This window comes from Kouleothrix sp. 19917, assembly GCF_057073505.1.
In genome coordinates this window covers 567,719-680,501 of record NZ_CP097100.1, presented here as the reverse complement: position 1 = coordinate 680,501, position 112,783 = coordinate 567,719, and the positions used below count along the sequence as shown (strand labels likewise).

118 protein-coding genes and 2 pseudogenes (2 of these 120 cut by a window edge) are annotated in these 112,783 nt (G+C 63.6%); 82 read left to right on the top strand and 38 right to left on the bottom strand.

Annotated features, from left to right (window positions below):
• From ilvD to M1P90_RS38260, 3 genes are all read right to left on the bottom strand, one after another.
• Positions 1–1,423 carry the 5' portion of a dihydroxy-acid dehydratase gene (gene ilvD, locus M1P90_RS38270; protein ID WP_483705425.1) on the bottom strand. 260 nt of this gene lie to the left of the window's left edge, so 1,423 of the gene's 1,683 nt are visible here — the first part of the coding sequence; the start codon lies at positions 1,421–1,423; its stop codon lies off the left edge, out of view.
• Positions 1,424–1,498: 75 nt separating this feature from the next.
• Positions 1,499–2,269, bottom strand: coding sequence for a sulfite exporter TauE/SafE family protein (locus M1P90_RS38265; protein ID WP_483705423.1), 771 nt, complete (start codon positions 2,267–2,269; stop codon positions 1,499–1,501).
• Between the two features lie 242 nt (positions 2,270–2,511).
• Positions 2,512–3,720, bottom strand: a complete 1,209-nt coding sequence (locus M1P90_RS38260) for an MFS transporter (RefSeq protein WP_483705421.1) — start codon at positions 3,718–3,720, stop codon at positions 2,512–2,514.
• A gap of 430 nt (positions 3,721–4,150) precedes the next feature.
• On the opposite strand from M1P90_RS38260, the gene M1P90_RS38255 reads away from it, so the two are divergent.
• The 11 genes from M1P90_RS38255 to M1P90_RS38205 all read left to right on the top strand — a co-directional run bounded on the left by M1P90_RS38255 (position 4,151) and on the right by M1P90_RS38205 (position 14,953).
• Entirely contained in the window at positions 4,151–4,591 is a 441-nt protein-coding gene (locus M1P90_RS38255; protein WP_483705419.1) for a hypothetical protein, read from the top strand.
• Positions 4,592–4,608: 17 nt separating this feature from the next.
• Complete coding sequence (locus tag M1P90_RS38250) at positions 4,609–4,857, top strand: hypothetical protein (protein WP_483705417.1); 249 nt, start codon at positions 4,609–4,611, stop codon at positions 4,855–4,857.
• Positions 4,858–5,127: 270 nt separating this feature from the next.
• Entirely contained in the window at positions 5,128–5,868 is a 741-nt protein-coding gene (locus tag M1P90_RS38245; protein ID WP_483705415.1) for a hypothetical protein, read from the top strand.
• 11 nt (positions 5,869–5,879) lie between these two features.
• Positions 5,880–6,548: an ABC transporter ATP-binding protein gene (locus M1P90_RS38240; RefSeq protein WP_483705413.1), complete on the top strand. Its 669-nt coding sequence runs from the start codon at positions 5,880–5,882 to the stop codon at positions 6,546–6,548.
• A complete protein-coding gene (locus tag M1P90_RS38235) occupies positions 6,532–7,263 on the top strand; it encodes an ABC transporter ATP-binding protein (protein ID WP_483705411.1) in 732 nt (243 codons plus the stop codon). Before M1P90_RS38240 ends, M1P90_RS38235 begins: the two co-directional genes overlap by 17 nt.
• Complete coding sequence (locus tag M1P90_RS38230) at positions 7,260–9,917, top strand: FtsX-like permease family protein (RefSeq protein WP_483705409.1); 2,658 nt, start codon at positions 7,260–7,262, stop codon at positions 9,915–9,917. Before M1P90_RS38235 ends, M1P90_RS38230 begins: the two co-directional genes overlap by 4 nt.
• A gap of 440 nt (positions 9,918–10,357) precedes the next feature.
• Positions 10,358–11,719, top strand: coding sequence for a bifunctional DedA family/phosphatase PAP2 family protein (locus M1P90_RS38225; protein ID WP_483705407.1), 1,362 nt, complete (start codon positions 10,358–10,360; stop codon positions 11,717–11,719).
• Between the two features lie 29 nt (positions 11,720–11,748).
• Positions 11,749–12,441, top strand: coding sequence for a response regulator transcription factor (locus M1P90_RS38220; RefSeq protein WP_483705405.1), 693 nt, complete (start codon positions 11,749–11,751; stop codon positions 12,439–12,441).
• Entirely contained in the window at positions 12,428–13,822 is a 1,395-nt protein-coding gene (locus M1P90_RS38215) for a sensor histidine kinase (RefSeq protein ID WP_483705403.1), read from the top strand. Before M1P90_RS38220 ends, M1P90_RS38215 begins: the two co-directional genes overlap by 14 nt.
• Positions 13,823–13,951: 129 nt before the next feature.
• Positions 13,952–14,746 carry a COG4280 domain-containing protein gene (locus tag M1P90_RS38210; RefSeq protein ID WP_483705401.1) on the top strand — a complete coding sequence of 265 codons (795 nt, stop codon included), beginning with the start codon at positions 13,952–13,954 and terminating at the stop codon, positions 14,744–14,746.
• 9 nt (positions 14,747–14,755) lie between these two features.
• Entirely contained in the window at positions 14,756–14,953 is a 198-nt protein-coding gene (locus M1P90_RS38205) for a hypothetical protein (RefSeq protein WP_483705399.1), read from the top strand.
• A gap of 33 nt (positions 14,954–14,986) precedes the next feature.
• Here the strand turns inward: M1P90_RS38205 and M1P90_RS38200 are convergent, their stop codons facing one another.
• The 4 genes from M1P90_RS38200 to M1P90_RS38185 form a co-directional block, all read right to left on the bottom strand.
• The gene (locus M1P90_RS38200) at positions 14,987–15,778 is read right to left on the bottom strand and encodes a ZIP family metal transporter (protein WP_483705397.1); all 792 of its coding nucleotides are present in this window, start codon (positions 15,776–15,778) and stop codon (positions 14,987–14,989) included.
• 271 nt (positions 15,779–16,049) lie between these two features.
• Positions 16,050–17,012 carry an alkaline phosphatase family protein gene (locus M1P90_RS38195; protein WP_483705395.1) on the bottom strand — a complete coding sequence of 321 codons (963 nt, stop codon included), beginning with the start codon at positions 17,010–17,012 and terminating at the stop codon, positions 16,050–16,052.
• A gap of 55 nt (positions 17,013–17,067) precedes the next feature.
• Complete coding sequence (locus M1P90_RS38190; RefSeq protein ID WP_483705393.1) at positions 17,068–17,991, bottom strand: undecaprenyl-diphosphate phosphatase; 924 nt, start codon at positions 17,989–17,991, stop codon at positions 17,068–17,070.
• A 178-nt stretch (positions 17,992–18,169) separates the two neighbouring features.
• Entirely contained in the window at positions 18,170–18,394 is a 225-nt protein-coding gene (locus M1P90_RS38185; RefSeq protein ID WP_483705391.1) for a hypothetical protein, read from the bottom strand.
• Positions 18,395–18,697: 303 nt separating this feature from the next.
• On the opposite strand from M1P90_RS38185, the gene M1P90_RS38180 reads away from it, so the two are divergent.
• The 4 genes from M1P90_RS38180 to M1P90_RS38165 all read left to right on the top strand — a co-directional run bounded on the left by M1P90_RS38180 (position 18,698) and on the right by M1P90_RS38165 (position 21,835).
• Complete coding sequence (locus tag M1P90_RS38180) at positions 18,698–18,976, top strand: hypothetical protein (protein WP_483705389.1); 279 nt, start codon at positions 18,698–18,700, stop codon at positions 18,974–18,976.
• Positions 18,977–19,039: 63 nt separating this feature from the next.
• Positions 19,040–20,281: a phosphodiester glycosidase family protein gene (locus M1P90_RS38175; RefSeq protein ID WP_483705387.1), complete on the top strand. Its 1,242-nt coding sequence runs from the start codon at positions 19,040–19,042 to the stop codon at positions 20,279–20,281.
• 41 nt (positions 20,282–20,322) lie between these two features.
• Positions 20,323–21,135 (top strand): alpha/beta hydrolase, encoded by an 813-nt coding sequence (locus M1P90_RS38170; protein ID WP_483705385.1) that lies wholly within the window; start codon positions 20,323–20,325, stop codon positions 21,133–21,135.
• A 295-nt stretch (positions 21,136–21,430) separates the two neighbouring features.
• Positions 21,431–21,835: a response regulator gene (locus tag M1P90_RS38165; protein ID WP_483705383.1), complete on the top strand. Its 405-nt coding sequence runs from the start codon at positions 21,431–21,433 to the stop codon at positions 21,833–21,835.
• 32 nt (positions 21,836–21,867) lie between these two features.
• Here the strand turns inward: M1P90_RS38165 and M1P90_RS38160 are convergent, their stop codons facing one another.
• From M1P90_RS38160 to M1P90_RS38150, 3 genes are all read right to left on the bottom strand, one after another.
• Entirely contained in the window at positions 21,868–22,266 is a 399-nt protein-coding gene (locus M1P90_RS38160; protein WP_483705381.1) for a response regulator transcription factor, read from the bottom strand.
• Positions 22,267–22,565: 299 nt separating this feature from the next.
• Positions 22,566–24,386, bottom strand: a complete 1,821-nt coding sequence (locus M1P90_RS38155) for an ABC transporter ATP-binding protein (protein WP_483705379.1) — start codon at positions 24,384–24,386, stop codon at positions 22,566–22,568.
• A gap of 146 nt (positions 24,387–24,532) precedes the next feature.
• Complete coding sequence (locus M1P90_RS38150; RefSeq protein ID WP_483705377.1) at positions 24,533–25,099, bottom strand: PepSY domain-containing protein; 567 nt, start codon at positions 25,097–25,099, stop codon at positions 24,533–24,535.
• 427 nt (positions 25,100–25,526) lie between these two features.
• Between M1P90_RS38150 and M1P90_RS38145 the strand changes: the two genes are divergently transcribed.
• The 6 genes from M1P90_RS38145 to M1P90_RS38120 all read left to right on the top strand — a co-directional run bounded on the left by M1P90_RS38145 (position 25,527) and on the right by M1P90_RS38120 (position 28,825).
• Positions 25,527–25,673, top strand: a complete 147-nt coding sequence (locus tag M1P90_RS38145) for a hypothetical protein (protein ID WP_483705375.1) — start codon at positions 25,527–25,529, stop codon at positions 25,671–25,673.
• Positions 25,674–25,705: 32 nt separating this feature from the next.
• On the top strand, positions 25,706–25,897 hold the full coding sequence (locus M1P90_RS38140; protein ID WP_483705373.1) for a hypothetical protein: 192 nt from the start codon (positions 25,706–25,708) through the stop codon (positions 25,895–25,897).
• Positions 25,898–25,911: 14 nt separating this feature from the next.
• Positions 25,912–26,478: a tyrosine-type recombinase/integrase gene (locus tag M1P90_RS38135; RefSeq protein WP_483705371.1), complete on the top strand. Its 567-nt coding sequence runs from the start codon at positions 25,912–25,914 to the stop codon at positions 26,476–26,478.
• A 141-nt stretch (positions 26,479–26,619) separates the two neighbouring features.
• Positions 26,620–26,877 (top strand): DUF4158 domain-containing protein, encoded by a 258-nt coding sequence (locus tag M1P90_RS38130; RefSeq protein ID WP_483705369.1) that lies wholly within the window; start codon positions 26,620–26,622, stop codon positions 26,875–26,877.
• 66 nt (positions 26,878–26,943) lie between these two features.
• Positions 26,944–28,299, top strand: a complete 1,356-nt coding sequence (locus tag M1P90_RS38125; RefSeq protein ID WP_483705367.1) for an RtcB family protein — start codon at positions 26,944–26,946, stop codon at positions 28,297–28,299.
• Positions 28,300–28,525: 226 nt separating this feature from the next.
• Positions 28,526–28,825: a hypothetical protein gene (locus tag M1P90_RS38120; protein WP_483705365.1), complete on the top strand. Its 300-nt coding sequence runs from the start codon at positions 28,526–28,528 to the stop codon at positions 28,823–28,825.
• Positions 28,826–29,136: 311 nt separating this feature from the next.
• Here the strand turns inward: M1P90_RS38120 and M1P90_RS38115 are convergent, their stop codons facing one another.
• The 3 genes from M1P90_RS38115 to M1P90_RS38105 form a co-directional block, all read right to left on the bottom strand.
• Positions 29,137–29,508, bottom strand: a complete 372-nt coding sequence (locus M1P90_RS38115) for a response regulator (protein ID WP_483705363.1) — start codon at positions 29,506–29,508, stop codon at positions 29,137–29,139.
• Between the two features lie 522 nt (positions 29,509–30,030).
• Complete coding sequence (locus tag M1P90_RS38110) at positions 30,031–30,354, bottom strand: hypothetical protein (protein ID WP_483705361.1); 324 nt, start codon at positions 30,352–30,354, stop codon at positions 30,031–30,033.
• A gap of 411 nt (positions 30,355–30,765) precedes the next feature.
• Positions 30,766–30,999, bottom strand: a complete 234-nt coding sequence (locus M1P90_RS38105) for a hypothetical protein (protein WP_483705359.1) — start codon at positions 30,997–30,999, stop codon at positions 30,766–30,768.
• A gap of 197 nt (positions 31,000–31,196) precedes the next feature.
• Here M1P90_RS38105 and M1P90_RS38100 point away from each other — a divergent pair, with 197 nt between their 5' ends.
• From M1P90_RS38100 to M1P90_RS38090, 3 genes are all read left to right on the top strand, one after another.
• On the top strand, positions 31,197–31,505 hold the full coding sequence (locus M1P90_RS38100; RefSeq protein WP_483705357.1) for a hypothetical protein: 309 nt from the start codon (positions 31,197–31,199) through the stop codon (positions 31,503–31,505).
• 593 nt (positions 31,506–32,098) lie between these two features.
• Positions 32,099–33,232, top strand: a complete 1,134-nt coding sequence (locus M1P90_RS38095) for an RNA-guided endonuclease InsQ/TnpB family protein (RefSeq protein WP_483705355.1) — start codon at positions 32,099–32,101, stop codon at positions 33,230–33,232.
• Positions 33,233–33,381: 149 nt separating this feature from the next.
• Positions 33,382–34,014 (top strand): ATP-grasp domain-containing protein, encoded by a 633-nt coding sequence (locus M1P90_RS38090; protein WP_483705353.1) that lies wholly within the window; start codon positions 33,382–33,384, stop codon positions 34,012–34,014.
• On the opposite strand, the gene M1P90_RS38085 is transcribed toward M1P90_RS38090, so the two are convergent.
• Positions 34,000–35,601, bottom strand: coding sequence for a zinc ribbon domain-containing protein (locus tag M1P90_RS38085; protein WP_483705350.1), 1,602 nt, complete (start codon positions 35,599–35,601; stop codon positions 34,000–34,002). The two genes, M1P90_RS38090 and M1P90_RS38085, sit on opposite strands and share 15 nt — an antisense overlap.
• A gap of 119 nt (positions 35,602–35,720) precedes the next feature.
• Here M1P90_RS38085 and M1P90_RS38080 point away from each other — a divergent pair, with 119 nt between their 5' ends.
• The 3 genes from M1P90_RS38080 to M1P90_RS38070 all read left to right on the top strand — a co-directional run bounded on the left by M1P90_RS38080 (position 35,721) and on the right by M1P90_RS38070 (position 36,977).
• The gene (locus tag M1P90_RS38080; protein WP_483705348.1) at positions 35,721–35,915 is read left to right on the top strand and encodes an ATP-grasp domain-containing protein; all 195 of its coding nucleotides are present in this window, start codon (positions 35,721–35,723) and stop codon (positions 35,913–35,915) included.
• A 15-nt stretch (positions 35,916–35,930) separates the two neighbouring features.
• The gene (locus M1P90_RS38075; RefSeq protein WP_483705346.1) at positions 35,931–36,509 is read left to right on the top strand and encodes a hypothetical protein; all 579 of its coding nucleotides are present in this window, start codon (positions 35,931–35,933) and stop codon (positions 36,507–36,509) included.
• Positions 36,510–36,773: 264 nt separating this feature from the next.
• Complete coding sequence (locus M1P90_RS38070) at positions 36,774–36,977, top strand: hypothetical protein (RefSeq protein WP_483705344.1); 204 nt, start codon at positions 36,774–36,776, stop codon at positions 36,975–36,977.
• 59 nt (positions 36,978–37,036) lie between these two features.
• Here the strand turns inward: M1P90_RS38070 and M1P90_RS38065 are convergent, their stop codons facing one another.
• From M1P90_RS38065 to M1P90_RS38040, 6 genes and pseudogenes are all read right to left on the bottom strand, one after another.
• Positions 37,037–37,468 (bottom strand): immunoglobulin domain-containing protein, encoded by a 432-nt coding sequence (locus M1P90_RS38065; RefSeq protein ID WP_483705342.1) that lies wholly within the window; start codon positions 37,466–37,468, stop codon positions 37,037–37,039.
• 49 nt (positions 37,469–37,517) lie between these two features.
• Positions 37,518–38,696, bottom strand: a complete 1,179-nt coding sequence (locus tag M1P90_RS38060; protein ID WP_483705340.1) for an RNA-guided endonuclease InsQ/TnpB family protein — start codon at positions 38,694–38,696, stop codon at positions 37,518–37,520.
• 137 nt (positions 38,697–38,833) lie between these two features.
• Positions 38,834–40,294, bottom strand: a complete 1,461-nt coding sequence (locus tag M1P90_RS38055) for a sensor histidine kinase (protein WP_483705338.1) — start codon at positions 40,292–40,294, stop codon at positions 38,834–38,836.
• Positions 40,295–40,535: 241 nt separating this feature from the next.
• A pseudogene (locus tag M1P90_RS38050) lies at positions 40,536–41,792 on the bottom strand (cytochrome P450).
• A 117-nt stretch (positions 41,793–41,909) separates the two neighbouring features.
• Positions 41,910–42,758, bottom strand: coding sequence for an IS3 family transposase (locus tag M1P90_RS38045; protein ID WP_483705336.1), 849 nt, complete (start codon positions 42,756–42,758; stop codon positions 41,910–41,912).
• Positions 42,755–43,024, bottom strand: a complete 270-nt coding sequence (locus M1P90_RS38040; RefSeq protein ID WP_483705334.1) for a transposase — start codon at positions 43,022–43,024, stop codon at positions 42,755–42,757. The genes M1P90_RS38045 and M1P90_RS38040 overlap by 4 nt, the downstream gene beginning before the upstream one ends.
• Positions 43,025–44,137: 1,113 nt before the next feature.
• Between M1P90_RS38040 and M1P90_RS38035 the strand changes: the two genes are divergently transcribed.
• The 14 genes from M1P90_RS38035 to M1P90_RS37970 all read left to right on the top strand — a co-directional run bounded on the left by M1P90_RS38035 (position 44,138) and on the right by M1P90_RS37970 (position 54,968).
• Positions 44,138–45,214, top strand: coding sequence for an endonuclease domain-containing protein (locus tag M1P90_RS38035; RefSeq protein WP_483705332.1), 1,077 nt, complete (start codon positions 44,138–44,140; stop codon positions 45,212–45,214).
• Positions 45,215–45,227: 13 nt separating this feature from the next.
• Positions 45,228–46,271: an RNA ligase family protein gene (locus M1P90_RS38030; RefSeq protein WP_483705330.1), complete on the top strand. Its 1,044-nt coding sequence runs from the start codon at positions 45,228–45,230 to the stop codon at positions 46,269–46,271.
• Positions 46,272–46,965: 694 nt separating this feature from the next.
• Positions 46,966–47,535 (top strand): hypothetical protein, encoded by a 570-nt coding sequence (locus M1P90_RS38025; protein WP_483705328.1) that lies wholly within the window; start codon positions 46,966–46,968, stop codon positions 47,533–47,535.
• Between the two features lie 13 nt (positions 47,536–47,548).
• Complete coding sequence (locus M1P90_RS38020) at positions 47,549–48,088, top strand: hypothetical protein (protein WP_483705326.1); 540 nt, start codon at positions 47,549–47,551, stop codon at positions 48,086–48,088.
• A 47-nt stretch (positions 48,089–48,135) separates the two neighbouring features.
• Entirely contained in the window at positions 48,136–48,801 is a 666-nt protein-coding gene (locus M1P90_RS38015; RefSeq protein WP_483705324.1) for a hypothetical protein, read from the top strand.
• Positions 48,802–49,116: 315 nt separating this feature from the next.
• Positions 49,117–49,386 (top strand): hypothetical protein, encoded by a 270-nt coding sequence (locus M1P90_RS38010; RefSeq protein ID WP_483705322.1) that lies wholly within the window; start codon positions 49,117–49,119, stop codon positions 49,384–49,386.
• On the top strand, positions 49,383–50,183 hold the full coding sequence (locus M1P90_RS38005) for a hypothetical protein (RefSeq protein WP_483705320.1): 801 nt from the start codon (positions 49,383–49,385) through the stop codon (positions 50,181–50,183). Before M1P90_RS38010 ends, M1P90_RS38005 begins: the two co-directional genes overlap by 4 nt.
• A gap of 238 nt (positions 50,184–50,421) precedes the next feature.
• Entirely contained in the window at positions 50,422–50,682 is a 261-nt protein-coding gene (locus M1P90_RS38000; RefSeq protein ID WP_483705318.1) for a hypothetical protein, read from the top strand.
• 2 nt (positions 50,683–50,684) lie between these two features.
• Positions 50,685–51,353: a hypothetical protein gene (locus M1P90_RS37995; protein WP_483705316.1), complete on the top strand. Its 669-nt coding sequence runs from the start codon at positions 50,685–50,687 to the stop codon at positions 51,351–51,353.
• On the top strand, positions 51,353–52,096 hold the full coding sequence (locus M1P90_RS37990; protein WP_483705314.1) for a hypothetical protein: 744 nt from the start codon (positions 51,353–51,355) through the stop codon (positions 52,094–52,096). Before M1P90_RS37995 ends, M1P90_RS37990 begins: the two co-directional genes overlap by 1 nt.
• A 13-nt stretch (positions 52,097–52,109) precedes the next feature.
• Positions 52,110–52,418 (top strand): hypothetical protein, encoded by a 309-nt coding sequence (locus M1P90_RS37985; RefSeq protein WP_483705312.1) that lies wholly within the window; start codon positions 52,110–52,112, stop codon positions 52,416–52,418.
• A gap of 43 nt (positions 52,419–52,461) precedes the next feature.
• A complete protein-coding gene (locus M1P90_RS37980) occupies positions 52,462–53,730 on the top strand; it encodes a hypothetical protein (protein ID WP_483705310.1) in 1,269 nt (422 codons plus the stop codon).
• A gap of 538 nt (positions 53,731–54,268) precedes the next feature.
• Positions 54,269–54,580, top strand: a complete 312-nt coding sequence (locus M1P90_RS37975) for a hypothetical protein (protein ID WP_483705308.1) — start codon at positions 54,269–54,271, stop codon at positions 54,578–54,580.
• 64 nt (positions 54,581–54,644) lie between these two features.
• On the top strand, positions 54,645–54,968 hold the full coding sequence (locus tag M1P90_RS37970) for a hypothetical protein (protein WP_483705306.1): 324 nt from the start codon (positions 54,645–54,647) through the stop codon (positions 54,966–54,968).
• 54 nt (positions 54,969–55,022) lie between these two features.
• Here the strand turns inward: M1P90_RS37970 and M1P90_RS37965 are convergent, their stop codons facing one another.
• From M1P90_RS37965 to M1P90_RS37935, 7 genes are all read right to left on the bottom strand, one after another.
• Positions 55,023–55,817, bottom strand: a complete 795-nt coding sequence (locus M1P90_RS37965; RefSeq protein ID WP_483705304.1) for a hypothetical protein — start codon at positions 55,815–55,817, stop codon at positions 55,023–55,025.
• Between the two features lie 34 nt (positions 55,818–55,851).
• A complete protein-coding gene (locus tag M1P90_RS37960) occupies positions 55,852–56,964 on the bottom strand; it encodes a hypothetical protein (protein WP_483705302.1) in 1,113 nt (370 codons plus the stop codon).
• Entirely contained in the window at positions 56,961–58,088 is a 1,128-nt protein-coding gene (locus M1P90_RS37955; RefSeq protein WP_483705300.1) for a hypothetical protein, read from the bottom strand. The genes M1P90_RS37960 and M1P90_RS37955 overlap by 4 nt, the downstream gene beginning before the upstream one ends.
• Positions 58,085–58,372: a hypothetical protein gene (locus M1P90_RS37950; protein WP_483705298.1), complete on the bottom strand. Its 288-nt coding sequence runs from the start codon at positions 58,370–58,372 to the stop codon at positions 58,085–58,087. Before M1P90_RS37950 ends, M1P90_RS37955 begins: the two co-directional genes overlap by 4 nt.
• Before the next feature lie 18 nt (positions 58,373–58,390).
• Complete coding sequence (locus tag M1P90_RS37945; RefSeq protein ID WP_483705296.1) at positions 58,391–58,558, bottom strand: hypothetical protein; 168 nt, start codon at positions 58,556–58,558, stop codon at positions 58,391–58,393.
• Positions 58,559–58,740: 182 nt separating this feature from the next.
• Entirely contained in the window at positions 58,741–59,316 is a 576-nt protein-coding gene (locus M1P90_RS37940; RefSeq protein ID WP_483705294.1) for a hypothetical protein, read from the bottom strand.
• Between the two features lie 92 nt (positions 59,317–59,408).
• Positions 59,409–60,545, bottom strand: a complete 1,137-nt coding sequence (locus tag M1P90_RS37935; RefSeq protein ID WP_483705292.1) for an RNA-guided endonuclease InsQ/TnpB family protein — start codon at positions 60,543–60,545, stop codon at positions 59,409–59,411.
• Positions 60,546–61,029: 484 nt separating this feature from the next.
• Between M1P90_RS37935 and M1P90_RS37930 the strand changes: the two genes are divergently transcribed.
• The 17 genes from M1P90_RS37930 (at position 61,030) to M1P90_RS37850 (ending at position 75,117) form a co-directional block, all read left to right on the top strand.
• Positions 61,030–61,677 (top strand): hypothetical protein, encoded by a 648-nt coding sequence (locus M1P90_RS37930; RefSeq protein WP_483705290.1) that lies wholly within the window; start codon positions 61,030–61,032, stop codon positions 61,675–61,677.
• Positions 61,674–62,285 carry a hypothetical protein gene (locus M1P90_RS37925; protein ID WP_483705288.1) on the top strand — a complete coding sequence of 204 codons (612 nt, stop codon included), beginning with the start codon at positions 61,674–61,676 and terminating at the stop codon, positions 62,283–62,285. The genes M1P90_RS37930 and M1P90_RS37925 overlap by 4 nt, the downstream gene beginning before the upstream one ends.
• A 24-nt stretch (positions 62,286–62,309) precedes the next feature.
• Complete coding sequence (locus tag M1P90_RS37920; RefSeq protein ID WP_483705286.1) at positions 62,310–62,939, top strand: hypothetical protein; 630 nt, start codon at positions 62,310–62,312, stop codon at positions 62,937–62,939.
• Positions 62,939–63,325 (top strand): hypothetical protein, encoded by a 387-nt coding sequence (locus M1P90_RS37915; RefSeq protein ID WP_483705284.1) that lies wholly within the window; start codon positions 62,939–62,941, stop codon positions 63,323–63,325. The genes M1P90_RS37920 and M1P90_RS37915 overlap by 1 nt, the downstream gene beginning before the upstream one ends.
• 47 nt (positions 63,326–63,372) lie before the next feature.
• The gene (locus tag M1P90_RS37910) at positions 63,373–64,137 is read left to right on the top strand and encodes a hypothetical protein (protein ID WP_483705282.1); all 765 of its coding nucleotides are present in this window, start codon (positions 63,373–63,375) and stop codon (positions 64,135–64,137) included.
• The gene (locus M1P90_RS37905; RefSeq protein WP_483705280.1) at positions 64,137–64,910 is read left to right on the top strand and encodes a hypothetical protein; all 774 of its coding nucleotides are present in this window, start codon (positions 64,137–64,139) and stop codon (positions 64,908–64,910) included. The genes M1P90_RS37910 and M1P90_RS37905 overlap by 1 nt, the downstream gene beginning before the upstream one ends.
• 150 nt (positions 64,911–65,060) lie before the next feature.
• Positions 65,061–65,579: a transglutaminase-like domain-containing protein gene (locus tag M1P90_RS37900; protein WP_483705278.1), complete on the top strand. Its 519-nt coding sequence runs from the start codon at positions 65,061–65,063 to the stop codon at positions 65,577–65,579.
• Complete coding sequence (locus M1P90_RS37895; RefSeq protein ID WP_483705276.1) at positions 65,576–66,517, top strand: hypothetical protein; 942 nt, start codon at positions 65,576–65,578, stop codon at positions 66,515–66,517. The genes M1P90_RS37900 and M1P90_RS37895 overlap by 4 nt, the downstream gene beginning before the upstream one ends.
• Positions 66,514–67,239 carry a hypothetical protein gene (locus M1P90_RS37890; RefSeq protein WP_483705274.1) on the top strand — a complete coding sequence of 242 codons (726 nt, stop codon included), beginning with the start codon at positions 66,514–66,516 and terminating at the stop codon, positions 67,237–67,239. The genes M1P90_RS37895 and M1P90_RS37890 overlap by 4 nt, the downstream gene beginning before the upstream one ends.
• 186 nt (positions 67,240–67,425) lie before the next feature.
• Positions 67,426–68,322: a hypothetical protein gene (locus M1P90_RS37885; protein WP_483705272.1), complete on the top strand. Its 897-nt coding sequence runs from the start codon at positions 67,426–67,428 to the stop codon at positions 68,320–68,322.
• The gene (locus M1P90_RS37880; RefSeq protein WP_483705270.1) at positions 68,322–69,020 is read left to right on the top strand and encodes a hypothetical protein; all 699 of its coding nucleotides are present in this window, start codon (positions 68,322–68,324) and stop codon (positions 69,018–69,020) included. The genes M1P90_RS37885 and M1P90_RS37880 overlap by 1 nt, the downstream gene beginning before the upstream one ends.
• Before the next feature lie 77 nt (positions 69,021–69,097).
• Complete coding sequence (locus M1P90_RS37875) at positions 69,098–69,415, top strand: hypothetical protein (protein WP_483705268.1); 318 nt, start codon at positions 69,098–69,100, stop codon at positions 69,413–69,415.
• Positions 69,416–69,479: 64 nt separating this feature from the next.
• The gene (locus tag M1P90_RS37870; RefSeq protein ID WP_483705266.1) at positions 69,480–70,085 is read left to right on the top strand and encodes a hypothetical protein; all 606 of its coding nucleotides are present in this window, start codon (positions 69,480–69,482) and stop codon (positions 70,083–70,085) included.
• On the top strand, positions 70,082–71,422 hold the full coding sequence (locus M1P90_RS37865) for a hypothetical protein (protein ID WP_483705264.1): 1,341 nt from the start codon (positions 70,082–70,084) through the stop codon (positions 71,420–71,422). Before M1P90_RS37870 ends, M1P90_RS37865 begins: the two co-directional genes overlap by 4 nt.
• A gap of 420 nt (positions 71,423–71,842) precedes the next feature.
• A complete protein-coding gene (locus tag M1P90_RS37860) occupies positions 71,843–72,175 on the top strand; it encodes a hypothetical protein (RefSeq protein ID WP_483705262.1) in 333 nt (110 codons plus the stop codon).
• 72 nt (positions 72,176–72,247) lie between these two features.
• Positions 72,248–73,330 (top strand): tetratricopeptide repeat protein, encoded by a 1,083-nt coding sequence (locus M1P90_RS37855; RefSeq protein ID WP_483705260.1) that lies wholly within the window; start codon positions 72,248–72,250, stop codon positions 73,328–73,330.
• Positions 73,327–75,117, top strand: coding sequence for a hypothetical protein (locus M1P90_RS37850; protein WP_483705258.1), 1,791 nt, complete (start codon positions 73,327–73,329; stop codon positions 75,115–75,117). The genes M1P90_RS37855 and M1P90_RS37850 overlap by 4 nt, the downstream gene beginning before the upstream one ends.
• A gap of 692 nt (positions 75,118–75,809) precedes the next feature.
• Here M1P90_RS37850 and M1P90_RS37845 read toward each other — a convergent pair.
• Positions 75,810–75,938 carry a hypothetical protein gene (locus M1P90_RS37845; protein ID WP_483705257.1) on the bottom strand — a complete coding sequence of 43 codons (129 nt, stop codon included), beginning with the start codon at positions 75,936–75,938 and terminating at the stop codon, positions 75,810–75,812.
• Positions 75,939–76,133: 195 nt separating this feature from the next.
• Between M1P90_RS37845 and M1P90_RS37840 the strand changes: the two genes are divergently transcribed.
• The 10 genes from M1P90_RS37840 (at position 76,134) to M1P90_RS37795 (ending at position 83,780) form a co-directional block, all read left to right on the top strand.
• On the top strand, positions 76,134–77,108 hold the full coding sequence (locus M1P90_RS37840; protein WP_483705255.1) for a DNA-directed RNA polymerase subunit alpha: 975 nt from the start codon (positions 76,134–76,136) through the stop codon (positions 77,106–77,108).
• 74 nt (positions 77,109–77,182) lie between these two features.
• A complete protein-coding gene (locus M1P90_RS37835) occupies positions 77,183–77,833 on the top strand; it encodes a DUF192 domain-containing protein (protein ID WP_483705253.1) in 651 nt (216 codons plus the stop codon).
• A gap of 1,172 nt (positions 77,834–79,005) precedes the next feature.
• Entirely contained in the window at positions 79,006–79,698 is a 693-nt protein-coding gene (locus M1P90_RS37830; protein WP_483705251.1) for a DUF305 domain-containing protein, read from the top strand.
• 27 nt (positions 79,699–79,725) lie between these two features.
• Positions 79,726–79,875 (top strand): hypothetical protein, encoded by a 150-nt coding sequence (locus M1P90_RS37825; RefSeq protein ID WP_483705249.1) that lies wholly within the window; start codon positions 79,726–79,728, stop codon positions 79,873–79,875.
• Between the two features lie 27 nt (positions 79,876–79,902).
• Positions 79,903–80,115, top strand: a complete 213-nt coding sequence (locus M1P90_RS37820) for a TlpA family protein disulfide reductase (RefSeq protein ID WP_483705247.1) — start codon at positions 79,903–79,905, stop codon at positions 80,113–80,115.
• Between the two features lie 141 nt (positions 80,116–80,256).
• The gene (locus M1P90_RS37815) at positions 80,257–80,907 is read left to right on the top strand and encodes a response regulator transcription factor (protein ID WP_483705245.1); all 651 of its coding nucleotides are present in this window, start codon (positions 80,257–80,259) and stop codon (positions 80,905–80,907) included.
• 102 nt (positions 80,908–81,009) lie between these two features.
• Positions 81,010–82,074: a hypothetical protein gene (locus tag M1P90_RS37810; protein WP_483705243.1), complete on the top strand. Its 1,065-nt coding sequence runs from the start codon at positions 81,010–81,012 to the stop codon at positions 82,072–82,074.
• 82 nt (positions 82,075–82,156) lie between these two features.
• Positions 82,157–82,777 (top strand): hypothetical protein, encoded by a 621-nt coding sequence (locus tag M1P90_RS37805; protein WP_483705241.1) that lies wholly within the window; start codon positions 82,157–82,159, stop codon positions 82,775–82,777.
• Between the two features lie 10 nt (positions 82,778–82,787).
• On the top strand, positions 82,788–83,381 hold the full coding sequence (locus tag M1P90_RS37800; RefSeq protein WP_483705239.1) for an isoprenylcysteine carboxylmethyltransferase family protein: 594 nt from the start codon (positions 82,788–82,790) through the stop codon (positions 83,379–83,381).
• A gap of 24 nt (positions 83,382–83,405) precedes the next feature.
• Positions 83,406–83,780 (top strand): class I SAM-dependent methyltransferase, encoded by a 375-nt coding sequence (locus tag M1P90_RS37795; RefSeq protein WP_483705237.1) that lies wholly within the window; start codon positions 83,406–83,408, stop codon positions 83,778–83,780.
• Here M1P90_RS37795 and M1P90_RS37790 read toward each other — a convergent pair.
• Complete coding sequence (locus tag M1P90_RS37790; RefSeq protein ID WP_483705235.1) at positions 83,775–85,010, bottom strand: RNA-guided endonuclease InsQ/TnpB family protein; 1,236 nt, start codon at positions 85,008–85,010, stop codon at positions 83,775–83,777. The genes M1P90_RS37795 and M1P90_RS37790 overlap by 6 nt on opposite strands.
• A 598-nt stretch (positions 85,011–85,608) precedes the next feature.
• Here M1P90_RS37790 and M1P90_RS37785 point away from each other — a divergent pair.
• From M1P90_RS37785 to M1P90_RS37775, 3 genes are all read left to right on the top strand, one after another.
• Positions 85,609–88,248: a heavy metal translocating P-type ATPase gene (locus M1P90_RS37785; protein ID WP_483705233.1), complete on the top strand. Its 2,640-nt coding sequence runs from the start codon at positions 85,609–85,611 to the stop codon at positions 88,246–88,248.
• Positions 88,249–88,276: 28 nt separating this feature from the next.
• Positions 88,277–89,152 carry an undecaprenyl-diphosphate phosphatase gene (locus M1P90_RS37780; RefSeq protein ID WP_483705231.1) on the top strand — a complete coding sequence of 292 codons (876 nt, stop codon included), beginning with the start codon at positions 88,277–88,279 and terminating at the stop codon, positions 89,150–89,152.
• 189 nt (positions 89,153–89,341) lie between these two features.
• The gene (locus tag M1P90_RS37775) at positions 89,342–90,226 is read left to right on the top strand and encodes a hypothetical protein (protein WP_483705229.1); all 885 of its coding nucleotides are present in this window, start codon (positions 89,342–89,344) and stop codon (positions 90,224–90,226) included.
• A 131-nt stretch (positions 90,227–90,357) separates the two neighbouring features.
• Here the strand turns inward: M1P90_RS37775 and M1P90_RS37770 are convergent, their stop codons facing one another.
• A complete protein-coding gene (locus M1P90_RS37770) occupies positions 90,358–90,798 on the bottom strand; it encodes a Fur family transcriptional regulator (RefSeq protein WP_483705227.1) in 441 nt (146 codons plus the stop codon).
• A gap of 256 nt (positions 90,799–91,054) precedes the next feature.
• On the opposite strand from M1P90_RS37770, the gene M1P90_RS37765 reads away from it, so the two are divergent.
• From M1P90_RS37765 to M1P90_RS37735, 7 genes and pseudogenes are all read left to right on the top strand, one after another.
• Positions 91,055–92,251, top strand: coding sequence for an FAD-dependent oxidoreductase (locus M1P90_RS37765; RefSeq protein WP_483705225.1), 1,197 nt, complete (start codon positions 91,055–91,057; stop codon positions 92,249–92,251).
• Between the two features lie 94 nt (positions 92,252–92,345).
• Positions 92,346–92,621 (top strand): metal-sensitive transcriptional regulator, encoded by a 276-nt coding sequence (locus M1P90_RS37760; protein WP_483705223.1) that lies wholly within the window; start codon positions 92,346–92,348, stop codon positions 92,619–92,621.
• 51 nt (positions 92,622–92,672) lie between these two features.
• Complete coding sequence (locus tag M1P90_RS37755) at positions 92,673–92,888, top strand: heavy-metal-associated domain-containing protein (protein ID WP_483705221.1); 216 nt, start codon at positions 92,673–92,675, stop codon at positions 92,886–92,888.
• A gap of 227 nt (positions 92,889–93,115) precedes the next feature.
• A complete protein-coding gene (locus tag M1P90_RS37750) occupies positions 93,116–95,695 on the top strand; it encodes a heavy metal translocating P-type ATPase (protein ID WP_483705219.1) in 2,580 nt (859 codons plus the stop codon).
• A gap of 180 nt (positions 95,696–95,875) precedes the next feature.
• Complete coding sequence (locus M1P90_RS37745; protein ID WP_483705217.1) at positions 95,876–96,562, top strand: YHS domain-containing protein; 687 nt, start codon at positions 95,876–95,878, stop codon at positions 96,560–96,562.
• A gap of 601 nt (positions 96,563–97,163) precedes the next feature.
• Positions 97,164–99,268 (top strand): annotated as a pseudogene (locus M1P90_RS37740) (multicopper oxidase domain-containing protein).
• 162 nt (positions 99,269–99,430) lie between these two features.
• On the top strand, positions 99,431–100,549 hold the full coding sequence (locus tag M1P90_RS37735; protein ID WP_483705215.1) for a hypothetical protein: 1,119 nt from the start codon (positions 99,431–99,433) through the stop codon (positions 100,547–100,549).
• Between the two features lie 292 nt (positions 100,550–100,841).
• Here the strand turns inward: M1P90_RS37735 and M1P90_RS37730 are convergent, their stop codons facing one another.
• The 7 genes from M1P90_RS37730 to M1P90_RS37700 all read right to left on the bottom strand — a co-directional run bounded on the left by M1P90_RS37730 (position 100,842) and on the right by M1P90_RS37700 (position 107,868).
• Positions 100,842–102,044: an FAD-dependent monooxygenase gene (locus tag M1P90_RS37730; RefSeq protein ID WP_483705213.1), complete on the bottom strand. Its 1,203-nt coding sequence runs from the start codon at positions 102,042–102,044 to the stop codon at positions 100,842–100,844.
• A 220-nt stretch (positions 102,045–102,264) separates the two neighbouring features.
• The gene (locus M1P90_RS37725) at positions 102,265–102,792 is read right to left on the bottom strand and encodes a DUF2231 domain-containing protein (protein WP_483705211.1); all 528 of its coding nucleotides are present in this window, start codon (positions 102,790–102,792) and stop codon (positions 102,265–102,267) included.
• Between the two features lie 58 nt (positions 102,793–102,850).
• Positions 102,851–103,555, bottom strand: coding sequence for a hypothetical protein (locus tag M1P90_RS37720; RefSeq protein WP_483705209.1), 705 nt, complete (start codon positions 103,553–103,555; stop codon positions 102,851–102,853).
• 2 nt (positions 103,556–103,557) lie between these two features.
• The gene (locus tag M1P90_RS37715) at positions 103,558–104,769 is read right to left on the bottom strand and encodes a hypothetical protein (RefSeq protein ID WP_483705207.1); all 1,212 of its coding nucleotides are present in this window, start codon (positions 104,767–104,769) and stop codon (positions 103,558–103,560) included.
• Positions 104,770–104,776: 7 nt separating this feature from the next.
• A complete protein-coding gene (locus tag M1P90_RS37710; RefSeq protein ID WP_483705205.1) occupies positions 104,777–106,612 on the bottom strand; it encodes a DUF4396 domain-containing protein in 1,836 nt (611 codons plus the stop codon).
• A 306-nt stretch (positions 106,613–106,918) separates the two neighbouring features.
• Positions 106,919–107,563 carry an IS630 family transposase gene (locus M1P90_RS37705; RefSeq protein ID WP_483705203.1) on the bottom strand — a complete coding sequence of 215 codons (645 nt, stop codon included), beginning with the start codon at positions 107,561–107,563 and terminating at the stop codon, positions 106,919–106,921.
• Complete coding sequence (locus M1P90_RS37700) at positions 107,515–107,868, bottom strand: helix-turn-helix domain-containing protein (protein WP_483705201.1); 354 nt, start codon at positions 107,866–107,868, stop codon at positions 107,515–107,517. The genes M1P90_RS37705 and M1P90_RS37700 overlap by 49 nt, the downstream gene beginning before the upstream one ends.
• Positions 107,869–108,437: 569 nt before the next feature.
• Between M1P90_RS37700 and M1P90_RS37695 the strand changes: the two genes are divergently transcribed.
• Together M1P90_RS37695 and M1P90_RS37690 are read left to right on the top strand one after the other, a co-directional pair.
• Positions 108,438–109,076, top strand: a complete 639-nt coding sequence (locus tag M1P90_RS37695) for a C39 family peptidase (RefSeq protein WP_483705199.1) — start codon at positions 108,438–108,440, stop codon at positions 109,074–109,076.
• Between the two features lie 4 nt (positions 109,077–109,080).
• Positions 109,081–109,953 carry a class I SAM-dependent methyltransferase gene (locus tag M1P90_RS37690; protein WP_483705197.1) on the top strand — a complete coding sequence of 291 codons (873 nt, stop codon included), beginning with the start codon at positions 109,081–109,083 and terminating at the stop codon, positions 109,951–109,953.
• Positions 109,954–110,041: 88 nt separating this feature from the next.
• On the opposite strand, the gene M1P90_RS37685 is transcribed toward M1P90_RS37690, so the two are convergent.
• The gene (locus M1P90_RS37685; RefSeq protein ID WP_483705195.1) at positions 110,042–110,896 is read right to left on the bottom strand and encodes a DUF305 domain-containing protein; all 855 of its coding nucleotides are present in this window, start codon (positions 110,894–110,896) and stop codon (positions 110,042–110,044) included.
• Between the two features lie 419 nt (positions 110,897–111,315).
• Here M1P90_RS37685 and M1P90_RS37680 point away from each other — a divergent pair, with 419 nt between their 5' ends.
• Together M1P90_RS37680 and M1P90_RS37675 are read left to right on the top strand one after the other, a co-directional pair.
• Positions 111,316–112,029 (top strand): response regulator transcription factor, encoded by a 714-nt coding sequence (locus tag M1P90_RS37680; RefSeq protein ID WP_483705193.1) that lies wholly within the window; start codon positions 111,316–111,318, stop codon positions 112,027–112,029.
• A 2-nt stretch (positions 112,030–112,031) separates the two neighbouring features.
• A protein-coding gene (locus M1P90_RS37675; RefSeq protein ID WP_483705191.1) for a sensor histidine kinase crosses the window boundary here: on the top strand, positions 112,032–112,783 show its 5' portion. The gene runs 376 nt beyond the window's last position; 752 of the gene's 1,128 nt are visible here — the first part of the coding sequence; its start codon is at positions 112,032–112,034; the stop codon falls past the right edge of the window.

The window sequence follows — 112,783 nt, the reverse complement described above, 5'->3', positions numbered from 1 at the left end:
CGCCCGAGAAGCGGCCATCGGTGATCAGCCCGACCGAGTCGCCCAGCCCTGCGCCGATGATCGCCGAGGTAGGCGCCAGCATCTCACGCATACCCGGACCACCCCGCGGCCCCTCATAGCGAATGACCACCACGTCGCCGGCGTTGATCTGACCGCTCAGGATCGCGTCCAGGCATGCTTCCTCGGCGTCAAAGACGCGGGCAGGCCCAGTCATCCGCGTCATCTTCACCCCAGTGATTTTCGCTACGGCGCCTTCCTCGGCCAGGTTACCGCGCATGATCGCCAGGTGGCCCTGTGGATACAATGGCGCATTCCAGGGACGGATAACCTCCTGTCCGGCCGATGGTTCGTCCGGCACATCGGCCAATATCTCGGCGATCGTCTGGCCCGTGATGGTCAGCGCGTCGCCGTGCAGAATGCCATGGGCGAGCAAGATCTTCATCACCTGCGGCACGCCACCAGCCTTGTGCAGGTCGGTCGCCACAAAGCGGCCGGAGGGTTTGAGCTCGCACAACACCGGAACGCGTGCCCGAATGGTCTCGAAGTCGTCGATCGTCAACGGCACTTCGGCGGCGTGGGCGATCGCGAGGAGGTGCAGCACGGCGTTGGTCGAGCCACCCAACGCCATCACCACGGCGATCGCATTCTCGAACGCCGCTCGCGTCATGATTTGGCGTGGCAGGCGCTGCTCGCGGATCGCCTGAACCAGTACCTCGCCAGAGCGCGCGGCACTTTCGGCTTTCTCAGCATCCTCAGCGGCCATCGTCGACGAGTATGGTAGGCTCATTCCCAATGCCTCGATCGCCGAGGACATCGTGTTGGCGGTGTACATCCCGCCGCATGATCCCGCGCCAGGGCAGGCGCGCCGTTCGACCTCCAGCAGTTCAATCGCATCGATCTTGCCGGCGCTGTACTCGCCGACTGCCTCAAATGCGCTGACGATGGTCAGGTCACGGCCCTGGTAGTGTCCAGGCTTGATGGTGCCCCCGTAAACAAAGATCGCGGGGATATTCAAGCGCGCGAGTGCCATCATCGCGCCGGGCATATTTTTGTCGCAGCCGCCAATCGCGATGACGCCGTCCATCGCCTGAGCATTGCAGACCGTTTCGATTGAGTCGGCGATGACCTCGCGCGAGACCAGCGAGTACTTCATGCCCTCGGTGCCCATCGAGATGCCGTCGCTGACGGTGATGGTGCCAAAGATCTGCGGCATCGCACCCGAACCCCGCAGCGCGTGCTCGGCTCGCAGGGCCAGATCGTTCAAGCCAGCATTGCAGGGCGTAATCGTGCTGTAGGCGCTCGCGATGCCGACGATCGGCTTGTCAAAATCAGCGTCGCCGAAGCCAACTGCGCGCAGCATCGCCCGGTTGGGTGAACGCTGCACACCTTCCGTAATGCGTTTGCTCCGCATGTTGTCAGACATAAGCACCTCCTTGAACTTGCATCGCTCTTTTTGGCACGGCGGCTAGAACTCCAACAAGGTGTCCAGCCGCCTGTTTTATCGCAGCATCGGGGCGAGATCGTAGAGTAGCGTTTTCAGGGCCAGGATAATGACGGCGGTGAGAAAGATGCGCCGCAACCAGGTGTTCGATATCCGCAGCGTCGCACGTGCTCCGATCGTCGCGCCAATGAACATCACTGCTGCTAAGACCAAGCCAAGTCGATAGTCGACAAACCCACGGCCTATAAAGATCAGCGTCGCGACTGCCGATGAGAAGACATTGATCACCTTGGTGATAGCGACGGCCTCGACAAAGGTCATACGAAACAGCGCAATATAGACAGCAGTCAGCAAGGTGACATAGCCGCCGCTAAAGAAACCGCCATAGATACCAAGCGCGAATGTGCCGACATATGCGGCATACTCGGCCAGGCGCGAGGGGGCAACTTGGCTTCGTTCAACTCCAGCCTCGCGTTTCACAAGTGAGAACAAGACAATTGTGACCATCGCAAGCGAAACGATCAGCGGCACCGCCTGTGCCGGCGTGACGAGCACGAGCACTGCGCCAAGCACCGAGCCCACAATCGTCAGTCCGATCAGCCATGGCAAGCGGGTTCGATCGATCGCGCCTGTGCGCAGAAATGGCAGCGCTCCACCGATGCTCATGAAGGTGAGTGCAAACATATTTGTTGCGATCGCGCCTCGCGGCTCGATACCGAACTGAAACATCACTGGAACGGTGATCAGCGATGTACTGCCTGTGACGACGCTGATGATACTCGTCAGTAAGAAGCTAACGATAAGCACAATGATCTCGAGAGCCGGCACAGGCGTTTCCTTGACTGCTCACGTCTTCTTTCCAGCTGTCACGAAGCTGGCCGGCGGCGAGCGGTTATCGAACTGTTGTTGCGCATCCGACTGAATAAGCCAAGGGATTGGAACGTCGAGTGGGCAGGCATCTGTATAGTAGCATATGGCTGGGAGGCAATACATTCTATCACTCCTACTTGCCCAGGCAATCTGGAACAAGCGCTCTTCATTGACTACGGCTATGCAGAGCGACGCCAATCTTATGCTTGCGGTGATGGCTCAGAAGATCTGCTCACGATGACAAGAACCACGACGGCCATCAACTGGAGGCCCACCGAGACAGCTATGAGGGTCGGCAGCGACACATCGTAGAGCGACCCTAATACGGCGCTGCCAGCAAACCAGAACAGCCCATAGCCGGTGTTGAACAGCCCATAGGCCGTCCCACGTCGTTCTGGCGCCACCATGCCTGCTACGGCCGCGCGCAAGATCGATTCCTGGGCACCCATCCCAATTCCCCACAACACCATGCCAAGAAGAACCAGCGCTGCGCTACCGGAGAACGCCAGCGGTGCAAAGCCGGCTGACAACAACGCTGCAAGCGTGAGCGCCTGAAACCCCACCCGGTCGAAGAGCAGGCCGAACAGGAAGGCGGCCAGCGCGTCCACGGCCATTGCCAGGGCGTAGAGCGCGGGGATAGTGGCCGACGGCAGTACCGCGGTGCGCTGGAGATGGTACGCGATCAATGGAAAGTCGGCGAACCCCGCGGCGATCAGCCCGACTGCTGCAAGGTACAGCCAGAATCGGCCCGTGAACCCACGGGTTGCCAATGCTAACGTATGTCCAGCCAGACTCTCGGGCTGAGGCAAGCGCGCCCGCGCCATGAGAAGCACCACGATACGCAGGATGCCGGGAATAATCAGCACTGCATATGCCAACCGGTAATTGCCCTGCCAGGCGATCACTGCCGCCAACAGGAGCGGCGCGGCAACCGCCCCGATCTGGTCCAGCACCTCGTGCAGCCCAAAGCCCTTGCCGTGCCCGATGCTGCTGGTCGCGTAGGCTAGCAGGGTATCTTTGGCCGGGCTGCGTAGTGCCTTGCTGATCCGCTCGACGGTCAGGAAGACGACCGCGAGCTGCCAGTTGCCGGCCAGGGCCAGTGCGGGAACGGCCAGCGCGGTCAGGGCATAACCCGCGATCGTGAAGGCCCAATACCGGCGCGTGCGATCACTCAAGTAGCCGAAGAGCAGACGCAGCCCATAGCCGATCAGCTCGCCGAAGCCGGCGACGAGGCCGACGGCCGTGCCGCTCGCGCCGAGCAGGGCTAGGTATGGGCCTGCGATACTGCGCCCACCCTCGTAGACCATGTCGGCCAATAAGCTCACGACGCCCATCAGGACGACGAAGGTCAGCGCACGTCGTTGGATGTTCTGTGCGGTATCAATTACACCGGGCAGTGGTGATTCCATAGAGGCTCGCTGCTCCTCTCGATCTATATTGGGTAGGGATGAATTTAATCGTCTGTTGGGAATACCCTCTGATATGGGCGCGTTCACCTCGTCACGATCGCAACGAAGGGCGGCCAGACCACGCTCGAGCGCTATGGCAAGGACTATATACGCGAATTAGCCTCGCGTGGCGGAAAGGCCAAGCATCGCAAAGAGGACACGCAGCCGCGTAATGTCACCCACTGGGACGGCATCCCCGAGCGACACGTCCCCTACCGTCCACCCCGCAGCAGACGGCGCCGGCCACGCATCATCCGCTTCTTCCTGAGTGAGGAAGTCTAATCGCCTCACCAACGTCAGCCGGAAAACCTAGTCTCCGTACTATGGCAGCTGCGACCCACTGATCCGCTTTTGCACTACACGATGAAAGGAACACGCCAGGCACACCGATTTGATCACCAACGAGGACGGACAGCGTACGCAAGTCGGGCCGAACCCGCTCGACTATGTGCTGCGCTACGTCGCCAGCGACTACGATTGCTACCACCAGGGACGTTACATTGGCAGCCGCGCCACGCTCCCCAAAGCGGTCGAGGCTGTTGAGTACGAGCAGGTGAAAGCCGCACGCCATCCGCAGCCGGCACCGGCTGCGGACAGCTCGATCGCCACGTACCAGGACGAGCTGCAGGCCATCGCAGCGCGCTTGCATGGCCTCGCGAAGGGGCTGGCCAGCCATCACGCCGAGCATGCACCGATGCGCGCACAGCTCACGATGGCGCACATTCGCATTTCCGCGGCGCTCCGGAGCGTACAGGACGCCCAGCGGTCATTGCAGCTGGCTGGGCACACGGCGGAAGCGGATCTGATCACGTCGCTCGACGCGGCTGCCTGAGGCCAAGGAGTGCCATCATGAACAACCAACATCCAGATCCGATCCAGCAGCTGATCGGCCAGGTGCGCTCGATGTTCTACCTGGTGGATGAGCCAACCACGACGCTCACGATCCAGACCGACGGGCACACGGTCACCGCTCGCGCCTCCGGCCAGGTCGCTCTGGATCTCCGCGCGCTGCCGCGCGGTGCGACGATCTGCGCGACGCTGCACGATGCACCGCTGGAGTCCGCGGAGATCATCACCTTCATCCTCATCCCCTCGTGACGATGTGAACGACTCCAATGTGCAAGATGATACGGATCGCTCGTTATCCGTATCCGCTGCTATGAAGACCAGTTCAACGTTTGCGCCAGTCACGTGTGGTAGCTGGATTCATGGAGCAATGGATTGCTGTATCCCATGCTACGCGATACCAGCAGCGTTGCGTGTGTTGCGCCAATTTCATGCCGGCTTCATGTTGGGCTGCCATACTCACGACCAAGGATTCATAGCGCCTCTCCACGCGGAGGCATCTCACGAACGAGGAGCATCACCATGCATACCATGCGTGCTTGGGTCGGAATCGTCGGTATTACAGCCGTTCTGTTGACCGGTTGTGGCGCAGCACCACCAGCCGCCAGTCGCCCTGCTGCCACCAGCATATCAAGCTCGACAGGAGCGCCGTCCGTCGGTTCTGCAACGCAATCGCCGACGATGGCTGCGTCCGTGGCGACCAGTGTGGCACTGTCGGCGCCGACAACCGCTATCTCTGCACAAGCAACGACAGCCAGCAGTGCCACGGCAGAGCAACCCGTCGCCCCCGAACAAAATCCAGTCGGCGATATCCCGGATACGCAAGCCTTTGTGGCCTATGCCGCGACAGTGGGTGGGTACACACTGGAGGTGCCAGAAGGCTGGGCGCGCAGCACCGACGCAGCGAATGTGCGGTTCGAAAGCAAACTCGATGGTCTCGCGGTGACGATCGTGGATGCGCCGAACGCCCCGACCGTACAGAGCGCGCAGGATCACGAGGTTGCCGCCTTAATTGCCGCTGGCCGCGCGATGACGGTCACCAGCATCGACGCAGTCAGCCTGCCCGGCGGGAATACGATCCTGGTGAAAAGTACAGCCAACTCCAATCCGGATCCTGTCACGAACAAGCAGGTGCGGCTCGAGCAGAATATCTATCTGTTCTATAAAGCCGGCAAGCTGGCGACTCTGACACTCTGGGCGCCACAGGGAGCCGACAACGTCGACCAGTGGGATCGCATCGCCAAAAGCTTCCGCTGGACATGAAAGGATGACCTATGCCTCTTCTTGAAGCCCATGATCTGTATCGGTTCTATCACGTCGGCGACACCGAGACGCTGGCGCTGCGCGGAGTGAGCCTCAAAGTCGAGGCTGGCGAAATGGTCGCGGTGATGGGGCCATCCGGTAGCGGCAAATCGACCTTGCTGACGTGCCTCAGCGGTCTGGACGATCCGGATGGCGGCGCGGTGGAACTGCTTGGCCGGCGCTTGAGCCGGCGGCCAGAACGCGAGCGCGCGGCAATGCGCGCGGCCACAATCGGAATATTGCTCCAGAGCGGCAACCTGTTCGCGCATCTGTCGGTCGAGCAGCAGATTCGGCTCCAGCTCCGCCTGGCCGGCCGATCTGCGCAGCCGCGCCCGATGGAGGTGCTGGACCAGGTTGGCCTCGCACATCGGCGGCATGCCCGCCCAGCACAGCTCTCCGGGGGCGAGGCGGCGAGGGCCGGGTTGGCGGTCGCGCTCGCCGCCTCGCCGCCATTGCTCCTGGCCGACGAGCCGACCGCCGAAGTGGACGCCGAAACAGAAGCGCAGATTCTGGGCCTGTTCGCCGCGCACCGTGCGAGTGGCGGGGCGGCCTTGATTGTGACACATAGTGAAGCGCTGGCCGCACACATGGATCGCGTGGTTCGGCTGCGCGATGGGAGGATTCATGCATCCAGCACATAGCACTACCAATACCTTGCAGCAGCGCGGCAATCCCGCGCAGTCGCAGACCACCGAGCAAGCACTGGTTGTCGCGCACGCGCTCGGGCGGGTCTACCGGCGCGCTAGCGCCGAGATTGTGGCGCTGCGCGAGGCGACATGCACCATTCTGCTGGGCGATCGCATCGCGCTCGTCGGGCGCTCGGGCAGCGGCAAATCAACTTTGCTGCATCTGCTCGGTGGGCTTGACGCTCCGACCGCTGGCACGATCACATGGCCTCGTCTCGGTACTCGCGACTCGCTCCGCCCGTCGCAGGTCGCGTTCGTCTTTCAGACGCCAAGCCTGCTGCCGGCACTCACGGCCGTTGAAAACGTCGAGCTGCCGCTGCTGCTGGGGAATGCCGACCTGTCGCTCGTCCGCGCAGCCGCGCTGGACGCGCTCGCACGACTCGATCTGTCCGCGCTGGCCGATAAGTTGCCCGAGGAGCTGTCAGGCGGCCAGGCACAGCGAGTCGCAATGGCGCGCGCGCTCGTGGTCCGGCCACGGCTCGTGCTGGCCGACGAGCCCACCGGGCAGCTCGATCGCCCGACTGCCCAGCACTTGTTCGACGTATTGCTGGCCGCCCTGGCGGATACGGATGCCGCGCTGGTCGTGGCCACCCACGACGCGACCGTCGCGGAACGCCTGGAACAGGTCTGGCGCATCGATCACGGCATCCTCCAAGGAGGCGCGCAATGATGATCGTCCTCTGGCTCAGCGGCATCGTATCGCGGCGCTCCGGCCGGTTGCTCGGCGTTGCGCTCGGAAGCGCGATGACGGTCGCGCTGCTCGCCGCGCTCGGCACTTTTATCACGAGTAGCGCCGGCACCATGACACAGCGCGCGATCACCGGCGTGCCCGTCGACTGGCAAATCCTGCTTGCGCCCGGCGCTGACCCGGCCGGCGTGACCCAAGCATTGCAGGCAGCGACCCGGACCACCATAATCGAGCCGGTGGGCTATGCCGAGGTGGTGGGCTTGAGCGCGAGCACCGGCGGCACAGTGCAGACCACCGGCGCTGGTAAGGTACTGGGGATCGGCCCAACATATCGCCAGCAGTTTCCCGCCGAGCTGCGCTCCCTGATCGGCGCGCTCGACGGCGCGCTGGTCGCGCAGCAAACCGCCGCGAATCTGCATGTGAGCGTCGGCGATCACGTCACGATTCAGCGCGCTGGCGTGCCGTCCGCCGATGTCGTCGTCGCGGGGGTCGTCGATTTGCCGCAGGCCGACTCGCTGTTCCAGGCCGTGGGGGTGCCGCCAGGCACCGCGCCGCAAGCTCCGCCCGACAATGTCCTGCTGTTGCCTACCGATCAGTGGCACACGCTGTTCGATCCGCAGGCGGCTGTTCGGCCGGATTCGGTTCGGATGCAGCTGCATGTGCAGCTTGCCCACGATCTTCCATCCGACCCGGGCATGGCGTTTGTGGCCGTGCAGCAGCGCGCGCGCAACTTCGAGGCCCGCATTGCCGGCAGTGGTGTGGTCGGCGATAACCTCGCCGCGCGCCTGGATGGTGCGCGCGCCGACGCGCTCTACGCCACGATCTTATTCCTGTTTCTGGGATTGCCGGGCGCGCTCGTGGCGATGCTGCTGACACTGGCGGTGGCGGCTACGGGGGAGACCCGGCGGCGCCACGAGCAGGCGCTCCTGCGCACCCGCGGAGCGGCGGCCAATCAGATTCTGCGCCTGGAGGCAATCGAGGCGCTGGTCGCAGGCACGCTTGGCAGCGTGCTTGGGCTGCTCCTCGCGTCTGGCGCAACCGCCGTCCTTGTACCAGTGATGCAGGTAGTGACATCTGCGACCATGATCTGGCTTGCCATTGCGGTGGCGGTTGGTGTCGTCCTCGCGCTTGCGGCAGTGCTCTTCCCGGCATGGCGCACGCTGCGCCACAGCACCGTTGTGGGCGCGCGAGCAATCGTCGGGCGTCCTCGCCCACCACTGTGGCAGCGGTTGCATCTCGACGGCATCCTGCTGGCGATAGCCGCATTCATGTTCTGGCGCACCGCGAACACCGGCTATCAGCTGGTGCTCGCGCCCGAGGGGGTGCCGCAGACGGCAGTCGCGTATGAGGCCTTCCTGGCGCCATTGGGACTCTGGCTCGGCGCCGCGCTGCTCTCGCTGCGGCTCTGGAGCGGCGGCCTGGCGCGCGGACGGCGCATCCTGGCGGGGATGTTGCAGCCGATCGCGCGGCGGCTGGCCGATACCGTCGCCGGCTCGCTCGGGCGGCAGCGCGCCCTGCACACGCGCGGCGTCGTGCTGGTTGCCCTGGCCTGTGCCTTTGCGACCTCGACCGCGATCTTCAATACCACCTATAATGCCCAGGCGCGCGTGGATGCCGAGCTGACCAACGGCGCGGATGTTCAGGTGCGCGGCTCGACCGCTGCCCCAGCGGGCGCGAAGCTCCGCGAGCTTGCAGCGCTTCCGAGCGTCGCTGCGGCCGAACCGCTGCAGCATCGGTTCGCCTACGTCGGCGCCGACCTGCAAGATTTGTACGGCATCGACCCCGCGCGGATTGGTCAAGCGACGAGCATGGCCAATGCCTACTTCGCGAACGGTGACGCGCAGGCAACGCTTGCGGCCCTCGCTGTGCGGCCCGATGGGGTGCTGGTCTCGGAGGAAACGGTCAAGGACTTTCAGTTGAACCCCGGCGACCAGCTCAACCTCAGGCTCCAGCGCGCGGGTGACAACCAGTATCATGTCATACCATTTCATTTCGTGGGCATTGTTCGCGAATTTCCCACCGCACCGAAGGACTCGTTCCTGGTCGCGAATGCGAGCTATATTGCGCAACAGACCGGCGCCAGCGCGGCAGAGATCGTGCTGCTGCGCACGAACGGCGACGCCGCCACGGTCGCGCAGGCGGCGCAGGCGATCGTGGCGCCGCTGGCCGGCGTGCATGTCACCGATATCGGTGCCACACAGCGTACGATCAGCTCAAGCCTCACGGCCGTCGATCTACGGGGCCTCACCGCGCTCGAACTGTTCTTCGCCGTGCTGCTGCTGATTGGCGCGACCGGCCTGGTGCTTGGCCTGAGTTTGGTCGAGCGCCGGCGAACATTCGCAATCCTGGCGGCGCTCGGCGCACGGGCCAATCAGCTCGGGGCATTTATCTGGAGCGAAGGGCTCCTGCTACTGGTCGGTGGCTGTGTGATTGGTATCGCCACCGGGGTTGGCGTCGCGCAGATGCTGGTGGTCTTGCTGACGCATGTGTTCGACCCACCGCCAGAAACACTGGCTGTGCCCTGGAGCTATCTTGCGCTGCTTCTGAGTGCGGCGATCATCGCAACTGGTGCTGCGATGGCGAGCGCGCAGCGCCTATCCAAAGGGCTCGTGGTCGAGAGCCTGCGCGAGCTGTAGGTGGGATGTGCGGGCAGGTCGAGCCGAGGCGCGCCTCGGCTCGACCTGCTTCGTTGTTCACGCCGAGCAATCCAGCGCGCGATCGTCCGGGCGTGTGCCATTGAGATACGACCGCGCATGAATTGTGTGCTGCTTTGGCTGAGATCGGCGATAGACTGGAGCAGCTGCATGGCCGCAAAAGCGTGAAGGCATATGCGTTCGCCTAACCATCCAATCTATCACGACACCAGGCAACAGGATTTCATGCTCGCTTCATCTTGTATGGCTATACTCGTATCATGCAATCTTGCCTGGAGCGAGCCGATGGACGCCGTTGCGATGCAAATTGCCGTCGAAGCGGCCCGGCGCAGGATGCCTCCGCCGCTTTGTATGATACAGAATGCTCGATTCTTGTTAGGCGCGGCGCGGCATATCATGCAGGCGCTTTGTGAGAACGAACCATGGTACAAGCACTTCTGACGCAGTACGGCCTGGTCGCGTTAGGGCTGTTGATCTTCCTGGAAAGCGCCGGGCTGCCACTCCCTGGCGAGACGATGCTGCTCCTGGCCGCCGCGGCCGCGGCCCAAGGCATTCTCCCGATTGCCGCGGTCATTGCGGTTGCGGCGAGCGCGGCGATTGTCGGCGATAACCTGGGATACTGGATCGGCCATCGCTTCGGTCTGGCCCTGATCGCGCGCTATGGGCGCTGGCTGCGGATCACACCCGCCCACGTCGCGCATGGGCAGCAGTTCTTTCAGCAGCACGGCCCGAAAACGGTCTTCCTCGGGCGGTTCGTCGCGCTGCTGCGGGTGCTTACCGCCATCCTCGCCGGGGCGAGCCAGATGCCCTACACGCAGTTTCTGGTCTATAATGCGCTGGGGGGCATTCTCTGGGCGGCAGCCGTGGGTGGGCTTGGGTTCGTCTTTGGGAGCCAGCTGCCACTCCTCGAAACCTGGTTGCGACAGATCGGCTGGGGGCTTGCTGGTGTCGCGGTCGCCGGCCTGCTCGGTGTGATCGTCTGGAGATGGCTGGTTCGGCACCAAATGGTTGTTCGCGCCTGGCTGGATCGCGTAACGCAGCGGATGGCACGCTCATGGCTCGCGCGTACGATGGACAGGTGGCGCGGGCGGCTCAGCTTGTGGTCATATCTTGGCGTACATACGAGTATCGGGCTCGTGATCAGCATCGCATCGCTGCTCGGGTTTGCCCAGATTGCCGATAGTGCCCTGGGCCAGGAAAGTCTGGCAACGATCGATCTCCGTCTGGCCCTCGATCTGCACCAGATCGCGACGCCGCTGACGACGCAGCTCATGCGTTTTGTCACCGCGCTCGGCGGCCCGGTCGTTGTGGTGATCGCGCTTGCCGGTGTGGTTGCACTGATCGCATGGCGGCGCTGGGCCGATCTGATAGTGTGGATCGGTGCGATTGGCGGCGGTTCAATCCTTACCATCGTGCTGAAAGCGCTGATCCAGCGCCCGCGGCCAGCGTTCGCGAATCCGATCGACGTCGAGGCGAGCTGGAGCTTCCCCAGCGGCCATGCGCTGATGGCGATGGTTACCTACGGACTATTAGCCTATTTGCTGATCGTTCGGCTGCGCCAGTGGCGCTGGCAGGTCGCGTTGGCGCTTGCCTCGCTGTTTCTGATTGCGCTGATTGGATTTAGTCGTCTGTATCTCGGCGTCCACTATCTGAGCGATGTCCTGGCGGGCTATGCGGCGGGAATGTGCTGGCTTGCAACCTGCCTGAGCGCGTGGGCGTATCGCGCAACGCCGCCAACCGGGCGCGTGAGCGACTTGGCGCTCAAGACGGTACGTCAGGAATAGCTTCGCAGCGCGCACGGACTGGAATATCGATGCATATCTTACTTGTAGAAGACGAACGGACGATCGCCGCATATATCAAGCGCGGTCTCGAAGAGCAAGGATACGCGGTCGATCTCGCGGGAACCGGGCGTGAGGCGCTGGAGTGGAGCGATAGCGCTGCGTTCGATCTGATCATCCTCGACATTATGCTCCCGGAGCTCGACGGCGTCACGGTCTGCCGCGAGCTGCGCGCGCGGGGACTGCATATGCCGATCTTGATGCTGACCGCGCGCGATGCGGTCGACGATCGGGTGGCCGGCCTCGATGCCGGCGCCGACGATTACCTGGTCAAGCCATTCGCGCTCAAGGAGTTGCTGGCGCGCCTGCGTGCGCTCACCCGCCGTGCCGACGATGCGTCGCGCACGGCGGTGTTGGAATGCGCCGATCTCATGCTGGATACGCGAACGCGCCGGGTGTCGCGCGCCGGCAGGGTGATTGACCTGACGAGTAAGGAATTTGCGGTGCTCGAATGTCTCATGCGCGCCCCTGGCCATGTTCTGACGCGCACATTGATCGCTGATCAGGTGTGGAACTATGAGGTCTATAATCAATCGAATGTTGTCGATGTCTATATCCGTAATCTGCGGCGCAAGATCGATGATCCTTGTCCTGTGAAGCTGATCCACACAGTGCGCGGCGCAGGCTATCGGTTGGCGGCGGAAGGTGACGATGACACGCTTTAGCACCTTGCGCGTGCGCTTTGCGTTTTGGGTCGCTATTCTCCTGCTGGGTGCGCTGATCGTATTCGGCGTCTTTGTCTATGTCAGTCTGTCACGTAGCCTGCACGCCAGCGTGGACGACTCGCTCCAACTCAGCGCCGCACAGGCGATCGCGGCGGTGAATGTCGAAAACGGCGAGTTGTCCATTTCCGACAGCATTCCCGAGACCTCGGCGATCGCCGGGTTGCGCGAGCGTGGGCTGACCATCCGAGTGCTGAGCCCGGCCGGGCAGGCGCTGCAGGCGGTTGGCCCGTACCGCAATCAGGCGATTGCCCCAACCACCGCCAACGGCGGTCTACTGAGCCGGTCCTCATTCGCAACGACGAGCGACGCTTCGAGTGGCGATACGGTACGCTGGTATAGCGCGCCGATTAATGAAAACAATCAGATCATCGGCGTTGTTCAGATTGCTCAATCGCTGGAGGGTGTGCAGGATACACTGCAGCGCTTACTGACCGCACTGCTGGTGAGTATCCCGCTGCTGGTGGGCGGCGCGGCAGGCGGCGGGTATCTGCTCGCCGCCCGCGCGCTCGCACCGATTGATCAGATCACGCGCACCGCGCGCCGGATCTCAGCCGAAGATCTGCACGCGCGTCTCGATTTGCCCGCAACCAATGACGAAGTTGGGCGGCTGGCAGCCACCTTCGACACGATGCTGGCCCGGCTGGATGCTGCCTTCCAACGTGAACGCCAGTTCACCGCCGATGCCTCGCACGAGCTGCGCACCCCGCTCGCGGCGATGCAGGCGATTCTTGGGGTTATACGCGAGCAACGACGCACTCCGGAAGACTACGAGCAGGCGCTTGACGATCTGGCCGATGAGACCAACCGCTTGCGGGGGATGGCCGACGACCTGTTACGCCTGGCGCGTGGTGAAGGACAGTCGCTCGGGGAGCGCAGGCCGATCGACCTCAGCCTGCTGCTCCATGATGTCGCCGACTCACTCGCGCCGCTCGCGGAAGCAGGAGGCATAGTCCTCGCCTGCCAGGTCATGCCGGGGCTCATTGTTCAGGGCGACGGCGATGGGCTAATCCGGCTGTTTGTCAATCTGATTGATAACGCCGTGAAGTATACCCAGCGCGGTGGCATCACAATAACCGCCACATGTGCTGATGATGTGGCACAGGTGATGATCGTCGATACCGGCATCGGGATCGCCGCCGAGCACCTGCCGCGGCTGTTCGATCGATTCTACCGCGCTGAGACCTCGCGTACAACCCGCGGTGCCGGCCTTGGGCTAGCGATTGCCCAGGAGATCGCCCACGCGCACGGCGGCACGATCGCAGTGCGCAGTACGCTGGGTGTTGGGACGACCGTAACCGTTACGCTGCCTCGTAGCTTCTGAAAGACTGGGCTCGTCGAAGCACGTCGCGCCGCCTGGGTCTGGGGTGACGACGTGGAACACCCCTTCACGTTCCCTTCATCTTCATGTGGCATACTGCCTGGCCAATGAACACGTAGAGAGGCATTCGCTATGCAATGGGTCACGGCCTTCTCGGCATTTGCCGCCTCGCTGGTGGAGTTCGTCGAGGCCTTCACCATCGTGCTGGTCGTCGGCGTCACCATCAACTGGCGCAGCGCGTTTGTCGGCACTGCTCTGGCGCTGCTGATTCTTGCGGCGCTGGTCGGTATCTTCGGCGTTGCGCTGGCGCAGTTGATTCCGCTGGATGTGCTTCGGCTGGTGGTTGGCACGATTCTGGTGCTGTTTGGACTCAAGTGGCTGAAGAAGGCGATCCTGCGGTATGCTGGCTTGAAGGCGCTGCACGATGAAGAGGCGATCTACGAGCACGAACTGGCCGAACTGCGCGCCCGCGGCGTCGCGCCATCACGGCGGATCAACCCATTTGGCGTGACGCTGGCGCTCAAAAGCGTATTGCTGGAAGGGCTGGAGGTCATCTTCATCGTGATCACGTTTGGCGTCTCGTCGGCGCGCACCGACGCGCAGCGCCTGGCCGGACTCAACGCCGCGGCGCTTGGCGCGCTGGCGGCGCTGATGTTAGTGGTAGTGGTTGGGGCAGTGGTTCACGCCCCGTTGCGGCAGGTGCCCGAGAACACGCTCAAGTTCATCGTCGGCATCATGCTGACCGTCTTCGGCACGTTCTGGGCTGGCGAGGGACTTGGTGTCGCGTGGTGGGGCAGTGATGGCGCACTGATCTGGCTTGGCGCGCTGTACTTGCTGCTTAGCTGGGGATTGATCGCCTGGCTGCGGGGCATATCACGCCAGCCGCACTCGCACGCGGTTGCGCCTCCGGAATCGCACGTTTCCTAGGAGATACTGATGAATCTGGTAGTACGCAGTGTCCTCGCCGTGTATACCTTCCTCGTCGGCGATATTCGCATTCTGGTTGGTACGCTCAGCGCGCTCATCGCGGCTGGATTGGTCGCGCGCCTGTCGCCAGTTGCGGCCGGCGGGCTGCTGGTCGTGCTGCTGGCGCTCACGCTGGCCGTCGCATTACGGCGTGAACTCTCAATGTAAATCGCCGCAATAGGACAGTATGAAGCGAGCGGTTTACGCGCCACCCCAAGTGAGGAACAGATCGGTTCCATAGCCCGCCAGGAAGCCAAGGAAGATGCCCCACATCGCCAGCTCGCGCAGCTTGAAACGCCGACCCACATGCAGCAATTCACCGATGACGTAGAGGATCGATCCGGCCGCGAGCGCGAGACACAGGACAAATATTGGCTCGGATTGTACGCTGTAGCCCAACACAGTCCCCAGGAAGGTCGGTCCGCCGCCAATCAGCCCCACCAGCCCAAGAAATGCCCACGACGGAGGCGGAGCGCCGGTGAGCGGCCCCGCGATACCAAACCCCTCGGTTGCGTTGTGGAGCGCAAAGCCAATAATCAAAATGGTCGCCAGGCTCAACGCGCCTGCACGGGATGCTTGGCCGATTGCCAAACCCTCCGAAAAGTTATGCAACCCAATGCCGACTGCGATCATGATCGCAAGCTGCGCCGGCGTCGCTTCATGGCCATGGACATTTAAAGCAGTCGGCCGAATCCAGCGGCTTTCAAAAGAGACGAGACCGAGCAGTCCAACACCAAATCCGATAGCAAAGAGGAAGAGTAAGACGATGAACGTCGTTGATTCACCGTGATTCGCTGTATCAAGCGCAGCGCTAATCGGTTCGGCTGCCTTGGTAAGAATATCCCACAACAGGAATATGAGAATACCGGTCGCCAATGCATTCAGAAAGGCTTGCCATGCGAGAGAAAGATTCTTAAAGCGGGCGATCGGTATGCCGAGGTAAGTCGTGAACCCGGCAATCGCGCCGAGCAGGACGGTGGTCGCAAAGTTCATCGGGATCTCATGGCCCTTTCTGGAGGTATATAGGCGGACTGTGTTGGCCTGGTAGACAACCTGTTTCAATCGCGTGGTCGAGAAGCCCATGCGGGTAACTTGATCGATATTCGATGGTGCGAATAAAATATATTAGTATATTTAAAAAGGTAAGATTAGTATATACTAATCTTACCTTTACGTCAATACTGCGTTCGCTACTTTTCGGCACAGCTGGTAGATGACTCGTGGAGTGTGTTCGCCTACGGCGGACAGCGCGCCTATGCGATGATCATGGCGTTGTTGCCGTGGATGGGGCGAAGAAATCGGCCATCGGTAGCGCGCAGTCACAATTCGCTTGGCCCAGTAGCGGCAACTTCCAGGCTGCTTCAATGGTACGCAACAGTGAGTAATGGCTATACAGCACATCCGATGTAAAGCCAGACCGGCCCAGCGGTGAGAGTATCAGGGTTGCGAGCCGGCCGCCAGCCGCGTTCCCGCAGCAGCCGCCGGTTCCCGCGCCTTCATCGAACGTGATGAACAACGCCCCGTTGTCCTTCCAGGCTGGCGATGCCAGAATCTGCGGCACCACCGTTTTCAGCCAGCTGTCGCCGGCGCTGACCGGACAGTCGTGCATGTCGTTGCACATGTTCGGTGTGATCCAGACGAAATCCGGCAGCGTGTTGGCCTTGATGTCCGACGCAAATTGTGTGAACGGCACGATCTTATTGCACCGGGGCACATTCATGCGAATGTTATCGTAGTAGATGAACGGGTTGTGCTTTTGTTTGTAAAGCGGCACCGCGTCGCCGACAAAACATGGGCTGGGCATGTCCTCCATATAGGCTTTCCAGGACTTGCCGCCCGCCTCCAGCTGATCGACCAGATTGAGCTGATTCACGAAGCAGTCGGTACAGTCGCTCGTGATGCCAAAGGTATCACCGCCGGTCATGGCGAGATAATTCGGCAAGCTGGGATGGCGAATGCCATAGTAATTCGTTGCGACCCCATAACGTTGTGCGAGCGCGCTCATATACGGCGCCTGATCGCTGCCAATCACGCGCGCATAATCCTTGTTTTCCATCACGATCACAAAGATATGCTTGAAGGCCGGCACCGGCCGTGCGGAGGCGGCCGTCGCCGGGAGATGGGTGGATTGACTAGCTGTGACACGGAGCGCGCCGAACGCGAAGGCGGCTAGAATGCCGGCAAGCAGAATACTGAGCCCGCCGGTAAGACGAGAAGACGATGACATGGATGGTTCTTTCTTCACAACATATATGTGACAACATGCACGAATAATTGGACGGCTACCGGAGTCCCAAGACTAGGGTCAGAATTACCAACCCGGCCAGTAGCAGCCGGTACAACACGAACACGCCCAGCCCGGCCTCGCGGAGATAGCGCAGCATGAAGCTAATGCTCAGCAACCCAACGACCGCCGATGTGACGATGCCGGCTAGAAATGGTCCAGTGATGATGCTTGGCGTTGCTGCCACGTCGCGTATCTTATAGAGTGCGGCACCGAGAATAATCGGGCTGCCAAGCAAGAACGAGAAGCGCGCGGCATCTGCACGCGCAATGCCGCGCCCGCGCGCCGTGGCAATCGTGATCCCTGAGCGCGAGACGCCCGGTACGATCGCCAGTGCTTGAGCAACCCCCACCCAGATAGCGTCGATCGGGCGGATGTCGCCTAGCTTCCGATCGCGCCGGCCCCAGCTATCGGCGGCAAGCAGCACCAACCCCATCGCCGACAGCGTGCCGGCGATCAGCAGCGGGCTGCGCAGCGTCTGTTCGGCGAACTTGTCTAGCAGGACGCCAGCGATGCCACCGGGAATCGCCCCCAGCATTAGCAGCCAGAACAGGCGGCCCTCGGCGGAGCGCGGCCGCGGCGCGGCACGCAGCAATGTGACCCAATCACGCCAGAAGTAGACCGCCACGGCGACCAGCGTGCCGACATGCAGCGCAACGTCGAAGGTCAGCCCGGGGTCAGGCCAACCAAAGAACCACGGCGCCAGGATTAAGTGGGCTGAGGAGGAGATCGGGAGAAACTCACTTAATCCCTGGAGCAGACCCAAGGTGATGGCAACGCGATAGTCAAATGGTACCAAGACAATCGCCACACCAACGATGAGCAGCACCAGGATGGTGATGAGAGGTGCGTAGGCCTCGGCGCGTGTGGTGGTCGGCTCAATCATATCCTCGCGCGTCGATGTTGATGGAGCATTTGCCATGAATATGGGTTCCTTTCTGGATGGATGTCAATGCATGAGTGCAACGGACCAGTGTGGTGCCAGAGTCACCCAATTCGCGCGATCGGCATCGACCAACTGCACAACCAGCCCTAGCATACCAACGCTCGATTAGGAGTGAATTAAATCAGCCCGGCCGCACTTGAGCGACGTGCGTGATCTACGACCGCCGGCGAAGAACCAACATAAGCGGCGTGTCGACAGCGACCTGGTCACCACACGCTCGACCTGAGACGGGGTCTGTCTCGGCCAGCGTTTGGTTAGTGGGCAATGTGCTCATCGTCCAATCGTCGGTCGTGCGCGCGGCGGATTGTAGCAGCGCGATCAGGAAGAGGCCGCTGAGGACAGCATAGCTAACTGCGCCAATGAGAATGATGGTTTCCATACGCATCCTTAATCATTACAACCGGCCGCTCCGCGCGCGCTTCATCTCGAGCGGCGCGTGCTGTGTTGCAGTATAGGTATGCAAGATGAAGCTCACATGAAACGAGGATATGTACCTTCGTCGGCAGAGCCTATTCATCAAGAATGTTCACACCGCTTTCATCAACGTTTCATGTCGCGGACGTATGCTTGAGAGCAGACGATACCGGTACTACCCATTCATATGGTGGAAGTGGTGCGGTATTGCACTGGATAGAGCTATAGCGCGCTCCATGCACGGTCGCGCAGGATATGCGAAGAACCTATGCAGATAAATACTATCTCTCAAACGAACGACATCGCCCGCGCGGTTGATGAGACACTGGCCCGCAACGCGCTCGTGCCACTTGTGGAGTTTGCGGTACATACGGCACTTTATGCCGACGACGCGCTGTTCCAGCGCGTCACAGCGGCGATCGAGGCGCTCCAGACGTTCATTGGCTTTCCACTCTCGGCCGGTCAGGCGATGCAGCTCTACACCGAGCTCCTGCAGCTTGGCTGGAAACCGAATGCTGCGGAATGGCCCGATCAGGCAGACCTCTGACAATCACGACAGGATGTATCTATGTCTTTTCGATTTCGGAACAGCCGACAACGATATACGTTGGTGATCATCGCGATCACCTGTCTCGGGATCATCAGTGCGGGGTACGGTGCAATCCAGCTCTGGCCGGATCTCGGCGGGCAAGGCGCCGATCTCCTACGCGGGGTCGTCGGCGATCAGGTGGTCGCATTCCTGGAAACAACCGTCTTCCAAGCGCAGGATCGGGTGAACAGCTTGAGCTATCGGCTCGGCGCGGCGCAGCCAGCTGCCCCATGGGATGCTGCACCAACTGCGACGACCGGCGCGCAGGCGCCGCTGGCAAACGCAGCGATACCTGCAATCCCGCGCGACCAGCCACCGAATCCGGGCATGCCAAGCACACTACCGTCCCCTGTTCCGGCCCCAACCGCTCCTCGATCGATGCCTCACCCCACCAGCACCATGCCGGCAATGTCGCCGGCATGGCAGCTCCCCGCACTGCCGATCTTTGGAACGCTCACCGGAGCCGGCCAATGGTCGGCCTACCTCCGCGATCGCGCCGGGCAGGTTGTCGCCGAGCGCGCGTTTCTCCAACCTGATCCTGATCGGCCGTATGCCGTGGCCGCGATCGTCGCCTTCGATCTGCAGGCCACGCGCTTGCATTTTGTGCTTGGCTCCGACGAGCCGCGCTCGCCCGTCGTCATTCGCCGCAGCGGAACCATTCCGGCAGCGGATCGCACATCAGGGAGCGTATTGGCGGCGTTCAATGGCGGCTTCAAGGCGCGTCACGGTCATTTTGGGGCGATGGTCGACGGCACAACGGTGCTGCCACCAATTGATGGTTTTGGCACGGTGGCAATCTACCGCGATGGCCATGTGCGTGTTGGCGCCTGGGGCGCTGATGTCAATGCCGGCCCTGATGTGCTGGCCTGGCGGCAGAATGGGCCACCGGTGATCGAGAACGGCCAGATCAATCCGCACACTGCCGACGTGACCTCGCACGACTGGGGAATTATCCTCAACGGGGTGACGGCCGTCTGGCGCTCTGGCTTGGGCATCAGCGCAGATGGACGCACGCTGTACTATGTGGCCGGGAATAGTCTGACGTTGCCCATGCTCGTGCGCACGCTGGCGGCGACCGGCGCGAGCGCCGCGCTTCAGCTCGATATCAATCTCGGGATGGTACACTTTGATGCAATTCAATCGACGCCTGCGGGCCTTGTGCCATCGCCGCTGTTCGCGAGCATGAAGACACAACGTGACAGCCGCTTTCTCAACAGCAATATGCGCGATTTCTTCTATATCACAAGCCGTAACGGCTTATAGGGATGGACATGCTCCAGATGCATCGCCGGTTCTGTAGCTCTATGATCGTCGGGATTGCGCTGATCATGACCGGTTGTGCCGCGCCCGCGCGAGCCGCGCTGCCGGCGCCCGATCCCGGTGCGCCCGGTACGCCAGTATGCCCTGAGCGCGCCGGGCAGCTGCTTCACGCGGCGATCAACAGCACGATCTATGGAGCCCGCGTAGCCGTCAACGTGTATGTGCCACCGTGCTACGCGCGTGGCTCTGCTCCGTTGCCAGTGATCTACCTTTTGCACGGCGGCAATGCCGACGAAACCCAATGGCCGGATCTGCAGGTGGAACAAGCTGCTGATGCGCTGATTGCCCGTGGGATTGCGCCATTCGTGGTGGTGATGCCGGGCGGCGAGTACCATACCACTATCGACTACGCGGCGTTTGTCCTCGGCGACCTGCTCCCCGAAGTCGAGCGGCAGTTTCGTGTCAGCAGCGCCGGCGCAGCGCGCGCGATCGGCGGCATTTCACTGGGCGGCTACTGGGCACTGAAGATTGCGTTCAGCCACCCTGAACTCTTCGCAGCGGCCGGCGGCCACAGTCCAGTGGTCGACCGTGGACAGAGTGACGATCCCCTGGCGCTGGCGCGCACAGGGAAGGGCCTTCAGCGCCTTGCGGTGACACTCGATGTTGGCGCTGCCGATGCCCTCGGTACCAGTGTCGCACGATTGGCGCGCGTACTCCAGGAGCGGGCAATATCAGTCGCGTTCAGCAGCAGGCCCGGCGCGCACGATCGCAGCTACTGGCGCGCCCATACATCCGAATACCTGCAATTCTATCGTGCCGCGCTCCAACAAGGCAGGGACGTATCGCCCGGGCGCTGAGGAAACAAACACACGTTCGCATATCGTAAGGCGTATAGCCGCGCTGAACCATTCCTCTGCTGCGCCTACGCTTGGCGCGACCTCCAATCGGCCGGAGATCACAGCCGAGCATTGATTGCCAGTAGCACAGATCGGACTTGTAATACTGCGGTGATGCACAGCGATACCCATGTTCATCTTCCGTTTACCTGGCGTTCAGGCCAGCCTTACAGACATCTGGTAACGTGTGATGCACTGAGTGGATGTACACCGGTCGGCCACAGCCAGCCATCGCCGCGTTTAGAAGGGGAACCATATGCATGCCATGTCATATTGGGTGCTCGTACTCGATTCCGATGGCAACGTGCGCACGTTGCTGAAGCTGGCGCTTGATCAGCAGGGTCATCAACTGCTGGTGATGCCGGACAGTGATTCTAATGTGGCACTGGCGCCGATCGAGCAGCCGGATATTATTCTCTTAGACCTCGACGCGGCGCACTGCAACGAGCAGGCCGTATATCTTGACCTCCAACGCAATCCCCAGACCAGAAATATCCCAGTGCTGGTTCTCTCCGCAGCTTTCACGCCTGAGGAGCTCGCCCGGTGGCGCCGCATGCCGAACGTCGTCGATGTCATCCTGAAGCCATTCGAGATTACCGTGCTCCTAGCTTACATCGACGCTATCTGCGAGGCACGCTTGGCCAGCAATATCAGTACCTGATTGCGGTTCATCCGACAATGTACTATTGGTGATCAGCCTTTGGTCGTGCCAGGCGGTAGGTGCGCCGCGAGTTGGCGAGTGCTGAACCAGCGCAGCTTCGCGCGCAAACGCGCGGTCAGTTCCATGATCTCGAACGGCCAAGACACGACATCGTCGGCCCCCGCGCGCAACAGGCGCACGCGCTCGTGGACATCGCGTGGCTGGGCGATCGCAAGGATTGGCAGGTCGGTCTGGGCGCGCAACCACATGCAGAACGCAGGCCCCTGCTCAACACGGCTGAGGTCAAGCACGATTGCGGCGACCTCGCCGCCCGCGCTCGCGGGCGGCAACTCCTGCTCCCTTGAGACCGATCGGATGATATACTCAGCACCCAGCGCTCGTTGGAGCACGCTTGGGAGGGCGCGGTCGTCGCTGTAGAGCACAATATCCATAAGGGTTCCTCGTGCGTTCATTCGCGACACTTGGGTGATGCGATATGATAGAAAACAAGGTGGCCGGTTGCTGAACCGACCACCCGTCAGGACCGTTAGTACTCACCCTGGAAGTCACCTTCCTGTTGGACATCCGGGCCGGTATCCGGCTCGCTCGAGCCCACTTCGGTCTCGAGACCAATCACTTCATCCATTGTGTTCACCTCCTTTCGCCTGTTGGAGGGGTTGGGCCACTCCCGAACCGCTGATACAAGTATCCCATTCACGCATGAAGTGAGCGTGAAGTGTCTCTGAAGGATTCAGGCCTGTACTGCCGGCGTCATCTGCTGCGCCATCGCGCTTGCTGGCGCTTCCATTCCCATCTGGAAGTCATAGAACCTGCGGTACTGACCGCCGCGCGCCAGCAGCTCGTCATGTGTGCCTAGCTCCACAACCTGTCCCTCGTCCAATACCGCGATTCGATCGGCGTGGCGCACGCTCGCGAGCCGGTGAGCAACGATCAGCACCGCGCGATCGGCGAGGCACTCGCGCACTGTCTGGAGCACGGCGGCTTCCGTCGTTGCATCGAGCGCGGCGGTGGCCTCGTCAAGTACAACGATCGGCGCATCCTTAAGCAGCGCGCGCGCCAAGGCCAGCCGCTGCCGCTGGCCGCCCGAGATCCGCGCGCCGCGTGGCCCAACCATCGTCTCGTAGCCCTCGGGCAATTGCCGGATGAATGCATCGGCGCCCGCCGCGCGCGCGGCTGCTTCGATGTCCACGTCGGTAGCATCCAGCCGGCCATAGCGCAGGTTCTCGCGTACGCTGGCCTGAAACAGCATTGGCTCCTGGAGTACCGACGCGATGCGGCGACGCACCGAGCGTGGGTCATACACCCGCCCATCGCGGCCGTCGAAGCGCACCGTGCCGTGATCGGGGTCGTAATAGGCCAGCAGCAGGCTCACGACAGTTGTCTTCCCCGCACCACTCGCGCCCACCAGCGCGACGGTTTCGCCTGGCCGAATGGTGAGGCTAAAGCCGCGCAGCACCGGTCGGCCAGGGATATAGCCAAAGGTGACATCGCAAAACTCGACCTGTCCCTGCACCGAGCCAAGTGTCTGCGTGGTACGCCGCTCGCTGCATTCTGGTGGGGCGTCGAGTACCTCGATCACCCGGCCAGCGCCGACCAGCGCGCGCTGGACAAGGCCACCCAGACGGCTCAGCCCCTGAATAGGTGTGTAGAGCGCACCAAGGTAGCCCAGAAAGACCACCAGTCCGCCAATGCTCAGGCGACCAGATTGCACCGCCTGGACGCCAAACCAGATCACCAGGACGGTTCCAACCGTCGCCAGGCCATCAACCAGCGGCGTGAACAGCGCCTGAAGCCGGACGGCGCGCAGCCGGGTAGTGAAACTGCCCTCCACCGCCCATCCAAACCGTTGGCGCTCGTAGGTCTCGCGCGCGAAGGCCTTGACGAGCGCGATCGCCGACAGCCCTTCTTCGGCGGTCGAGGTCATGGCGCTGATGTGCTCACGGAGATTTCCTTGAAGTGTTCGTGATCGCCGGGCATAGGTCGTACTTGCGATGGCAAGTATCGGAAGCACCAGCAGCGCCGTTAGGGCCAGCCAGCGGTCGAGATAGATCAGCATGCCCAGGAAGAAGAGGATCGTCAGGCTGTTGGCAAGCAAATCAGCGATGCCAGAAACGAGCAGATCTTCAATCGCGTTGATGTCCCCGGTGAGCCGCGTCAGGAGATCTCCCAAGCGCTGTCGGTGGTAGAAACGAAGCGAGAGACGATGCAATTGGTCATAAAGGTGCATCCGCAGATCGCGCAGAATGCATGCGCCGATCCATCCGCCCAGGTAGTCGTCCACATAGGATGCCAGCCCTTTGGCGCACGTAATGCCCAGATAGCCGCCGCAGACGAGCAAAACGAGCCCAGGTTGGCGAACCCGCAGAACATCGTCAATCAGCACCTTCAGCAACCAGACTTTGGCGGTGTTTAGTGCGGGGCGGGCCAGCGTCGCGGCGAACATCACGGCAAGCCAGCCACGATAGGGTCGCAGGAAAGGCAGCAAGCGCCGATACAGCAAGAGTTGATGCGGCGATTGATCGCGCACGGTCGGATGTTGCGCTGGTTGCATACGTGAAGTTCCGTTGTTGACGACTTCTGCGACGAGGGGTTTTTCTAATCGCCGTCGATAGGATGCCAACGGCGATTTGACAACATGATGCGGTCGAAGAAGCGGTAACCCCGCTTCTTCGACCGCATCAGTTTCTGTCTCCGCGCCTACTTCGTGGACGCGTCGGGCGACTCTGTATCGCCCGTGCTCTCATTGGCGTCGCTGCCAGCCTGGTCGGTGCTCAAGATCTTGCCGCTATTGGCATCGACCTTGACATCCGCGCCGGTGCTCAGTTCGACGCTGTAAACGATCGCGCCGTTCTCGTCGCCGAGCTCGGCCTTGACCACCGTGGCGCCAGGGTTAGCGGCCAGCGCGGTCGCCTTGGCTTGCTCAGCGGTCACGGTTGCCTTGCCAGCCAGCGCGGCAGCGTCGGCTGCCTCGTTATCCGGCTGCTCGGCGCCATCCTTAGTCTCCGTGTCAGCCGTACCGTCCTTGGTTTCCCCGTCTTGCGCGCCACTTTGCGGCCCGTCCTGCTGATCGACCGTATCGGTGTCCGGACCGCTCTTTGGCTCCTCGGTCGGCGCGGGGGGCGCGGGAGGCTGTGCCGCCGGCGCGCCCAACGGGGCCGATGCCTGCCGCGCGCTCGCCTGGCCATTGCCAAGCGCGGCAAAGCCGGCCGCCATCACGACCATGAGCGCGGCGAGCGGCGCAATAACCCGGATCCACTTCACCATACTGTGTACTCCTTTTGCTGCGTTCGGCCGCTCCCAACGAGCGACTGTATCACTACTATAGAAGTGATAGATGAAGTGGACATGAACCGAGTCTGAAGAAATGACAGACCAATCTCTCTCGATGTTGTGTTGAAAAATGCACCAGCCTGTCAAGGCCCACTCCGCTCTTCGGCCTTGAACTGCGGTGGTGAGCGATTACTGTGGAGGACACGCCCACACAGCGCGCATAGTGGTATTGGAATCTGGCAACGATGCGTGTCTCAACTCGCCATAGCATGTAACGGAGGCAGATTCTGCCGGAAGCATGCCTTAGCGGCAGAGTTCCTCCCCACATGTGGTTTATTAGCGGCGGAGTTTTCGGCCGGATACGACCGTCAACTCCGCCACTAATCTAACTGCGCCGCTAACCTAGCTGTATGGGGGCGCTATGGAGACCACGATCGTCGCCTGGGAGCAGCACCTCCTCCGATCCTCTAAGCTCGCGGCCAGCACCATCACCGAATATATTCAGGATGTCAGGCGCTTTGCCGCCTGGTTGCGGAACCAGGAACGAATGGCCTCATCAGCGATCTGATCATCGGCGATGCGAAAGACTACCGCGATGCCTTGCTCGCCCGTGGCCTCTCGCCTGCGACGATCAACCTGGCACTCACCAGCCTGGCGCTCTTCTTTGATGACTCAGGCCGCGCCGCCGACACCCCCTTTCGGCAGTTCGACCGGGTGGATCTGGTCGAACACGCGCCCCAGGCGCTCATGCATAGCGCGTGGAATGCCGTGCGGCGGCTGAGCAGGCTGTGAGGCGCGACCGCGGGTTGGCGCTCGCGCTGATCTGTCTGATGCGCTATGCCGGGTTGCGAGTTAGCGAAGTCGCTGCTCTCCAGGAACCGGACCTCGTGCTGTCGCCGCGCCGGGGAACCGCGATCGTGAGGCGCGGCAAAGGGCTGAAATACCGCGAGATTCCGCTCGTCGTCGCCCCCCGCGATCCGCTCCTCCGCTATCAGGACTACCGCCGGCTGCTCGCCGAACGCTGGGCGGCGCGGGCACTGCTGCGCCGTCAAGCACCGCCCGTCTGGTTCTGCTGGCCCGAGGGACAAGTCTTCCTGGGCCAGCACGGGCCACTCACTGAGCGCCGCATCCGCGATATTGTCGCCAAAATCGGGCAGGCGGCCAAGCTCGATGCGCCGCTCAGCCCGCATGATCTGCGCCACACCTTCGCGACCGCGCTGCTCGACCCTTGGGCGTATGGTGTCTCGCGGCCGCCGCTGCCGCTGACCGCCGTCCAAGACCTGCTTGGTCATGCCGACCCGGCGACGACCGCCATCTATACCAAAGCCTTACCGTCCGATCTGGCGCGTATGCTGGGGGAAGCTGATGACTGAGCAGGGTCGCCATGACCGCGATCCAGGACACCGCTTACCTGCATATCCGCAGCAGCTTGGCCATCCACGAACTGGCCCGCATCTACACCCCACCACCGACGAGTTAGCGCTCGCCCGACGCACCACCTGCGGCATGGTCTCGTGCATTTGTTTCCTGGTGTTGCTCAAGAGCTTCCAGCGGCTCGGCTACTTTACACCCTGACTGATGTGCCGCCTCCTATCGTCCAGCACATTGCCGACACGGTCGGCGGGACGGTCAGCCGCGATGATCTGGTTCGCTACGCTGCTGCCGGGACGCGCGGTCGCCACCTGGTTGCGATCCGTGCCCATCTGCACATCCAGCCCTACGGTGCCACGGCGTGGCATGTCCTGGTGCGGGCGATGGCCGACGCTGCCTAGACCAAAGATGCGCTGGCCGACCTCGTCAACGTCGCCATCGAAGAACTGGTCAGGGAGCGGTTCGAGTTGCCAGGGTTTCCCACGCTGGCACGCACTGCCCGTCGCGTGCGCGCCCTCGATAATCCGACCTGGCAGGCGCTGGATGCGCCCCTGATCGTTGACCCAATCACTGGGCGCTCACCGTGGGAGCAGATCAAACAGGATATCGGCAGCCCGACCTTGCGCCATCTCCGCGAGCGACTCGACCATCTGGCCTGGCTGGAGGCACGCAATGTTGGCTCAGCGTCCCTTGCCTCGTTCCCCGACGTGAAGATCGAGCACTTCGCGGCTGAGGCCAGAACACTCGACGTGGCGCGGAAGCGCGATCTGGAGCCAGCCAAACGTGCCACCTTAACGGCGGCCCTCCTTGCTATCCAAACGGCTCGCACCCGCGACGATCTGGGCGAGATGTTCATCAAGTGCATGCTCAGCATTCACCAGCAGGCCCGTGAGGCGCTGGCCGCCTACCGCGAACGCCATGCCCAGCAGACGGATGCGCTGATCACCACGTTCCGTGATGTGGTCGCGGCCTACCGCAGCGAGGGAACCGCCGAGCAGCGCTTCGCCGTGATCGATGTGCTGATCGGCTCGCGCAGTGACACGCTGCTGGAGCAGTGTGAGGCGCACATTGCTAACACGACCAACACCTATCTGCCGTTTCTGTGGCCGTGCTTCAAAAGCTATCGCGCGACCTTGTTCCGGCTGCTGCACGCCCTCGAGCTCCAGGCGACCACCGGGATTCGGGACTGGAAAGCGCGATCCGCTTACTGCTGGCGAACGGGGAGCGCATCGGCGAATGGCTCACTACCGTTGAAACACAGGTTGTCCGGCGCGGTACGATCGAACGAACACCCCTGGTGGATGTGCCGTGGGTTTCCGAGAGTTGGTGGCTGCTGCTCAGCGATGTGCGTCCATGTCCAGCCTATCCACGCCGCCTTCGCGCGGCGCAGCGGCCTGACGCCCCTGCGGCATATCGAGAATTTCCATAACTTCGCCTGGATCGAGGACGGCCTGGTGGTCCACCGCAAAGGCGCTACGCCAGCCGGTAAAGGCGTGCTCGGCATCATCCCAGGCTCGATGGCGACCAACTCGTATATCGTGGCCGGCAACGGCAACCCGGAGTCGCTCCAGAGCGCCTCGCACGGCGCCGGGCGCCGATTCAGCCGGACCCAGGCGCGGAACAGCATCAGCATGGCCGACGTCCGGCGCTTCCTCGCCGAGCGCGACGTGCTGGCCGAGGGCGTTGCGGTCGATGAGGCGCCGCAAGCCTACAAGGATGTGGAGCGCGTGATCGAGCTTGAGGTCGCGGCCGGCCTGATCACGCCGATCGCCCGGATGCGCCCGGTCGCGGTCATCATGGCCGGCGAAAAAGGCGAGGATTAGTCAAAAGCGCCGGGGGCGCACACGCGCCCCTGGCACCGAGAACAATGCACTACAACAACGCACAAGGAGCTTCTGTGAATCTCACTCGATCGCTACTTCCGTTCACTTTCGCGCTGATCGCACTTTTCGCGCTGGCAGCGTGTGGGCCGGCCGCCGCCACATCGGCGGCTATGCCGGCCGCTGCGGCCCGCTGACGCTGGCCTGCCCCGAGCAGTCTCAGGAGTTTGTGACCGCGCTCTATCAGCACGTAACCACCTGGGGCCAAGCCGCCGACAGCCTGCTGCACGGCCAGGACTTTCAGTCGGCCATTCCCGTGCTGCGCCAATCGAGCCAGGATCTGCCGGCGCTGATCGAGCGCCTGCGCGGCATCCAGGAGGAGGTCCGGCGCATGACGCGCCCGCCTGCGCCGAGCCAGTGCGTGCCGCCGTGTTGGGCGGGATACAGGCGTGCCGGTTCATCGGGTTGTTTGTGGCGCAGCCGCGTCAGCTTCACCCAACGAAACAGAATCTGCCCTTGGGCATCTTGACGCAAGATGCGGCTGGACCAGCGCTCCCGTCCAGTGTGTAGGTCATCACCTGCATCGTCACCGTGTTACTCACGCCACTCCCAGGCTCCCAGTTTGTTGAGACGCCAGCATGAAATGACCTTGGAGGCTCCGAGAGAATAACGCGGCATGCCGAGCGGCAATTGTTGTCATCGCATCGTATGCCTCGGCTCCGGATGCATACTGCCCGCGCACCGGGAGTGGCAATGACCGAGGGATGCGGCTGCGGTGCGATAGCAGGTGCCGGCACCGGCTCAACCGTCGCCCGCTGGCGGTCTGCGCCGGCCACCCAGCTAAGGCGGTAGCAGTTGGGTCAGTGCCTGGGTCAGTTGCGCGAGGGTAAACGGCTTGGCCAGAAACACGTTCACCCCAAGCGCCATTGCTTGCTGCTCCAGCGCGGCATTGGCCGACACCATGATAATCGGTGTGCTCGCCTGACGCAGCACGCGCAGCGCCTCAATGATACTTAACCCGCTCATCCCCGGCATATTATGGTTGGTGATTAGGAGGTCGGCACCGCGTTGGTCGTACACAAGCAGGGCATCCAGCCCATTAGGTACCGCTGAGATCGTCGCCCCAGGATACATGCCCACGACCACACGGGCAATAATAGCCCGCACACTGGCGTCATCGTCGGCGATAATCACGTGATATGAGAGCGACATGGCTCACCAAGTTGGGTTGTCGGAAATAAGAAAATGGAAAAGTGCTCGATTATAGCATGCGCCTATACGATCAGCGGTAGTAGGATCGATCGTGGCGTCGTAGACCAGCTACGCAACGCACCTTGGTCGGAGCGCGTTTGATGGGGTTTTATCCAGACCGCCCCGAAAGTATGTAGCGAACTACGGTCAACGCTTTGTGATCGTGTTTTTGCGCAATCCGCTTGACCCTACGACAAGACAAATACCAGTTATTATATACTCCGCGAATAGTCGCTTGTTACAGCATTATGAAGAACAGATACGTTGCTTCGGTTGTGCAACACTAGTAAAACCGTTTGACTTGGATGATTTACTGCTACTGGTTCACAAGGCGATTTCACTACATCCGCAGTCCCAAACAAGCCACAAAGCCCCTAATAAACCAACTCGATAAGTGCCACAAGAAATCTTAGGCCGATCTGACGCCTAATCGGAAAACCTACTGGGAAAGCTAATGCTGGAGGAAATTAGCTTGTAGGGACATCACAGTTTGCGCACCGTAAAACCATATGGTGTACTTTTTTCTGTGAAGATTTGTAAGTCGTTGTCAGCTCCTAGCCCATCACGGGGGATGTCGAGGGTAGATGAGCCGTTTGTCGAAACTAGTACCTCTCCCCTATGGACAATAAATACACCCGCACCGACATCTTGAGGGTTAGATAATCGGTTGTGCGTCATTTGCTTTAATATATCCTCTTGTTTTGCTATGTAGTTGTGATTGGTGTCAAAATCGTCATAGAAAAGCTGCTCACAGAGACGAACGTACTTGTACACTCCTTCTTTTGGCGGGCGGTTATATGGAGGCATACGATCACCTCTAGAATAGCCGACTATTCGATGTCTAGTGTCTCGTAACACCATTCTTGCGCCTCGCTAATACTCTTTAGTGCGCTGTTAGAGTGCATCCTTCCTGCGGAGCGGCACATCAGGGTCACGGTGAGCCGGTTAACAGCAACACCATACGGTTCCGGTTTGATCGTCACCGCCCATTCAAGGCCGTCCTTATCCGTGAGTTTCGCACTCAAGGTGGACTGGCCTTCCCGCGTGGTGGCCTCCGACCATACAACCTCTGACCGTTTCATATACCACCTCTATCTTACTTGTGGCGGCAGTAACAAGCCTGCGTCGAAACAAATCGTAGGGACACCCATTATATATCCAAGAGCCACCTAGCCGCGCCATACCGTCACCCCCGCTGCGAATTACTACCCAGTTGCTTCAGTCGGGGTTGCTTGCGCCGCCTGACAAGTCATCATAGTAGAACTCGTCAGGGAAGTCTGCATACGAGCGATACCGTGCGACCGCCAGCTTGGAGAGGCGCTGTACAGCGTGGGCCAGCACTCTGTACTCGTCGCGCGTGAGGTTGTCCAGGTAGCTGTCGGCCTTCGCCGCATCGCCAAAGAGGAGGGCCAGCAGCGCGGACTGGACATCCGCCAAGAATGTGTCCCGCATAGGTTATTCCTTTCGTGTAGCCCTCCTAGATACCGCATCTCAAATATAGACATCGGCGCTGGTCCGTCACGAAGGAAACAGCCTGTCGGCCTCTGGCTCGGCGCCTCGGTGGAGGTTTGAGGCTTAAATCTGCCGAAGGGGTCGCCTTGTGCTATAATCAATTCACCCCTCCACACCCTCTAGAAGGAGCGTATTACTTGGCAGCATACAGCGCGACTGGCGATATGTATGAGCAGCTTATCTCAATTAGTGAGATGTCGTTTGCGAGTGGGCATTATGAAGCGGCCTATCACGTCCTTATGGCCGCGCTTTATTGGGCAAACGACCTTGGTGATCTCCAGCGCCTAAAGGCTGTAGAGCGACTAGCGAACGAGCAAGCCACTTGGATTGATACACATAACCTTGCTTTCAAGCATTCGAGGCAGTCGGCGGCGCTACGTGGTAGTCAAAGCATCTATGACACACTGCTGCGACAAGTAGCCTCAATGATGCGAACGTTGCAATAAAAGCACAAATAGATGCAATTGTGCGTCACGAGACTGGAAACAGCGGGTCGGGGTCGTTGAGCGCATCCTGGGGTTTCATCCAGGCCGCCCCGAAACTATGTAGCGAACTACAGTCAACGCTTTGTGATCGTGTTTTTGCGGAATCCGCTTGACCCACAGGATCTTGGAGGATCGTGCGCCCGGGCGACGGCGGCACGACGCCGTGGGGTTCTCGATCCGATACCAGGGCGCACATTCCGTTGCAGGCTATTGTTCGGGCATGGCTTTCCAAAGCAACAACTGGTGCTTGTGAGATCCCCACGAGTATGCGCCTGCCGAATTGCACATGCGTTCAATGCATACAATTGGGCCCTGGAGGAAATCCCTGATCGTTCTTAGCTTGACATAATTATAAACCTTCTAATATAGTAGCATAAAGGGCACGTGTCAAGCCCCATTGCAGCGAAAGAGGCTCGTCAATGCCGCACATCCTGTTTTGCAGAAAAGCGCTAGAAAGCACGCGGGCTTTGCCGCGGGATGAATGGCGCACAGTGCATTGCCACGCCATAAACGACGTGTTATAATGGCCTTATTCGCACAGATGAGCGCATCCCATGCCGACACACCAGAAAGCCTACCGCTACCGGCTTGTGCCGACGCCTGCCCAGGAATCCTTCCTGATGCAACTCGCCGGTGCGCGGCGGTGGGCATATAACTGGGCGCTCGCCCGCCGTCAGGCGCATTATCGCGCCACAGGCCAGATGCTCACGGTCAGGGTGCTCTGTGCAGAGTTGGCCGCGCTCAAGCAGCAGCCGGACACGGCCTGGCTTGCGGCAATGGACAGCCAGGCGCTCCAGCAGGCCATCCGCGACCTCGATATGGCGTTTCGCGCCTTCTTCGAGCGTCGATCGCGCTACCCACGCTTCAGGAGCAAAAAGCGCAACACACCCACCTTTCGCATCCCGCAACGGGTGACGGTGCGGGACGGGTACGTCATCGTGCCGAAGATCGGCGCGCTCAAGTTCGTCGAGCACCGCCCGCTTGACGGGACACCCAAATCGGCGACCTTCAAGCGGGATGCAAGCGGCCACTGGTACGTGACACTGGTCGTCCATTTCGATCTTCCTGATGCGCCTCTCCCGCCGCCTGATTCCGATCGGACGGTCGGCCTGGATGCTGGGTTGAAGGATGTCGCGGTTCTCAGCGATGGCACCCGCTATGTGGCCCCGCGTTGTTATCGCCGCGCCGAGCGCAAGCTGCGGCGGCTGCAACGGCACCTCTCGCGCACGAAGCAGGGCGGACGTAATCGGGCGAAAGCCCGTCGGATCGTTGCCCGCCAACACCAGAAAGTCGCGCACCAACGGGCCGATTTCTTGCACAAGCTCACCATTTCGGTGGTGCGTCAGCACGACGCGATCTGCATCGAAGACCTATCGCTCAAGGGCTTAGGGAGAACCAACCTGTCCAAGAGCGTCTACGACGCGGGCCTGGGCCAGATGCGCCAGATGCTCACGTACAAGGCTGCGTGGCAGCGCAAGCATCTGGTTGTCATTGGCCGGTTCTACCCCTCCAGCCGGCTGTGCGATGCGTGTAGGACGCTCAATGACGCCCTCACGCTCTCCGATCGGGTGTGGGTCTGCACCTGTGGCGCAATCCATGACCGCGACCTGACGGCAGCCCGCAACATCCGGCGGGAGGGACTCCGACTGCTCGCCGCGGGATACCCGGAGAGCATAAACGCCTCCTGAGTGCCGGTAAGACCCGCGATGCGGGCACGACACGACGACGGAGGAAGCCCACCCATGAAACGGGCGGGAGGTATCACGAGAGCATGCTCCGGCCGCGCCAGGTCGACGAGGATTACGCCACGGAGGCTGCGGCCGCCCGCGCGGCGGGCATGGACGTCCATCTGCTGGACTGGGGTGCGCTGGTCGCTGGCGATGTCGGCCGCGCGGTTCGCCGCGTGCCCGAGCGCACCGATCCCGCGCTGGCGATACTGCGCGGCCCAATGCTCAGGCTCGAAACCTACACGCTGATCTACGCGGCCCTGCTGGTCCGCGGCGTGCGGCTGATTGCCGATCCGGCCGCCTACGAGCACACGCACCACCTGCCCGCCAGCCTGGATCTGATCGCCGATATGACGCCGCGGACGGTGGTTCACCCGCTCTCCGAGGGCGCAACGCTGTCGGAGGATCGCCTGGCCGAGCTGCTCCAGCCGTTTGGCAGTGGGCCAATCATCGTCAAGGACTACGTGAAATCGCGCAAACACGAGTGGCGAGAGGCATGCTTCATTCCAAACGCCGCCGATGTTGAGGCGGCGGCAAAGGTGATTCAGACCTTCTGTGGCCGCCAGGGCCTAGATCTGGTTGGCGGCCTGGTGTTCCGCGCCTTCGAGCCGTTTGTCTCGGTCGGGACGCACCCCCAGAGTGGCACACCGCTGACGAAGGAGTACCGGATCTGGTGGCTCGACGGCCGCCCAATCGCGGTCGTCCCGCACTGGAACGAGGTCCTGAATCTACCCCACGGATAAGTCCGAGAGGTTCTGGCCGCAACCCGATGCGCTCTGCGCAGGCTCTCGCGCACCACGCTCACAAGGAACGTCATGCGCTACAGCATCCTGGCTCTCGCGCGCCATCGTGCCGACTGCCCCGGCGATCCGCTCTGACTTGCTGCCGACAGTGGGCAGCAGGTGGGCGTCCCAATTGGGAGCGCCGCTCGCGGATTGCTCGCGCGCCCAGGCCACAAAGGTCTGGACGCCGATCGGGCTCGACGCCGCCGGGAAGCGCGATTCCACACCCGCAAACGCCACTTGCGCGTTTGCCGCGTCGAGCCGCCAGGACGGGCCATTCGACCCCTCCACGGCGATGGAAAAGCGCGCAAGATAGGCCGAGAACACGTCCCGCTGCACGGTGATGCCACAATCGCAGCGGTGAACACGCTCGGACAGCCTCTTGCGCGCGACACTGCCGCACAGACAGGTCTGAGAGAGCCGGAGCGACGTGGGGATGACACTCACGCTCGCGCCGGCGCTTTCAGCCTTGCGCGAGAGCGTCGCCACAAACGTCGCCGGGGCCGCCTGTCCGACAGCTCTGCCGAAAGTTCGTTGAAAACTCTTGTAGCTGTTCCGTTCGATACGGATGTCGTTCCCAAGCCGCAGCAGCGTGCCTACAAGCTGGCCGTGCAGACTTTTGCGGTGCGCCGCTTCTTTGCGTTTGGCCTCTGCCAGCCGCCGCTCGTTGTCGCGCTGGTTGCGGCTGATGCGCCAGGTCTTTTTGCCTGGGCGTACCCGACCATCGGGCAGGAAGTTCTCTGGATTGTTCGCTCGCTGTTGACGGTCGATCCGGCGCTGGAGGAGGCGCTGCTGCTTGCGGGACTGCTTGAGTGGGGTCGCCAGATCGACTTGTGCGCCCCAAGTGGCTCCAGCGATGCCGAAGGTACGCGGGCCAGGGTCGATACCGATCACGCCGTCTCCGACCACAGAATGTGGTTTCTGGTAGGGCCGTCCCGCGCAGACCAATTGCACGAAGAAGCGCTGGTGGCCATTCAGCGAGCGCCGCACGATCCGCACGTACTTGATCGGACACGCCAGCGCGTGCGCGATGACTGGGTCGTCTGCACCGATACGCGCTCGCAGCGTGAGCGCGCCCCACACCACCGCCCCATCGCGCCAGCGGATACCCTGCCGGTTCGACTTGCCTTCGACGCTGTGGAACTGGCCCTTGCCCTTGAATCGCGGGCGACCACGCGCGCCGAATTGATACTGGCGTACAGCGTTCCAGGCGCGCGAAGCGATGGTCTGGATGGTATTGGCGTCGAGATGCTCGCCCAGCCAGGAGCGGCTGAAGCGGGCGGCATAGCCATGCAGGTCATACTCGCGCAGCCGAAACTGCGCGTCCAGGTCGCGGAGGGCTTGTTGGCGCTCCTTCCCGTGCAGCCGCCGCGCCGCCCGGAACGCGCGCGACTGGCGCAGCAAACTCAGCCGCTTCAGACTCTCGCCTAGCACGGCGTTATAGATTTGCCGCGCGCAGTCCAGCCGGATGCGCAGCCTGCGTTCGTCGTCGCCGACGAGCACGAGCGGGAGTTCGCAAATGAAGGTTGGCGTCGTTGTGCGAGACATATGGAAGTCGCTCACATGTTCGGGCACAGCGAGTATATCACGGATTTACCGCATTGGCAAGCTGCAACTGACGCTTTTCCCCACGAATCAATGCGGGGGCTACCGCGCCGATTCATTTGGTGTATCATGGCGGTCCGCCAGTTGCTCAGTTTGACGGTGTCGCGCGCACCGTACGCTCGCGCTTCTTTACGATGGACGTCGCAGAGCGCATCGACGGCGCGTGGCGTATAGTCGAGCTTGGCGATGGACAGGTGGCGTGGGCCGACGACCAGGTCGACCTGGCCGCGTTTTACGGATCGCTGGCTGATGCATGAATTAGGGAGAGCAGCGTGACATCTACCATCCCGATGGATCTGCTTATGGTCGTTTTTGCCGCGGGCGAGGGCAAACTGGCCACAATACCGCCAGACATTGCGCCGATTATCGATGAACTGCGCGCGCGAGCGAGGCTGCGGCGCTACTTCAGCCTGCCCGCCGGCAGCTCCAGCAGCTCGCCGATGGCGAGTGAGGGGTGTCCCGCGGCGTACACCGTGACCCAGGATGGCTGCGCGCGCGTCGAGCGGCTATGCACTGCGCATGTGCAGCGGCTAATAGCGTGCGGGGCGAGCGTCGAGCCCGCGGATCTGTCGCAGGCGGGGCTGTGCGATCGCTGCGCCGCTGAGGAGCATTCCGCGCTGGAGGCCCGGCGCGCCGACATCGCGCGGCAGGAGCGCAAGCGCACAGAAGCCGAGGTGTGCAGTCTGCTGCTGTTGCTCCGCGAAGCCTTTGACACACCCTGGGCCGGAAGCGATCTGGCGCACGTCGCCGAGGTCGCCGCGCTCAAGCGGCGTATCCAGGAAGCGCTCGGCGGCCGCTATTCAGGCGAGGATATGTTGGGGTCTCATCCAGGCCGCCCCGAAACTATGTAGCGAACTACGGTCAACGCTTTGTGATCGTGTTTTGTGGGATCGGCTCGACCCATAGGAACTTGGAGAACCGTGCGCCTGGGCGAGAGCGGCACGCCGTCGTGGGGTTCTCGATCCGGTACCAGCGCGCACATTCCGTTGCAACCTATTGTTCGGGCATGGTGTTCCAAAGCAACAAACGGTGCTTGTGAGATCCCCACGAGTGTGCGCCTGCCGTAGTGCATATGCGTTCAATGCATACAATCGGGGCGCCCTGGAGGAAGCCCCATGTTGGCGGTGCTGGAGTTTTACGCCAACGCTCAAAATTGGGAGACCGTCTACGCCGGCAGCGCGGCGGACGGCACACAGGGGCCCGACTTCACGCCCATTGACCTCGACCGCGACCGGCGGGCACGCCAGGTATTGGATCTGCTGGAGACCGAGGAGGCGCGCGTGGCCACGCTGGGTGGATCGGCCGTGCCAGGCCGGTGAGATGGCTGGTGAGAAACGCCGTGAGGACATCAGAACGATGTCTTCACGGCGTTTTGAAGTTACGATCGGTTGCCGTTTTGGTCCAGCCTCAGCATCTCGATGAGAACCAGTGGGCCGTGTGAGGAATCTTTCGGAACGACGCGCGTAAACAGCGTATCGAGCGTTATACCCTCCAGCGCCGGATTTACGGCGATCTGCTCGCGCAGGGTCGCTTCGATCACCGCGCGGTCCATGCTGGAGTACAGCACGCGCTTGGTGTTGGCAAGGTGCGGCTGTTCGCGCATCCAGAGCGCGAGGTGGACGCCGGTACGCGTACGATCGTTGTTGCTGTAGTCAAAGTCCAGGATGACAATCCCTGGTGTTGGCTGGCGTTCCAGCCTCATTACCGCGCCGCGGTAGCCGGCGACGACTTCCGCGTTGGCGGCGCCGGCTTTGCGACGAATGATGCTGGTGAGGGGCAATCCAATATCGCGCTCGTCGTCTACCAGCACAAGCTGCCCTTGTGACACACCCACGGCCGAGGCGCGTGGGCTTCTTGCTTCATCGCCCCGCGCCCGCTGTCGCGGGTCTTACCAGGACTCCACAAGCATTTTGCGTCTCCGCATGCCCTGCGGCGACGATGTGGCTGAACAGGCGCAGGCCCTCGGTGTCGATGTTGCGGGCAGCAGTGAGGTCGCGATCATGCACCTGACCGCAAGAGCATGTCCAGATGCGGTCGGCCAACGTCAGGTCAGGATTGATCGCGCCACACGATGAACACAAGCGGCTCGATGGATAGAACTGCCCGATCACCAGCAGATGCGCGTTCGCCCGGTCAGCCTTATAGGTCAGAAACGCGCGAAACGCGCCCCATCCCGCGTCCAGTACGCTTTTCGCCAGCTTGGTTCTCGCAAGGCCGCGTACCGACAGGTCCTCAATGCTGATCAGGTCGTAGCCGCCAACCAGATCGGCGCCTAGTTTATGCAGAAAGTCGTTTCGCTGCTGGCGGATTTTCTGGTGCAACCGGCCCAGCGCCTGTCGTGCTTTGGCGCGATTCCGACTGCCCTTCACCCGTCGCGACAGGACGCGCTGCGCCCGCCGCAGCTTGCGTGTCTGCGTGCGGTAGAAGCGCGGGTTCTCGACCTCCCGTCCATTACTCAACGTCGCGAACGTCTTCAGCCCCAGATCGACGCCGACATGGGTTTGGACAGGTCGGTCGGTGCGTTCGGGCGCTGCCTGCTCGACCACAAACGCGACGTACCAATGGCCATCCGGCTCCTGCTTGAAGGTGGCGCCTTTGCTGACGCCTGCTATTGGCCGGTGAATCCGCGCTTTGATCAGCCCGATCTTCGGCACACGGACAAACGAACCCTCAACCGTCACCCGCTGGGGAATACGGAAGCGCAGCGGGTCGGTTTTCTTGGACTTGAACTTGGGGAAACCAGCGCGCCGAGCAAAGAAGGACTGGAATGCTTTGTCGAGATCGCGCAGCGTTTGCTGGAGCGCCTGGCTATCCATTTCGCGCAGCCAGGCCGTTTCAGGCCGCTGCTTCAAGTCGCGCAGCTCCGCGTACAGCATCGCGAGGGCCAAACTCTTCTTTGTCTGGGCGTAGTGCTGCTTCTTCCGATTGAGCGCCCAATTCCACACATATCGACGTGAGCCAGCAAACCGTCGCATGTAAGCGGCCTGGGCGTCGGTCGGCTCCAGCCGGTACCGATAGGTTGTCTGGATCGTGTGCATGCCGATAGTATACCAGAAAATACGTTCGCAATCAAACGTTTATGGCGTCCCAATGGACTAAAGCGGCTAAAGTGAGTGAAGCCCTTCTATCCCATCGCTGAAGCGTGTGGGCTTTACGGGCTAGATTTGTAACATTATTAAGCTCCTGCCATATTCTGCGGTAGCCAGACGGTCACTGTTGAGCCACAGCCCGGACCGTCCGACGCGAAGATGATGGTGCCGCCGTGCGCGGCGACGACACCTTTGCTGGTGTAGATACCGAGCCCGGTGCCGTCGGTTCCCTGCGCGGTGCTGAGGCGTGTAAACGACTGGCCGATACGTTCAAGATCGTGTGCGGTCATCCCGATGCCGTTATCCGTGATGCTGATCGCCACGCCATCCGATGCGCGCTCCACGGCCAGGGCGATGACGCCCTCGCGGCCGGTGTCATCGACGGTCTTATGGGTGTATTTGATGGCGTTGCCGAGTAGATTGGCCAGCACGCGCTCCATCCGCTGCGCGTCGATCGTGAGCTGAATCGGCCCGGCGGGGCGGTGGAAATGCAGGCGGCACTCGTTCAACTGGGCCAGCGCGGCGTATTGTTGGACGACGCCCTCCGCCAGAGCCGCCAGGTCGGTGTCCTGGCGCTTGAGTTCGAGCTTGTCGCTCTCCAGCAGCGCGGCGGTAAACAGGTTGTTGACCAGCGCAGTTGCGCTGTTGAACCCCCGCTCGACACCCTCGCGCGCCTCGGCGATTCGTTCGCAGTCCAGGCCGGCCTCTTCGGTATCGAGCACCAGCATGTCGACGGCAGAGCGCACCACGGTCAGCCCGCTGTTGAGATCGTGCGCGGTGGCGCGCAGCTCGTGCGAGCGCCGCTGCATAATGGCCGCGAGCTGTGTATTGGCCTCGGCCAGTTGTGCGTTACTGGCCGCGAGTTCTTGCGTGCGCGCGGCAACTTGCTGCTCTAATGTGGCGTTCAATTCCTGGAGCGCGGCGTTGGCCGCGATTTCCGAGCGGATCTTGCGCACGAAAATGGACGCGCCGACCACGAGGAATGCTGTGAAGGCGCCGAGATCGATCGCCATCCTTGGCAGGATGGTGAGCAGAGCGCTGGTTGGGGCGCCCTTGAGGTAAAGTGCGATAGCGGCGCTGATGAGCTGGAGCACCGCGGCCCAGATGCCGGTACGTGGAGTAATAAACAGGGTTGCGACGATGACCGGAAACAACAATATCATCGGAACAGGTGCAGAATCCACCAGAAAGCTCTGCGGTTCGAGAGCGGCGGCGCTGCTGCCGATCGCGACAAGCGTAAATAATATGGCCCCGTAGGTTGTGCCGCGTCGCGTCAGCCATACAGCCAGCAGTAGCGCGGACAGATCGCAGAGGACGATGAGGAGGTACGCCGGGTCTTGCGCGAACGCGACGATCGCCGCGATATTGATAAGCAAGAGGACGCTGAGGGTGGTCAGCAGGCCCTGGTTGAGCACGAGCCGCACCGGATCGTCGGTTGTGACCATCAACCACCAGCGCCAGAAGCGCCTCAAGTGCGCGCCGAGCGTAGGACGAGCAGCTACCGGCTTGGAAATAGTAGAGTGCGAGGGAGTGTTCTGCATCATCATGTCCTCCTTGACCGGCACCGCCGGCTCCCTAGCTTGTAGTGACCGTCCGGCGCGAAGCTGATAGCGCCGCGCATAGCGGCGACATCTATGTTGATCGGGCTACCGAACCCGGTGCCGTTATTCCTGATACTTATCACCACGCCGTCAGATGAGTGCTCTACGGCCAACGTGGTGCCGTCTGCAAGTATTCGAGCAGCGTGGCGGCTGGGCCTGGTAGATTCAGCGAAGAGTTGGAATGTCACTATGCCCCCGCTTTCACGGCCTCAGGACATCGCGTGCCCACCTGTGCTGTCAAACGACGATTTGGATGGATGCTCAAACCTGCGAGTGGTTTGGGAAGTGGCCCATCTATGTTCAACGTGCAGCGCTGCGCGAAACGAACAAGCAAGAGGTTCAGCTCCAGCATCGCCAGGTGCTGGCCGATACACATCCGCGAACCGGCGCCAAATGGGAAGTAGGTGAACGGCGCGGGCTTCGGCGCGTCAAGCCAGCGTTCAGGCAAGAAGCGATCCGGCTGTGTCCATAGATGCGGCAGCCGATGACTGGCATAGGGGCTGGCCATCACAGTTGCGCCGGCGGGAATCGAGTACGGACCAAGCTGGTCGGACTCGTGCGCCTGGCGTGAGATGACCCAGCTCGACGGATAGAGCCGCAGTGTTTCATCCACGACCTCGCGCGCGTAGGGCAGACGGGGCAGATCCTCGGCCCGCGGCGGCTCGCCGTGCAACACGCTGTCAACTTCGCAATGCAGCCGCTGCATGACGTCCGGGTGCGCCGCGAGAAGCGCCAGGGCCTAGCTTGCCGATGTGGCCGTGGTTTCCTGGCCGGCGAGCAGCATTGTGAGCACTTCGTCGCGTAGCTCGCGGTCGCTCATGCCCTGGCCGGTTTCCTCGTCGCGCGCGGCAAGCAGTATCCCGAGCAGGTCATCGTGCTCATGCGAATCGGTACGTCGCTCGGCAATCAAGGCATACACGCGCGCATCCAGGCCCTGGAGCGCGTCGTGGTAGCGGCGCCTGGCGCGGCTCGGCACGGGCCATTCGACAAACTGCTTGAGCCGGCGTACCAGGTAGTTTACGGCTTCACGAAAGCACGCGCTGATCAGCACGACATCCTGATCGTGCTCATCACGGTTGAGGAGCAGCCGAAACGCAATCGATAGAGTCATACACATCAGCGCTTCGTCGATGTTGATCTGCTTTTGTGTTATCCAGGTGTCCAACGCGGCATCGACCGTACCGACAATGGCGCCAGCCATCCCGCTCAGGCGCTTGCGGTGGAACGCTGGCTGCATCAGGCGCCGCTGGTGCAGCCAGCTCTGCCCGGTCGAGAGAAATAAGCCGTTGCCGATGAGTGATTCCAGGCGGCGGAAAATCCCCGGTCGCTGATAATTCTGGTGATTGACGACAAGAATATGCCGGATTATATCCGGGCCGGCAGCAAGATAGGTGCCAGGACAGGTTGCACAAGATCGCCATGTGTGGCCGCGGCAGAGAGACAGTCGAGCGGGGCCCGCGCCAGGTGCGGGAGAACGCCGATCCAGGGAAGGCCACCAGCCCGTGGGGGCGCTGTTATCGGGTCTGGCCGTGGCATACTTGTCATGCTCCCCACGATCTAGTCAAGTGGAAATGTGAGAGTCCTGCTGATTCGCCTGGGCTTCGAGCCAGGCACGTTTAAATTCCGACGGCGTTTGATAGCCTAACCGACTGTGCGGACGATCATCATTGTAGTGACGGCGAAATGCCTCAAGGCGCACGCGCGCCTCGGCGACCGAGGCGAACAGCTGCATGTTCAGGCATTCGTCACGCACTGTCCCATTGAAGCGCTCGTCCTTTCCGTTCTGCCAGGGACAGCCTGGGTCGATATACAGCGTCTGTATCTGTCGCTGTGCGAGCCAGGCTTGCACAACCACAGCAACGAATTCCGAGCCGTTGTCGCTGCGTAGGTACGCCGGCGCGCCGTGCGCGGCCACCAGCTGGAGTAGCACACCGATCACGCGCTCGGCCGACGTGTTGCTCTCCACATCAATGGCGAGCCCTTCACGGGTATACTCATCCATCACCGTCAGCAGGCGGAAAATGTGACCATGCACATCCTGATCTTCAACAAAGTCGTAGGCCCAGACGTGGTTCGGATAGGCCGCTGCCAGTGGTACTGGGCGCTCACGGCGCTGCCGTCGGCGTTTGGGTCGCTGAACCTGCAAGCGCGCCCGCGTCCACAGTCGATGCACGCGCTTGCGATTGATGGTGCGTTTGCGCCGCAGCAGCGCCCAGACCCGTCGATAGCCGTAGCGTGGATGCGCCTGGGCGAGCGCCGCGATCTCGGTGGATACTCCGTCATCCACGACGGAACGCGGCTGATAGTGGAAGCTCGCCCGTTGGAGTTGCACCAGCACGCAGGCGCGCTGCACCGACACGCCCTGCGTGCCGAGGAAGCGCACCGCTTCCCGGCGTTCTGCGATGCTCATCCCTTTTTTTCCAGCAACTCTTTGAGCGCATCGACTTCGAGCATGCGGTCGGCCAGCAGCCGCTTGAGCCGGGCGTTTTCCTTCTCCAGTTCCTTCAGGCGTTGCGCCTCGCTAACCGACATCCCACCGTAGGTTTTCCGCCAGCGATAAAAGGTGTTCTCTGCAATGCCGTTGGTGCGGCAGACCGCTCCAATGGTTTGGTCACCCTTCTCGGCCTGCTCCAGGATCTTGATAATTTGTTCGGCGGTGTGCTGACTGGCTTTCATCTTCGTCCTCCTACTGGAGGACTCTAACACATCATCCTGCCTAGTTTATCGGGGGCACCACATACTCATCTTTGCAGTCTTTGATAGCTCCTATTGGTGGCGCGCCGTCTCCGAGAAGCGTACACACCAATACAATCCCACCATTGTATAATGCGGGAAGTATCTATAGCGTATTGCGTTATTGCAGCAAATAATGTGCAAAGTGGCGGTGCGGGCGCTCCTAATCGCCTTGCCGCTTGTTCGGGTTGATGGCGCGAGGACATGTTGGAGGCTCGCCGGTGTGCGGTGGCTTTACCTCAAGGAGTTCGGACAGCCGTTGGGGATCTCAAGCTGTGGTCGTTCAGCGAGCCGGCGCACCGCCCGTGTTCGCGCTCCGCTATTTGTCGCCAAGTGTCCCTGTTGCAAGCCGGAGGCGCAGTTCGCCGAACTCCATCACACTAACTTGACATTTGTATCATAATATGATATTATCCTCGTACTAGTCGGGTGCGCGCGCTCGTGCTCGCGCACCAATTGATCAGAGCCAGCGCATGGTGGTCTCTTCGGTCGAGAAAGTTAGATCATCCAGCCCGAAGCGCGCGGCCCTCGCTCAGCAGAGTGGCGTTTGGGCATTAGTCTGAGCAACGCCGACGAACGACATCGCCTGTATCACGGCGATTTGCAGTGTGGCGCCGGCGGCGTGGGGTTAGAATGCGGCACCTGTTTTTGAATAGCGAGCCGCTTCAGCGGCTGTGGGACCGCGGTGAGATCGGCCCGGATGACCTGGCGTATGCGCTGTTCATGTTTTCGAGCGGCGATGCTACCTGGATGGACTGCGTATCTCCGGCGATCTACGAGACACTGCTGGACGCGGAGGGATCGGGGTGCCGGCTGAGCCTCCCGCTTGGCGCTAGCCGGGACAACCTGGTCGTTCGGCTCAACCGCATGCTGACCTATGCAGGATACCAGCGGGTGCGGGGCAGCGATGCGGAGTTGGCGCAGTTGGGGGGCGGATGTCGAGCGCCTGGCGCGCGTGGTGCAGGAGCTGAACACGTCATTTGGCCTCGTCGTGGTTGTGTAGGGTAGAAGATCCAGCAATGCGACTCGTAAGCGATACAACCTTGCTCACGCGCAATGCGTTCCGCGACGGCGTGTTCGCGCGAGATGGGCGTTGCTGTGTCATCTGTCAGAGCGCCGGCCCGCTCGATGCGCATCACATCGTGGAGCGGCGCCTGTGGCCGGATGGCGGGGTTAGGTAAACGTTGTATGCCTGTAGATCGAAGTGATTTCCCGTTCTGCACAATTGCTGGTTGCCCTAACCATACTCGAACACGGAAATCACCATATTGTGAGATGCACTATGGGCGCCTGCGAACCAACGGCTCACTTGAACGGGTACGACCGCAGGGAACGGGACAATGTAAACAATGTGGAACAGTCTTCGCTCCACCATTCGACCCTAACCGTCTTTATTGTGACAGCCGGTGTACCAATCGTTTTCATCGTGGGGTCAATGAAGAACCCAGGTCGTGTCGACTATGCGGGCAGTTGATTAAAGGTCGCGTAGATTTACAATTTTGTTCCGATCGTTGCAAACGGGTAGCTCGAACGGCTGCGCAATATGGCTTAACTCCTGAGGATTATCAGCATATACTGGAGCAGCAAGGTGGTGTGTGTAAAGTCTGCCAGCAGCTTCCAGCTTCTTTCTTTCATATCGATCACCTCCATGATAGTGGGCGTGTTCGAGGCATTTTGTGCGATCGATGTAACCCTGCTCTGGGTAAATTACGGGAGAGTCCATTGCGAGCGGAGGCGTTAGCACGTTACTTACGACTACCATCGCCTGTTCTGTCTGTTCCTACCCAAGTGTCACGGTTCGGGCGAGGGAATCGGATTTGCCGGTTGTGTGATAAACCGGTCGAGCGAATCTCAGCAAAAGCACGCTATTGTTCGGAAACATGCCAGAAGCGAGCAAATGTAGTAATGGGGCGTGGCCTTACTCCAGAGCAGTATCGCGACCTTCTTCGAGAACAAAGCAATGCTTGTCGCTGTTGCGGAGATTTCTTTGGCGAGGAGATACACGTAGATCATCGCCATTCAGACAATGTTATTCGTGGTTTGCTTTGTATGGACTGCAATCTGGCAGCAGGTCTGGTGCTTGATGATCCTGAACGTGCTTTAGCGCTGGCTACCTATATGAGAACAGCATAGCCTGGTGTTGGTTATGAACAATCACGAGCCCTTACTCACAAGAGATGCTTTCCGCGAGGCTGTTTTCCAGCGTGATGGGTGCTGCTGTGTGATTTGCAAACAGCCAACTCGGGACGCGCACCACATCGTCGAGCGGCGCCTGTGGCCCAATGGCGGGTATTTTGTATCGAACGGCGCATCGCTCTGCGGGGAGCACCATCGCGCCGCCGAAGCGACGACCCTGAGCTGCGAGGAGATCCGCTCGGTCGCAGGCATTCGGGTGGTGCTCCTGCCGCCGGCGTTTTACGATGGCGAGCCGATCGATAAGTGGGGCAACCGTCTATTGCCTAACGGCCAGCGCCTGCGCGGTGAGCTGTTCGACGATGAGTCGGTCCAGCGGCTGCTGCGCGAGGCTGGTCTCCTTGATCTCTTCAGCGACCGCGTCAAATACCCCAGAACCTATCACCTGCCGTGGTCGCCCGGCAACCGCGGCGACGAGGATATCGTCGAGGACCTGCGCGCCTTCGAGGGACAGCGCGTCGTCGTTACGGCCAAGATGGACGGCCAGAATCTGACGATGTACCGCGACGGCCTGCATGCCCGCTCGGTGTCGTCCGAGTCGCACCCGTCGCAGAGCTGGGTGCGCGGCCTGCACGCAAGGATCGCGCACGAGATCCCGGACGGCTGGCGCCTCTGCGGCGAGAACCTGTTTGCGCGCCACAGCATCCATTACCGGCGCCTGGCCAGCTACTTCATGGTCTTCTCGATCTGGGACGAGCGCAATATCGCGCTCCCCTGGGACGCGACGGTGGAGTGGTGCGCGCTGCTCGGCCTCCGGACAGCTCCGGTGCTGTATGACGGGCAGTGGGATGAGCGGACGGTTCGTGACCTGTATCGTCCGACGCTGAACGGCGATGACTGCGAAGGGTATGTGGTGCGCCTGGCCGGCGCGATCCCCTATAGCGCCTTTCGCCGCTCGGTGGCCAAGTTCGTTCGCGAAGGGCATGTGCAGACAATCCATAATTGGGCGCGCCAAGTCGTGGTGCCAAACCATCTGGCCGAGCCGGTGTTAGCGTGAGCGAGGGTGGTATGGAAATAACCTGGCGAAAACAGACCGAGTGGCGGTTCCCATACATTTGCCCGACCTGCCGGGCCGTGCGCAATCTGCGGTGGTCTCCTGAGGTCGAGCGGCCGCGCTGCGGCTGCGGCCGTGAGATGCACTGTGCCAGCAACGCGTTCGCCGCGCCGCGCCGGACCAACCGCACGCAGTGGCAGAAGCTCGCGATCCTGTTCGAGAATGGCTTCGGGGGTTTCTGGCGCAATCACGGCGAGCACTTTCCCGAGCGGCGCGTCCGCACGGTCAGTGAGGCGAAGTCGTGGGTGCGCGAGCGGCGGGTGCGGCGCTCGCGGCCGAAGCCGCTGCGTCCGCCGCGCGCGTTGAGGAGCCTGTGGGAGAGAGCGTCACGCGCATTACCACCGCCGAGCAGGCGGAGCCCTACCAGCTCCGCACGTACTGGGTGCGTATGCCGCGCGCCGGAAACGTGGCCGCCTACTCGGCGGCGTGCCCAACATGTGGGTCGCGCATTCGCCTGGTGTTTCAGACCGGAAGCGTGACCGGGTGGGGTTCAGGTCGCTTCTGCGGCCCGGCGGTGGTGTTCGCCGCAGCCGTGCTTCCTGTGCTGCCGGAGGCCCCGCCGCCGACTGCTCGGTAGATCAAAAACCGTACCAGGCGGCGCTGACAGCGCCGGCCAACCGATGAGAGGATCTTGCGTATGTCGCACTACGTTCTGCTGCTTGCGGCCGATCGCCCGGATGCGGCTCCGAAAATCCACGACAGCAAAGATATTCCCGCCAACACGACCGGCGTCCGCCTGGGCTGGGACCCGCCGCTCAACACCTTCTTCGCCATCGTGGCGACGGAGGGCGCGAACCCGGACGAGGACAACCCGCACATCCAGCTCTGGCTCGGCGCCGAGCCAGGCGCGATCGAGACCGTGGATGAGCTTCAGGATGCGCTGGCGGCCTGGGTGATCATCCCGGAGGCCCTGCGGCAGCGCCTCGCCTGGGATCAGGCGGCGGAGCAGATGCTGACTGTGGGAGACCCGCAGGCATACCGGTGGTTCCTCGTCTCCGGCCAGCTTCTGGCCGATGGCCGGACGATTCCGATTTTAACCGGTGCCCATGCCGCGGATCTGCCGGCAGGCGACGCAGGCCGGGCCGAGGTCGCCGAGCGTATGCGGCGGACTGTCGCGGCTGGTTCGGGCGATCCCACCGCGTGCTGGCAGGATCTTCAGGTGATCGAGCTGCCCATCGACGCCAAACAGGCGCCGAATCTCGCATAGCACGAGGAGCGTTATGGCAGACGAGCGTCATTCCCGGCCCTTGTACGGCGCGGGGCTGGCCGACATCGAGGTCTACACAGCCGCGCTGCGTGAGACGATCGGCCATCTTCAGACCGAGCTAGGGGAGCTGCCGGAGCTACAGCGACGGCTGGAGGCCGCTGAGACGCGCACATGCCCTTTCTGTGGCGGCACGATGCGCGACCTGACGGTGCTGATCGAGTTTGGCGGCTTCGCGAGTCTGGGTGGTGACTACTCGACGCTGAGTTGGGCATCCCATACCACCGATTGGGCTTTGCCATTGCAATGGGAGTGCCAGAGCTGCCAGACGCATGACAGCACCCCGCCGCCGCGCGACGCGCAGCTCTGGGACGACGCCAGCCCGCCGGGCAAGGCCGCGTTTGCGCGCGTGCTGTTCGATGTCTTTCCGTTCCTGGTCCAGATCGCCTATGATAGCCGGCGGCAGGTCTGGTATCTCGGCACGACTGACACCTGGTACGCCGCGACCGGCAGTCGCGCGCAGTTGAAGGAGCGCTGGGACATCCAGGGGAAATGATCTCGATGGTGCTGGACGCGGACACGTCCGCTACGCGAGGTATAGTCATGACTGACCCGAGTATTGCGCCGGCGCGCACGCCTGCCGAGGTCGACGCGATTGTCGACGCCCTCGACCGCGAGGCGCACGCGGAGATCGATCGCGTGTTCGGGCATGCGGATGCGAGCTGTATGACTTGCACGCGCGCGATTCTCGATACGCTGGATCTCTTCGCCGTCCCGGCAAGGCCGCTGACGGTCTGGGCTACGGTGACCAATGCTGCCTACGAGCGTTTGCTGAGCCCGTCTGAGCAGCGGTCGGTGCAGGAGTTGGGGTTGCCCCGCGCGTGGCGTGCCGCCGGCGCGTTCCGTATCGACATCGGACACCCGGACGATCAGGCGGAGGCAGGTGACAGCGGCTGGCCAGGCCACCTCGTCGCGCTCGTGGACGAGCGGCTGGTGCTGGACATCGCGATCGAGATGGCCAACGCGCCCGCCGCCGGGATTGCACTGACGTCGGTCATCATCCCCGTTCCGCCGGGCTGGGTAGCTGGCGAACTGGAACTGGCGGGCGATGTCGGGACCGCGACGGTCCGCTACCGCGCGCGGCCCGCCGTGACGACGTACACCGCGCATCCGCACTGGACGCGCCCGCATCCGCTGGCGTTGACCACGCGCATCGTCAGCAAAGTACGGCGCCTGACGGGCCTATCTCCCGCAATCACCGCGAGGTAGTGAGCATGTCCGAGCAGTCGCTGAGTAACATCATCCGCATGCGAGCTGCGACTCCGCGACGAACGTCGCGCTTTTTTGAGCAGGCTCGCCAGCAGGCGGCAGGCTGCACAGGACGGCCGCTGGAGGGTCTCGGATGCATGAGACGTGTTCTGGGGAAGCGTGGCGTTATTGTACCAGACGGACGGTGCGCGATTTGCCGCGCCGGTATGCGATAACAAGGTTTTCGGAGGTCGGCGGCTGACGCGCCAGGAAGGCCGCTGAGGAAAGCCGGTGTGGTGATGGCAGCAGATGTACCTGGCCTAAAGGATCGAATGTATGAGCGGTGACCAACAACTTCGACGGCTTGACTTCAGCGCCGGCATCCCGGTTGAGGCGCGTCAAGCGCAAATTACGATTAACGAGGGAGCGCCGGTTATCGATGCGGTAACTGGCGCTCAGGTGCAAGGCTTTCGCCCCTATGATCCACGAGGTACCGGTGTCAACCTGGATGCGTGGGTCGGCGGCGATGGATACTGGCACTTCACATTCTATCAGCGCGACTACAAGGTGCATGCCAATTACGTGCGCGAGGAGCCAAAGCAATGAGCGGGCCGCAAGGAAAGCGTGCGCGCGCGAGGTGGCAAGCCCGCCAACAGGCGAGTGAGGGCCCCGAGCCGCGCCCCGATGCGACCAGCGCGGTGCTTCAGGCGGGGTGGGAGACCTTTTTTGCGACGCTCGGCGTTCGTCTGGAGCGCGGGCTGGAGTGGCGCGGCGGCAAGGCCAAACTGACGTTTGCGCCGGCGTTCTGGGCGCCGGACTGGGAGAAGGTAATCGACGTTCGGCCGCGCCTGGCGCCTAAAACGTCGCAAAAAGAAGCGCAGCGCTGGCAGCTTGAGTGGGTGCGGCTGGCGGGAGGCTATGTGCAGTACCAGGTGCGCAGTGCGCTCCTGATCGCCGGCGAGCCATGGCCGGGACGCTATCATGTGACGCCAATCCTTCCCGCGGACAATCCTGCCGCGCGCGCGCCGGCGACGGCGGCACCGCTCGTTCACCGTGAGACGGCGTTCGGCGTGGCTCCCGGCAGCGGCCGCCTCTGGCTGGTGTACGGCGAGTCGCCCCAGGCGATCGCCGCCGCGCTGGAGCAGGCTGTGCGAGTTGGACAGCCCGCGCGCGCGCCGCTGCTGCCGCTCGATCTTCCGTGGCGGGTGATCGGCGGCCAGATGCAGTTCCCGTTTTCGGGTGAGGACCCGCGCATTGCGGACGCCCGCACCGGTATCTTTTTCAGTATCGGCGGGCTGACTGAGGCCGAAGTCGCTGCGGAGGATACACCGCTCACACGGGCCTTCCTCGCGGCCAGGAGCCGGATGCGCGAGCTGGGCCACGAGATGGATGTAGGCGCATGACGGCGGGCCGCGCATATGCGCGGCCCGCCAAGCCGGAAGGCTTCCTCCTTTGTCGCTGGGTTCCAGCCAACGGAAGGAACCTGCCCCGACCGCAGGCCCTGGGGCTTCGCAACGGTTCGCGCCGGGCGCAACGGTTGCCGATGCGTCCGCGCAGGGCGGGAGGTAATCGCCCGCACCGGATACTGGGCCGGTGGTTGTACCGCAATCATAAGCTGGGGGGTGTCGGGTGTCAAGTGCTTTGGACAATCAGGCGTTTGGGCCGGACGCGGTACAGCGCGCGCCGGTGCGCGTCCCGCCGGACATCCTGGCGGGATTGGAGGCCGTCCGCCGCGACGCGCGGGTGAATATGGGCAACGTGAAGGGCGTGGCCGAGATCGCGTTCCTGCTAGGCTATCCGCAAATAGAGGCGTGGCTCCAGGCTAATCAACAGGCGTATGCGCACGGCTGCTTTGCCGGCTTTGTCGCAGGCGATACAGCGCAAGTTGAAGAGGAGTTATAAGCGTGACCAGGGATAACCAATCTCCTGCGCCGCAGCTCGTCGCGGTCTGGCTAGCGCGCCGTCGCGGGTGGCTGCTCAGCCGCGCCGACACGCCAGTTGCGCCGCGGACGCTGCATGACGCCCAGGCGATCGCCGCCATGGCGGCACTGTTCGAGGCCGGCGTCTCGTGCGCTGAGGAGGACGAGGCGCTGCGCGAGGCGTGCGCTGCGCAGGGCGTGCCACTCTCGGAGAACGCGCACGATGGGCCGTTTGGCGAGCCCTGGCGCGTCGTCCAGCAGCCGCCGTCGGTGCGAGTTTTCGATCGGGAGGGGTTGCTCGTCTGCGATGTGTATGGTGGAGAGGCAGCTCCAGCGGTCGCCGAGATGATTGTCGCGGCGGTCAACGGGCAGGCGCATATCCCGACGCCCGTGTTGGAGGGCCGCGCGCCGCTTCCCTGGCGTGAGCGGCCCGGGCCACAGTTTACGCCCTGGCGGGTTGGCACCGGCCGGGGCCACTTTGAGACGATTTTTGGTACTGACGCGCCGAGCACGGGCCAGGTCGCGTCGACCACCGACCGTGGACCATCACCCAACCACCCGGCCGGCCGCCTCGCGCGCCGCATCGTGGCCTGTGTCAACGCGTACGGCCAGACCGAGGTGCTGCGCCCGCTCGCCGTGCTTCAGGAGGCGTGATGGAGGATCTGCGATCCTGGGCTGACGGGCTCGCGCGCGCACGGGTGGCCGCGCTGCTCGGTGCGCCGGAGATCGTCATAGACGCCATCTGGGTCGAGCAGCCGGCCGCCGCGCTGGTGGCTGAGGTAGCAAGGCCATACGCGGCCGGCCTCCCGGGCCTGACCGAGGAGACGATCGACGCGTTCGCGCGGGCCTGGCTGGCGTATGTCGACCGGATTGTGCATGCGGTGCGCAGGCAGCCGTCGCTGCCAAGCCCGCATTGGGACGACGTCGCGCCGGGCTCACCCGAAGATCTCGCGAGAAAGACGGCGGTGCTTGCGTTGACGACGGCCAGGCGCTGGCGCGAGACCTTCGACGCGTGCCCAACCGACACCTCGCGCGCCATTTTCTACGGGCTGACCGCCTGGATTGGTGATGGCGCGGTGCTGGAGGACGCGCTCGGCCTGCCGGACGGCCCGCAGATCCGGGTTCAACCGCTCGTCGACGGCGGGCCGAGCTATCTGACCATCGCCGTCCGGCGCAGCGGGCGCCGGGTCGCGGTGATCGACGACCCGGTGATCGACGCTGCCGGCGCGGCGGCTGGCTGGGCGGTGGTCTACACGCCGCCGGGAGCTGCGCGCGATGATATGCAGAGCTACATTGTCGCGGTGCTGCGCGCGATCCTGGGTCTGCCTCCTGAAGAGACAAGTGTCGACGAGGCACGGCTGGCAGCGATGCTGGCCCAGGTCTTTCCGACGATGTAGGTTGCATCTGCTCATGGCACGCTACAAACCGTATCAAACCCGAGGACGCTTTTACGTCGAGCGCCTTGACGAAGGCTGGAATGTCGTCGATGATCTGGATGCCTACTGCGTCAATACAGCGACCAAGAGGGAGGTGGAGGACCTCGCCACGTTTGCTCGACAGTATGTGAAGCAGGACGGCGATATTGATTTTGGCTCGTTCCCACACTCGCTCGATCAGCCACTGTCGTACGCGACGGGCAAAACGCGCGATTGGAATAACGATCGTGGCTACACCTTAGAGGGGAAGAGGCAGAAACGGATTAGCGAAAATCATCGCTAGCCCGGTGTTACGATCACGTCGTTCACAAAGCACAGGAGCCCCTATGCCGCTCGTGTTACTTGTGCATTTTTTGGCCCGCGTTCTCGGCTTTCGCCACCGCGATTCCGAGGAGTTTTACCGCATGACCGATGTCATCGGCGGGTTCTGGGTGATTGTCCCATTCTTTGCAGCTCACGCGCTGTTGTCGGGGTTGGCCCGCTGGCTGCTGCCTCTGCCGGTGGCCGGCGTCGTCGAGAACATCCTGGGCGTGCTGCTGACGGCGCTCGGCATCTGCTTCCTCAGTATCTGGATGCCGCTTATCGAGCATCTGAGTTTGCACGAACCAGGCGAGTTGAATGCCCGAGGGCGCCGCGTGGCGGTCTGGCTGGCGCGCGCTATACCCTATCTGTACGGTATTGTGGTATTAGTCTTCTCACTGGGCATGATGGCGGTGTTCGCCGGAATGATCCTCATGGCACTGATCGGTTTCTCCGAGGTGCTGCCAGGACCGAACATCGAGGAGGTGCCATGGTGGATCGGGGCGGTGGTCGTCGTCATCGCCGGGCTGTGGATGTTCAGCGTATTCGTGAAAACCGGCCAGGTCGAAACTGATTGGGGCCTGCCCGCCTGGCGGAGCTTCGTCGAGCCGAGCCGGCAGCGCGGCGCGGGCGCGTGGCTGTTTGACCCGCTGGATCGCTTTATCGGACGGCCGCTCGTCCGGCTTACTCGGCCGAAGCCGCACGAAGTCGCCGCCCTCTCGCGGCGCGAGCGATCCGACAGCCAGCTCCGCCCGAGTCTGCGGGACTTTGTGCTGCTGTTCATGGTCGCCATCATTCCACTGACGCTGCTCATGCTGCTCGTTTCGGCGCTGGAGCAGCTCACCGGCTGGCCGCTGAGCAAGCTGTTTGCGCCGTCACCTGCGCCATCCGCTGAGCCAGGCGCCCCCCGCACTAATCCGGCCGAGATGGCCGGCGTCATGCTGATGATGGTTGTGATGTTCGGCTCGTTCGGCCTTTTCGCGATTGTCTTCACCCGCCTTGCTGAGCGCACACGTGACGCGGCTGAGGCGCGCCGGCCCATCTTCCGCTCGCTCGCGGCGATCTTGCGGGCGCTGCTGTACCTCGCTGACCCGCTGATGGGCCTTTTCATGGGCGTGCTTGGACTCATCGGCCTCTTCGTGCTCTACGGCATGGCCGCGCCGCCACGGTGGCTCGTCGGAACGGTTTTCGCCGGCGTGGCCCTGCTGGCGACCTGGACGGCGCGGCAGTACCCTGAGGCCAGCGGTGTGGTCTACACGATCACCGAAAACATACGCGCGGCCAGGTCGAAGTAGAAGGGATTGCGACAAAAAGAAAACACGTTCCGGGCGCTCCTGTTGGGGAGGAATCGGTTGTGATTGTGGCCTCGGCGCGGTACGGATCGCCTCCCGAACGATAGGGCACCGTCAAAAATCACTGGGGACGCGCCGGCGACCTGGCCGACACCGATCACGCGTTGGTCCCGGTGGTGCTTATTGAATATTTGGCTCTGGGATGCCGCATAGCGAGGCTTCGGCCGTGCCTTGTTTACCGCCTCTGGCGCTGTCTGGCGCTCCCATGCCGTATGAGACTGGTCGCTGGTGAGGCGGAGCCCAGCAGCCGGTGTCATCACCGGTTGTCTCGCTCCAGAGCACAGTTTGCAGGGGTTCTAGTGCTCATGGAATACGATCCTTGCGGCTCGGGCGCGCGCCGGGTTGTCATAACAAAATAGTCTAACTTGACAAAAGTATCATAATATGATATTATCCATCGGATTGCGCTGGCGTTGTGAAAGCGCCGCGTGCCCTCAATGCAGATTGTCGTTCCCACATCTACCACGAAAGGCAGCAAACAATGGGGCAGTACATCGCTATCGGAGTTGCTTTGATCATCTTGCTTGGCGCGGCGTGGAGCCTGTGGGATCGCTTTCGACAAGACTATGGCGTTGAGGAGTGGATGCTCAAGATGCCGGGTCTCGACGGTGTCTGCTCCGACTACCTGGACTTGATCAAGCAGATGAAAAGTGGCCGCCATGATCGAGAGACGTTACAATATCTAGACTCGCAGCGTCAGGTGACGCATGACCAGATCCTCGGCTATCTCGGCCTGGATCGGTCGTCACCACTCGACGTGGAAGAGTTCGCAAAGCGCTATCTTAATCAATAATTACTGGAGCGAACGCCGCCATAGAGCCGCGGCGCCTGGTGGAGCTACGAAAGGAGTCGGGTTCATGGTAGAGCAGCGTGAGTGGGTGCGCAACCACCGTATCGCCGGGTTTGTCGTTGGTCGCTTTCGTGGTGAGTTCGAGGGGGAGCAGCGCGATCTCATCGCGCTCCAGACGATGGACGGCATACGGGTGGTTCCCGAGGGGTCCGTTTTGCCGGTCGATATGGACTACATGATCCGCCAGACGGCGCTCGATCTGGAGCGCGTCATTGAGGGCATCCTCGAAGGCGGCTTTACCCCGGAGCAGGCCGAGGCGGCCTGGCAGCGCGCCATGGCGCAGACTCGTAAAGCGCTAGCACAGGCGGCGCCTGATAGCTCGGGCTCATAAATCGGCGGCCGGCTTGCTGACACCAGGGACAGGTCATCACGCCTGTCACCTGGTCTATTGCCCGCTGCCGGGCGCCTGGCGTTGACGCCCGTCGTCGTCGAGTGCCATCGCCCCCACCAGCCGCTCCAGCCGGCTGGCCCGCCACACGCGGCCGAGCAGCAAGACTGCCAGTGCGGCGCCTGCCAGGCGGAGCGCAGTGAGCGGCCAGTCAGTCACAATTTCAGCGATGGCGCGCAGGTGCGTGCCGGCAGCTATCAGCACCAGGCTGATGATGCCCAGGGCGATAAGCGGGATGTCTTCACAGCGCGTCGGCAGGTGCCAGCGATCGATCGCCGCGCCGTACGCCACGCCAGCGGCCCAGCCCAGCGCGATCGCGCCAGGCCCCGGTGCAGGGAATGTGCCGAGCATCAGCGCGACCGCGATGACGCACGTAGCCGCGCTACCGCGCCAGCTTGGCGGGGCCAGCTCGACGAGCGGGATGCCGATGCGCCAGGCCAGCAGCGCGCCGAGGCACCGGGCGGCCAGCGCCGGCACGATCACGCTGAGCACCGCGGCGCTCCCACGCCAGGGCGCCGGGATGGCCGGGATGCCGGCAAGCGCCGCCGCTGTGAGGGCGCCGATCAGCGCCTGGGCACGCCAGGTCGCCGCGCCGCTTGGCGGTAGCCCCGGCCGGCTGGCCAGCAGCGCCAGCAGTCCGGTACCGAGGAGCCCCGTAATCTCGATAACCACACAGGCCCCGGCCGCCGCCGCAAGGATCGCCATGGCGGCCCAGCTCGCGCCGGCGCTAACGGCGATCAGCCCACCCGCGCTAAGGGGAGCGTTCCAGCGCTTCAAGCCTATCGCCCGCATAGCATCTCCTCTCGCCAAGCCACCGCTCCTATCATCAAACAGTCGCGCGCGCCTGTTTGCGCCCACGCACCGTGCGCGTGGCGCCGGGCTGCGCGGCGGCGGCTGTCTCGTCGGCCACAACTTCCCAGCCCGTCTCGGTTCGCTCCCAACGCCGCGCGGCGTTGCGGTCACCAGAGCCGCCCAGCGTAAACCCGGCCATTGGCGTGACGATTTCCTCGCCGGCCCGGGCCCGTCGCGCGGCGTCGAACGCTACGATGGTCTCCGCGCCGATACTGTTCAGGCCGTACACGTTGGCCATGAAGCGCGCCATCGACACGCATACGGCGCTGATGTCCATACCAGTAAAGTTCACTACCCCGCCAAGCACCGCCCAATGGGGGATATGAGCTGCCGCGGCAAGGAGTAGACGGCCGCTACCACAGGCACAGTCGCAGATCGCCAGGGGCTTGATGAACGGCTGCGCGGCAGGCACCACGTGCTTGAGGAAGTATGTCTGCTGCGCGTCTGCCGGCAGCATCTCGGCAACCCGCCACGCGATCAGTGCGACGGCGCCGTAGAGGTTGTCGGGGTGGTTCAGCGCTTCCAGCAGCATTCTGGTCACCTGTTCCGAAAATCGCTGGAGGTTGGCCATGCTCATCGCGAGCGGCCACGGCGTGAAAAATTGGCCGCCGTCGCCGCTGAGATCCATGTGCTCGAAGACCGTGCCGGCCCAGTCAAACACGACCTGATCGGCGGCCTCCAGCATGACGTCGAGTGCCTGCGAGAAGATGCTTGTCGCACGCTCCAGGTGCCGTTCGTACCGGTGGCGCATGCGCAGTTCCAGATCGCGCAGATCCTCCGGCAGATCCTCAATCCGGCTGGTGATCGTCCCTGTCGCTGCAATCCGCTTCAGGTCGAGTGGAACCATGCGCATCATACCGCAACCGTAGTCGCACCAGTCATGAAAAACCTGGTATGGCTGATAGCCCTGATCAGCGAGCGTCAGCAGCAGCTTGGCGATGCGCTCTACTGGTTCTGTCGGCGGGTTCCACTGCATCAGCGTGCGATTGTCGCCGGGCTCGCCGACCATCGCGCGCAGCGTGGCGCCGAGCTGGAGGTTCTTTGCGGTCGTTTTTCGCCGGGCAGCCTTTCCAATGCGCTTGCTCATAGGGTCATATCCTCTTCAATCGGCGTGTCGACGACGACGATGCCCTCAGGGACGCGCCGTAGGCCGCGCCGGCGCGATCGCTGGGGCGAGGGCAGGCCGGCCGGTGCGTTTTCGTCCGCCTCCGCAGCCGCTGTGTCGTTCCATGCTTGGCGCTGCTCGGGCGAGGGGAGTGTGATGCCGCGCGCCTCCAGTGCTTCCAGCAGCGATAGCTCAAGGTTTGCTTGATAGCCGTTCAGCCCGTAGAGCATGCACTGGACACGGGTCATCTGCACACAGAGAGGGTCCAGGTCGATGCCAAAAAAGCTCACAACACCCAGGCGAACCGCCCACGGAGGCAGGCTCGATGCCGCCGCAAGCAGCATGACGCCACTACCGCAGCTCGGGTCAATGAAGTTGACCGGCGTGATGTACGGCAGCGCGGCCGGCAGCAGCTTCGTGCGCCAGAACTCCTGCTGGCCGGCCTCGGACATCGCCGCGGCGATTGGGAGCATGAAGCGCAGAATCTTCCCGGCCTCGTTACGCTCGTCTTCGAGCGCGGCCATGACCGCCTTATGGACTTCCTGCTCCAGAAGCGACATTTCAGCCATGAGCTTTGCCGCATTCCAGGGCGTGAAGAATTGATCGGCCCCGTTGCCGAGCTTCCAGCGCATAAACATCACGCCGAGCCAGTCGGCGACACACGTACTCGCCGCTTGCATGAGCTGCCAGAGCGCCTGCGAGAATAGGCGGGGCGCCAGATCGCCGTGCTGGCTGTAGCGCTGGTCGAGGTCCCGCCAGACTTGGCGGACGTCGTCAGGCGTGTCCGGCGGCATCTGGACGATCGATTCCTTGAGCGCCGCCTGCCGGAGATGCAGCGGCAGCGTGCGCAGCACGCCATCGCAGAACGCGACGAAGTCGCGAATGACCGTGTTGTGGCCGTGGCCGGTCCGGCGCGTGATTCCGTCCAGCGTCTCCAGTATGGCGTCGATCGGCTCGCTCGGCGGGTGCCAGATCAGATCGGGGTCGATGATCACGCCGTCAGTGCCTGGGTCGACCGGCGATCCCGGCGCCACACGGCGCATGCCCTTGCCTGTTTCTTTGCCCTCGCGGCGCTCGCGTTTGGTTCGGCTAGCCTTACCCATCATGTCCCCTGTCTGGTTGCTATGCCGCGCTGGCGGGCGTGATCGATGCTCCAGACCAGCTCCTGCGCGGCCCCTGGGAGCAGCCCCCAACTGGCGAGATCGCGCCGCTCGGCGCTGTCCTGCCGCGCCGTACGCGGCACGGCGCACCCCGCGCCGTTGCTGCGCAGCTCGATGTACAGCGGTTCGGTGATCAGTTCCAGCTCCTGGCCAAGTATCAGGACGTCGTCGATCTCCAGTTCGTAGGGCGCGGCGCCCGGGCCGTGCAGCGCCGCCCGGAGGGCCGCCACGCTGGCATCGACACCGGGCTAGTCGAGCAGCATCTGCCGGCCGCGGTTGCTGTAGACCGTGCGGCGCGCGATGACCGCACCGCCACCGCTGGGCTCCAGCTCCAGCATGATTTCTTTGTCCCGCGGCACCTGACCGCGCTGCTCGCGGATGAATTGCCAGAAGAGGATAACCAGCAGGTCGAGCATGTCGATGTTGTTCGGAAACGTTCGGTTATGCTGCTCGTTCCAAATGTGTCGGGTGGAACTGAGTGGCGTGCTTAAAACAGCCCGGCCAGATGCAGACCCAAGACGATGACGGCGATTGCGATCAAAATACCGCCGACCAGCGGCGATGTTGGACGACTTGACCCGAATTTCAATGAAATTCCTTACTGCTTGCCAGGCCCGCGCGCGATCCGTCCGCCGGCCATTACGGCGAGCGCTGCCGCAAGCTCGCCGGCGCTGAGCGCGATAGCGCCCCATGTGCTCGTGTAGCGACGGCGCTGGCCGTCGTCCTGTGTCGTGATACCCGCCGGCTCCTCGCCGGCGGCGAGCGCGCGCCACTCCTGGAGCGTCGCCGGCAGCGACCCGGTCAGGCGCCCGCCCGTGATGGCGCGCACAAAGGCCAGACCTTGCTCACCCTGCTCGGCGAAGAGGTCTGCGAACGAGACCGTGATCAGCTCGCCGTCGCTGAGCACCAGGGGGTACGTGAACCCGATCTCCTCGCCCAGGCGCCCGATCTCGATCGCGCGCTCCAGTTCGGCGCAGGTTATGCGCACGGTGTCATCGCCCAGGCTGATGACCAGGAGGCCGTCGCGCTCCCCAACCCGATCGCCGTGCTCCAGTACGGCTGCGCGCTCGGTCGCAAACACCTCGGTCGCGATGGCTGTTTGGACCATCTCCAGCTCTGAGACAAGCGCCAGCACACTGCCGCACTCGCTGCCGTTCTCGATGTCTCTGAGCATCACGCTGTTACAGGCGTGATACCTCCCCGCCGCTCGAGCGGGGCTTCCTCCGTCGCCGTGTCGCGCCCGCACATGGCGGGACTTATAGACACTCAGGAGGCGTTTTGGCTCTCCGGGTATCCCTCGGCGAGCAGGAGCCGCAGCCCCTCGTGACGAATATTCTCAGCCGCGTTCACATCTCGGTCGTGGGCCGCGCCGCAGGCACACGTCCAGACCCGATCCGCCAGCGTGAGGTCGGCGTTGACCGTCCCGCACGCCCGGCAGAGCCGCGACGACGGGTAGAACCGCCCGATGACCGCCAGGCGCTTCCCTTGCCAGCGAGTTTTGTAGGCGAGCATGGAACGGAGCATCCCCCATGCTGCATCGTAGACGCTCTTGCCAAGGTTGGTTTTCCCCAGGCCCGACACGGCTAAATCCTCGATGCAGATGGCGTCGCACTGGCGAACGAGCGCGGTGGTCAGCTTGTGCAGGTGATCGCGCCGCCTACTTGCGACCCGCTGATGCTGGCGGGCGACCTTCGCGCGAGCCTTCTCCCGGTTCTTGCTGCCCTTCTGGCAGCGAGATAGGTGCCGCTGGAGACGGCGGAGCTTGCGTTCAGCGCGGCGGTAGTGTTTCGGAGCGGGAACACGTCTGCCGTCACTCACGACGGCCAGGTCTTTCAAGCCCAGGTCTACACCCACAGTTCGGGCGGGATCAGGTGGCGGCCGCGGCGTGTCCGGCAGGTCGACGTGAACGATGAGGGTCACGTACCACGCGCCGATCGCATCTTGCTTGAACGTCGCGCTCCTGGGTGTTCCTTCCAGGGGGCGATGCAACACCAACTTGACTGGGCCGATCTTCGGCACCATGAGCATTTCGCCCTCGACCGTCACGCGCTGTGGGATGCGGAATGAGGGCCGCTCCCGTTTCTTGGCCTTGAAGCGCGGGAAGCGCGCCCGCTTCTCGAAGAAGGCTCGAAAGGCCAGATCGAGGTCGCGGATGGCCTGCTGAAGCGCCTGGCTGTCCATCTCGCGCAGCCATGCCGTGTGGGGCTGCTGCTTGAGGGCCGCCAGTTCCGCGCACAGCGCCGTGACCGACAAGCGTTTGCCCGTCGCCTTGTAGTGCGCCTGCCGCCTTTCAAGCGCCCAGTTGTACACCCAGCGCCTGGCCCCGGCGAACTGCCGAAACAGCCCCTCCTGCACAGGAGTGGGCCGCAAGCGGTAACGATAGGCTTTCTGGTGCATCGTCATAGCATTATTCGCTCGGGTGTTCGGATAGCAAAAGTTTATCGCCGAAGAAGCTGTTTGTCGCGCTGCAATGCGCTGGAACGCGCTTCATCCTAGCTGTAAACAGCGTGGGTGTGTCAAGCGACATTCCTATAACGGCGCGCGCCCATACTGGTGGCGCCCGCAAGCAGAACTCGCCCCGTACCAAGCAGCACGGCGCCGCCGTACCAGTCGATAGTCGCAGTCTCACGCCAGTGCGGACGGCCACTTGTCGATGAAGCGTCGGTCACGTCTTTCCATTGACAAACGTATCATAATATGATACGATGTTATCACATTCGTGTGAAGATGTCAACTCACAATTTAACAGCAATGTCAAAAAATCAATCCTGCCGGTCGCCTCGACAACCGCACCAGCCTGTCCAAGCACACTTCTGGCGCAGTGCGCCGCATCGCCGTGGCGCTGATCCCGCAGAACGTTGCTGAATGACTGAAATGACAACGACCTATGCCGATCATCCATTCCGCTCATATCTTCTCTGACCGCGCGCGCCAGATCGCGATACTGGCCTGCGCGCAGCACAGTAACCTCGTGAGGATCGCCAACGGCGCGGTCGCCGCGCCTCCGTCGAGCGACGGCGACGTCGCGCTGATCACGGCCGCCGCGTCGGTTGAGGTGGCGCTTGGCACACCGCCGCGGGCGCGAGTGCCCGCGGCGCTGGCTCTGCGCTATCTGGCCTGGCTCGCCGGGGAGACAGACGAGCGCTCGGGCGACGCGATCCTCAAGCTGGCCGCGCGGAGTTGGTACCAGCTCCGGCGCGAGGGCCGCAGCGACGCGCTCGGGCTCGCGCTTTTTGCGCGGATGCTCTGCCATGCGCTTCATTTGGCCTTCGGCCCGGCGTGCTGCTGCTTCCCCGACAGCGCGCTCGCGCCGGACATCGCGCCGGCGGCGGCGATCGCGCCGGACACCGAGCGGGATCTTGGCCGCGATGTGCTGCGATTCAACGTCTACTGGAAGCACGCGTTCGGCGCGCGGCTGGACACGTTCGAGGCGGCGCTGACTTTTCTGGACGGCCTGGGCCAGACGGTCGGGCAGTCAGATGGCGGCGGGCGACGACGCGTAAACACTCCTCTGCGCCAGGAGGCCCGCGCATGACCTATGGTTACGGACATATCGCGACGCGGGAGGGCGACGACCTATGGTCCGAGCTACACCGCGCGCGCGTCACTCTGCTGGCCCCGGACCGCTTCTTTCTCGGGCGCGACTCAGCAAGCGTCTTCAGGATCACGGGCATGGACAGCACAGCCCCTGTTGGGGTATGCGGCGCGCGCCAGGTGCGGCTTGCCCCGCTGCTCTACCACCGGCTCTCCCGCCGCCTGGCCCCGCGCGGGCCGTTCATGCTGCACACCTGCGGCACACCGCTCTGGCGGAGCGAGACCGGGATGGTGTTTACGGCCACCCTGGAGCCGCATACGGCGTGTCCCCGGTGCAGCAAGGCGGTGGCGTCCGCCGAGCTGGCGCCGCTGCCGGCGGGCCCGGCCGTGGTTGAGGTGGTCGGGACGCTGCATGTGCCGGTCGCGTGCCTGGAGCGGCGCGACGCGCTCCAGATCACCCAGGTTTCTATTGTCGCGGTCGCGCTCCAGCACTCACGTTTCGAGATTTCGACCGATGCCGCCGCGGCGCTCGTCGAGGCGCTGGGCACGCTGCGCGTGGTCGCTGAGATACGGCAGGTGTGGGCGAAACCCGCACCCGCAGGGGAGTAAACCATGTCGGTTTGGGGGTTTGGTATGTCGCAGGAGTGGCGGCGGATCGTCGCTCCGGTCGTCGCGGAGGGCTGGACCGAGCCGCGCAAGACCCGCATCACGCTGGTTCTGCCGTCGGCGCTGTCGATCGAGTGGAGCGGCCCCCGGCTGTACCGGGTGACCGGTCAGGCGGAGCTGGGCATGCTGCTGTGTGTCGCCGACACGCCGGACGGCACGCCCGGCGACCGGGTGCTGGTGGAGCATAAGGTCTACGAGCGGCTGCTCACACGTCTCGACGCGCCGCGCAGCTACTTCTTCGTGCATCCGTGCGGTCTGCCGATCTGGCGCGACCCGGCTGGCGGCCTGACCTTCTCGACGAAGTTCACGCCGATAGCGCGCTGCCCGCAGTGTAACGACGAGATCCGGCTTGACGACTGCGCCCCGCTGGCCAATGGCCCGGCGGCGTTCACGATCGAGGTCGGGCCGGCCTTCGACGAGGCGGTGTTTCAGCGCATGGCGACGGTCGCGACGCTCATCTCGGCGGTGCCGCGGCGCTTCCGCGTTGAGGCGCCGGTGGGGCCGTGGATGGCGGTCTTTCTGGCTAGACAAAAGGGCGTCCAGCGGACTGCGCTGGAGGGCTACGGGCTTGCCGCGCCGCTGCGGGAGGCCGCCTGATGCCGCCGCTGCCCGAGCACGATGATGCGTATGCAGATGCGCTGGATGTCGCGCACGAGATCGCCGAGCAGGCGACCGCGCGGCTGGAGGCGGCGCTCGCCGAGGGTCGCCCGGCGCGCGCGCTGGCGTGCGCGGAGATCCTGTGCTGGTTATTCGAGTACACCGCGGCGCTGCCGCCCGAGCCGGCGCATGTCCGCGCGTGGCAGGCGCGTTACGCCGAGCTTGCGCCCAAGCCGGCGGTTGTTGCCGGCGCAGATGACGATGCGATCGACGCCTGGGCGGTGCTGCTCGATCTGGCCCTGGTCGTTCATACGGATCTGTCGTCGCAGGTGGCCGCGCAAACACTCGCGGGCCAGCCGCCTGCGGGGCTCACGCTGGCCGCGTGAGAGAGGTTTGGGAAACGGCGATCCGCGCTCGCTAGCTGGAGGAACTGATGGCAACGCGTGAGGATGGGGTATTTCTGCTGCCGGCGGCGCCGGATGTGGATTCCCACGATTTTATGCTGTACGGCGCGGAAAGGGCCGTACAGGCGATTATGAACAAAGCGGCGAAGCTCGGTATCTCCGAGGTTGGCCAGCCGTACCCTGCGACAATCGGCCTGCTGCGCTGGATGGAGGAGCAGCTTCAGGCCACCGCAGAGTGGCTGACGCGCGGGCAGGCCAGCTTTAGCCCGGGCGTCATGCCGGTCTACCGCGAGGCGATCGTCGGGCTGCGCGACGGCCTGGAGCTGGCGGGCGATGAGGTTCCCGACGCCGGCGCGCTCGGGCCCTGGCTGCGCCCGATCTACCCGCGCCAGGCAACTACCGCGTCGCGGGCCTCCGGCATGGTTGCCGCGCTGCAAGCGGCCCAGCAGGCGCGGGCGCTGGCGCAGGCACAGCCGCCGCGGCCGGACGCGCTCCCGATCGAGCTGAGCCTGCTGGACCGGCTTGCTCCCGCCGCCGCCGCGCGCGTCTTCGCGCGCAGCGCCGCGCAACTCGCGCCTGATACCCTGGAAACGGCTACCGCCCAGGCCGCGATCGGCATGGTCGATGACGCGCTGGCCCGGCGGTCGGGCTGGGCGCCCCACGAGGCCGACGCCGCCGCGCAGGCGCTTCTTTCGCTCTGGCGGCAGCATGCGCTGGACCTGGAGCACGTTGTGCTGCGCGCGGTGATGACGGTGGCCTGCGGCCTGTTCGGCAATTTGTGCGAGGAGGCGTGATGACGACGATGCTGCATCTATTGCAGGCGGGCCTGCGCCTGGACACGCTCGCGCAGTATGCCGCGCAGGCACGCGCGGCCGCGACAGCGCCGGCCGCGACAGCCGACTGGCAGCAGTGGGAGGGCCTGGCCGAGCGGGCGCTCTCTGAGCTGGACGGGGCACTGGACCGCGTCGAGCCGACCGTGCCGGACGTCGCGCTGCATTCGCTGCGCGACGTCGCGGACATCCTGTATCTGAGCGCGCTGCGCAAAGTACACCGGCAGCAGTGGGAGCAGGCTGCGGCGCGGGCGCTGAATGCCGCGATCGCGCTGCTCTACGCCGGGAAGGAGCGCGAGGCGGCGCGGATCGCCCACGAGGTCAGCGGCTGGGCGCACGGCAACGCCGTGCTGGCCCTGCTGGAGTATGGCATCGCGTATGGCCTGCCGGATGCGCCGGCGGCGGACGAGGCGTTGCAGCGCATGGCTGACCAGGGCATCGCCGATCAGTGGCGGCTGGCGCGGCGCTATCTCCAGGCGCGCGGCTGGCTGGCGCGGCTGCTGGCCGAGCGGGAGCGCCACATCGTGCCGATCGTTACGCGCCACGGCGGCGTGCCGGACGAGATCGTCGGGCAGTACCCGCCGACATCGCCTGGTTTCGCGTTGAGAGGCCCGGCGCCGCGCTCGACCACTTCTACGTCAGTGTCCACCGGGGCGCGACCCTGCTGGCCGAGCGCGTCATGTTGTGGCAGACCTCGGTCGAGCTGGGCGGGCAGCGGATCTACGGCCCGACCGTAACGCGGGAGCATGGGTTTGTGAGCGAACAGGGCGAGTTGGTATGACCGAGGTATTGATGTTTGCGAACGAGGAGCGGATTGTCCGGGCGATGGCCGGGGTGAGCGTCTTCCTGCGCACCCTACTGCCCTTCCCGCAGAAAGGCGGCGCGTGATGGCCGGACGTCGCGTGCCGGCGGCGCAGAGCGCCGCCGAAGCGAGCAGGACGGCACCGCCGCGGGTCGACTGGGCGCGCTCCAGCCAGCTTGCCCAGGCCATCGCCGCCGGCTACGGCGCCGATGTATGTTGGGAGGCGGCGATCGTGGCGCTGCTGTTGCTGGGCCGCCCCACAGGCGCGCGCTATGTCGAGGGCTTCCTCATCCCGCCCGACACCGACCTGCCGGACGATGCGCTGCCGATCGCGCACGGCTGGGCCGAGCTTGCTGACGGGACGATTCTCGACCCGCACCAGGCGGCGATCCGCGCGGCGCTGCGCGGCCGTCCCGAGCCGTCCTACCTGGCCGTGCGCCGCTATCCGCTGGAGGATGTGCTGAGCGCGCACCAGCGACGCGCCAGGTTCCCGCTGATGTATCACGGCCGGGCGGAACCGGACGATCCCGAGGTCCTCGCCGTTCGCGCTGAAGCGCTGCGCCTCACGCTGGCGGCGCGCGCTGCGTGGAGGAGGCGCGCATGACCTTCTGGGAGCACCGAGGCGCGGAGCGCGCGGCGCTGGAGCATGCGCTTGAGGCGGCCCTGCGCGAGATGCTGGCCCAAGGCCGGGCGGTCGATCTCGACGCGCTGGCCGCCGAGCTGTGGGCCGCGCAGGTTGTGGCTGTGGGCCTGCCGGCCGCGGCGGTGGATGAGCTGGTGGTTGGCGTGCTGCGGTCCCTGACGCAGGAGGATGATGTGGCGGCGGCCTGGGCACGCGCCGCGGCGGCGGCTGCCTCCACGCCCGGGCAGCAGGTGCGGCGCCTGCTCGCGCTGTGCGACGTCCGGCCGCCCATGCCGTTCTTCCAGCGCGTGCTCGACCTGCTCGTGTCCGCGCAACTGGCCGCCGCCGCGGCGACGGGCCGCGCCCGGGCGGTGCTGCTCGCGACAGTGGACGAGGCGGCCCGCTGCCACCAGGCGCGGCTTCCGTTCATACCGCTCAGCGACGATGAGCGCGACGCGCTGCTCCAGGCCCCCTACCGGATCGACCGGTTCCGTTCCGGGAACGGCGGGTGGCCAAACCCGCCGCAGCGGGTCGGCTCGACCACAGTGCTGGCCTGGGAGGAGGCTCGTGAGGCAGTGGCAAACACATCACTTGCGCAGGACGAGCACCTCCAGGTGTTCGACGCGTGCGGCGTGCATGTGCTGGCGGCGGGGCCTGGGCGCGTGGAGGATATGACGGTCGTCGACTGGTGGGTCGCGCAGCGGCGCCGTGAGGCGCGAGCGGCAGAGTTGGTGCGCGCAGCTGCGGCGCGGGGCGCCCGGCTACATCGCCCTCGCGCGGGCGCCGCTCCCCTCCGTGCCGGCCCGTGCGTCGTGTGCCAGGCCACCACAACGCTCTCCGTGCAGCTTCCTGGCGACGCGGCGGATGGCCTGGCGTGCTGCCGGCGATGTTTTACGGCATTTCAGCAGGAGGCAGTATGAAACAGCATTCCGCAACTAACACGCTCGGCAAGCTCCTCGACGGGGTCGCCGGCACATTGGACATCCTTCTCGACCGCTACCCCAGCGACCCGAGCGACGCGCTGGGCCGCGTGAGCGCCGATGTGCTCGCCGCGATCGCCGACCGCGCGGGGCTGCTGGCGCTGCTGCCCGAGCAGGTCAATGCGCAGACTATCGCGGCGCTGCTCGGGCGCGACCAGCGAGATGGCGGCGCGCCCGATACACTGCGGGGCGGGCGCGACCTGGTCGCGGTGCTGGTCCAGGCGTACCGCCGCGCGCGCGTGGCGCCGGAGACTCAGGCCGCCATAGCAAGCCACGAGTCCCATATCGTGGCTTCGCCGGCTGCGCGGCCGGCCTGGCCGGCGCTGGCCTGGGTGGTCCCGTTCATCCGGGCTGTCGACGACGACCTGGTCGAGGACGGTGTGCTGGCGGCCAGCCGCGGCGAGCTTCTCGCGATGGCTGAGTATGCCGCCTTCGCCGCGCACCTTCGCCTGGAGTTCGACGATCCCGACATGGTCGGCCAGAGCGAGTACCGCGCGATCTACGACGTCTGCGAGAGCTTCTTCGACGGCGAGCCGGACCACGTGCCGGCCATTCTGCGCGAGTTCATCGCGATCGCGCAGGCTATGCTCGAACGGATCGGCGAGTCTCCGAGTGGTGGTGAGGCGACCGGTTTGGAGCATGCCACGCGAGAAGGGATCTAGCGCGCGCCCAGCGCCGCCAGGAGCGGCGCGACGGTGGGCAGATGGTATAAGAGTTGCCTGCCGTGGATCATTGGCGCTGACGACGCAATAGCTTGGAGCGTTCTGACGCCGCAAACCATCACCTGCAATAATGCTGAGCGACGCGCCAGGAAGGCCGCTGACATCTCAGCGCTAGTCGAGGACATCATGACAACTCCAACGTTGAACGAGGATCAGGTTCGCATCCGGCGCGCGGCGCGCGCTGATGCGCTGCTCTGCGTGCTTGCGGAGACCTTCCCCCACCCGCTCACGCGGCGAACGCTCGATAGCTGGCCGCTTGCGCTGCGCGCGGCGATCGCCAACCGCGACGCGTTCGCCGCATGGCTCGCGCCGCGCGTTCACCTCGAAGCCTGCGACTCGCCGGCGCGCGATCTGCTGACCAGCTACCTGTTGGCGTCCGAGCAGCAGCGCCCGCGGTGCGCGCCCGCCTGGCCCGAGCTGGCCTGGGTCGGCCCGTTCACGCAGCTCCTAGACGACCGCTGCGCGCGCGAGGGGCCTGTCGAGCTAACGCTTGGACGCGAGGAGCTGCTGGCCTACCTGGAGCAGGCCGTCACGCTCACGCGCGCGCGCCTGGCGCTGCTGCCGGAAGTTGAGGGGCCGCTGCCGGACGACGCGGTGCGCCGCGCGATTGTGTTGTTGGTAGAGCCATACGCGGACGACCGGCCGGACCTGGTCGAGGCTACGCTCATGGCCACGATTGGCCAGGCCGTGCGCATCCTGCACCGCGTGCGGGGCGGGAGACCGCTGCATGCGGCGCCGCCTGCCACGCCGGCGCTGGTCGGCGAGCTAATCGAGCGGATCGGTGGCGTGCTCGACTGCGTCCCGGGAATGGCGGACGACTGCGCGGCCCTGGCCACTCTGGTGGACGAGGCGCGGCTGCTCCGGCCGCTCGCGGCGGCAGTCCTGGCCTGGGACGGCGACGCGGCGAGCGGGGCGTCGCTGCTCACGGCCTGGCGGGCGGCGCTGCTGCGCGAGCTGGATGCCGGCCATCTGCCGGCCGCCGTCTACGCGTCCGGCGCGGCGGAGAGGGCGAAGGCGGCCTGATGAGTGCTGGAGACGCCAATAGCGCGCGATCCCTGGTCGACCGCGCCCAGGCGCTGGCGGCGCTGCTGCCTCGCACGCTGCGTATCGGCGAGCGTGAGGTCAGCGGAGCGTGGATCGGACAGGCTCTGCCGAAAGAGCGCGGCGGCGCGACGTCCCAGGACGAGGCCGAGCTTCTCGGCCCGGGCGGGGTCCGGCTGTGGCTGTACCGCCTCGTCCTCGGGCCGGGCAAGCCGCCGCGCATTCACATGCAGGCGCAATTCCCGGATGCGGGCGACTACTACACGTACCATGACCCGCGCTTCGAGCGCTCATTTGGGGCTTGGCGCGATGACGCTGCCATTGCCAGGGAGATGGCGCAGAGGCTGCTGCCGGACTATTTAGCGTATTTTGCCGTGGTCGCTCGGCGGAAGGAGGTCGGCTGCGCGATCGCCGATCGGCGCTACAACGACCTCGCGCTTGTGGGACAGGTTCTGACCGCGGATCTGCCCGACCTTCCGCCATCCGCACGCGTGCCTCGCGTCCGCAACCGCGTCAGCATCTACTACAGCATCGAGCGGCCGGACGGGCTGGAGGTAACCGCTGAGTCGCCCGAGATAGGCGCGGTAACGCTCAAGCTGAGCGGACTCAGCGTTGAGGATGCGCTGGATCTGCTGGAATACGCCATCGCCCAGCGGCGCTCGGCGCGGGATGGGGGCTGATCGTTCCCGCGGACATGCCGTGGCGAGGTCCTTGCAATATCCCGCGGCATGAGGCCACTCCAGCCAGGAGGCAGATAATGTACGAGACGACGACACATGCCCCGATCATCGCAGGCGCACGGGAGAGCGCGGTCACGCCCCATCTTGCGCGGCTGCGCTGGCTGCTCGGGACGCTCTGGCGTGCGCGCTACGAACTCGTGGGGCTCGTGCTGCTCCTGGAGGCGGCGGTCGGCCTCCCTGCAACGATCGCGGTGTTCGTAGGGTACGATGCCACAAGCGTGCTGATCGTCGCGCTGGCCGCCACGTGGGGCGCGTTCGTCATGGCGGTAGCTTGTACCATCCGAGAGGTGAGTCGATCCGAAGCTGAGTCGCACGCGCTACCCGGCACAAGCTGATCTTTTCTGGTACCATGCACAGCATCGGGATGCGCTGCACGTGGCAATGAAGGAGCCCCCGCCGATGCCGGAATATTGGTCAGCGACTGTGGTCGACCAGGTTCATTGCCTGACGGTGCTGGATCGGCGAGTTGCGGAGTGCGACGAGGCTGCGGCGGCGATCCATATCCAGGCTGCCGTGCAGGCCGTGCTCGCCTACGTGCGCAGCTACGGCGATCGGTACGAGGCAGCCGGTATCATCCTGCTCGCGCCGCTCGGTATCCGCATCGACCCGCCGGCCCGCTTCCCGACGATTGGCCGCGCGGGTGGGGAGCAGGCGCAGGGAGCGCGCGCGAGCGCGGCGCCGGGGCTTATCGACATCGCCCGCCTGGGCGAGACACCACACCAGATCGCCTGCGCGCTGGCCGACGCCGGCCTGGAGGCCGCGAGCTGGCGCGACCGGGCCGGTGCGCCGGCCGATCTGTTCTGGCCGGTCCCGCGCGCGTACCTCGACGGGGATGATCAGACATCATTTCTTAGTGAGCGACGTCGCGACCGCGTGCTGGCGCGACCTAATGACACGGTCATTGTGGAGTTGCCACTGAGTGTTGTCGCGCGCCCTGGCGCGCCGCTAGCCTGGCCGGATACACCGCCTCCCGTCCGCATCGACCTGGAAAGACGACCGACATGAGCCTGACAGGCCAGATCCGCGATTTATCCAGCCCGCTGCGCCGCTGGATGGAGACGATCGTGGATCGCGCCCGCGCCGCGGAGGCGGCGCGCGGCGTCAACGATCTCCTGGCTCCGATCCCGCCGCTACGGGTCGCGTCGAGCGACCACGCCGCGGTGGCCGCCGCGCTGCGATTGGCCATGCGCGGCTGGGCGATGGTGCCGCCCACTCCGCGACCCGCGCCGATGAGCAGCGAGCAGGCGCACGCCGCGCTGGCCCAGCCCGCCTTTGGTGCGGTTCGCGCCGGCGCCGAGGCTGCGCAGGCGCGGCATCGCTGGGAGGCAGCCGTCGGGGTTGCCGCCGGCCTGCTGGCCATGGCGCTCACCTCGCGCGACAACGCCCTGCGGTCGCGGGCCTACCTCGCGCTGGCGGCGTTTGTTCGGGTTGCGCGCGACGACACGCTTCCGCCACTGCTGGCCCACGCCATAGTAGCGCGCCCCGCAGCGGAGACGGTCCGCGCGATCGTGAACGCGACGCCGATGGGGGCGGTCGCCGACATGGTGCAGATCCTCTCGACCGTGCGCACGGTGTGGGGGGCCGAGCTAGACGCCGATGTTGCCGTCGCGCCCATACTGCCTGGGGCCGCCCTCGTGGGCGGCGCCGACGTCGACTGGATCGTCCGCGGAACGCTGTGGGATGTGAGCGCGAGCGCCGCGGCGCGGCCGTTCGGCCGCGAGGATCTGCTGACCGGGCTGGCTGCGGCGCTGCTGGACCCCTATGGCGAGGCCGGCATCACCGCGCTCGGCTGGTACTTCGCGCGCCACCGGCAGCGCCACGCCGTCGCGCTTGCCGATCTCCTCACGCGGCTCGATTTGCCGCCGATCACCGAGCTGCGCGAGCGCTTCTGGCGCGACCTCTCGCCGCACAGCCGCCCGCTCGATCCCCGGACGCGGGCCGCGGTGCATGAGGCCCCCGCAGCGCTCGCTGACGTGCTGCGCGCGGCGCTCCCCGGCATCGCCGGGGCCATGTCTCGTCGTGAAGTGCAGATCCGCGCGGCGCCAGCCAGCGGAGTGTGGGAGTTGGTCGATCCCCAGGGCGCTATCGAGCGTCTGCCAAACGGCTGGTGCGTTGCGCTGACGCTCCAGGTCAGCGGCGCGCTGGCGCTACTGGTCGCCGTCGCGGCGCCCGGCAAGCCGCTGCGCTGGGCGGTAGCGCGGGCCCTCGCACCCCGCGAAGGCCGGCTGCCAGTCGCCTCGCTCCCGGTTCCGCTGAACGAGGAGCATCCCTCCTGGCCGGCGCTGATCCGGGGTGTCCAGGAGCGGATGAATATCCTCCAGCCGGACGCGTCGTCCTCCTAACGCGCACCTTTCCAGCCGTTTGTAGAGGTCTGCATGTCCGGCATTGTGTCGCAGTGGTATAATCGTGCAGCACCTGCTGCAGGGACCAAGTATGAGCCAGCACGTCGTATCAACGCCAGTTTGCTACAATGGCGTCGTCTAGCGCAGCGCTTGCGAGGCGCGACTCGCGGTCTTCCTCACGACCCTGCGCATCCCGTTCGTTCCCCAGCCGCGGCGTACGCGGTTGACGGCATTGGCTATCTCCCAGACTTCGAGCTGCCACGCCGGCTGTGGGTCGACGTCAAGGGCGCATATGCGCCCCCAGTCGACGCCTGGCGGAAAGCGGCGCTGGTCGTGCTGGGGTTTGGGCGCGTGCTGATGTTCTGATCCGGTGACGATTGGCTGAGCAGCGGCCTCTACATCCTGGTGCGCAACACAACAGTGTTTCTTGGCTATCCGCCGCGGGAGACGCTGATTGACCCGGAGCGTGATTGCGCGTTCGAGCACGGCGATCGGGTGATTACGATCAGGAGGCGCGCGGCGTTCTGGACGATCTGCCGCCACTGTAACAGTCCGGGGCTCGTCGTGAGCGAATCCTCCACCGGCTGGTGCTTTGGCTGCGACACGACCGAGTCCGGTGATCGTCATCATCCGCATCTGGAGCTGGCGGCCAGGGCGGCGCTCGCCGTACAGTTCGAGCGCATGGCACAGGCCCCGCCGTACCAGGCGCGCGGGTACGCGGTGCTAGGACCGGACCGCTTTCGGCGCAAATAAAACGCCGGCGAGCTGGCAGATCGCCGGCGTCGTGGTATTATCGTGTGGCCGATGTGAGCGAAAGGTTTCGCGATGGCCAACGGACGTGAGACATGGCGTGCGGAGATCCAGGCCGCCCTGGCCGATCCAGAGGTCTGCCAGGCGCTCGGCCGGGCCGTGCTTGCCATCCATGGCGCCCTCGATCCGTATCCACGCTTTGCAGCGCTTGAGATCGCGCAGGCCTACGCACGGGCGCTGGCGATCGCGCACTACGACGCGACCATACGCAGCGGTTGGCGTCAGCGCCTGCATGCCGATGGGCGGGAGGTGGGGCCGTTTCCCGATATCCAGCTCACCGATATCGCCCAACAGCTCTGCTACGACGCCTGGGAAGCGCCCACGACGGCGGAGCAGGTCGCGCTCGCCGAACTCGCGCTGCGGCTCGATCCCAACTGTGCCGATGCCTTCACCATCCTCGCGGAAACCACCACGCACAATCTGCATGACGAACTCCTCCTCTACGAGCAGGCCATGCGGGCCGGCGAGCGAGCGATTGGTCCCGACCGCTTCGCGGAGTGGAAAGGCTCATTTTGGGGCATCGTAGAAACCCGGCCGTACATGCGTGCCCGTTGTGGTCTGGCCGACTGTCTCTGGAAGCTCGGCGAGCATCAGCAGGCGATCCGGCACTATCAGGAGCTGCTGCGCCTCAATCCCAACGACAACCAGGGCATCCGTTACCTCCTGGCGTCGGCCCTGTTGGAGGTCGGGGATGATGCCAGCTTCGCGGCGCTCATCAAGCAGTGGCTGCGGACCCTCGCGCCAGGACGAGGCACAGCAGCGCGCGACGGGGCCGATGACGGTGAAGGCGCCGCCTGGCTGTACCCCCGGGCGCTCTTCGCGTTTCGCCGCCACGGCCCAGGACCCGACGCACAGACGGCCCTCGCGCGTGCGCTGCGGCAGAACCGACACGTTCCACCCTACCTGCTTGGCCACCGCGCCCTGCCCACGCGCCTGCCGCCAGCCTCTAGCCACGGCAGCCCCGAGGAGGCGCTGTCCTATGCGCTGATCGGCTTCCAGAGCTGGAGGAACACCCCCGGCGCGCTCGACTGGCTGGCGGCCGAGACACCGGCTACACCGCGCCGAGCCGGTCGACGGAAAGGGCGTGACGAGTCATGAGCGACGGTGGGGTGAACCATCCTCAGCAACCAGCTGCATCCGCATCACTGGGTGCGGCGTGGCCGCAGGACCGGCTCGCCGGCCTCCTAGACGAGGCCGAGGCGATCGCCCATCTCCTCGCCTCAACGATCGCGGAGCACCAGGACCGACGCACGGTCGATGGGCACACCGGGAGCATCCTCATCACCGATCTGCGCGATGGTATCGCATTGCTGGTGCGCGCGACCACCGTGGCGCTGTGGCTTGACGCTCCCGGTGATGGTCACGGGGACGCGGCCGCGTTTCCGTCGTTGCTGGATGCGCGTGCGCAGGCCGGCGCGCTGCTCCACCCCGATCGTTGGCAGAGTCAGGTTGAACTGCTGGCCGGTCGCCTCGTAGCGAACCAGGCGCTGCAGGGCGATAACCGCACAGCGCTGCTAGAGCTCGCGGGGGAGCTCGCGCGCCAGCTGGAGCAAGTAGGGCAGGCCATCGAGGCGCGTGTGGCCGGGCCACAGCGCGCGAACACGGCCTGGGCCGTGGAACGGCTCCTGACTGAGCTGGAAGGACTGGAGCAGGCCGACCAGCCCCAGCCCGTACCGATCCCGCCCCTGCCGCCATGGCCCGAGACGATGTGGCGGATCGCGCCCGATGGCCCTGCCGCGACCGCGACGATTATCGCAGTCGGACGGCAGGCCGCGTGTGATCTCGATCGCGCGCTGCGGCGGGTGCGGCAGGAACCGGCCAGTGCTCCGGCGTATGCGCAGCAGCTCGTGTCGCCGATCGACCGCTCGCTCGATGCCATCCGCCGGGCGCGGGTCGTCTCCGGCGTGCTCGGATTCCTCATCCACCGCGCACGGTATGCGCTTCCGTCCATCACCCCGGTCCCGCTGGTGACGATTGCGCCGTGGGCGATTGCCGGCAGTCCACTCCCGACCCTGGAGCAGACGCGGAAGGCGCTCGTCGCGCAACTCATGGCCACCGTTCCCGCCAGCCAGCAGCGCCGGCACACACAGCGCGTGGCCGCGGGTCTTCGGCGTCTTCTGGCCGCGCTAGAGGAGGCACTGGCCGATATTGATCACCAGGGACGGGCATGCGCCGATAACCAGCTCCGCGCCGAGCGCGAGGCGGACGCGGCGCTTGCCTCGCTCACCCATGGCGCCGCCGCCGATCCTCGCCCGGAGCCGCCGTGGCGCGACGACGATCAGCGGGCTCAGGCATACCGGCGGAGGCTCGTCACCTTCGCGCAGGGTCTGTGGGGGCGCGTGCTGCGCATCCAGGACGGCGAGACGTGCCTGGTGTTGGTCCGAGAAGCCCTCGACGCGCGCCGCTGGGTGCTGCTGCGCGAGGCGGTGCTTCGCCAGCTCGCCGATCTGCGGGAGGCTGGCGAGCGACCCACGCTGGAGGAGTTGCGTCCACGCTGGCAGGCCCGCACCTGGTGGGTCTGGAATGAGATCGAGGGCGATTCGCTCTTCTCGGATGCCGTCAGCGCCGCAGCCCGCCCGGTGCGCATCCGTGCGCTGCACGACCTGATCCGCGCCGATTTGGTGGCGGTCTGTGAGCGGACGGTCGAATCGATCAGCGAGGCGCTACGGGATGCGGTGGTCGCGGAGCAGCGCCTGCGGCGCCACAGCCTGGATCCCGTGCCATGGGGACAAGCGGCGCGGGCAGTCTTGGCCGAGATGAGCGCGCAGGAGCGACCGACGCCGCCCACTGTCTGCTGTGATTGTGGCCGGCCCACGAACAACGGCGCCTATCAGTGCCGGCGGTGCGATCGCATCGAGGAGCGCCGGTATCTAGCCGGCACGTAGTGCGGCCACGCCGGCCAGACCAGGATCGCCGATCCACCGATCGGCGAGGAGCCGGTGGAGGAGCGGCCTACGGATCTCCTGAAGCTTCGGCCGGTGCGGGAGCTAGTCCAGCGCCTGCGCCGCCGGCATTTACGCGATCATCGATGCGCTGAGCCGGCAGCATTGGAGGTTTTCCTGGAGTAGCCAATGGTACCCGGCTGCGGAGCGCTGTGTGTAACGGCGCTCCGCCTCCGATGAGGCGCAGCAGATACCTGTCCCCAAGCACCACGACTGGATCAGGTAGCATCGGTTAGTCGGCATAACGAATGGGCGATCAGTGGGGTTGGAATCAGGATGAGTAATGCGATCAGATCTGCGGTCAGCCCGAGCTACGCCATCGGGGATGGCACGGGGGTATGCAGTGTGCACATAGCAACCCGGCCGCTGGACTGCGCACGTCACAGATCGGGAAGGGATACTGAAAGGTCGACCACGGGATCTGTACCAGCTCCCACGCGCGGGTGACAACCCACACTCGACCAGGAATCGGACCGTATCGCGCCGCTCGACGAGCGTTAGGCTTTTCGCCAGCAACTCCTTGAGCGCGTCTGCCTCGAGTTGCACTCTGCCAGGAGCCGCTTGAGGCGGCCACTCTCCTTTGCGAGAGCCTTGAGACGCTGTGCCTCGGCCATGGTCATGCCTCCGAACTGCTTCTACCAATGGTAGAAGGTCGTCTCACTGGTGCTGTGTGCCCAACAGCTCGCGCTGATCGACTGCTCGTCACGCTCGGCTTGCTCCAAGATCTTGATGATCTGCTCGGCCGAAAACTGGAGGTTTTTCATGGCTGTCCTCCCGTTCCTGGGCTGACTCTACCGCATCAAACTGCTAGATTTCGGGAGTCATATCATCCACTGCAGCCTCGAGCATTCGGGCAGCTTTCAAGCGTCATCCAGATCCTGGACCGGGCACGCGGCGTGCTGCATGGTATCATGCAAGTTCCACCATTCCTGCAGCACTCTGGACGGGAGAAGGAGCCTATGACGATGCTTGACATAGTGCCGACGATCACGGTGGTGAGCGCCGGCGAACAATACGGCCGCTTTCAGATCGCGCCGCTGGAGGAAGGCCACGCCGCCGCGCTCGGGAACGCTCTCCGGCGGGTGCTGCTCTCGTCGATCCCGGGCGCCGCGGTCACCAAAATCAACATCGAGGGCGTGTACCACGAGTTTTCGACGATCCCTGGGGTCCGCGAGGACGTGCCCGAGCTGGTGCTGAACGTCAAAGGATTGCGGTTTCGGTGCTATGCCGAGCGGCCGGTGCGGGTCGCGCTGGTGCGCCACGGGGCCGGCCCGGTCCGCGCCAGCGACATCGACACGCCATCGAATATCGAGGTGGTCAACCCCAACCACTACCTCTGCTCGCTCGACTCGGATGATGCCGAGCTGTCGATCGAGCTGACCATTGAGCGCGGGCGGGGCGCGCTGCTCGCCGACATGCGCGACGCGCCGCTGCCGATCGGCGAGATCGCGGTCGACGCGATCTTCACGCCGATCCCCAAGGTGAATATGGTCGTTGAGCGCCTGGCATCCGCCGGCGAGCTGGCCGCACATGCGGCGGTGCTGCTCGAAATCTGGACCGACGGCTCGCTCAAGCCAGGCGACGCCCTCTCCTACGCGGCGCAGCTCCTAGCCCAGTACGCGCAGGCGATCGCCAGCTTCGACCAGTCGGCGGTCGCGGTCAAGGAGCCGCACGCTCCAGGCGCGGCTATACCTGCGGAGATTTACGATTTGCCGATCGACATCCTGGATTTGACGACGCGCACCTACAACGCCTTGAAGCGCGCCGACATCACTAAGATCGGCCAGATCCTGGGAAAGGACGACAAGGCCTTGGCCAGCATTCGCAACTTCGGTGCGAAATCGGTCGAAGAGATCAAAGACAAGCTGCGTGAACGCGGCTATGGCAACGTCGAGCAGACGCCTGAGCCGGGGCTGGAGCTGGCGGCAGGCTGAGGAGGCGCATCGTCACGTGCTGCAGCCTGGCCCGTACACGGATCGTCGTCGAGGATCCAGACCTGGTCACGTTCGTGCGGCGCCTGGAGCACCAGGCCGATGCATTAGCGCTGAGCCGGGGGCGACAGGCCCTGCTCAACGTGCGGCTGCGGGACCTGGAGGCATGGAGTCTCCAGCAACTCGAGGCAGTCGCGGATACGCGCGACGGCCTGGTGATTCTGATGATCGCGCTAAAGAAAAGGAGCGTGATGGCCCGTCAACACTGGTGGACCTGGTCCCTCGGGCTTTGTTTGCTGCTCATCTTGGCAGCCTGCGGCGGGCCGGCCAGCCCGCCACCGCCAGGACCGGTGATTCCGCTCATGGTCGGCGGCCAGACTGTAAGCGTCGAGGTCGCGGCGACCAACTCGCAGCGCCAGCGCGGGCTCATGGGCAGGACCAGCATCCCGGACAATGAGGGCATGCTGTTTGTGTATAAAGTGGATCAGCCGGGGCTCTGGTACTGGATGAAAGATACGCCCACGCCGCTCTCCATCGCGTTTATCGGCAGCAACAAGCGGATCATCAATATGGCTGATATGCAGCCGATGGACGACAAGACGCACTACACTACCGCGGCGCCCTGCCGCTACGTCCTGGAGCTGAATGCGGGCTGGTTCGCCCGCCACGGCGTCAAGCCCGGCGACCAGGTCGAGTTTACCCTCCCGCCCGACCTCAACGTCGATTGATGACGGTGCGGAACGGCAATCCGGTGCTGCGGTCGGATCGGCCTGGCAGGTTGATAGGTGGGGAGCAAGAGTGCCCGATGTCGGATGGACGACCAGCCGCGATCCGTGCAGAGCGTTGCTGCGCGGCGCGCCGGCACAAAGTCTCCCCTCGGCCGCGGCGGATGGACGCTGTTTGCAGCGTCCCGCTCTTCTCACCGCTCTGCTGCTTTAGCGACGATGGGGCGCTGACGGAGTTTCGCGCCAATACAGGCTTGGGACAAGTGAAGTGAGATTTGTTCTCTGCGACACAGTGTTCCAGCCACATGCGCGTAGGCAGTGACCTCATTCCTCTTGTCCATTGTGGTGCGTTACGCGCCTCCCGTATGAGTGTCACCGCCTTCACCGTTGTGGCCTATGCACCCCTGACCCGACACCTTCGGGCCGTCTGCCTCCTGTTTCCTATCCTCCGTCAGCTCGACAGGCATCGCGGGAAGTGGCACGGCCAGCAGATCTCCAACGGTCTAGCGTCGGCTGGTCTGCCCGGCCGCCATCGCTGGGTCCCTTGGCACTAGCGCTGCCTCTGCCGTTCCCACCCCGGTCAATCGGCTGCGCCAGGGCCTGTCGTAGCGACTCCTGCGGTTGCACAAACTGGTAGTACGCGCCCACCGCTCCAAGTGCATCAGCAACTGCGGCGCGTCCCCGTGCCGGCCTACTTCCGGGGCGCCTGGGCCGGCTACATAGATCACACCATCTCCGGCTACGGTAAGCGCGGCCGAGGAGTGCCTGTTCCGAGTGGATCTCAACCCGCTGCTCTATGGTCGCGACGATCGCACAGTGCCGCTCGTCCACGGAGAGCGACTTCATGCGGCGCTGCCGCACAGCCAGCTTACGATACTCGATGGATGGGCACTATGCGGTGCTTCAGGAGGGAGTGACGGCCCTGCGCAGCTGACTTACCGTACACGGTCTTCACGAGTCCAGCCGCTGAACTGAATGTCGCCTGAGCCTCCTTCATCCTCACATGTAGCATATCCTGCATTGCTGCGTCAAAACACACAGATTCCCCGCCGTTCCTGCCCGCAATGCTCGTTCTTCCGGCTCTTGTTTGACGAGCCTATAGCTCGAACGTTACGCTTCTCACTCGTTCTGAGGGTTCATCAGAACGATGGATAGGGACTATGAGGAGCTGAAGGATGAGGATTCGACGATTTACTCTATGGGCTATGCTTGTGGGCACGCTGCTGCTCAGCGCGTGCGGTGCCGCGCAGCAGGCTGCGGCACCAGGGGCAACGGCAGGTGCATCCGCCCCAGCTGCAACCACAGCCCAGGCTGCACCGACCGCCGCAGGTACCACGATGGATCACGGTGGGATGATGGCGACTGCCGCACCAGCGGCGAGCGCGACGGGTGGGATGGATCACGGTGCGATGCCAACGGGCGAGAGCAACGCGCCCTATGACGCACAGTTTATCGACAGCATGATTGAGCACCACCAGGGCGCGATCGATATGGCGAATCAGGCGCTCAAGGAAGCGAGCAGGCCAGAACTGAAGACGCTGGCACAGAATATCATCACTGCCCAGGAGGCAGAGATCAAGCAGATGCAGGACTGGCGCAAGGCCTGGTATCCTGATCTGGCAGCGACTGGCGGCATGGATATGGATATGGGCGATATGGAAGTGAGCGGCGACACGACCGTGCCGTTCGACCAGCGCTTCATCACAGCGATGATCGCCCATCACGAGGGTGCGATCGCCATGGCGAAGGACGCCGGGCAGAAGGCCGAGCATAGCGAGATCAAGACTCTGGCCCAGGCTATCATCACCGCCCAGGAGTCCGAAATCACGCAGATGCAGCAGTGGCAGAAGGAATGGTTCGGCCAGTAGGCTGCCCGACTGCTGAGGAGGTAGAGTATGCGGGTGTCACTCATATCCATTGGCCTGCTGGCGCCGCTCCTGACCGTCATGCTCACCCTGCTGAGCGCGTGCGGCGGCAGCCAGCCGGCCGCATCGCTTGAGACAGTCGATGGGCCAGCGCTGATCTTCTTCTACACCGATAACTGAGCGCCGTGAGCGCAAACCGCGCCCATCGTGGATGGGCTGGAGCAGACCTACGGCGATCGCCTGCGCTTCGTCCGTGTGGACTTCAACTCCTCCGACGGCCAGGCGCTTGCCCAGCGCTACCGTGTGCGCGCCCACCCGACGATCGTCGTTATCGACCGCACCGGTGTCGCGCGCACCACGGTCTTCGGCGTACCAAAGCGCGAGGAACTGGAGCAGGCAATCGGCACTGTGCTGACCTGATCGCTTGAGATGCGTTCGCTCCAGGTGTACATAACGAACGCGCATCTGGAGCGTCTTCCGACGTGCTTTCGTGTCTGCCGTGGTGTCGCGCTAGCCGCGCGACCCGTGGCCAGCACCGGTGCCTGCCCGATAAGGGGCCGTATGTCTGCCGCGACGGCGACACGTATCATCGTTATTGCTCCGACCACACTCGCTCGTGAGGCGTGGCGGGCGCTGCTTTCCAACCAGCCGGATATCGTCGTCGTTGGCGCGGTGGCGGACACGCAGCACCTCGCCTCACTGCCAGCGCCGGCTCAGCCCGTGACTCTGCTCCTCGACGTCCCCGCCCCGCATCCCGATCTGATTCGACGGTGCCGCGATACAATGCCCAGTGTGGGCACACTGGCGCTCGTCAGCTCGTTCGATTTGGCGACGCTGCTGCCGCTCCTGCAAGCAGGCGTGACCGGCTGTCTTTCCCGCGACGATTCAGTGAGTGCGCTGGTCCGCGCGCTCATCGCCGTGGGACGCGGCGAGCTCGTGTTGCCGCCAGCGATCGCCGCTCGCGCCCTCGCTGCGCTGGCGCGCGGCGAGATCAGTCAGCCAGTGCCGGCCGAGTCACTGTCCGAGCGCGAGGTGATGGTACTGGCCTTGCTCGCGCGGGGACTGACCAACAAAGATATCGCGCAGACCCTCATACTGAGCGTGCGCACCGTGGAGGCCCACCTGCGAAGCATCTTTGTCAAGATCGACGTTCGTTCTCGCACGGAGGCCGCGCTGTGGGCGGTGAGACAGGGGTATGGAGCCGGCCAGTAGGTGAAATCACCTAGCGGTGGTTCGGTTGTTCCACCGTAGCGGCATCGGCCGAAGCGGAATACACTGCTGGCATACGAGTGGTATGTCAGAAAGGACATGACAATGATAAACCTGATTCAATCGCTCGAACGGCGGAGCTTGCCCCCGGCGGTGCAAGCCCAGCCAATCGGCGGGGTACGGTTCGACTGGACGATGGTCGTCCTCAGCGGCGCGCTGGTGGGCGGAGCGCACCTGGACGCCTGGGCGCACGAGCACGGCCGCGTGGACACCAGCTTCTTTACGCCGTGGCACGGCGTGCTGTATTCCGCGTTGCTGCTTGTCGGCGCATTTCTGATCATTGCCTTTCTGAGGAACGTTGCGCGCGGCTACGACTGGCGGCGCGCGCTGCCAGTGGGCTACGGACTCTCCCTGGTGGGAGTACTGGTGTTCGGCGCCGGCGGCATCGGTGACATGATCTGGCACGTCCTGTTTGGAGTAGAGAACGATCTCGAGGCGCTGCTCAGCCCAACGCACCTGCTGCTGGCGCTCGGCTGGGTGCTGATCGCCAGTGGGCCGCTGCGCGCGGCCTGGCAGCGTGCCGATGACGCGCCATCTGAGCTGGCAGCATTCCCCACGGTGTTCGCGCTGACGTTCATCCTGTCCACATTTACGTTCTTCACGGTCTACGCCAACCCGTTCACGCACGTGTTGTCGGCGGGGACCCAGCCGGAGGAGGGCGAATTCGTCAAGGCGCTGGGCGTCACGGCGTTTCTGATCCAGCCGGCGCTACTCATGGGCGTGGTGTTGCTGGCCCTGCGGCGTTGGATGCTGCCGTTCGGCAGCCTGACGCTGCTGCTCACGCTTAACACGGCGCTCCTGAGCGTAATGCATGACCTGTACATCTTTATTCCGGTCGCCGCGCTGGTAGGCCTGCTGGCCGACGGGCTGATTCGGGTCCTCCGACCTTCCATGGAGCGCTTGGCGGCGCTGCGCGTGTTCGCGTTCGCCGTGCCTGCGATGCTGTACACGTTCTACTTCGTGACAGTGCTGCTCACCGCCGGCATCGCATGGTCGACACATCTCTGGACGGGGGCGATCGCGCTGGCGGGGGTTGTCGGACTGCTGCTCAGCTACCTTGCAGCGCCGCCGCGCTATCCGACCACACAGTTCGCGGCGCCACGGTGGTAACGGTACAGACTGGCGGTCGGACGTTTCGGGTGGATCGGATTGTCCGGCCGCACGGTGAAATGTTCACTGGAGGAGCGCGCCGATGACGACCAGCGTGAATGTATCCGTGCCACCTACGCCAGTAGCTGTGCTTGGCACGCTGGCTGAGTTTCACCGCGAGCCGATACCCTACGATCTGGCCGCGCTTGTGCGGCTTGCGGTCACACTGCGGCCAGACCTGCTCTGCCTGGACATGACGACCGAGCAGTGGCTGCAGCGCACCTTTGATGATCTCCCGCCGGAGTACCGCGATGCGCTGCTGCCGCTGGCCGATCAGACCGACATTGTGGTCGTGCCGATCGCGGGCGACCGGCCACCGAAGGAGGCTGCTCCGCGAGGGTGGCGCGGGCGGGCCATTGCGCTGCTTCGGCGCTGGCTCGCCTTGCTTCAGCGCACCGCGCCCGGCCCCGATGCGGTGAACGCCGGGCCGCGCCACTTCCTCGCCGACCTGCTCTACGCGGCCATCGACACGCTCGCGGGCCGTGGGATGTGGGACGCGCAGCGCGCCCACGCCGATGTTCTCGTGCAACGTGTGCTGGAGACAGTAAGACGTGATCCAAACTGTCGCGTGCTGGTCGCGGTGAACGTGCGCTACTGCCACCGCATCCGCCGCGCTTTGCGCAGACATCCGGACGTGCGGGTCGTACACTATGCGGAACTCTAGGAGCGAGGCGATGAACGACGCAATCTTCCGAGGGAGCCTGGCGCTGGTCTCGGGCCTTCTGACCGTCATCCGGTTGTTCTATGGCTGGCGGGCGCGCCAGAGAGGCGGCAAGGTGATCGCGCGGCGAGCAAGCTGGGGCAGGACAGCGGTACTCTATTTGCTGGGCGGAGCGGCGGCGCTCGCATCGATCATGTACATCGTCGCGCCAAAACGCCTCGGCTGGGCCGCGCTGCGGCTGCCGGCCTGGGCGCGGTGGCTTGGCATTGGGCTTGGTGGCGTCACCGTGCACCTGTTTGGCTGGGTGCATCATACGCTCGGCGCCAACTGGTCGATGCCGGCCGAGATCAAGGAGCGACAAACGCTGATCACTCGCGGCCCGTACCGCTGGGTGCGCCACCCGATGTACACCACGATCTTCCTCTGGGCGGTAGCCTTCCTGCTGATGTCGGCGAACTGGCTGGTTGGCGGGGCATGGTTTGGTCTCGGCCTGGTAGCCTCGGCCGTGGTCCATGTCGAAGAGGTGGCGCTGATCGATACCTTCGGCGAGGCGTACCGTGTGTACATGCGGCGTACCGGGCGGTTTCTGCCGCGCTTGCGGCCCTGAAGCGATGGCCTGGAGAGACAATCTGTGCATATCGAGCGAATCAAAAAGAAATATCAGCGCAACGCGCGCTTCTACGATCTCGTCGAGTGGCCGTTTCGCATCCTGCGTGCTGCGGCGATCGACGAGTTACAGCTTCGTCCAGGTCATGTCGTCCTGGACCTCGGTTGTGGTACCGGGCTGAGTTTCGCCTTACTTGAGGACGCGGTTGGCCCCAGCGGGCAGATCGTCGCGGTGGATGTGAGCCCGGACATGTTGGCGCGGGCATTGGAGAAATGTATTCGTCACAGGTGGACCAACATCAGCCTGATCGAGGCGGATGCCGAAACGATGGGCTTGCAGGCAGACTCAGTCGATCGGGTGCTCTGCTTCTATAGTATCCCTGCGTCTAGCGTTTTATGACACCAGGGCAGGATTCGTGCGCTGGCGCTGCCGATTGGGCAAGACCAGCGGCACAGGCTGTACTACCCAGCCTCGACCCCCTGGCCCAAAGGCGTCGGGGGCTGCTTTGCGACCAATGTTGTACGAACCGTTTACGTCGGCATTGATGAGCCGGCCATCGCTGGCCCGAAACAAGCCGCGCGCAATCCGCTTGCCGGCGTAGTGCGCGTGATGCTGGACCGGCTCATTATCCAGGAAGCTGACCTTGGAGGTGTGAGCCTCTTCATGCACGAGTACGCAGATACCGACGATCTCTGCCTTGTAGGTGAGCATCGCGATGAAGCGGGCGTGCGGGATAAACACGAAGGTCTGGTTGGTGCGCCGCCCCAATCTGACTCGCTGCTTCCAGTTTGGGTTGTGGCCGATGACAAGCGTGCCAATGCGGTGTTGCACCAGCAAATTGATGATGGCACGGCTGGCATTGTGGAGGTAGTCAGTAATTCGGCGGTTGCGCTTGTCGGTGATGGCATCCAGCCGGCGGCTGGTATGGCGATTCTGTTGAAGGCGGGCCTGAAGCTGCGCGCGGCGCTTGTTGTAGAACTGGTTCAACGCCTTGAGCGGTCGCCCGTTAATCAACCGCGGCACAAAGCCGGGCAGACTTGCAGTTAGCGCCGCGAGGTTGTTGACCCCAATATCGATGGCTGCCACCAGCGCGGGATCGAGCGGAGCGGGGGTGATCGGTTGCTGATAGACGACCTCGATAGTGTAGTGAGTGCCGTGCGGGACAATCCGCACTTGCTGCACGGCGGTCTGCCGTGTTTGCACCTGGATGGGGAGGCCGGACGGTTGAATGATGCCCTGCCGCAGCAGTGGACGGCTGATGGCCTGGATGGTATAGGTCAGCACGTTGCGGCCTTGCTTACCGAGGTATTTGGGGAGCCGGGGGCGTCCCAGAAAGCGCGATGGGTCAGCCTTCCAGGCGGACACTGCCGCGAAGTAGCTCTCCCAGGCCACGCGGACTTGTTTGAGTACCCATTGGGCGACCTTCGCGGGCAAAGCGCGATACGGCTCGGTTTGGCGCATCTGGTGGGCCAGTGCTGGGTAGTGGATGCGTTCAGCGCGAAAGATATAGGCTTGACGCACCACGTAGTTGGCCGCATTGTAGAGATTCTTCGAGGCGAACGCGGCGGCGTCGATCGCGGCAAAGCGCGGATCGTGCCGATCAATACGATGGTGTTCGACAAGACGCATCGCGAGACTCGTATCAATCATAGAACGGGTGTTCTCACTTGGAAGTATAGCAGAAGGGGTAGATTTGTGCAACAGAACGCCAGAAAACACGATACAACGCTAGAAGTTCAAGAAACGGTTTCTATACGCACGATATCATGACCTCGCCGCGCGCAGTCGCGCAGGCAGTCCGAGCATTGCGGCCCGACGGACGGTTCGTGGCAGGTGGCGGGAAATGCGCACGCGGACTGCGTGGGGTTGTGCTGAATCTGATCACGCTCCTCTACTCGCTGCCCTATATTACAAACCTTGCGGACACGACACGCCCCTGGACGTATCTGGAACAGCTGCTCGGGCCGCTCGTAGTGCAGGAATGGCTATGGGGCAGCGCGTATCTCGCGCACGGCGTCAAACACCCATCCAGCTTGCAGGAACTTGACAGGGCGTATGCGCAGCCATGAGTCTCCCTGCAGCGCTGAGCGCTTGATTATGTAGCAGAGATAGGAGCCGAACGAATGACAGCGCTTACTCAACCACGAACGATACGAGCTGGGTTCAAAACACCGTTCTTCACCACTCGCTTGCGAGTGGCGGTTGTTTAAGATAGGGGGGAAAGAAGATGGCACATCCGACATCACACGCGGAACACCATGGAACCTTTAAACTGGATGATATCTACTGCACCGAGTGCGCTGAGGCGGTCGAGCAGGCGCTGCGCAGCCAGCCGCACGTTACCAGCGTTCACCTCGACTGGGCCAACAACGTGGTCCACGTCGGCTACCACGCTGGGATGATCAGCGCCGAGGAGATCGAGCGCGTGATCGCCAGCACCGGCTGCGTGTGCGCACCAGCCGATGGCGCGCACGATCACGCCGGCCACGCACAGCCTTCGGAGGCGCGCCGGCTCCAGCGATTGCAGCATGCCGTCGACGTCCAGCCCATCACTATGGGCACAAAGCACGATCGCATGCAGTACGAGCAGCCTGCGACTGACGCAGATCCCTCGCGCTGGGCAACACGCGCTGCTCCGACTGCGCCGGCGATGGACCATCGCGCGCACACGGACATGGATCACCCGATGCCGAAGGAACATCCGATGGCTGGCAAGGAAGCTGCTCAAACGGTCGATCACGCGGCGATGGGCCACGATATGCGGGCGATGGATCATGCTGCAATGGGCCACGAGATGGTTGGGATGGACCACGCCGCAATGGGGCACGATATGTCCGACCCCGGTATGGCCGCGGCGATGGAGCGCGACATGCGAAACAAGTTCTTCATCGCGCTGCTGCTGACCATCCCGACCGTGCTCTACGCCCCGCTTGGCATGAACCTGTTCGGCGTGCGCCTGCCCACCTTTGGCCTGGATATGAACCTGATCATGCTCATATTGACCACGCCGATCGTATTCTACTGCGGCTGGATGTTCATCGCTGGCGCCTACCAGTCGCTGCGGCGCGGCATGCTCAACATGAGCGTGTTAATCGCGACCGGTGTGCTGGCGGCCTACGTCTTCAGCGTGCTGATCACCTTCATCGGCGGCGAGTCGTTCTTCGAGGCCGCGGCGATGCTGATCACGTTCGTGCTGTTCGGTCACTGGATGGAGATGCGCTCGCGACGTGGAACGAATGAGGCACTGCGCGCGCTCTTTGATCTCGTGCCGCCGCAGGCAACCGTGTTGCGCGACGGGCAGGAGCTCACCATCCCCAGCAGCGAGGTGCAGGTTGACGAGATCGTAGTACTCAAGCCCGGCGATAAGGTGCCGGTCGATGGCGAGGTGACTGAGGGCGAGACCAGCATCGACGAGGCGCTGGTCACGGGCGAGAGCGTGCCGGTCACCAAGCGACCCGGCGATGGGGTGATCGCTGGTTCGATCAACCGCAGCGGCAGCGTGCGCTTCCGTGCGACCAAGGTTGGCGCCGATACCACGCTGGCGCAGATTGTCGACCTGGTGCAGCGCGCGCAGAACTCGAAAGCGCCAGGGCAGCGACTGGCCGACCGTGCCGCGCAGTATCTGGTCATCCTGGCGGTCGGGTCGGGTGTCATTACCTTTCTCGCCTGGTACTTCTTCGGCGGCGCGGCGCTCATCACTGCGCTGACCTTCGCAATTTCCGCCGTCGTGATCGCTTGCCCCGACGCGCTTGGCCTGGCGACGCCGACGGCAGTTGCCGTCGGGACGGGCGTCGGCGCCAAGTACAACATTCTGATCAAGGATGCTGCGACACTCGAGAACGTCTCGGGAGTTACTGCGATCGTGCTGGACAAGACCGGCACGCTGACTGAGGGCAAGCCCGCGCTGACCGACGTAGTGACGGTGGGAGGCACGTCCGAACAGGAACTGCTGCACCTGGTCGCGTCGGCCGAGCAGGGCTCGGAGCACCCGCTGGCCGAAGCGATTGTCGCGGGCGCGCGCCAACGTGGGGTTAGGGTGGTCGACGCCACACAGTTCGAGTCTATCGCCGGCCACGGCATTCGTGCGACGGTGGACGGCCGCACGGTGCTGGCGGGCAACGCCAAGCTGATGCGTGACCAGGGCGTTGACGCGGCGGCACTGGAGGCGCAGGCGGCCACACTGGCCGAGCAGGGCAAAACCCCAATGTACGTGGCAATTGATGGGCGAGCAGCCGGGCTGGTGGCAGTGGCGGACACGATTAAGCCGAGCGCACGCGAGACCATTCGGCGGCTCAAGGAGCAGGCGATCGAGGCGGTGATGATCACCGGCGACAATGCCCGTACTGCTGCCGCAGTCGCCCGCGAGCTGGGCATCGAGCGATTCTTCGCCGAGGTGCTGCCGGCCGACAAGGCCCGCCACGTTAAGGAGCTCCAGGCCGAAGGTAAGCGCGTGGCGATGGTGGGCGACGGCGTCAATGACGCGCCGGCGCTGGCGCAGGCCGACATCGGCATTGCGATCGGCGCCGGTACCGACGTGGCGATCGAGACGGCCAATGTGGTATTGATGAAAAGCGACCCGCTCGACATCATCCGCGCGATCATCCTCTCGAAGGCGACGGTGCGCAAGATGAAGCAGAACCTGTTCTGGGCGGCGATCTACAACGTGTTGGCGATCCCGGTGGCCGCCGGCGTGCTCTACCCGTCGCTAGGGGTCGCGCTGCGGCCCGAATGGTCTGCCCTGTTGATGTCGCTGTCGTCGATCATCGTGGCGGTGAATGCCGTCCTGCTCAAGCGGGTCGAAGGTGATCTCGGCGAGCCGAGCGCAGGCCGCCCTGCTGCGCCGCTCCAGCCTGCGCCCGCCGCTTGATCCATATTGCTGTCCTTGTATCCTCCCGTTGCACAACCGCCTGCTGGCGAACGAACAGCGTGTTCGTTCGCCGGCTTCTTATGAAGAGGCGCCGGTGGGTGACTGGTTCAACGTCGTCCTGCTCGGCATTGTCGAGGGACTGACCGAGTTCTTGCCGATTTCTTCGACCGCGCATCTCTTGATTGTCGCAAAGATGCTGGGCTTTCGGAATGATGCTGGTGGTACCTTCGAGATCTTCATTCAGTCTGGTGCAATCCTCGCTGTGCTCGGCTTCTACGCCCGCGATCTGCTTGCGCAGGCGCGCACGCTCCCGCACGACGCAATGACGCGACGCTTCTGGACTGGTGCGCTGGTGGCATTCCTCCCGGCTGCGCTGGTCGGGATGGTAATGCGCACATGGATTAAAGCGGTCCTGTTTGGATCGCCCATGGTGATTGCCGGTGCACTGATCGTTGGCGGGGTCATCCTGATCATCATTGAGCTACTTCCCCGTCGCCTGGCCACGACTTCCAATCTGACCCATGTCTCGTTACGTCAGGCATTTGGTATCGGTGTGGCGCAGGTGTTCGCGCTCGTCCCTGGAATATCGCGCTCCGGCGCGTCGATCGTCGGAGGATTATTGGCTGGGCTGGATCGCGCGACCGCGACGCGCTTCTCATTCTATCTCGCCATCCCCACGCTCGGCGCCGCGACCCTGCTTGATCTGGTGAGTAGCCTCGATCAGCTTGTGCCCGGCGACTTGGGTCGGCTGGTGCTGGGCGCGCTGGTTTCGCTGGTCGTCGCCTGGATGAGCATCGGCTGGCTGCTCCGCTATGTCGCGCACAATGGTTTCGTCGCGTTCGGCGTCTATCGTATTGTCGTGGGGGCGGTTGTGCTGGCGCTCGTGGCTCTGGGAAGGCTCTGAGTGGGGATCGTTGGCTCCTCAGCGCGCTGTGCCGCTGCATTGACAATGAGTCGTATCTGCAATAAGATGCACCTAGGCTCATCCATATCGCAGGTGCGTTTCGCATTATTCTGTGGAGGCCACACACCGATAGCGCCAGGTGACTGCTGGCGCCCGTCGCTATGCAAATAAGGCACAAAGGAGGCTTACGTGTTCGCAGGTCTTTTAGCCTTGATCGGGCTCGGCTTCGCGCTCGGATTGCGTCATGGTATCGATTGGGACCACATCGCTGCGATCACCGATATCACCAGTTCGACGGTAGCAAATACAGAAGCGGAGACCGACGGGCGGATGCTGGCCGCTGGCATCGGCGGGTCGAATGTGAGTATCGGAGTGCCCGTGAGCGCTCTCGGCTCAAAGTGGAGCGAGTCGCGACAGGGCCTTTTTCTGGCAACGTTGTATGCGCTTGGCCACGCCAGCGTCGTGACCCTCCTGGGGCTGCTGGCGATCTGGCTGGGTGCAATTCTCCCGACCTGGGTCGACCCGCTGATGGAGCGCGTCGTCGGAGTAACGCTTGTGGTGCTCGGCGCCTGGATCTTCTACTCGCTCTGGCGCTATGGGCGCTCCTTTCAACTGAAGAGCCGCTGGATGGTGGTGTTTGCGCTGCTGGGCCGCGGCTGGGCCATGCTGAAAAGTAAGATCGCCGGCCAGCCACACGTTCACGATCACTCCCAGGAGATCGCACAATATGGCCCCAAAGCTGCCCTTGGCATCGGCATGATCCACGGCATCGGCGCGGAGACCGGCTCGCAAGCGCTCTTGCTGGCGGGTGCGGCTGGGGCCACATCAGCCGTCAGCGGCTCGCTGATGCTGCTGGCCTTCGTCGTCGGGCTGGTGATCTCGAATTCGCTGATCGCTGTCTTCTCGCTGGTTGGGTTTGTGTCTTCGAGTACCAAGCGGAACGTCTATGTTGTGATTGGCGTGCTGGCGGGGATCTTTAGCCTGGTGGTTGGCCTCCTCTTTCTCACCGGCCAGGGCGCCGAACTTCCTGACCTCCAGGCGCTCCTCGATCCCGTGTTTGGTGCAATTCGCTGACGACCACGACGTATCGACCCAGGTAAACTAGAGGTTGCGCATACAACCCGCACCAATCCGCTCTGGTAGATGACCAACGCCATTGTGCATGCACGAACGCACGCACAGTGGCGTTCGTCGTTTACCGTCGCTTATGATCTCTGGACCATCACTACGCGGCAAGCGGCGCAATGGCCGGGTATCGCCAGGTGTTCGAGCTGGATGGTGAAGCCGTAGCGCTCCTCGATAGTGGTCTTTAGCATCGCAAACACGTCATCAGGGATCTCGGTCTCCTGTTCGCATTCCTGGCAGATCAGGTGATGGTGATGATCCCCTCGGTGGCGGTACTCGTAGCGCAGCCGGCCATCACCGATGTTGATCGGCGCGACCAGCCCGACCGCCTGAAGCCACTGCAGGCTCCGGTAGACAGTCGCGATGTCGATGTAGGGCTGCTCCGGCACAATCGCCGCGTGAATTTCTTCAGCGGTCAGGTGCCGGGCGTTTGATTTGACCACCTGGAGGACCTGCAGGCGCTGGGGAGTCAGGCGATGCCCCTGCTGGCGTAGCAGCGTCGCTTCTTCAAGGTGTTCCATGATATGTTCCTTCCAGCTGGCTCTTCTGTAGCGTTATCTCCACATGGGTCAGGAGTACAGATGGCTATATCGTAGAAGGAACGCCTCTCACTGTCAATAGGAGGTGATATCCACACCTGGCACCCTCGTTCTACGCCGAACAGCAGACGTTCAAGGCTGCACCCACTTGAGTAGTTGCAAGACTTGCTTGACAACGAGACTGCGTCTGATTATAATGATCCCACCCCCTATGGGAGGGGGTAGCTAAGGAGCTACTATGATCGACCGCACGCTAACTGACTCGATCGTTGTGTACAGCACCGTCTGGTGCCCGGACTGCAAGCGCGCCAAGCGCTTCTTCGGCGAGCAGCGCGTGCCCTACGTCAACATTGATATCGAGCAGGACCCCGCAGCCATGGCATTTGTCCAGCAGATCAACCACGGCAAACGCATCATCCCCACCATCGTCTTCCCAGACGGCTCCATCCTGGTCGAGCCGTCCAATGCCGAGCTGGCTGCGAAGCTGGGGTTGCAGACAAAGGCGCAGCGCAGCTTCTACGATGCCATTGTGATTGGCGGCGGCCCGGCCGGACTGACGGCGGCCTTGTACATGGCCCGCGAAGGGTTGGACACGCTTGTGATCGAGAAGGCCGGGCTCGGTGGGCAGGCCGGCATCACCCAGACGCTCGACAACTTCCCTGGCTTTGACGAGGGCATCTCCGGCACGGAGTTCGCCGAACGGCTAGGACGCCAGGCGCGACGCTTCGGCGTCGAGATCCTGCAGGCGCAGACCGTGACAAACATTGGGCGCGAGGGGCCGTACCTGAGCATCACGACTGGTGATGGCTCGAGCTATGGCACCAAAGCCGGGCTGCTGGCGACCGGCGCACGCTATCGCACACTGGGTGTGCCAGGCGAAGAAGAGCTGATCGGCATCAACATCCACTTCTGCGCGACCTGTGACGGTGCATTCTACAAAGGTAAGAAAGTGCTCGTCGTCGGTGGGGGCAACAGCGGGCTCGAAGAAGGATTGTTTCTGACGAAGTTCGCGAACCAGGTGGACATCGTAGAGTTCCAGCCGCACCTGAAGGCCAGCCGGATTGTCCAGGACAAAGTGACCGAAATGCCGAATATGTCGGTAACGGTCAATCATGCGATCAAGGCGTTCAAAGGCAAGCATAAGCTCGAAGCCGTGCTTGTGCAGGATCGCGCCAGTGGCGAGGTGAAGGAGTGGCGCTACGATGGCGTGTTCGTCTTCATCGGTCTGGCGCCGAAGAGCGATCTGGTGAAGGGTCTGGTAGAGATCGACGAAGGTGGTTTCGTCGTCACCGATAAGACACTGATGACGTCGTTGCCCGGCTTATTCGCGGCCGGAGATGTGCGCGCCGGCGCGACCAAACAGGCCGCCTCAGCCGCCGGCGAAGGCGCCACGGCAGCACTGATGATCCGCGAATATCTCAAAAGCGTCGGATAAGCAAGTAGCACTTGACACGTGCGCTGCTCATGACTACAATATACCCATCCCCCCTGGGAGGGGATAATACATCTAGATATAAGGACACGCGCAGATGAACACTGACAAACACCAGCTGTTGAACCGGCTCAAGACCATCGAAGGCCATGTGCGTGGGGTCCAGCGGATGGTCGAAGATGATGCCTACTGTGTTGACATAATCAAGCAGACCCAGGCGATCCAGCGCGCGCTGGACAAGTTCAACAGCCTGATCCTGGCCGGACATCTCAACGGTTGTGTGACGACGGCCATCCGCGGTGAGGATCCGCAGGAGCGCGAGCGCGTGGTGTCAGAATTGCTCCAGGTCTTTGAGACCACCAGCAATTTATAGACACCGCACATGCATCCATTGTAATTGGCATCAGCACAAAAGGAGATCACTGTGACAACCGAACGTTTCCAGGTACCAGACGTATCGTGCCAGCACTGCGTCAACGCCATCACGCAGGAAGTCTCGGCGCTGCCCGGCGTGGCGCGCGTCCAGGTTGCGCTGGACACCAAGACGGTCACGGTCGAGCACGGCGAGCAGGTCACGACCGACGCCATTATCGCCGCGATCAACGAGGCCGGGTACGACGAGGTCGAGCCCCTTAATTAGCGCGAGGCACAACCGATGGACGGCGGACATCCGTCTCGTACACGCTCCATGTGTCGTCCATCGATATACACCAGCACCTGGTCTGTGTGTCAAATGGCACACCTGCGTTCGCCTTCACGCACATCTTGCCTTCCATGCTCGATGATTTTGGCGACTTTGACGGACCGGGCTGATATGATTATGCTCATCCCCTCACAAGGGAAGGGTAAAAGATACGAAGGTGTCCTATGGCAGAGCAACAGATTGAACTTCCGATCACCGGCATGACCTGCGCCTCCTGCGTCAACCGGGTCGCGAAGGCCTTGAAAAAGGTCCCCGGGGTGCAGGATGCCAGCGTCAATCTGGCGACCGAGCAGGCCGCGGTCAGCTACGACCCGGCCCAGGTCGCGCCGGCCCAATTACAGGCCGCGGTTGAAAACGCCGGCTACGGTATCGTCACCGATCAGCTTGAAATTCCGATCACCGGCATGACCTGCGCGTCGTGCGTCAACCGGGTTGAGAAGGCACTCCGACGGGTGCCGGGCGTGCTCGACGCCAGCGTCAACCTGGCGAGTGAGCAGGCCGCAGTGACCTATATACCGTCCGCGACTGGCTGGGGCGAGCTGAAGGCTGCCGTAGAGCGCGCCGGCTACGGTGTGATCGAGACAACTGCCACGGATGCGGGGGTGATGGAGGATGCCGAAGCGACCGCGCGGGCGCGTGAGCTGGCTGATAAGCGCCGCAAGCTGCTCGTCGGCGTGGCGCTCGGCCTGCCGCTTTTCCTGCTCTCGATGGCGCGCGACTTCGGCCTGATCCAACCGTGGCTCACGCCGTTCTGGGCGGCTAACGAAGCGCTGATGGGCCACGAAGGTGGCCCAATGCTGATGCACTACCCGGCCCGCGCCGACCTGCTGAACTGGCTGTTCCTACTCCTGGCCACGCCGGTGCAGTTCTACAGCGGCTGGGACTTCTATGTCCATGCCTGGAAAGCGCTCAAGAATAAGACCGCCAACATGGACACCCTGATCGCTCTCGGCTCGTCGGCGGCGTATGTCTACAGCGTCGCGGTGTTATTCCTCGGGTTGTCTGGGCACGTCTACTTCGAGACGGCGGCCTTGATCATCACGCTGATCCTTGTTGGCAAGTTCCTGGAGGCCCGCGCCAAGAGCCAGACCAGTACGGCGATTCGGGCGTTGATGGGCCTGCAGGCGAAGACCGCGCGCGTGCTGCGTGGTGGCGTCGAGCAGGATGTGCCCGTCGCGGAGGTGCGCAAGGGCGAGATTGTGATCGTGCGGCCAGGTGAGAAGGTGCCGGTCGACGGTGTGATCGTCAGCGGCCGCTCAAGCCTCGACGAGAGTATGGTCACTGGTGAGAGCCTGCCGGTCGAAAAGGGTGAGGGCGACACGGTGATCGGTGCGACTGTGAATAAGAGTGGCAGCTTCCAGTTCCGCGCCACGCGAGTGGGCAAAGAGACCGCGCTGGCGCAGATCATCCGGCTGGTGCAGCAGGCGCAGGGCAGCCGCGCGCCGGTGCAGCGCCTGGTCGATCAGGTCGCGGCGGTGTTCGTGCCGATCGTGATCGCCATCGCGCTGCTGACATTCATAGCCTGGTACGTCCTCGGGGGGGTCGGCTTCACGCAGGCCATGATCTTCGCGGTGGCGGTGCTGGTGATCGCCTGCCCGTGCGCGCTGGGCCTGGCCACGCCGACCGCGATCATGGTCGGCACAGGCACTGGCGCCGAGCATGGGATTCTGATCAAGAACGCCGAGAGCCTGGAGCGGGCGAATGCTATCCAGACGGTGGTGCTGGACAAGACTGGCACCATCACTGCGGGCAAGCCGGTAGTCACGGATCTCGTCGTTGCACATGCGGCGATGGCGCCGGTGGCAGCTGGCGTGAATGGCGATGGCCCGGACCATGGCAATGCCACCGGCGCACACGGTGCTGCAGATTCTGATCAGTTGCTGCGGCTGGCGGCCAGTGCCGAGCGCGGGAGCGAGCACCCGCTGGGCGAGGCGATCGTGGGCGCGGCGCACTCTCGTGGCCTCAATCTGGCGAAGCCGGAGCAGTTCCAGGCTATTGCTGGGCAGGGCATCACGGCAGTGGTGGACGGCCACGCGGTGCTGCTGGGCAACAGAGTGCTGATGCGCGAGTGGAGCATTGACCTCAGCAGCGTCGATGCGGACATCGAGCGGCTGCAGCGTGAGGGCAAGACGGCAATGATCGTGGCCGCAGACGGCGCAGCGCTGGGCATCATCGCCGTGGCCGATACGGTCAAGTCGACCTCAGGTGCGGCGGTGGCTGAGCTGCACCGCCTGGGCATCCAGGTCGCGATGCTGACCGGCGACAATGCGCGCACGGCCGAGGCGATTGCGCGGCAGGTCGGCATCGACCGGGTGCTGGCCGAGGTGCTGCCAGAACAGAAGGTCAACGAGGTCAAGCGGCTCCAGCAGGAGGGCCGCGTGGTGGCGATGGTCGGCGACGGCATCAACGACGCCCCAGCGCTGGCCCAGGCCGATGTTGGCATTGCCATCGGCACCGGCACCGACGTCGCCATGGAGGCCGCCGATGTCACCCTGATGCGCGGCGACCTGCGCAGCGTTCCACAGGCAATCACGCTCAGCAAGCGGACACTCACGACGATCAAGTGGAACCTGTTCTGGGCCTTCATCTACAACGTGATCGGCATCCCTCTCGCCGCTGGCGTGCTCTACCCATTCTTTGGCCTCCAGCTCAGCCCAATCATCGCGGCGGCCGCTATGGCGTTCTCGTCCGTCTTCGTGGTGACAAATTCGCTGCGACTGCGCGGCGTGCAGATTGAGGCGTAGAACGATGGTGTTCTCCTGAATGGCTTATGTTCCTTAACTGCAAGAGACCAGGCAGCGATCGTGCGGAGCCTCCACCGGTTGCTGTCAGGTTCTCTCCATGGTGAATCAGGATGATTCTACGCCGGCGCTGGAGCGATTGCTGACGCATTGATGTTTGGTACCATTAGAAGTGAGGATCGTGTGACATCTGCTGATACAAAGACGCGCGTGGCCAGGACGCCGATCAAGACAATCAAGGTGCGCGCCCGCGACGAAGACTTCCGCATTGTTCAGGTGCACGGCACGCTGCTCGTCTGTTCGAAGGCGCACGGCAACTGCTGCTGTGGCTGGACCGAGAAGGGGCGGGCGCCAGTCAACACCGCGCTCTACAGCGAGGAGTGGGAGCGGCGCAAGATTCGCAACAAAGTACACCTCAGCTTTACCGGCTGCCTCGGCCCGTGTGCGGTTGGGAACAATGCCTTGCTGCAGATCTTCGGCCAGTCAATCTGGTTCAAGGATCTGAACGGCGACCAGTATGTCCCTCTGATCTATGACTACATCGAATCGATGCTGGAGGCCGGGCATGCCCTTCCACCGCCTGAGAATCTGGCAGATCACGTCTATGCCCGCTACCTGCCAGCCCCAAGCGGCGACACGCTAACGATCGGTGCGGCTGTGGAGGAGGATGACGATGGGCTGGAGCGGCTCGACCCGGTCTGCCTGATGGATGTCGATCCGGCGACCGCACGGTGGACATCGGAATATGGCGGGCGCACATTTTACTTCTGCTCGCCTGGCTGTAAGAAATCGTTCGAGCGCAACCCGCAGGAGTATCTTGAAGAGGTTGGCCTGGGCGAGGCCTGCGGTATAGATCTGAAAGCCGGGTAGTTCTGCTATCTTATACAGCCATCATCAGACCGCGAGAGGAGGAGGTTGCGGGATTCTGCTCCTCGCGGGCAGCGCTACGAGCGGCGGGCTTCGTGCATAACACCGCGTGAGTGTGAGCAGGCTTGTGGCGGATGCACAAACTGCTGATGTAAAAGGTTCGGCGACCATTTCTGCCCATAGACCTCGTTGCCCAACAGCCGTCACAACACTCCCTCCTTATCCGGAAAGCGCGCCCAGCCGCGTGACCCGTCGCGCCGGTCTTCATCCTCCCTCGCTCAAGGCAAGCCATAGCTTGCCAGGCGCTCCATCTCATCGATCCCGCCGCAGTCACCAACCTCCAGGCCCTGCGGCTTCCGGCACGTGTGCCAGTATGGCGCCAAATGCAGACTTGTGGGAATAGGATATGCGGGGATGAGGTGTATCGCTCTCGGCATGAGAGCGAGCTGTCGCTGAACGACGAAAGGACGTGCCTGTGACAAATATAACCCTACCTCTGCTGGGACCACTTGCATGGATCGACGTCATCCTGCTCGGTTGGTTTGCACTGACTGCCGGGTCAGTGGTCTACGTGGCCTGGGATGCCTTCACCAACAATCCCGAGATGACGGTGATGAAATGGGGCTGGGTGCTCGTAACGCTCTACCTCGGCCCGATCAGCCTCGTGCTCTATGTCCTGTCGTGTAAGGAGCCGGCGCCAGGCACGCACGAGGAATTCATCAAGCCGCTCTGGAAGCAGGGGCTCGGCTCGGCTATTCACTGCGTCGCCGGTGATGCGACCGGGATTATCGTCGCCGCGACGATTACGGCGGCGCTGGGCCTGCCGATGTGGATCGACCTGATCGTCGAGTACGTCGCCGGCTTCGCCTTCGGCCTGCTGATCTTCCAGGCGCTGTTCATGAAGGATATGATGGGTGGCTCGTACCTGGCGGCGCTCAGGCACTCGCTGCTGCCCGAGTGGGTCTCGATGAACTGTATGATGGCTGGCATGTTCCCGACCATGGTGGTGTTGATGATGGGCCGCGACATGCGCGCGATGGAGCCGAGCGAGCTGGTCTTCTGGGGCGCGATGTCCGCAGCGGTTGGCGTCGGTCTGTTGACCTGCTATCCGGTCAATCTCTGGCTGGTGAACAAGGGCCTCAAGCACGGCATGGGCACCGTTCGCGCGCTGGGGAAGGGCGGACATAGCCTGGACGCCGAGCGTGTCCGACTCGGCCTGGCCCCCACGCCCGGTGCCACCCCTCACGCCGGCCACAGCATGGGAGGAGCATAACGATGAACCAGCACGATCATGAGCACATGTCCGACCAGCAGCCGAGGGGCGCAGGTGATCCGCAGAACAAGGATAGGATCGCAGCAGATCACGAGAGCACACATGATCAGCACACGCAGCCAGCGCCTGCCGATCGGCAGGCGCCGGCGACGAGCGATGGCGCAGGGCACCGCGACCACGCCGTAGCCGAGGAGCCCGCTGCCAGGCAGCCGGCGACCGCTCCGGCTGACGGTGGCCAGACCGAACCGCGCGATGGCCAGAGCAATCACGAGGTAACGGGGCACGGCGGCATGGATCACATGGGGATGAGCACAACAATCCCGCTGGCCTATCGCCCGACGCGCGCACAGATCGCAGCGGTCAGCTTCCTGTCGGTGCTGGCGCTCACCGCCGCGCTGATCTTCTCCGCCTCCTACGCCAATCTGCGCCTCAGCGCGCGTGATGTCGGTGGCGCGATCATGCCGCCGGGGATGATCATGACCTACGACACGCCCGGCCAGTCCATGCGCGACATGGCGGCAGTCGACCCACGCACCGTCAGCTACACCGCTCCAGCGGACGCGCGCGGCGATCAGATGCTCGAGCCGCGGGTCGAGAACGGCGTGAAGGTGTTCGACCTCGACGTCTCAGTGATCAAGTGGAACATCCTGCCCTACGAGCAGGTGATGGCCTACGCCTTCAACCGCCAGGTGCCGGGGCCGCGCATCCGCGTGACCGAAGGCGATCGTGTGCGAATCAACGTCACCAACAATTTGCCCGAAGAAACCAGCGTCCACTGGCACGGCCTGATCCTGCCAAACGTGATGGACGGCCCCGCCGAGATCACCCAGGCGCCGATCGAGCCGGGAGAGACCTACACCTACGAGTTCACCACCCAGCAGGCTGGCACTTTTTTCTACCACACCCATAGGGAGCCGGATCGGCAACAGGCGCTGGGGATGTATGGTGCGCTGATCATCGATCCCAAGGATGCGGCTGGCCAGCCGGCCTACGATCTGGAATACACCATCCAGCTACAGGAGTGGCTGGAAAAGGAGGGCTACACCTACCCGGCGATGCTGATGGAGGGGGCGCTGCCGAACTTCTTCACGATCAATGGCAAGGCATACCCGGCGACTGATACCATCCAGATGAAGGTCGGCCAGAAGGTGCTGTTGCGCTTCATCGGCTCGAACAACAACTTCGTGCATCCAATGCATGTGCATGGCGGGCCGTTCACGATCGTAGGGACGGATGGCAACCCGGTGCCGCAGGCAGCTCAGATCGCGAAGGACACGGTCAACGTCGGTCCTGGCGAGCGCTACGACGTGATCTGGACGGCGCGCGAGCCGGGCAGGTGGCTGCTGCATTGCCACATCCCACACCATACGACCAACGATAACGTCGAGGAGCAGGGCGCTGGTGGCCTGACCGTGATCATCAATGTGACCCCTTAGCACGGATGGTCGGCATCCGCCGCGTCGCGCGAGGGTCATGTCATCCTGTGTCGTGACGGCTATATCAAGCACATAAGGTTAGGCGATCGCATCCTAACCGCCGAACGCGTCTCTGACACATCCCTGATCAGACCTGTTGCGCAAGGAAAGGAGCGATAGCAATTGAAGACCAGTCTCACATCCTCAACTGCCTCCCGCGCCCAACGGCAGCGCGCTGCCGCGCATCCCTGGTTCGAGTGGGGCGTGGCTCTCTTCGCGACCTGGTTTGTCGTGGGCCTCTACCTGGACGGCTGGGCCCATATTTATGAACTCCCAGAGACCTTCTTTACACCCTGGCATGCCATGATCTACAGCGGGGTGCTGGGCGCAGCGCTCGTGCTCGGGGGCAGTGGCTTCCTGGCCTGGCGCCATGGTGCGCCATGGCGCCAGGCGCTCCCAGCGGGGTATCGGCTTTCCCTGCTGGGGGTTGGCCTGTTTCTGATCACCGGCATTGCGGACTTCGTCTGGCACCTGGTCTTTGGCATCGAGGCCGACCTGGAAGCGCTCTATAGTCCGCCCCACCTGGTGCTGGCCGCAGCCGGCGCGTTGATCGCCAGCGGTCCGCTGCGAGCAGCCTGGTATCAGCGCCAGGCCAATTCGATGACTCTCTGGCGCGCCATCCTCTCGCTCACCCTACTGCTGGCGATCTTCAGCTTCTTCACCAGTGAGGCCCACCCCCTGGTCCATCCCTGGGCCTACCTCCGCTTGCGCCCGCTGGCCCTGGATGCCAGCACCCTCGGGCTCCCCGCCTTGCAGGCGGGCGGCGTCGGCAGCCAGGAGCTGGCCCAGACGTTGGGCATGAGCAGTATCCTGCTCCAGACTGGCGTACTGATGGCCTTGCTGCTGATGATGATCCGCCGGTGGGGTGCGCAGCTTCCGCTCGGTTGGCTGACGTTTGTCTTCGCGCTCAATGGTGTGGGCCTGGGGATCTTCCATGCCACCCCCTGGGCTGGCCTAGTCGCCGGTCTCGCCGGAATTGTCGCCGACATCTTGTATCGCTGGCTCCAGCCCGATGTGCAGCAGCCGCAACAGCTGCGGCTGTGGAGTGCGCTTGTGCCGCTCGTGTTCTACAGCCTCTACTTCCTGGCGTTGCAGATGGTGGGGGGGATCTGGTGGCCGATTCATCTCTGGGCGGGCGGGATCGCCTTAGCGGGTGTGACGGGCTGGCTGATGAGTTATCTCATCCTGCCGCCTGCGCTTCCAGAGCCGGCGCGGGGCCACACCATGCAGCGCGAAGCGTGAGCACGCCTGGTGTGCCTTGCAGGGGTCGGGCCAACGTCTGTGTCAATGAAGCGCTGGGCGAGCCAGGTGCTTGCCCGCGGTTCTCTCCAGACCCACACGCAAGCGCAATCTTAGTTCACTGAAGCGAGCGCTACCGCGCCGGCCAGTGGCCCTGGCACGGCGCGGTGCGGTCTGGGCGTTAGAGGAGCTGCTGCCCTCTGCCCTTGAGCATGCCAGGGCAGTGACGTCTGCGACCGCCGTCTTGGGTGGCCGGGACGAGATCGCGTATGGGGCGCGGGCATTCCGGCGATTATCAGCTGGCCGTGGCTTCAGCCTGCAGAGTCAGACGCGCCGGGGGCGGCCTCCAGCCGAGCGTCTCGTCGCTCATGCGCAACAAGGCACTGGCAGGGATGAGGCGTGCGAGCGCGTTGCGCAGCCTGACGGCGATCGGGTTCCGCCACTCGGCAATCCGTCCCCAGCCTGCGGAGATGCGGACCAGGCGTTGGGCCCGCGCTTTACGCGCGCGCTCGTAGGCTGCCAACGCCTCCGGGATGTTGACGTCGCCTGGCAGCAGATTGATGAGGGTCACAGCGTCTTCAAGCGCCAGGCATCCTCCCTGCCCAATATCCGGGGTGAGCGCGTGGGCTGCGTCGCCCAGCAGCACAATGCAGCCGGCGTGATACTGCGGCAGAGGAGTCGCGAGGTGGTAGATGTCGTGCCGCAGCAGGGCCTGTGTGGGTGTTGCCTCGAGCAGTGCCGGGATCGGGTCGTGCCAGTCGCGGTACCGGGCGGCGAGGTCGCGGATGCTATCTTGTGTGTGGGATCGCGCGGGCAACGACGCGGTTGCGAACCAGTAGACCTGCCCGTCGGCAAGTGGCACGATCCCGAAGCGCTGGCCGCGGCCCCACGTCTCGGTTACCCCAACCGTGCGGCTCGCCGTTGGGGCTGCGTCGGCAGGCACCAGTCCGCGCCAGGTGATGTAGCCAGCGTAGGCTGGCCCGGGGTGGCGGGGGAAGAGCGCGGTCCGGACGCGGCTGTCGATGCCATCTGCGCCAACGACCAGGTCGGCGGCGTCTTCGCCGGGGCCGTCCCGTCCATCATACGTCACGACGGGTTCAGCGGTGTTCCTGACACCGGTCACGAAGTGCCCGGTTCGTATCGTCGCGCCAGCGGCGCCCGCGACGAGCATCTCGTGCAGATCGGCTCGATGAAGCGCGAAGGAAGGGACACCGAAGCGCGCCTCGAGTGCTTCGACGCGAGTGCGCATGAGCCAGCGCCCCGAGGTGTGGCGGATGCCAGCCGCGCCGTGGGCCATGCCTCGCGAGCGCAACTCCGCTCCGAGGCCCAGCCAGTCCAGCGCCCGCACGGCATTTGGTGCCAGCGTGATGCCTGCCCCAACCGGGCCGAATGCCTGCGCCTGCTCGTAGAGTGTGACGTCCCAGCCCATGTGCAGCAATCCGCGAGCAGTCGCGAGCCCGCCGATACCGCCGCCGACAATGATGACTTTCCGGTTCATGTGTTGTCTCCCAGAGCCTGCTCGCACCAATGCATGCCCGGCGGGGTTATCCGCGGTTGGGCAGGCTTCGCCCAGCAGGGCATGCGCGCCGGGGAGCAGCGACCGTCTGAGGTGTTTCTACCGCTTCGGTGCAACTCGATTGAGACATTCGTGATCGCGTCCGAACGCATCATCATACCATCGTGGCGTTGTTCATCGGAGGCGGTTCTTTAAATTGTGATCATGCGGCATGGTGATGCTTGTGGCCTGCTGGCTGATGGGCATGGTCTGTGTCGCTTTCCTCGCCACCGTGCCCGGTCACGCCAATCATATGGCGGTACGCCAGCTCGCCGCCGGTATAGCCTGTCACGGCGAGGGTGACGGTTGTGAGGGCTGAGAGTATGAGACCCCACGGCAGGACCGCCGCCGCCTCGTCGCCCAGCCGCAGCAGCAGGCTCACAAGCGCCAGCGCGAGGGCCGCGCCGTTGCCGAGCGCGTGGATCCAGCCGGCGGTGTGCTCGCGCGCCCGGCCGATGGTCACAAAGTCGATCAGGCCGAAGACGGCGGCCAGCGCGCCCGTCACCAGGCCGGCGCCGACCAGCCAGAGCGAGACGCGTGCCCAGAACGGATCGGCAGTCCACCAGTAGCCGAGGTCGGTCGCGAGTGCTCCGATCAGGAACGCAATCGGGAATGGGATGAGCGCCGGGTGGATCGGATGACCAGCGATGGCGGCCCTGCTTGGGACACCCGTGGTATGGTCGCCTGCCATGAAGATGTGCTCCTTCCTGATACGACAATTGTGAGAAAACCAATCACTGAAGGCGCCATCAATGGTGCCCGCCGCCCTTTTCCGTCATCGCGCTGGCCTGCTGATGGCGACCATTGCCACCTTTCGCTGCTCCATCACCGAGCACCAGCACATCCAGCGCGCCGACATTGACCAGCATCTGTTCAACATCGGGCCGGGCGTCTTCGGACACAACAGCATGAAGCTCATGCCCAGGCGCGGGGGCAGGGGCGCGGAACAGGTGCAACAACGCGCCGATGAGTGCGCCGGCGATCGCCAAGAGGCTGGCGCTGAAGACCACCGACGCCACCGCGCCGGAGGCGAGCGCCGGCGCAACGGCCGGCAGGGCGATACGGCCGGAGTAAATCAGGATGCCTACCACGACACCGGCGAGCGCGCCAAGCGCGAGGCCCACCCATGTCTCCAAGCCGATCTCGACTGTTGTGACGCCCATTTGTGCGCTTATGGCCTCCTGGTGGACCTGATTATGCGACACTTCCTCGATGTGCGTCGACACCACCTGGTCATCGACAGCCTGCGCCGCCTGCCGGGCCTGCGCAGCCGTCGGGAAATGCGCAACGATCTCCTGGGTCGCCGTGGCCTCACCGCGCGTTCCATGCTCCTGACGCTGGTGCGCTGCGCCGCCGTTCGCGCTGTGGTCATTATGCTGTGCCTGGGTGTTCCTTTGCTCGTGGGCGGCATCGTGGTGATGATCGGCATGGTGCATTTTTTCGCGTTCGGTCATGGTCAGGTTCCTTCCGTTTGCGCTGCCTTGGGCCGCAGCAGCCCATCGATTTCGCCCTGCAGCCGGGCGCTGATCGCCGTCGTGTTGCCGACAATCGAGCCGTGGTTGAAGAGCTGGTCGCGCGCCGCCGCGGGGCGCGGGCGCACCGTCTCATCCAGGTAGCGCCGCACTGGCTCGGGCACGGCATCCTGTTGAACAAGTAAGATCGGCCCGTGCTTGCCGCGGTGCGAGAGCAGCGCAGCCGCGATCCCTTCGGCCCAGGCATCCGGGTTGACGAAGGTGAAGTTGTGCCCTCCCTCGGCGATGCCCCAGCCGAAGTCGCGTGGACTGCGCCCGATCCAGAAGCCGAAGTCCTGGCCGCTGTCGCGGTAGCCGGCAAAGTAGGCCGACAGCGCGTAGGGGTCCGGCGCGGAGAGCCGCTGGACGTGGCCGTAGCGGGCCAGCTCGCGGGCGACCCCCTCCGAGATCGCCGACTCCGGCCCCATCAGATACATAAAAGTCGGCCCGTAGCGGCGACTGAGCACGCCGCGGGTCGCCTCGGGAATGCTGTCACGATTAACGAACACGAAGCCACTGGGCATATGCGCGACGAACGATAGCGCCGGGATGGCGAAGTCCGGCTGATCGAGTGAGGCTACGACCACCGTATCGGGGTGATCGGCGTGGATAGCGGCGCGGTAGTCGTCCACCGCCGCCGCCAGACTGACCGGATCGCCCGGCGCGCCCTGAATGCGCCGCACCTTCAGGCCCATGCCCTCAACCTCGCGCACCACGCCCTCGGCGATGTCGCCGACCACGATCGCTTTGACGTTGCCATCGAAGGCCTGTCCTTCCGGCTCGAAACGCTCTAGCGCCGCCCGCGTCTCCGGCGGGATGCGGTCGCGCTCGACGAACAGGATCGGCGCGTCGATCGGATGATGGATGATCGAGACCGTCGCCATCAGCTCGGCTTTTTGATCCGGCCGCGCCAGGATGATCGTCTGCGGCTGGTTCAGCTCGCTCGTCGCCGGGAAGGTCGTTTGCGCCAGTGTTACGGCGGTTTCGTAGACATTCCGCCCGGCATAGCGGGTCGTGAAGCCGGTTGAGAGCGCATTGTCTGGCAGCGGCACGAGCGGCGCCTGGGCACGGCTGGACGCGGCAGCGCTCCACCAGAGTCCGCCAGCGACCAGTAGCGCAAGTGGCAACCACGTCAGCAACACTATTTTTCGCATCATGCACCTCTCACATCGTGCCGGGCTGTAACTTCCGACGGACCAGCCAGGCGTCGATCGGCAGCGCGATGAGCCAGCCGGCCAGGATGGACACGACGACGGTGCCCCACCACATGATTTCATCGTCGGTGGGCATCTCTTCCATCATCAACTCCATCATCTGAATCCACCACATGAAGCCCATCATCCCAATGGCCATCGCGGTCATCGAGAGGAACGCCGGCTGGAAGGCGCGTCGCACCGCCTGGCCGTAGGAGAGTTGTTCGTGCTCCATGAACATCGCCGCGTGCATGAGGAGCCAGTGCAACAGCAGTGCGCCGAAGTAGGCGATGAAGATCGAGAGCATCATCGAGTTGCCCAGCCAGAAGACTGGCCCGCGGAAGATGAGTAGCGGCAGCCCGAGCGCCGTCACGATCCAGGAGATGACCAGCATGAGCGGTCCATCGAAGCCGCGATTCATCGCCGACGCGGCCAGCGCCGGGCCAAACCCCTGCCGCTGCCACATCGCCATCTGGCCGTGCCGCATCCAGGGAACCTTGTGGTAGCTGCGGCGATAGAGCCACACGGCGAGCGGCCCCAGCACCAGGCCGAGCAGCGTCCAGGTGGCCCGCATCATCGCACTCATCTGCGGGATGCGCCGTAAGCTGTGCAGGAAGATCCACAAGCCACATGCGAACCCGGCAGCGACCCAGACAACCAGGAGCATTTCCAATCCGGATAGCCCATCCTCCTGGAAGCGGTACGCGCCGATCTCCTGCGAGTTGTCGGCCCACCCCTGGGTGGTGATACTGATGCGCTCGACATCGCCGAGGATCCACAAATGGTTGAAGGGGCCTTCGGCGGGGGTCACGAAAAACTCCGGGCGCATCTTCCAGAGGTACTGCTCGGTCGCGGGCGGGATGCGGTCGCGCTCGACCCACAGCAGTGGGCCAAACTTCCCGAAGCGGGCAAGTGAGAGGCCGGCAACCGCCGCCAGCGGATCGTCGCGATTGGCGAGCACGAAGTTGTGGGTTGCGATCGGGCGGCTGGCGTCGAGGCCCCAGCCAGCGTCGGCGGCTTCGTCGCGATACTCGGCCATAGCGACCGCCGCTGAGATTCCATCCCAGGCGACGACGCGCTGCACAGTGCCATAGCGGCTCAAATCCTCATTTGTGGCGTTCGCACCGACGAGATAGATCCGCGCCTGTCCGCCGCGGCGCTCCAGCGCTCGACGTGTCGCATCCGGCAGCGGGCTGCCGCCGAAGAGCACACTGTCGCCCGACTGAGCCGCCCAGTAGGCGGCCGGCACGGCGTAGCTGGGATCTTCCGGCACGAGCCAGATGTTTGGCTGTGCCGCCCCGGCGATCCGCGCGACGATATCGTCCACGCTGGCGGCCAGCTCGGCTGGATTGTTGCCCGGGATCTGCGTGCTCGTGCCAGCGCTGGCCGGTTGATTGCTTCCTATCTGAATGGTCGTCGCGCCGCCCAGCGCGGCAACGCCGCGCGGGCGCAAGCGCGCGACTTCGGCACCCACATCAGTCGTTCCGTCGGGCAGCAGCAGTGGGCCATTCACCCAGCGAAGGAGCGGCGCGGCGACAACAGCGGCCTGCCACGTATCGGCAGAGGCAAGCACAACGCCATTCGGCGCGCCATCTGTGCCGTCCGGGAAGAGCGCGCGGGATGTCGCTGCGGCGATCGCCGCGGGAGTACGCTCGGCGAGCCGGGTGCTATCCTTCATATTGAGCGTCAGCAGCCCATCCGGTGGCGAGCCGCCCGAACCGCTCCAAACGAGCCACAGGATGTAGAGCGGCACGAGCAGAATCACCAATCCAAGCACGAGCGCTGTGCCAATCACTGCTCGGCGCATGGCGTTTCCTTTCACACGTTCTCAAAGCAGAACCTTACAGGAAGCCCCGCTCTGTAAGCGTGCGTCAAGATCTGGGCCAACGCCTGTGTGAGCAGTCTAGCGAACAGTGTGGCTTCTCCCGGCCTCAAAGGTATGTGCCCAACTTGTAGGTCTTGCAGCGTCCTGGTGTTCATTCTGCCGATTCTCTACACATCTGTATGGTATCGAGGGTTTTTGATAGATGATCGTGCCCACTGTGTGATTTCATCCGATTGTGTGGCTTTTGCTACGATCGCGCCGTAGAGGGGCACTATAGCGGTTTGCAGATCACTTGAGCATGGGCGATGAAACGAGATAGCCACAATGGTCGAAGAATGCACGGGCGTCAGCCGATGTGATCGTGGCAAGTGCTTCCGCAATCGCCGCTTCAAGCGCTTCTTTGGTACGAGCCGCTGCACGCCGTACCGCCTGTTTGATCTTGGCGAATGCCAGTTCAATCGGTGTGAGGTCAGGTGAATAGGCCGGCAAAAACCAGACGTCACACTGCTTGTGCGCAAGCAACGGCTCCAATCGCGCACGTTTGTGGGCACTGAGATTGTCAAACACCACGATTTGGCCCTGTTGCAGCGTTGGGGCAAGAACGTGTTCGACATATGCTTCAATCGTCAAATGGTCGGCACCGCCCTCGAAGAGCATTGGCGCTTGCATGCCCGCAGTCGACAGGGCGGCGATCAAGGTCGTATTGGGTGGTGTATTCCGTGGTGTTTGCTCCGACACACGCACGCCGGCAGGGGCACGTCCATAGCGTGGCGTCATATCAAGGTTATAGCCCGTTTCGTCAACGACAACGAATGCTTCAGCAGCGTGTTGTAGTATGCGCAGGCGATAGGTACAGCGCAGACCTTCGTCACGCTCAAGCGCACTCAGGCTCTTTTTTTTCGTGGCAAGCCGATGGTGGCAAGCGTGCGGCACATGGTCGCTTGGCTGACGCGCACACCGGTTTGCTCGGCCCACGCGTCGCACAGGTGGGCGAGTGTGGCATCGGGGCCGGCAGCAACAAGATCTGCCAGGGCTGGATGCTGTGTGCTGGGAATGGCAGGCTGCGGGCCACCAGCGTGTGGACGCGCGGCCAAACTGTCTGAGGTACGCTGCTGTTTGAGGTAGCGCGTCAAGGTGGATTGCGAAATCTGGAAGATGCGCAGCACGTCGGCTCGCGACAGCCCTTCCGTCACTGCCGCAACCACGCGTTGGCGTAAATCGAGAGAATAGGCTTTCATGCGCGCAGTATGACATATGCTCAATCCGTTTGCAAACCGCTATAGTGTGGGTCGACCTGCGCGAGGTTGCGAACCTCGCCGATCGTCCCACGAGGTGTGAGCATATGCGCTCTGCACAACGATACTGGCTGCATGCTATTGTTTGACGCTTCTCGTCCCGCCAAGTCTGTACAGTGGCTGCCATGGAGAACGTGGTATCATGCGCCACGCTTGCCCGGCGTGCCAACATCGTCGCATGGATTCAGCTCGAGGAGGAGGAGCGCCGAATGCCTCGATTGGTGATTGCTGCCCTGATCGCGCTTGTGATCGCGGGCGCAAGCCTGTTCATCCCTGGTGTGCGGAGTCAAGTGCGAGCGATCGTCCGCCCGGAGCCACCGCCGCGGATCACGCCATTGGCGGTAACCTTGCCGCAACTTGCTGCGACCGCGACGGCACATCCGACTGCCGTAGCGCGTGCTGCCGCTGCCCCCGCCCGCGCCACGGCACGATCTGGACAGACGGCTACCGCTGTACCGACTCGGACGCCAAGCCCTACAGCCCTGCCAACACCGACGCCAGGTCCAGTCGTTGTGAATGGCCGCACCTACGACGCTTACATACCTGCAGCGAGCAAGGAGCAGCAAGCCTACAAGTATTCGTGCGAGTTCGACGCCGCCTGGGTGATCTTGCAGAGCTATGGCTTCGATGTGAACGTCGATGATATGATCGCGGTCGTCGGCGTGGACACGAGCATCGAGCCGTACATCGAAGAGACCAGAGATGGCTTTTTCATCTACGGCGGCGACATTACCCGGCACTTCTCGGGTAACATCAAAGAGAACTTCCTGGCGCGCGGCACAGGCAGCGCCATCCGCAAGGCGTTCGAGCAGTACGACCTGACAGTAACATCGGTCAACGACCGCGCTGGCGTCGAGGCGGCGCTGCGCGCGGGTCAGCTCGTCTGGATCAAGACCACGGTCGACTTCAAGCCCTGGCGTCCGGCGACCTGGGTCATGCCGGACGGGCGCACCCGTCAGACCGTGCTGGGAAATGATCACGCCGTTGTCGTGATGGGCTTCAACAATCAAAGCGTGGTCATCCGCGACGTGCTGGGCCCGACCAGCAGCAACTGGCAGCGGCCCTATGAGTACGAGGTCGAGTGGCCCACATTCCTGGCCGCCTGGGGCGCACAGGAATTCGACGGTCTTGCCGTAGCGCCCCCACAGTAGTGCCATGCGCGATCCCGATCAGTATGACGACGTTGCCGAAGTGTTCGCTCGCTATTCGGAGCGGGCCGTTTTTCCAATCACCGCCTGTCTTCTGGAAATGACCGGGTTGAGCATCGGGCAATGGGTGCTGGATGTCGCCTGTGGTTCGGGCATGCTCACGCGCGCGGCGGCGGCCGTGGTTGGGGCAAGCGGCCGGGCGATTGGCATCGATCTTTCACCAGGCCAGATTCGTGTCGCAACGTCTCGGTCGCGCCAGCAGGGGTATCACTGGAACGAGTTCAGTCTCATGGATGCGCTGCGACTCGGATTTGCGAACGATTCGTTCGATGTCGTTGTCGCCCAGTTTCCACACTTGCCCGATCGGGAGCGCTGCCTGGCAGAAATGTTCCGGGTGCTCAAGCCGGGCGGCACCTTCGCGATCTGCAATGGTGGCGGTGGGGCGGCAGCCTGGCCACTCGCTCAGGCGCCGCTTCAGGCTGAGATAGCTGCGGGTGGAGTCATTGATGGATTATTCTGGTTGTGTCTTTCCGAGCATTTTCCGCACCTGATCGCACAACCAGCTGGAAATGCCCCAGTAGTCCGGGATGATCCGCACGTTGCCCTGAGAAATGAGCTTGAACAGGCGGGATTCGGTGAGATTTGCCTCTGGTCGTATGCCTACACGGCGCCGTTCGAGAGCGCTGAGGAAGCCTTTGAGTGGGAAAGCGTGCGCACAAGCGCCTATCGCATGGCGCAATCCGCTCTCAACCCCGCCAGCGTGGTGGTCTTCAAGCGCGATTATCTGCGCAAGGCGCAAGTCAAACGCGATCAGTACGGTCTGTTAGGAATCACAACCGCGGCGCTCTTTGGCATGGGCTACAAACCCGTTCGAGATTGATACACCCGTCTGCGGCCGTGAACCACGCCGTGGATGGAGATAGAGTCAGGCGAGGCGCATGGAGGCTGCGCCTCGCCTGTGTGGTGGGCTATCCACGCGCTCGCTGAGACGCCCTGCGGCGGAGGATATACCCGCTGACCAGCAGGACGCCCGTGATCACGGCCAGCACAGCCCACCGGTACTGGTTGCCTTCGTCGCCCGTGTTCGGCAACGCGCGCGGCGCGGTTGATGTGCCGGGCGCCGCTGGCGCTCCACCTGCCGGCGCTGTTGTTGGAGCCATAGCTGGCGCACCCATACTCATGACCGCATCCATACCGTGCTGCATATCGCCAGTTGGCACCGGCGGATTAATGCTAAACACACCTTGCAGCCAGCCGCCGAACATGGCCTGCTCCTCCTGCTGGCTTCTGATCATCTCCTGTGCCTGATCCTTTAGCTCATTGTGCGTTGCTTTTTGCAGCACGAGCTGTCCAATTTTAATGGCCGTCTCGTGATGCTCACGCATCATCGCCAGGAAGAGTTTCTCGCGCATGGCGGGGTCAGCCTGCATCAGCATATCCATCATGGACTGCGACATCTTCATCCGCGGGTCCGGGTTGGGTTGTTGCCCATACCAATCGCTCATCCAGCTGGTGAGATCCTCGATCTCTTTTTGCTGTGCGTTGATGATCGTTGTGGCTGCATCCCGCACTTCTTTATGCGGTGCGTCGTTCTGGACCATGCGCGCCATCGCGATCGCGTCCTGGTGGTGCGGGATGATGCTGTTGATGTACGCGATCTCGAAATCCTGGCCGCTCTTTTGGGCCAGCTCATCCATCGCCGCCTGCATCTTCTGGAAGTCGGGGCCGTGCTGTGCTGCCACGTTGGTGCTCAAGGCTGGATGCACAAGCACCACGATTGTCAGGATGACCGCCATCATCACCTTGCTGAGTAACCGCTTCAAGGCTTCCTCCTGTGTGCTCTACGCTTTCCGTACACACGGGCAGCATAGAGCAGCGATACGGACACTGTATGTCATGTCCAGTTCATATAGGCGGCATCTGTAGAAGCATAAGGCGTACCCCACATGTCAACATATCACTTCCGAACCGACGGATTTTTGTTCCGATAGCCTCGCCGCTTGACAATAAAGGTTGTCAACAGTTCAGGATGTATCAATGTCTTTTCAAACCAGCGCTGCTGCCTTGACCCACGAGGTCTATCGTGGTGCGACGAGTGTGGCTTTTGCTCCATGGGTGTGGTAAAACGCCCATTCGTTCAATCGTGCATCTTCTCTGTGCACGAACGCCGTCTCCTTTTGCAGCCGTTTGCTCCAGGTGTTACGATAGCAGCGCGGACAGCGAAAAGCGCGGGAGCACGTGCATGACATCTTCACCGATCACCATCCTGGTCGTTGACGACGAGCAGCGCCTGCGTGACCTCCTGCGCGGGTACCTGGAACATGAGGGCTTTGCGGTGCGCACAGCCGCCGACGGCCGGACCGCACTTGATCTGGCGCGCCAGCACACGCCCGACCTCGTCGTGTTGGACCTCATGCTGCCCGGATTAGACGGCCTGGAGGTCTGCCGCCGGCTGCGCACCTTCTCTGACGCCTATGTGATTATGCTCACCGCCAAAGCCGAGGAAATCGACCGGATCGTCGGTCTGGAGGTCGGCGCCGACGACTACCTGACCAAGCCATTCTCGCCACGTGAGCTGATCGCGCGCGTGCGCGCGATGCTCCGTCGGCCGCGGCGTGGTACAGCGGAAGCGCCTCCCGATGTCCTACCGCCGCAGCGCTTTGGATCACTGCTGATCGACCACGCGCGCCACGAGGTCACGCTGGAGGCTGCGGTCGTCCCGCTGACGACACTCGAATACGCCCTCTTAACCACGCTTGCCGCCCATCCTGGCCGCGTTTTCACCCGCGACCAGCTCCTCGAGCGCGTCTGGGGTGCCGACTACTTCGGCGACGACCACGTGGTCGACGTGCATATCGCGAACCTGCGTAAGAAACTTGGCGACGACCCGGCAGTTCCGACATACATCGAGACTGTGCGCGGCGCGGGCTACCGCTTCACAGGGAAGGCAAGCTGAACATGGAGCGACGCATCGGCAGTGGACTGCGTGGCAAGATCTTCCTGGCGCACCTGCTGGTCATCATCGTCGGTGTCCTCACCCTGTTCGCCGCGACCCTCAGTATTGCGCCGACGCTGTTCGATCGCCTTATGATCGCGATGATGGGGCCGGATGCGTCGTCGATGGGCGACATGATGGCCGGGATGGCTGAAACAACCGCGCAGGCGTTCCGATCCGCCATGCTCCAGGCGCTGCTCCTCAGCGCAGGCGCAGCAACGCTGGCCGCCGTCGCCGTCAGCCTGTTTGTCTCGGCGCGGATTGTCACGCCGATCCAGCAACTGCTGGCGGCTAGCCGCCGCATTGCAAGCGGCCACTACGCCGAGCGGGCGAGTGCGGACGCGGACGACGAGCTGGGCGCACTGGCGAGGCAGTTCAACACGATGGCAGCCGAACTGGAGGCGGCTGAACGGCGGCGCATCGCGCTGATCGGCGATGTGGCCCACGAGCTGCGCACGCCACTCGCGACGATCGAGGGCTACACCGAAGGATTGCTTGACGGCGTGGTCGAGCCAGGGGATGCGACCTGGGCGCTGCTCCACGACGAGGTTGGGCGGTTGCGGCGCTTGGTGCAGGATCTGCAAGAGCTGTCGCGGGCCGAGGCACGCCAGCTGCCGCTGCAGCTGCGTCCCTGCCAGGTGGCCGAGCTGGTCGATCAGGCAATACGCCGTATCGCGCCACAATTTACGGAGAAGGGAGTTACGCTGACCACGGA

What these genes read in the sequence shown, in the direction of transcription:
- M1P90_RS38260 (WP_483705421.1), bottom strand. Translation starts at nt 3,720, where the DNA reads ATGGAATCACCACTGCCCGGTGTAATTGATACCGCACAGAACATCCAA.
- M1P90_RS38250 (WP_483705417.1), top strand. Translation starts at nt 4,609, where the DNA reads ATGAACAACCAACATCCAGATCCGATCCAGCAGCTGATCGGCCAGGTG.
- M1P90_RS38245 (WP_483705415.1), top strand. Translation starts at nt 5,128, where the DNA reads ATGCATACCATGCGTGCTTGGGTCGGAATCGTCGGTATTACAGCCGTT.
- M1P90_RS38240 (WP_483705413.1), top strand. Translation starts at nt 5,880, where the DNA reads ATGCCTCTTCTTGAAGCCCATGATCTGTATCGGTTCTATCACGTCGGC.
- M1P90_RS38235 (WP_483705411.1), top strand. Translation starts at nt 6,532, where the DNA reads ATGCATCCAGCACATAGCACTACCAATACCTTGCAGCAGCGCGGCAAT.
- M1P90_RS38230 (WP_483705409.1), top strand. Translation starts at nt 7,260, where the DNA reads ATGATGATCGTCCTCTGGCTCAGCGGCATCGTATCGCGGCGCTCCGGC.
- M1P90_RS38225 (WP_483705407.1), top strand. Translation starts at nt 10,358, where the DNA reads ATGGTACAAGCACTTCTGACGCAGTACGGCCTGGTCGCGTTAGGGCTG.
- M1P90_RS38220 (WP_483705405.1), top strand. Translation starts at nt 11,749, where the DNA reads ATGCATATCTTACTTGTAGAAGACGAACGGACGATCGCCGCATATATC.
- M1P90_RS38215 (WP_483705403.1), top strand. Translation starts at nt 12,428, where the DNA reads ATGACACGCTTTAGCACCTTGCGCGTGCGCTTTGCGTTTTGGGTCGCT.
- M1P90_RS38210 (WP_483705401.1), top strand. Translation starts at nt 13,952, where the DNA reads ATGCAATGGGTCACGGCCTTCTCGGCATTTGCCGCCTCGCTGGTGGAG.
- M1P90_RS38205 (WP_483705399.1), top strand. Translation starts at nt 14,756, where the DNA reads ATGAATCTGGTAGTACGCAGTGTCCTCGCCGTGTATACCTTCCTCGTC.
- M1P90_RS38200 (WP_483705397.1), bottom strand. Translation starts at nt 15,778, where the DNA reads ATGAACTTTGCGACCACCGTCCTGCTCGGCGCGATTGCCGGGTTCACG.
- M1P90_RS38195 (WP_483705395.1), bottom strand. Translation starts at nt 17,012, where the DNA reads ATGTCATCGTCTTCTCGTCTTACCGGCGGGCTCAGTATTCTGCTTGCC.
- M1P90_RS38190 (WP_483705393.1), bottom strand. Translation starts at nt 17,991, where the DNA reads ATGGCAAATGCTCCATCAACATCGACGCGCGAGGATATGATTGAGCCG.
- M1P90_RS38185 (WP_483705391.1), bottom strand. Translation starts at nt 18,394, where the DNA reads ATGGAAACCATCATTCTCATTGGCGCAGTTAGCTATGCTGTCCTCAGC.
- M1P90_RS38180 (WP_483705389.1), top strand. Translation starts at nt 18,698, where the DNA reads ATGCAGATAAATACTATCTCTCAAACGAACGACATCGCCCGCGCGGTT.
- M1P90_RS38170 (WP_483705385.1), top strand. Translation starts at nt 20,323, where the DNA reads ATGATCGTCGGGATTGCGCTGATCATGACCGGTTGTGCCGCGCCCGCG.
- M1P90_RS38165 (WP_483705383.1), top strand. Translation starts at nt 21,431, where the DNA reads ATGCATGCCATGTCATATTGGGTGCTCGTACTCGATTCCGATGGCAAC.
- M1P90_RS38160 (WP_483705381.1), bottom strand. Translation starts at nt 22,266, where the DNA reads ATGGATATTGTGCTCTACAGCGACGACCGCGCCCTCCCAAGCGTGCTC.
- M1P90_RS38155 (WP_483705379.1), bottom strand. Translation starts at nt 24,386, where the DNA reads ATGCAACCAGCGCAACATCCGACCGTGCGCGATCAATCGCCGCATCAA.
- M1P90_RS38150 (WP_483705377.1), bottom strand. Translation starts at nt 25,099, where the DNA reads ATGGTGAAGTGGATCCGGGTTATTGCGCCGCTCGCCGCGCTCATGGTC.
- M1P90_RS38145 (WP_483705375.1), top strand. Translation starts at nt 25,527, where the DNA reads ATGGAGACCACGATCGTCGCCTGGGAGCAGCACCTCCTCCGATCCTCT.
- M1P90_RS38115 (WP_483705363.1), bottom strand. Translation starts at nt 29,508, where the DNA reads ATGTCGCTCTCATATCACGTGATTATCGCCGACGATGACGCCAGTGTG.
- M1P90_RS38110 (WP_483705361.1), bottom strand. Translation starts at nt 30,354, where the DNA reads ATGCCTCCATATAACCGCCCGCCAAAAGAAGGAGTGTACAAGTACGTT.
- M1P90_RS38105 (WP_483705359.1), bottom strand. Translation starts at nt 30,999, where the DNA reads ATGCGGGACACATTCTTGGCGGATGTCCAGTCCGCGCTGCTGGCCCTC.
- M1P90_RS38095 (WP_483705355.1), top strand. Translation starts at nt 32,099, where the DNA reads ATGCCGACACACCAGAAAGCCTACCGCTACCGGCTTGTGCCGACGCCT.
- M1P90_RS38090 (WP_483705353.1), top strand. Translation starts at nt 33,382, where the DNA reads ATGGACGTCCATCTGCTGGACTGGGGTGCGCTGGTCGCTGGCGATGTC.
- M1P90_RS38085 (WP_483705350.1), bottom strand. Translation starts at nt 35,601, where the DNA reads ATGTCTCGCACAACGACGCCAACCTTCATTTGCGAACTCCCGCTCGTG.
- M1P90_RS38070 (WP_483705344.1), top strand. Translation starts at nt 36,774, where the DNA reads ATGTTGGCGGTGCTGGAGTTTTACGCCAACGCTCAAAATTGGGAGACC.
- M1P90_RS38060 (WP_483705340.1), bottom strand. Translation starts at nt 38,696, where the DNA reads ATGCACACGATCCAGACAACCTATCGGTACCGGCTGGAGCCGACCGAC.
- M1P90_RS38055 (WP_483705338.1), bottom strand. Translation starts at nt 40,294, where the DNA reads ATGATGATGCAGAACACTCCCTCGCACTCTACTATTTCCAAGCCGGTA.
- M1P90_RS38045 (WP_483705336.1), bottom strand. Translation starts at nt 42,758, where the DNA reads ATGAGCATCGCAGAACGCCGGGAAGCGGTGCGCTTCCTCGGCACGCAG.
- M1P90_RS38040 (WP_483705334.1), bottom strand. Translation starts at nt 43,024, where the DNA reads ATGAAAGCCAGTCAGCACACCGCCGAACAAATTATCAAGATCCTGGAG.
- M1P90_RS38035 (WP_483705332.1), top strand. Translation starts at nt 44,138, where the DNA reads ATGCGTTCCGCGACGGCGTGTTCGCGCGAGATGGGCGTTGCTGTGTCA.
- M1P90_RS38030 (WP_483705330.1), top strand. Translation starts at nt 45,228, where the DNA reads ATGAACAATCACGAGCCCTTACTCACAAGAGATGCTTTCCGCGAGGCT.
- M1P90_RS38025 (WP_483705328.1), top strand. Translation starts at nt 46,966, where the DNA reads ATGTCGCACTACGTTCTGCTGCTTGCGGCCGATCGCCCGGATGCGGCT.
- M1P90_RS38020 (WP_483705326.1), top strand. Translation starts at nt 47,549, where the DNA reads ATGGCAGACGAGCGTCATTCCCGGCCCTTGTACGGCGCGGGGCTGGCC.
- M1P90_RS38015 (WP_483705324.1), top strand. Translation starts at nt 48,136, where the DNA reads ATGACTGACCCGAGTATTGCGCCGGCGCGCACGCCTGCCGAGGTCGAC.
- M1P90_RS38010 (WP_483705322.1), top strand. Translation starts at nt 49,117, where the DNA reads ATGAGCGGTGACCAACAACTTCGACGGCTTGACTTCAGCGCCGGCATC.
- M1P90_RS38005 (WP_483705320.1), top strand. Translation starts at nt 49,383, where the DNA reads ATGAGCGGGCCGCAAGGAAAGCGTGCGCGCGCGAGGTGGCAAGCCCGC.
- M1P90_RS37990 (WP_483705314.1), top strand. Translation starts at nt 51,353, where the DNA reads ATGGAGGATCTGCGATCCTGGGCTGACGGGCTCGCGCGCGCACGGGTG.
- M1P90_RS37985 (WP_483705312.1), top strand. Translation starts at nt 52,110, where the DNA reads ATGGCACGCTACAAACCGTATCAAACCCGAGGACGCTTTTACGTCGAG.
- M1P90_RS37980 (WP_483705310.1), top strand. Translation starts at nt 52,462, where the DNA reads ATGCCGCTCGTGTTACTTGTGCATTTTTTGGCCCGCGTTCTCGGCTTT.
- M1P90_RS37975 (WP_483705308.1), top strand. Translation starts at nt 54,269, where the DNA reads ATGGGGCAGTACATCGCTATCGGAGTTGCTTTGATCATCTTGCTTGGC.
- M1P90_RS37970 (WP_483705306.1), top strand. Translation starts at nt 54,645, where the DNA reads ATGGTAGAGCAGCGTGAGTGGGTGCGCAACCACCGTATCGCCGGGTTT.
- M1P90_RS37965 (WP_483705304.1), bottom strand. Translation starts at nt 55,817, where the DNA reads ATGCGGGCGATAGGCTTGAAGCGCTGGAACGCTCCCCTTAGCGCGGGT.
- M1P90_RS37960 (WP_483705302.1), bottom strand. Translation starts at nt 56,964, where the DNA reads ATGAGCAAGCGCATTGGAAAGGCTGCCCGGCGAAAAACGACCGCAAAG.
- M1P90_RS37955 (WP_483705300.1), bottom strand. Translation starts at nt 58,088, where the DNA reads ATGATGGGTAAGGCTAGCCGAACCAAACGCGAGCGCCGCGAGGGCAAA.
- M1P90_RS37945 (WP_483705296.1), bottom strand. Translation starts at nt 58,558, where the DNA reads ATGCTCGACCTGCTGGTTATCCTCTTCTGGCAATTCATCCGCGAGCAG.
- M1P90_RS37940 (WP_483705294.1), bottom strand. Translation starts at nt 59,316, where the DNA reads ATGCTCAGAGACATCGAGAACGGCAGCGAGTGCGGCAGTGTGCTGGCG.
- M1P90_RS37935 (WP_483705292.1), bottom strand. Translation starts at nt 60,545, where the DNA reads ATGACGATGCACCAGAAAGCCTATCGTTACCGCTTGCGGCCCACTCCT.
- M1P90_RS37930 (WP_483705290.1), top strand. Translation starts at nt 61,030, where the DNA reads ATGCCGATCATCCATTCCGCTCATATCTTCTCTGACCGCGCGCGCCAG.
- M1P90_RS37925 (WP_483705288.1), top strand. Translation starts at nt 61,674, where the DNA reads ATGACCTATGGTTACGGACATATCGCGACGCGGGAGGGCGACGACCTA.
- M1P90_RS37920 (WP_483705286.1), top strand. Translation starts at nt 62,310, where the DNA reads ATGTCGCAGGAGTGGCGGCGGATCGTCGCTCCGGTCGTCGCGGAGGGC.
- M1P90_RS37915 (WP_483705284.1), top strand. Translation starts at nt 62,939, where the DNA reads ATGCCGCCGCTGCCCGAGCACGATGATGCGTATGCAGATGCGCTGGAT.
- M1P90_RS37910 (WP_483705282.1), top strand. Translation starts at nt 63,373, where the DNA reads ATGGCAACGCGTGAGGATGGGGTATTTCTGCTGCCGGCGGCGCCGGAT.
- M1P90_RS37905 (WP_483705280.1), top strand. Translation starts at nt 64,137, where the DNA reads ATGACGACGATGCTGCATCTATTGCAGGCGGGCCTGCGCCTGGACACG.
- M1P90_RS37900 (WP_483705278.1), top strand. Translation starts at nt 65,061, where the DNA reads ATGGCCGGACGTCGCGTGCCGGCGGCGCAGAGCGCCGCCGAAGCGAGC.
- M1P90_RS37895 (WP_483705276.1), top strand. Translation starts at nt 65,576, where the DNA reads ATGACCTTCTGGGAGCACCGAGGCGCGGAGCGCGCGGCGCTGGAGCAT.
- M1P90_RS37890 (WP_483705274.1), top strand. Translation starts at nt 66,514, where the DNA reads ATGAAACAGCATTCCGCAACTAACACGCTCGGCAAGCTCCTCGACGGG.
- M1P90_RS37885 (WP_483705272.1), top strand. Translation starts at nt 67,426, where the DNA reads ATGACAACTCCAACGTTGAACGAGGATCAGGTTCGCATCCGGCGCGCG.
- M1P90_RS37880 (WP_483705270.1), top strand. Translation starts at nt 68,322, where the DNA reads ATGAGTGCTGGAGACGCCAATAGCGCGCGATCCCTGGTCGACCGCGCC.
- M1P90_RS37875 (WP_483705268.1), top strand. Translation starts at nt 69,098, where the DNA reads ATGTACGAGACGACGACACATGCCCCGATCATCGCAGGCGCACGGGAG.
- M1P90_RS37870 (WP_483705266.1), top strand. Translation starts at nt 69,480, where the DNA reads ATGCCGGAATATTGGTCAGCGACTGTGGTCGACCAGGTTCATTGCCTG.
- M1P90_RS37865 (WP_483705264.1), top strand. Translation starts at nt 70,082, where the DNA reads ATGAGCCTGACAGGCCAGATCCGCGATTTATCCAGCCCGCTGCGCCGC.
- M1P90_RS37855 (WP_483705260.1), top strand. Translation starts at nt 72,248, where the DNA reads ATGGCCAACGGACGTGAGACATGGCGTGCGGAGATCCAGGCCGCCCTG.
- M1P90_RS37850 (WP_483705258.1), top strand. Translation starts at nt 73,327, where the DNA reads ATGAGCGACGGTGGGGTGAACCATCCTCAGCAACCAGCTGCATCCGCA.
- M1P90_RS37845 (WP_483705257.1), bottom strand. Translation starts at nt 75,938, where the DNA reads ATGAAAAACCTCCAGTTTTCGGCCGAGCAGATCATCAAGATCTTGGAG.
- M1P90_RS37840 (WP_483705255.1), top strand. Translation starts at nt 76,134, where the DNA reads ATGACGATGCTTGACATAGTGCCGACGATCACGGTGGTGAGCGCCGGC.
- M1P90_RS37830 (WP_483705251.1), top strand. Translation starts at nt 79,006, where the DNA reads ATGAGGATTCGACGATTTACTCTATGGGCTATGCTTGTGGGCACGCTG.
- M1P90_RS37825 (WP_483705249.1), top strand. Translation starts at nt 79,726, where the DNA reads ATGCGGGTGTCACTCATATCCATTGGCCTGCTGGCGCCGCTCCTGACC.
- M1P90_RS37815 (WP_483705245.1), top strand. Translation starts at nt 80,257, where the DNA reads ATGTCTGCCGCGACGGCGACACGTATCATCGTTATTGCTCCGACCACA.
- M1P90_RS37810 (WP_483705243.1), top strand. Translation starts at nt 81,010, where the DNA reads ATGATAAACCTGATTCAATCGCTCGAACGGCGGAGCTTGCCCCCGGCG.
- M1P90_RS37805 (WP_483705241.1), top strand. Translation starts at nt 82,157, where the DNA reads ATGACGACCAGCGTGAATGTATCCGTGCCACCTACGCCAGTAGCTGTG.
- M1P90_RS37800 (WP_483705239.1), top strand. Translation starts at nt 82,788, where the DNA reads ATGAACGACGCAATCTTCCGAGGGAGCCTGGCGCTGGTCTCGGGCCTT.
- M1P90_RS37790 (WP_483705235.1), bottom strand. Translation starts at nt 85,010, where the DNA reads ATGCGTCTTGTCGAACACCATCGTATTGATCGGCACGATCCGCGCTTT.
- M1P90_RS37785 (WP_483705233.1), top strand. Translation starts at nt 85,609, where the DNA reads ATGGCACATCCGACATCACACGCGGAACACCATGGAACCTTTAAACTG.
- M1P90_RS37770 (WP_483705227.1), bottom strand. Translation starts at nt 90,798, where the DNA reads ATGGAACACCTTGAAGAAGCGACGCTGCTACGCCAGCAGGGGCATCGC.
- M1P90_RS37765 (WP_483705225.1), top strand. Translation starts at nt 91,055, where the DNA reads ATGATCGACCGCACGCTAACTGACTCGATCGTTGTGTACAGCACCGTC.
- M1P90_RS37760 (WP_483705223.1), top strand. Translation starts at nt 92,346, where the DNA reads ATGAACACTGACAAACACCAGCTGTTGAACCGGCTCAAGACCATCGAA.
- M1P90_RS37750 (WP_483705219.1), top strand. Translation starts at nt 93,116, where the DNA reads ATGGCAGAGCAACAGATTGAACTTCCGATCACCGGCATGACCTGCGCC.
- M1P90_RS37730 (WP_483705213.1), bottom strand. Translation starts at nt 102,044, where the DNA reads ATGAACCGGAAAGTCATCATTGTCGGCGGCGGTATCGGCGGGCTCGCG.
- M1P90_RS37725 (WP_483705211.1), bottom strand. Translation starts at nt 102,792, where the DNA reads ATGGCAGGCGACCATACCACGGGTGTCCCAAGCAGGGCCGCCATCGCT.
- M1P90_RS37720 (WP_483705209.1), bottom strand. Translation starts at nt 103,555, where the DNA reads ATGACCGAACGCGAAAAAATGCACCATGCCGATCATCACCACGATGCC.
- M1P90_RS37715 (WP_483705207.1), bottom strand. Translation starts at nt 104,769, where the DNA reads ATGATGCGAAAAATAGTGTTGCTGACGTGGTTGCCACTTGCGCTACTG.
- M1P90_RS37710 (WP_483705205.1), bottom strand. Translation starts at nt 106,612, where the DNA reads ATGCGCCGAGCAGTGATTGGCACAGCGCTCGTGCTTGGATTGGTGATT.
- M1P90_RS37700 (WP_483705201.1), bottom strand. Translation starts at nt 107,868, where the DNA reads ATGAAAGCCTATTCTCTCGATTTACGCCAACGCGTGGTTGCGGCAGTG.
- M1P90_RS37690 (WP_483705197.1), top strand. Translation starts at nt 109,081, where the DNA reads ATGCGCGATCCCGATCAGTATGACGACGTTGCCGAAGTGTTCGCTCGC.
- M1P90_RS37680 (WP_483705193.1), top strand. Translation starts at nt 111,316, where the DNA reads ATGACATCTTCACCGATCACCATCCTGGTCGTTGACGACGAGCAGCGC.